The sequence below is a fragment of the Streptomyces sp. NPDC029956 genome, assembly GCF_055574655.1.
The window spans coordinates 1-109,733 of the sequence record NZ_JBVHZJ010000025.1; the positions used below are offsets into that span (position 1 = coordinate 1).

Annotated in this window: 106 protein-coding genes, 1 tRNA gene and 1 pseudogene (1 of these 108 running past the window's edge); 60 read left to right on the top strand and 48 right to left on the bottom strand. The window is 72.3% G+C overall.

Annotated features, from left to right (window positions below; genetic code table 11):
• Positions 1-1,076: homocysteine S-methyltransferase family protein (locus ACZ4XX_RS20780; RefSeq protein ID WP_468509322.1), on the bottom strand; the 1,076-nt coding region annotated here is incomplete at its 3' end.
• Between the two features lie 243 nt (positions 1,077-1,319).
• Here ACZ4XX_RS20780 and ACZ4XX_RS20785 point away from each other — a divergent pair.
• The 6 genes from ACZ4XX_RS20785 (at position 1,320) to ACZ4XX_RS20810 (ending at position 8,760) form a co-directional block, all read left to right on the top strand.
• On the top strand, positions 1,320-2,084 hold the full coding sequence (locus ACZ4XX_RS20785; RefSeq protein WP_468509323.1) for an IclR family transcriptional regulator: 765 nt from the start codon (positions 1,320-1,322) through the stop codon (positions 2,082-2,084).
• Positions 2,085-2,350: 266 nt separating this feature from the next.
• A complete protein-coding gene (locus tag ACZ4XX_RS20790) occupies positions 2,351-3,109 on the top strand; it encodes an MIP/aquaporin family protein (RefSeq protein ID WP_468509324.1) in 759 nt (252 codons plus the stop codon).
• A gap of 35 nt (positions 3,110-3,144) precedes the next feature.
• Positions 3,145-4,677: a glycerol kinase GlpK gene (gene glpK / locus ACZ4XX_RS20795; RefSeq protein ID WP_329276999.1), complete on the top strand. Its 1,533-nt coding sequence runs from the start codon at positions 3,145-3,147 to the stop codon at positions 4,675-4,677.
• Positions 4,678-4,683: 6 nt separating this feature from the next.
• Positions 4,684-6,288, top strand: coding sequence for a glycerol-3-phosphate dehydrogenase/oxidase (locus tag ACZ4XX_RS20800; RefSeq protein ID WP_468509325.1), 1,605 nt, complete (start codon positions 4,684-4,686; stop codon positions 6,286-6,288).
• 114 nt (positions 6,289-6,402) lie between these two features.
• Positions 6,403-7,464, top strand: coding sequence for an LLM class flavin-dependent oxidoreductase (locus ACZ4XX_RS20805; RefSeq protein WP_468509326.1), 1,062 nt, complete (start codon positions 6,403-6,405; stop codon positions 7,462-7,464).
• Positions 7,465-7,605: 141 nt separating this feature from the next.
• Positions 7,606-8,760: a PAC2 family protein gene (locus ACZ4XX_RS20810; RefSeq protein ID WP_468509327.1), complete on the top strand. Its 1,155-nt coding sequence runs from the start codon at positions 7,606-7,608 to the stop codon at positions 8,758-8,760.
• Positions 8,761-8,835: 75 nt separating this feature from the next.
• Here the strand turns inward: ACZ4XX_RS20810 and ACZ4XX_RS20815 are convergent, their stop codons facing one another.
• From ACZ4XX_RS20815 to ACZ4XX_RS20835, 5 genes are all read right to left on the bottom strand, one after another.
• Entirely contained in the window at positions 8,836-11,931 is a 3,096-nt protein-coding gene (locus ACZ4XX_RS20815; RefSeq protein WP_468509328.1) for an NPCBM/NEW2 domain-containing protein, read from the bottom strand.
• A 116-nt stretch (positions 11,932-12,047) separates the two neighbouring features.
• Complete coding sequence (mshC, locus tag ACZ4XX_RS20820; protein ID WP_468509329.1) at positions 12,048-13,277, bottom strand: cysteine--1-D-myo-inosityl 2-amino-2-deoxy-alpha-D-glucopyranoside ligase; 1,230 nt, start codon at positions 13,275-13,277, stop codon at positions 12,048-12,050.
• Between the two features lie 159 nt (positions 13,278-13,436).
• Complete coding sequence (locus tag ACZ4XX_RS20825; RefSeq protein ID WP_468509415.1) at positions 13,437-14,276, bottom strand: SCO1664 family protein; 840 nt, start codon at positions 14,274-14,276, stop codon at positions 13,437-13,439.
• The gene (locus tag ACZ4XX_RS20830) at positions 14,240-14,830 is read right to left on the bottom strand and encodes a DUF3090 domain-containing protein (RefSeq protein WP_468509330.1); all 591 of its coding nucleotides are present in this window, start codon (positions 14,828-14,830) and stop codon (positions 14,240-14,242) included. Before ACZ4XX_RS20830 ends, ACZ4XX_RS20825 begins: the two co-directional genes overlap by 37 nt.
• Positions 14,831-14,898: 68 nt before the next feature.
• The gene (locus ACZ4XX_RS20835) at positions 14,899-15,588 is read right to left on the bottom strand and encodes a histidine phosphatase family protein (RefSeq protein ID WP_468509331.1); all 690 of its coding nucleotides are present in this window, start codon (positions 15,586-15,588) and stop codon (positions 14,899-14,901) included.
• A 107-nt stretch (positions 15,589-15,695) separates the two neighbouring features.
• Between ACZ4XX_RS20835 and ACZ4XX_RS20840 the strand changes: the two genes are divergently transcribed.
• Positions 15,696-16,688 (top strand): magnesium and cobalt transport protein CorA, encoded by a 993-nt coding sequence (locus ACZ4XX_RS20840; RefSeq protein ID WP_468509416.1) that lies wholly within the window; start codon positions 15,696-15,698, stop codon positions 16,686-16,688.
• 54 nt (positions 16,689-16,742) lie between these two features.
• Here the strand turns inward: ACZ4XX_RS20840 and ACZ4XX_RS20845 are convergent, their stop codons facing one another.
• Both ACZ4XX_RS20845 and ACZ4XX_RS20850 read right to left on the bottom strand, forming a co-directional pair.
• The gene (locus tag ACZ4XX_RS20845) at positions 16,743-17,528 is read right to left on the bottom strand and encodes a ferritin-like domain-containing protein (protein WP_468509417.1); all 786 of its coding nucleotides are present in this window, start codon (positions 17,526-17,528) and stop codon (positions 16,743-16,745) included.
• Between the two features lie 235 nt (positions 17,529-17,763).
• Complete coding sequence (locus ACZ4XX_RS20850; RefSeq protein ID WP_383048293.1) at positions 17,764-18,813, bottom strand: LLM class F420-dependent oxidoreductase; 1,050 nt, start codon at positions 18,811-18,813, stop codon at positions 17,764-17,766.
• Positions 18,814-18,943: 130 nt separating this feature from the next.
• Here ACZ4XX_RS20850 and ACZ4XX_RS20855 point away from each other — a divergent pair, with 130 nt between their 5' ends.
• Positions 18,944-19,921, top strand: a complete 978-nt coding sequence (locus tag ACZ4XX_RS20855; RefSeq protein WP_468509332.1) for an aldo/keto reductase — start codon at positions 18,944-18,946, stop codon at positions 19,919-19,921.
• Positions 19,918-22,269 carry a helix-hairpin-helix domain-containing protein gene (locus ACZ4XX_RS20860; RefSeq protein WP_468509333.1) on the top strand — a complete coding sequence of 784 codons (2,352 nt, stop codon included), beginning with the start codon at positions 19,918-19,920 and terminating at the stop codon, positions 22,267-22,269. The genes ACZ4XX_RS20855 and ACZ4XX_RS20860 overlap by 4 nt, the downstream gene beginning before the upstream one ends.
• A gap of 162 nt (positions 22,270-22,431) precedes the next feature.
• Here ACZ4XX_RS20860 and ACZ4XX_RS20865 read toward each other — a convergent pair whose 3' ends face one another.
• Positions 22,432-23,109: a hypothetical protein gene (locus tag ACZ4XX_RS20865; RefSeq protein ID WP_468509334.1), complete on the bottom strand. Its 678-nt coding sequence runs from the start codon at positions 23,107-23,109 to the stop codon at positions 22,432-22,434.
• Between the two features lie 47 nt (positions 23,110-23,156).
• Here ACZ4XX_RS20865 and ACZ4XX_RS20870 point away from each other — a divergent pair, with 47 nt between their 5' ends.
• On the top strand, positions 23,157-23,345 hold the full coding sequence (locus ACZ4XX_RS20870; protein ID WP_030315929.1) for a DUF5703 family protein: 189 nt from the start codon (positions 23,157-23,159) through the stop codon (positions 23,343-23,345).
• A gap of 110 nt (positions 23,346-23,455) precedes the next feature.
• On the opposite strand, the gene ACZ4XX_RS20875 is transcribed toward ACZ4XX_RS20870, so the two are convergent.
• The 3 genes from ACZ4XX_RS20875 to ACZ4XX_RS20885 all read right to left on the bottom strand — a co-directional run bounded on the left by ACZ4XX_RS20875 (position 23,456) and on the right by ACZ4XX_RS20885 (position 26,201).
• The gene (locus tag ACZ4XX_RS20875) at positions 23,456-24,328 is read right to left on the bottom strand and encodes a chaplin (protein WP_468509335.1); all 873 of its coding nucleotides are present in this window, start codon (positions 24,326-24,328) and stop codon (positions 23,456-23,458) included.
• Positions 24,329-24,468: 140 nt separating this feature from the next.
• Positions 24,469-24,702 carry a chaplin ChpH gene (gene chpH, locus ACZ4XX_RS20880; protein WP_030315925.1) on the bottom strand — a complete coding sequence of 78 codons (234 nt, stop codon included), beginning with the start codon at positions 24,700-24,702 and terminating at the stop codon, positions 24,469-24,471.
• Between the two features lie 164 nt (positions 24,703-24,866).
• Complete coding sequence (locus tag ACZ4XX_RS20885; protein ID WP_468509336.1) at positions 24,867-26,201, bottom strand: M20/M25/M40 family metallo-hydrolase; 1,335 nt, start codon at positions 26,199-26,201, stop codon at positions 24,867-24,869.
• 208 nt (positions 26,202-26,409) lie between these two features.
• Between ACZ4XX_RS20885 and ACZ4XX_RS20890 the strand changes: the two genes are divergently transcribed.
• A tRNA-Leu gene (locus ACZ4XX_RS20890) sits at positions 26,410-26,497 on the top strand.
• Between the two features lie 75 nt (positions 26,498-26,572).
• On the top strand, positions 26,573-27,499 hold the full coding sequence (locus ACZ4XX_RS20895; protein WP_468509337.1) for a pseudouridine synthase: 927 nt from the start codon (positions 26,573-26,575) through the stop codon (positions 27,497-27,499).
• On the opposite strand, the gene ACZ4XX_RS20900 is transcribed toward ACZ4XX_RS20895, so the two are convergent.
• The 4 genes from ACZ4XX_RS20900 to ACZ4XX_RS20915 form a co-directional block, all read right to left on the bottom strand.
• Positions 27,483-28,112, bottom strand: a complete 630-nt coding sequence (locus tag ACZ4XX_RS20900; protein WP_468509338.1) for an MBL fold metallo-hydrolase — start codon at positions 28,110-28,112, stop codon at positions 27,483-27,485. The two genes, ACZ4XX_RS20895 and ACZ4XX_RS20900, sit on opposite strands and share 17 nt — an antisense overlap.
• A complete protein-coding gene (locus ACZ4XX_RS20905) occupies positions 28,112-29,197 on the bottom strand; it encodes an S-(hydroxymethyl)mycothiol dehydrogenase (RefSeq protein ID WP_055603651.1) in 1,086 nt (361 codons plus the stop codon). The genes ACZ4XX_RS20900 and ACZ4XX_RS20905 overlap by 1 nt, the downstream gene beginning before the upstream one ends.
• A gap of 121 nt (positions 29,198-29,318) precedes the next feature.
• On the bottom strand, positions 29,319-30,776 hold the full coding sequence (locus ACZ4XX_RS20910) for an amino acid permease (RefSeq protein ID WP_468509339.1): 1,458 nt from the start codon (positions 30,774-30,776) through the stop codon (positions 29,319-29,321).
• Between the two features lie 178 nt (positions 30,777-30,954).
• The gene (locus ACZ4XX_RS20915; RefSeq protein WP_468509340.1) at positions 30,955-31,656 is read right to left on the bottom strand and encodes a FadR/GntR family transcriptional regulator; all 702 of its coding nucleotides are present in this window, start codon (positions 31,654-31,656) and stop codon (positions 30,955-30,957) included.
• Positions 31,657-31,803: 147 nt separating this feature from the next.
• Here ACZ4XX_RS20915 and ACZ4XX_RS20920 point away from each other — a divergent pair, with 147 nt between their 5' ends.
• Genes ACZ4XX_RS20920 through ACZ4XX_RS20930 form a run of 3 tightly spaced genes read left to right on the top strand, consistent with a single transcriptional unit; the run spans position 31,804 to position 34,270 of the window.
• Positions 31,804-32,331 (top strand): gluconokinase, encoded by a 528-nt coding sequence (locus ACZ4XX_RS20920; RefSeq protein ID WP_468509341.1) that lies wholly within the window; start codon positions 31,804-31,806, stop codon positions 32,329-32,331.
• A 54-nt stretch (positions 32,332-32,385) separates the two neighbouring features.
• Positions 32,386-33,783 (top strand): GntT/GntP/DsdX family permease, encoded by a 1,398-nt coding sequence (locus ACZ4XX_RS20925; RefSeq protein ID WP_468509342.1) that lies wholly within the window; start codon positions 32,386-32,388, stop codon positions 33,781-33,783.
• A 55-nt stretch (positions 33,784-33,838) separates the two neighbouring features.
• Entirely contained in the window at positions 33,839-34,270 is a 432-nt protein-coding gene (locus ACZ4XX_RS20930; protein ID WP_468509343.1) for an ASCH domain-containing protein, read from the top strand.
• Between the two features lie 8 nt (positions 34,271-34,278).
• Here the strand turns inward: ACZ4XX_RS20930 and ACZ4XX_RS20935 are convergent, their stop codons facing one another.
• Complete coding sequence (locus ACZ4XX_RS20935; protein ID WP_468509344.1) at positions 34,279-35,934, bottom strand: FAD-binding dehydrogenase; 1,656 nt, start codon at positions 35,932-35,934, stop codon at positions 34,279-34,281.
• A gap of 104 nt (positions 35,935-36,038) precedes the next feature.
• On the opposite strand from ACZ4XX_RS20935, the gene ACZ4XX_RS20940 reads away from it, so the two are divergent.
• The 5 genes from ACZ4XX_RS20940 (at position 36,039) to ACZ4XX_RS20960 (ending at position 38,923) form a co-directional block, all read left to right on the top strand.
• On the top strand, positions 36,039-36,692 hold the full coding sequence (locus ACZ4XX_RS20940; protein ID WP_468509345.1) for a TetR/AcrR family transcriptional regulator: 654 nt from the start codon (positions 36,039-36,041) through the stop codon (positions 36,690-36,692).
• A complete protein-coding gene (locus ACZ4XX_RS20945; protein WP_468509346.1) occupies positions 36,689-37,453 on the top strand; it encodes a glucose 1-dehydrogenase in 765 nt (254 codons plus the stop codon). The genes ACZ4XX_RS20940 and ACZ4XX_RS20945 overlap by 4 nt, the downstream gene beginning before the upstream one ends.
• Before the next feature lie 91 nt (positions 37,454-37,544).
• Positions 37,545-38,078, top strand: coding sequence for an NUDIX domain-containing protein (locus ACZ4XX_RS20950; protein ID WP_468509347.1), 534 nt, complete (start codon positions 37,545-37,547; stop codon positions 38,076-38,078).
• 126 nt (positions 38,079-38,204) lie between these two features.
• Positions 38,205-38,600, top strand: a complete 396-nt coding sequence (locus ACZ4XX_RS20955; protein WP_468509348.1) for a YidH family protein — start codon at positions 38,205-38,207, stop codon at positions 38,598-38,600.
• A complete protein-coding gene (locus ACZ4XX_RS20960; protein WP_468509349.1) occupies positions 38,597-38,923 on the top strand; it encodes a DUF202 domain-containing protein in 327 nt (108 codons plus the stop codon). Before ACZ4XX_RS20955 ends, ACZ4XX_RS20960 begins: the two co-directional genes overlap by 4 nt.
• Before the next feature lie 57 nt (positions 38,924-38,980).
• On the opposite strand, the gene ACZ4XX_RS20965 is transcribed toward ACZ4XX_RS20960, so the two are convergent.
• Positions 38,981-39,910, bottom strand: coding sequence for an NADP-dependent oxidoreductase (locus tag ACZ4XX_RS20965; protein WP_468509350.1), 930 nt, complete (start codon positions 39,908-39,910; stop codon positions 38,981-38,983).
• 95 nt (positions 39,911-40,005) lie between these two features.
• Between ACZ4XX_RS20965 and ACZ4XX_RS20970 the strand changes: the two genes are divergently transcribed.
• Positions 40,006-40,935, top strand: coding sequence for an MBL fold metallo-hydrolase (locus ACZ4XX_RS20970; RefSeq protein ID WP_468509351.1), 930 nt, complete (start codon positions 40,006-40,008; stop codon positions 40,933-40,935).
• Positions 40,936-41,097: 162 nt separating this feature from the next.
• Here the strand turns inward: ACZ4XX_RS20970 and ACZ4XX_RS20975 are convergent, their stop codons facing one another.
• Complete coding sequence (locus ACZ4XX_RS20975) at positions 41,098-42,480, bottom strand: enolase C-terminal domain-like protein (protein WP_468509352.1); 1,383 nt, start codon at positions 42,478-42,480, stop codon at positions 41,098-41,100.
• Between the two features lie 132 nt (positions 42,481-42,612).
• Between ACZ4XX_RS20975 and ACZ4XX_RS20980 the strand changes: the two genes are divergently transcribed.
• Both ACZ4XX_RS20980 and ACZ4XX_RS20985 read left to right on the top strand, forming a co-directional pair.
• Positions 42,613-43,635, top strand: a complete 1,023-nt coding sequence (locus ACZ4XX_RS20980) for a phosphotransferase (RefSeq protein ID WP_468509353.1) — start codon at positions 42,613-42,615, stop codon at positions 43,633-43,635.
• Positions 43,636-43,641: 6 nt separating this feature from the next.
• On the top strand, positions 43,642-44,892 hold the full coding sequence (locus ACZ4XX_RS20985) for an acyl-CoA dehydrogenase family protein (RefSeq protein ID WP_468509354.1): 1,251 nt from the start codon (positions 43,642-43,644) through the stop codon (positions 44,890-44,892).
• Between the two features lie 190 nt (positions 44,893-45,082).
• On the opposite strand, the gene ACZ4XX_RS20990 is transcribed toward ACZ4XX_RS20985, so the two are convergent.
• Positions 45,083-45,676, bottom strand: a complete 594-nt coding sequence (locus tag ACZ4XX_RS20990) for a TetR/AcrR family transcriptional regulator (RefSeq protein ID WP_468509355.1) — start codon at positions 45,674-45,676, stop codon at positions 45,083-45,085.
• 108 nt (positions 45,677-45,784) lie between these two features.
• A complete protein-coding gene (locus ACZ4XX_RS20995) occupies positions 45,785-46,585 on the bottom strand; it encodes an SDR family oxidoreductase (RefSeq protein WP_468509356.1) in 801 nt (266 codons plus the stop codon).
• A 203-nt stretch (positions 46,586-46,788) separates the two neighbouring features.
• Here ACZ4XX_RS20995 and ACZ4XX_RS21000 point away from each other — a divergent pair, with 203 nt between their 5' ends.
• The 5 genes and pseudogenes from ACZ4XX_RS21000 to ACZ4XX_RS21020 form a co-directional block, all read left to right on the top strand.
• Positions 46,789-48,078 carry an exo-beta-N-acetylmuramidase NamZ family protein gene (locus ACZ4XX_RS21000; protein WP_468509357.1) on the top strand — a complete coding sequence of 430 codons (1,290 nt, stop codon included), beginning with the start codon at positions 46,789-46,791 and terminating at the stop codon, positions 48,076-48,078.
• Between the two features lie 183 nt (positions 48,079-48,261).
• Positions 48,262-49,605 (top strand): erythromycin esterase family protein, encoded by a 1,344-nt coding sequence (locus tag ACZ4XX_RS21005; RefSeq protein ID WP_468509358.1) that lies wholly within the window; start codon positions 48,262-48,264, stop codon positions 49,603-49,605.
• Between the two features lie 194 nt (positions 49,606-49,799).
• On the top strand, positions 49,800-51,146 hold the full coding sequence (locus ACZ4XX_RS21010) for an alpha/beta hydrolase family protein (RefSeq protein WP_468509418.1): 1,347 nt from the start codon (positions 49,800-49,802) through the stop codon (positions 51,144-51,146).
• Positions 51,147-51,380: 234 nt separating this feature from the next.
• Positions 51,381-51,995, top strand: coding sequence for a hypothetical protein (locus tag ACZ4XX_RS21015; RefSeq protein WP_468509359.1), 615 nt, complete (start codon positions 51,381-51,383; stop codon positions 51,993-51,995).
• 82 nt (positions 51,996-52,077) lie between these two features.
• Positions 52,078-52,228: pseudogene (locus ACZ4XX_RS21020) on the top strand (3-keto-5-aminohexanoate cleavage protein); the annotation flags it as partial.
• Positions 52,229-52,281: 53 nt separating this feature from the next.
• Here the strand turns inward: ACZ4XX_RS21020 and soxR are convergent.
• A complete protein-coding gene (gene soxR / locus ACZ4XX_RS21025; protein WP_468509360.1) occupies positions 52,282-52,764 on the bottom strand; it encodes a redox-sensitive transcriptional activator SoxR in 483 nt (160 codons plus the stop codon).
• A 124-nt stretch (positions 52,765-52,888) separates the two neighbouring features.
• Between soxR and ACZ4XX_RS21030 the strand changes: the two genes are divergently transcribed.
• Positions 52,889-53,350, top strand: coding sequence for a MaoC family dehydratase (locus ACZ4XX_RS21030; RefSeq protein WP_468509361.1), 462 nt, complete (start codon positions 52,889-52,891; stop codon positions 53,348-53,350).
• Here the strand turns inward: ACZ4XX_RS21030 and ACZ4XX_RS21035 are convergent.
• The 3 genes from ACZ4XX_RS21035 to ACZ4XX_RS21045 all read right to left on the bottom strand — a co-directional run bounded on the left by ACZ4XX_RS21035 (position 53,341) and on the right by ACZ4XX_RS21045 (position 55,596).
• Positions 53,341-53,967, bottom strand: a complete 627-nt coding sequence (locus ACZ4XX_RS21035) for a TetR/AcrR family transcriptional regulator (RefSeq protein ID WP_468509362.1) — start codon at positions 53,965-53,967, stop codon at positions 53,341-53,343. The genes ACZ4XX_RS21030 and ACZ4XX_RS21035 overlap by 10 nt on opposite strands.
• Positions 53,968-54,067: 100 nt before the next feature.
• On the bottom strand, positions 54,068-54,355 hold the full coding sequence (locus ACZ4XX_RS21040) for a YiaA/YiaB family inner membrane protein (RefSeq protein WP_030315864.1): 288 nt from the start codon (positions 54,353-54,355) through the stop codon (positions 54,068-54,070).
• A gap of 89 nt (positions 54,356-54,444) precedes the next feature.
• Entirely contained in the window at positions 54,445-55,596 is a 1,152-nt protein-coding gene (locus ACZ4XX_RS21045) for an acyl-CoA dehydrogenase family protein (protein WP_468509363.1), read from the bottom strand.
• A 71-nt stretch (positions 55,597-55,667) separates the two neighbouring features.
• Here ACZ4XX_RS21045 and ACZ4XX_RS21050 point away from each other — a divergent pair, with 71 nt between their 5' ends.
• The 4 genes from ACZ4XX_RS21050 to ACZ4XX_RS21065 all read left to right on the top strand — a co-directional run bounded on the left by ACZ4XX_RS21050 (position 55,668) and on the right by ACZ4XX_RS21065 (position 59,084).
• Positions 55,668-56,375, top strand: a complete 708-nt coding sequence (locus ACZ4XX_RS21050) for a TetR/AcrR family transcriptional regulator (protein WP_468509364.1) — start codon at positions 55,668-55,670, stop codon at positions 56,373-56,375.
• 18 nt (positions 56,376-56,393) lie between these two features.
• A complete protein-coding gene (locus ACZ4XX_RS21055) occupies positions 56,394-57,089 on the top strand; it encodes an ArsR/SmtB family transcription factor (RefSeq protein ID WP_468509365.1) in 696 nt (231 codons plus the stop codon).
• A gap of 191 nt (positions 57,090-57,280) precedes the next feature.
• Positions 57,281-58,195: a DMT family transporter gene (locus ACZ4XX_RS21060; protein ID WP_468509419.1), complete on the top strand. Its 915-nt coding sequence runs from the start codon at positions 57,281-57,283 to the stop codon at positions 58,193-58,195.
• A gap of 214 nt (positions 58,196-58,409) precedes the next feature.
• Positions 58,410-59,084, top strand: coding sequence for a TetR family transcriptional regulator (locus tag ACZ4XX_RS21065; protein WP_468509366.1), 675 nt, complete (start codon positions 58,410-58,412; stop codon positions 59,082-59,084).
• 48 nt (positions 59,085-59,132) lie between these two features.
• On the opposite strand, the gene ACZ4XX_RS21070 is transcribed toward ACZ4XX_RS21065, so the two are convergent.
• Complete coding sequence (locus ACZ4XX_RS21070) at positions 59,133-59,795, bottom strand: TetR/AcrR family transcriptional regulator (protein ID WP_468509367.1); 663 nt, start codon at positions 59,793-59,795, stop codon at positions 59,133-59,135.
• 122 nt (positions 59,796-59,917) lie between these two features.
• Between ACZ4XX_RS21070 and ACZ4XX_RS21075 the strand changes: the two genes are divergently transcribed.
• The 10 genes from ACZ4XX_RS21075 (at position 59,918) to ACZ4XX_RS21120 (ending at position 68,987) form a co-directional block, all read left to right on the top strand.
• The gene (locus tag ACZ4XX_RS21075) at positions 59,918-60,856 is read left to right on the top strand and encodes a DMT family transporter (RefSeq protein WP_468509368.1); all 939 of its coding nucleotides are present in this window, start codon (positions 59,918-59,920) and stop codon (positions 60,854-60,856) included.
• Positions 60,857-60,927: 71 nt separating this feature from the next.
• On the top strand, positions 60,928-61,728 hold the full coding sequence (locus tag ACZ4XX_RS21080; protein WP_468509369.1) for an MBL fold metallo-hydrolase: 801 nt from the start codon (positions 60,928-60,930) through the stop codon (positions 61,726-61,728).
• A 26-nt stretch (positions 61,729-61,754) separates the two neighbouring features.
• Complete coding sequence (locus ACZ4XX_RS21085) at positions 61,755-62,456, top strand: DsbA family oxidoreductase (protein ID WP_468509370.1); 702 nt, start codon at positions 61,755-61,757, stop codon at positions 62,454-62,456.
• 221 nt (positions 62,457-62,677) lie between these two features.
• Positions 62,678-63,856: an aminotransferase class I/II-fold pyridoxal phosphate-dependent enzyme gene (locus tag ACZ4XX_RS21090; RefSeq protein WP_468509371.1), complete on the top strand. Its 1,179-nt coding sequence runs from the start codon at positions 62,678-62,680 to the stop codon at positions 63,854-63,856.
• The gene (locus ACZ4XX_RS21095; RefSeq protein ID WP_468509372.1) at positions 63,846-64,391 is read left to right on the top strand and encodes a DUF6190 family protein; all 546 of its coding nucleotides are present in this window, start codon (positions 63,846-63,848) and stop codon (positions 64,389-64,391) included. The genes ACZ4XX_RS21090 and ACZ4XX_RS21095 overlap by 11 nt, the downstream gene beginning before the upstream one ends.
• A 25-nt stretch (positions 64,392-64,416) precedes the next feature.
• A complete protein-coding gene (locus ACZ4XX_RS21100) occupies positions 64,417-65,223 on the top strand; it encodes a dihydrodipicolinate synthase family protein (protein ID WP_468509373.1) in 807 nt (268 codons plus the stop codon).
• On the top strand, positions 65,220-66,140 hold the full coding sequence (locus ACZ4XX_RS21105) for an iron-containing redox enzyme family protein (RefSeq protein WP_468509374.1): 921 nt from the start codon (positions 65,220-65,222) through the stop codon (positions 66,138-66,140). Before ACZ4XX_RS21100 ends, ACZ4XX_RS21105 begins: the two co-directional genes overlap by 4 nt.
• Positions 66,137-66,532, top strand: a complete 396-nt coding sequence (locus ACZ4XX_RS21110) for a Rieske (2Fe-2S) protein (RefSeq protein ID WP_468509375.1) — start codon at positions 66,137-66,139, stop codon at positions 66,530-66,532. Before ACZ4XX_RS21105 ends, ACZ4XX_RS21110 begins: the two co-directional genes overlap by 4 nt.
• A complete protein-coding gene (locus ACZ4XX_RS21115; protein WP_468509376.1) occupies positions 66,529-67,980 on the top strand; it encodes a purine-cytosine permease family protein in 1,452 nt (483 codons plus the stop codon). Before ACZ4XX_RS21110 ends, ACZ4XX_RS21115 begins: the two co-directional genes overlap by 4 nt.
• A gap of 2 nt (positions 67,981-67,982) precedes the next feature.
• Complete coding sequence (locus ACZ4XX_RS21120; protein WP_468509377.1) at positions 67,983-68,987, top strand: PDR/VanB family oxidoreductase; 1,005 nt, start codon at positions 67,983-67,985, stop codon at positions 68,985-68,987.
• A 153-nt stretch (positions 68,988-69,140) separates the two neighbouring features.
• Here ACZ4XX_RS21120 and ACZ4XX_RS21125 read toward each other — a convergent pair whose 3' ends face one another.
• The 10 genes from ACZ4XX_RS21125 to ACZ4XX_RS21170 form a co-directional block, all read right to left on the bottom strand.
• The gene (locus tag ACZ4XX_RS21125) at positions 69,141-70,223 is read right to left on the bottom strand and encodes a Zn-dependent alcohol dehydrogenase (protein WP_468509420.1); all 1,083 of its coding nucleotides are present in this window, start codon (positions 70,221-70,223) and stop codon (positions 69,141-69,143) included.
• A gap of 158 nt (positions 70,224-70,381) precedes the next feature.
• Positions 70,382-71,773 (bottom strand): aldehyde dehydrogenase family protein, encoded by a 1,392-nt coding sequence (locus tag ACZ4XX_RS21130; protein WP_468509378.1) that lies wholly within the window; start codon positions 71,771-71,773, stop codon positions 70,382-70,384.
• Positions 71,774-72,049: 276 nt separating this feature from the next.
• Positions 72,050-72,853 (bottom strand): class F sortase, encoded by an 804-nt coding sequence (locus tag ACZ4XX_RS21135; protein WP_468509379.1) that lies wholly within the window; start codon positions 72,851-72,853, stop codon positions 72,050-72,052.
• Positions 72,840-73,553: a hypothetical protein gene (locus ACZ4XX_RS21140; RefSeq protein ID WP_468509380.1), complete on the bottom strand. Its 714-nt coding sequence runs from the start codon at positions 73,551-73,553 to the stop codon at positions 72,840-72,842. Before ACZ4XX_RS21140 ends, ACZ4XX_RS21135 begins: the two co-directional genes overlap by 14 nt.
• Before the next feature lie 246 nt (positions 73,554-73,799).
• On the bottom strand, positions 73,800-75,275 hold the full coding sequence (locus ACZ4XX_RS21145) for a CitMHS family transporter (protein ID WP_468509381.1): 1,476 nt from the start codon (positions 75,273-75,275) through the stop codon (positions 73,800-73,802).
• Between the two features lie 118 nt (positions 75,276-75,393).
• Positions 75,394-77,595, bottom strand: coding sequence for a molybdopterin oxidoreductase family protein (locus ACZ4XX_RS21150; RefSeq protein ID WP_468509382.1), 2,202 nt, complete (start codon positions 77,593-77,595; stop codon positions 75,394-75,396).
• Positions 77,596-77,679: 84 nt separating this feature from the next.
• A complete protein-coding gene (locus ACZ4XX_RS21155) occupies positions 77,680-78,309 on the bottom strand; it encodes a TetR/AcrR family transcriptional regulator (protein WP_468509383.1) in 630 nt (209 codons plus the stop codon).
• An 82-nt stretch (positions 78,310-78,391) separates the two neighbouring features.
• Positions 78,392-79,744 carry a hypothetical protein gene (locus ACZ4XX_RS21160; protein WP_468509384.1) on the bottom strand — a complete coding sequence of 451 codons (1,353 nt, stop codon included), beginning with the start codon at positions 79,742-79,744 and terminating at the stop codon, positions 78,392-78,394.
• Positions 79,741-80,586 (bottom strand): hypothetical protein, encoded by an 846-nt coding sequence (locus tag ACZ4XX_RS21165; protein ID WP_468509385.1) that lies wholly within the window; start codon positions 80,584-80,586, stop codon positions 79,741-79,743. The genes ACZ4XX_RS21160 and ACZ4XX_RS21165 overlap by 4 nt, the downstream gene beginning before the upstream one ends.
• The gene (locus ACZ4XX_RS21170; protein WP_468509386.1) at positions 80,583-82,784 is read right to left on the bottom strand and encodes a right-handed parallel beta-helix repeat-containing protein; all 2,202 of its coding nucleotides are present in this window, start codon (positions 82,782-82,784) and stop codon (positions 80,583-80,585) included. The genes ACZ4XX_RS21165 and ACZ4XX_RS21170 overlap by 4 nt, the downstream gene beginning before the upstream one ends.
• Positions 82,785-82,987: 203 nt before the next feature.
• On the opposite strand from ACZ4XX_RS21170, the gene hmgA reads away from it, so the two are divergent.
• The 3 genes from hmgA to ACZ4XX_RS21185 all read left to right on the top strand — a co-directional run bounded on the left by hmgA (position 82,988) and on the right by ACZ4XX_RS21185 (position 86,590).
• Positions 82,988-84,319, top strand: a complete 1,332-nt coding sequence (gene hmgA / locus ACZ4XX_RS21175; protein ID WP_468509387.1) for a homogentisate 1,2-dioxygenase — start codon at positions 82,988-82,990, stop codon at positions 84,317-84,319.
• A gap of 40 nt (positions 84,320-84,359) precedes the next feature.
• On the top strand, positions 84,360-85,109 hold the full coding sequence (locus ACZ4XX_RS21180) for a GntR family transcriptional regulator (protein ID WP_468509388.1): 750 nt from the start codon (positions 84,360-84,362) through the stop codon (positions 85,107-85,109).
• Between the two features lie 98 nt (positions 85,110-85,207).
• Entirely contained in the window at positions 85,208-86,590 is a 1,383-nt protein-coding gene (locus ACZ4XX_RS21185) for a type ISP restriction/modification enzyme (RefSeq protein WP_468509389.1), read from the top strand.
• Here the strand turns inward: ACZ4XX_RS21185 and ACZ4XX_RS21190 are convergent.
• Positions 86,577-87,314 carry a TetR/AcrR family transcriptional regulator gene (locus ACZ4XX_RS21190; RefSeq protein WP_468509390.1) on the bottom strand — a complete coding sequence of 246 codons (738 nt, stop codon included), beginning with the start codon at positions 87,312-87,314 and terminating at the stop codon, positions 86,577-86,579. The two genes, ACZ4XX_RS21185 and ACZ4XX_RS21190, sit on opposite strands and share 14 nt — an antisense overlap.
• 63 nt (positions 87,315-87,377) lie before the next feature.
• On the opposite strand from ACZ4XX_RS21190, the gene ACZ4XX_RS21195 reads away from it, so the two are divergent.
• The 3 genes from ACZ4XX_RS21195 to ACZ4XX_RS21205 all read left to right on the top strand — a co-directional run bounded on the left by ACZ4XX_RS21195 (position 87,378) and on the right by ACZ4XX_RS21205 (position 90,402).
• Positions 87,378-88,316: an ATP-binding cassette domain-containing protein gene (locus ACZ4XX_RS21195; RefSeq protein WP_468509391.1), complete on the top strand. Its 939-nt coding sequence runs from the start codon at positions 87,378-87,380 to the stop codon at positions 88,314-88,316.
• Positions 88,313-89,131 carry an ABC transporter permease gene (locus ACZ4XX_RS21200; RefSeq protein ID WP_468509392.1) on the top strand — a complete coding sequence of 273 codons (819 nt, stop codon included), beginning with the start codon at positions 88,313-88,315 and terminating at the stop codon, positions 89,129-89,131. Before ACZ4XX_RS21195 ends, ACZ4XX_RS21200 begins: the two co-directional genes overlap by 4 nt.
• Positions 89,132-89,205: 74 nt before the next feature.
• Positions 89,206-90,402 carry a CaiB/BaiF CoA transferase family protein gene (locus ACZ4XX_RS21205; RefSeq protein ID WP_468509393.1) on the top strand — a complete coding sequence of 399 codons (1,197 nt, stop codon included), beginning with the start codon at positions 89,206-89,208 and terminating at the stop codon, positions 90,400-90,402.
• Between the two features lie 210 nt (positions 90,403-90,612).
• Here ACZ4XX_RS21205 and ACZ4XX_RS21210 read toward each other — a convergent pair whose 3' ends face one another.
• Positions 90,613-90,885, bottom strand: coding sequence for a hypothetical protein (locus ACZ4XX_RS21210; RefSeq protein WP_468509394.1), 273 nt, complete (start codon positions 90,883-90,885; stop codon positions 90,613-90,615).
• Between the two features lie 360 nt (positions 90,886-91,245).
• Between ACZ4XX_RS21210 and ACZ4XX_RS21215 the strand changes: the two genes are divergently transcribed.
• Entirely contained in the window at positions 91,246-92,289 is a 1,044-nt protein-coding gene (locus ACZ4XX_RS21215) for a protein kinase domain-containing protein (RefSeq protein ID WP_468509395.1), read from the top strand.
• Here the strand turns inward: ACZ4XX_RS21215 and ACZ4XX_RS21220 are convergent.
• A complete protein-coding gene (locus tag ACZ4XX_RS21220; protein ID WP_468509396.1) occupies positions 92,273-93,079 on the bottom strand; it encodes an SGNH/GDSL hydrolase family protein in 807 nt (268 codons plus the stop codon). The genes ACZ4XX_RS21215 and ACZ4XX_RS21220 overlap by 17 nt on opposite strands.
• Before the next feature lie 673 nt (positions 93,080-93,752).
• Here ACZ4XX_RS21220 and ACZ4XX_RS21225 point away from each other — a divergent pair.
• From ACZ4XX_RS21225 to ACZ4XX_RS21240, 4 genes are all read left to right on the top strand, one after another.
• Positions 93,753-94,583, top strand: a complete 831-nt coding sequence (locus ACZ4XX_RS21225) for a glycosyltransferase family 2 protein (protein ID WP_468509397.1) — start codon at positions 93,753-93,755, stop codon at positions 94,581-94,583.
• Positions 94,580-95,734 carry a glycosyltransferase family 2 protein gene (locus ACZ4XX_RS21230; protein ID WP_468509398.1) on the top strand — a complete coding sequence of 385 codons (1,155 nt, stop codon included), beginning with the start codon at positions 94,580-94,582 and terminating at the stop codon, positions 95,732-95,734. The genes ACZ4XX_RS21225 and ACZ4XX_RS21230 overlap by 4 nt, the downstream gene beginning before the upstream one ends.
• A 98-nt stretch (positions 95,735-95,832) precedes the next feature.
• Entirely contained in the window at positions 95,833-96,597 is a 765-nt protein-coding gene (locus ACZ4XX_RS21235; RefSeq protein WP_468509421.1) for a polysaccharide deacetylase family protein, read from the top strand.
• Positions 96,598-96,689: 92 nt separating this feature from the next.
• Positions 96,690-97,799, top strand: a complete 1,110-nt coding sequence (locus ACZ4XX_RS21240) for a DUF5925 domain-containing protein (protein WP_468509399.1) — start codon at positions 96,690-96,692, stop codon at positions 97,797-97,799.
• Positions 97,800-97,817: 18 nt separating this feature from the next.
• Here ACZ4XX_RS21240 and ACZ4XX_RS21245 read toward each other — a convergent pair whose 3' ends face one another.
• Positions 97,818-98,192, bottom strand: coding sequence for a GntR family transcriptional regulator (locus ACZ4XX_RS21245; protein WP_189833367.1), 375 nt, complete (start codon positions 98,190-98,192; stop codon positions 97,818-97,820).
• A gap of 74 nt (positions 98,193-98,266) precedes the next feature.
• Between ACZ4XX_RS21245 and ACZ4XX_RS21250 the strand changes: the two genes are divergently transcribed.
• Together ACZ4XX_RS21250 and ACZ4XX_RS21255 are read left to right on the top strand one after the other, a co-directional pair.
• A complete protein-coding gene (locus tag ACZ4XX_RS21250) occupies positions 98,267-99,190 on the top strand; it encodes a GNAT family N-acetyltransferase (protein WP_468509400.1) in 924 nt (307 codons plus the stop codon).
• Entirely contained in the window at positions 99,171-99,668 is a 498-nt protein-coding gene (locus tag ACZ4XX_RS21255; protein ID WP_468509401.1) for a ribonuclease FAU-1 family protein, read from the top strand. The genes ACZ4XX_RS21250 and ACZ4XX_RS21255 overlap by 20 nt, the downstream gene beginning before the upstream one ends.
• A gap of 79 nt (positions 99,669-99,747) precedes the next feature.
• Here ACZ4XX_RS21255 and ACZ4XX_RS21260 read toward each other — a convergent pair whose 3' ends face one another.
• From ACZ4XX_RS21260 to ACZ4XX_RS21280, 5 genes are all read right to left on the bottom strand, one after another.
• Positions 99,748-100,230 (bottom strand): DUF6299 family protein, encoded by a 483-nt coding sequence (locus ACZ4XX_RS21260; protein ID WP_468509402.1) that lies wholly within the window; start codon positions 100,228-100,230, stop codon positions 99,748-99,750.
• 76 nt (positions 100,231-100,306) lie between these two features.
• Positions 100,307-100,768, bottom strand: coding sequence for a GNAT family N-acetyltransferase (locus tag ACZ4XX_RS21265; protein WP_468509403.1), 462 nt, complete (start codon positions 100,766-100,768; stop codon positions 100,307-100,309).
• Positions 100,765-102,261: a tripartite tricarboxylate transporter permease gene (locus tag ACZ4XX_RS21270; protein WP_468509404.1), complete on the bottom strand. Its 1,497-nt coding sequence runs from the start codon at positions 102,259-102,261 to the stop codon at positions 100,765-100,767. The genes ACZ4XX_RS21265 and ACZ4XX_RS21270 overlap by 4 nt, the downstream gene beginning before the upstream one ends.
• 3 nt (positions 102,262-102,264) lie before the next feature.
• A complete protein-coding gene (locus tag ACZ4XX_RS21275) occupies positions 102,265-102,810 on the bottom strand; it encodes a tripartite tricarboxylate transporter TctB family protein (protein WP_468509405.1) in 546 nt (181 codons plus the stop codon).
• A complete protein-coding gene (locus tag ACZ4XX_RS21280) occupies positions 102,807-103,790 on the bottom strand; it encodes a Bug family tripartite tricarboxylate transporter substrate binding protein (RefSeq protein ID WP_468509406.1) in 984 nt (327 codons plus the stop codon). The genes ACZ4XX_RS21275 and ACZ4XX_RS21280 overlap by 4 nt, the downstream gene beginning before the upstream one ends.
• 135 nt (positions 103,791-103,925) lie before the next feature.
• On the opposite strand from ACZ4XX_RS21280, the gene ACZ4XX_RS21285 reads away from it, so the two are divergent.
• Both ACZ4XX_RS21285 and ACZ4XX_RS21290 read left to right on the top strand, forming a co-directional pair.
• The gene (locus ACZ4XX_RS21285) at positions 103,926-104,594 is read left to right on the top strand and encodes a response regulator (RefSeq protein ID WP_468509407.1); all 669 of its coding nucleotides are present in this window, start codon (positions 103,926-103,928) and stop codon (positions 104,592-104,594) included.
• Positions 104,595-104,833: 239 nt separating this feature from the next.
• Positions 104,834-105,853, top strand: coding sequence for a lytic polysaccharide monooxygenase (locus ACZ4XX_RS21290; protein ID WP_468509408.1), 1,020 nt, complete (start codon positions 104,834-104,836; stop codon positions 105,851-105,853).
• 21 nt (positions 105,854-105,874) lie between these two features.
• Here the strand turns inward: ACZ4XX_RS21290 and ACZ4XX_RS21295 are convergent, their stop codons facing one another.
• Both ACZ4XX_RS21295 and ACZ4XX_RS21300 read right to left on the bottom strand, forming a co-directional pair.
• Positions 105,875-106,750 carry an esterase/lipase family protein gene (locus ACZ4XX_RS21295; RefSeq protein ID WP_468509409.1) on the bottom strand — a complete coding sequence of 292 codons (876 nt, stop codon included), beginning with the start codon at positions 106,748-106,750 and terminating at the stop codon, positions 105,875-105,877.
• A 188-nt stretch (positions 106,751-106,938) separates the two neighbouring features.
• Positions 106,939-107,916 (bottom strand): DNA polymerase Y family protein, encoded by a 978-nt coding sequence (locus ACZ4XX_RS21300; RefSeq protein ID WP_468509410.1) that lies wholly within the window; start codon positions 107,914-107,916, stop codon positions 106,939-106,941.
• Between the two features lie 146 nt (positions 107,917-108,062).
• Here ACZ4XX_RS21300 and ACZ4XX_RS21305 point away from each other — a divergent pair, with 146 nt between their 5' ends.
• Together ACZ4XX_RS21305 and ACZ4XX_RS21310 are read left to right on the top strand one after the other, a co-directional pair.
• A complete protein-coding gene (locus ACZ4XX_RS21305) occupies positions 108,063-108,272 on the top strand; it encodes a helix-turn-helix domain-containing protein (protein ID WP_030315760.1) in 210 nt (69 codons plus the stop codon).
• Positions 108,272-108,823, top strand: a complete 552-nt coding sequence (locus ACZ4XX_RS21310; RefSeq protein WP_468509411.1) for a Clp protease N-terminal domain-containing protein — start codon at positions 108,272-108,274, stop codon at positions 108,821-108,823. The genes ACZ4XX_RS21305 and ACZ4XX_RS21310 overlap by 1 nt, the downstream gene beginning before the upstream one ends.
• Before the next feature lie 136 nt (positions 108,824-108,959).
• Here ACZ4XX_RS21310 and ACZ4XX_RS21315 read toward each other — a convergent pair whose 3' ends face one another.
• On the bottom strand, positions 108,960-109,733 hold the final stretch of the coding sequence (locus tag ACZ4XX_RS21315) for a DNA polymerase III subunit alpha (RefSeq protein WP_468509412.1). It continues 2,853 nt past the right edge of the window; only the last 774 of its 3,627 coding nucleotides appear in the window; its start codon lies off the right edge, out of view; the stop codon is at positions 108,960-108,962.

Genomic DNA, 109,733 nt, shown 5'->3' on the forward strand with positions numbered 1-109,733 from the left:
TTGGCGTTGGTGCGCTCGCCGATCGCCATGTACGCGGTGTCCTGCCGGAACGGCACGGTCTGGTACAGCGAGGCGGCACCCGGCTCGGGATGCGGCTCGCGCACGGCGGGGGTGAGGTCGCGGACGCGCTCGACGACCTGGCGCAGGTGCTCGGGGGTCGTACCGCAGCAGCCGCCGATCAGGGAGAGGCCGTACTCGCGGACGAAGGTCTCCTGGGCGTCGGCGAGCTCGGCGGGGCTGAGCGGGTAGTGGGCGCCGTCGGAGGTGAGGACGGGCAGGCCGGCGTTGGGCATGCAGGAGAGCGGGATGCGCGAGTGGCGGGCGAGGTAGCGCAGGTGCTCGCTCATCTCGGCGGGGCCGGTGGCGCAGTTCAGGCCGATCATGTCGATGCCGAGCGGCTCCAGGGCCGTCAGGGCCGCACCGATCTCCGAGCCGAGGAGCATGGTGCCGGTGGTCTCGACGGTGACGGAGACGATGAGCGGCACGTCGGCGCCGAGCGCGTCGAGGGCGCGACGGGCGCCGATGACGGACGCCTTGGTCTGCAGCAGGTCCTGGGTGGTCTCCACCAGGAGGGCGTCGGCACCGCCGGCGAGGAGGCCTTCGGCGTTCTGCTGGTAGGCGTCGCGCAGCAGCGGGTAGGGGGCGTGGCCGAGGGTCGGGAGCTTGGTGCCGGGGCCGATGGAGCCGAGGACCCAGCGCTGGCGTCCGGTGGAGGCGGTGAACTCGTCGGCGACCTCGCGGGCGATGCGGGCACCGGCCTCGGAGAGTTCGTGGACGCGCTCGGGGATGTCGTACTCGCCCAGGGCGGCGTGGTTGGCGCCGAAGGTGTTCGTCTCGACGCAGTCGACGCCCGCCGCGAAGTACTCCTCGTGCACCGAGCGGACGATGTCGGGCCGGGTGACGTTGAGGATCTCGTTGCAGCCTTCGAGGTTCTGGAAGTCCTCGAGGGTGGGGTCCTGTGCCTGCAGCATGGTGCCCATGGCGCCGTCGGCGACGACGACCCGGCTGGCGAGTGCCTCGCGGAGGGCTGCGGCGCGGTTCCGGCTGTCTGCGGAAGGGGTCGGCAACGAGGCCATGGATGAGCTCCCTGGGATGCGACGGCTGTCGGCTTTGCACCTTCGGAGGAGGGTGCACGGGGCCAGCGTAACCGCGCTCCGGCCGGGGTGGACACGGCGTCTCGCGGGGCGGACGGCATCCTGTGTGCGGGGACTCCCGGTTCTGACCGTTCTTGACCGACACTGTCATGTGTCACGCAAGGTCGGCATCGACCGATAGTGTTCAGCATTGTCGAACAGCGTGAGAGGGAGAAGGGCCGGGCGATGGCGAAGAACATCCAGTCGCTTGAACGGGCGGCTGCCATGCTGCGACTGCTCGCGGGCGGCGAGCGCCGGCTGGGCCTGTCCGACATCGCGTCCTCACTGGGACTCGCCAAGGGCACCGCCCACGGCATCCTGCGCACGCTCCAGGCGGAGGGCTTCGTGGAGCAGGAGGCGGCCTCGGGCCGCTATCAGCTCGGCGCGGAGCTGCTACGGCTCGGCAACAGCTACCTCGACGTGCACGAGCTGCGCGCGCGGGCGCTGGTCTGGACGGACGACCTGGCGCGGTCCAGCGGCGAGAGCGTGCACCTGGGGGTGCTGCACCAGCAGGGCGTCCTGATCGTGCACCACGTCTTCCGGCCGGACGACAGCCGTCAGGTCCTGGAGGTGGGTGCCATGCAGCCGCTGCACTCCACGGCCCTGGGGAAGGTCCTGTCGGCGTACGACCCGGTGGCGCACAGCGAGGTCCTGGAGGTCGAGCGGGAGCCGTTCACGCCCCGCACGACCACGGAGCTCGGGGAGTTCGAGTCGCTGCTCGACATGACGCGGGCCAAGGGCTGGGCGGCGGACGTGGAGGAGACCTGGGAGGGCGTCGCCTCGGTGGCGGCGCCGATCCACGACCGCCGTCGGATGCCGGTGGGCGCGGTGGCGGTGACGGGCGCCGTGGAGCGGCTGTGCCCGTCCGGGGAGCTGCGCCCCGAACTCGTCGCCGCGGTACGGGACTGCGCCCGCGCGGTCTCCCGGGATCTGGGAGCCGGCCGCTTCTGACCCTGCGCCACCGCGCCCCCCGACCTGAGTGAACCCGCCGGTAACGATCGCGTTATCGGCGGGTTTTTCGCATCCCGGGGCCTTGACGTGCTGTTGACCGGGGGCAAAACTTCCGTTCATCGGTCGGCAATGCCGAACACCTAACGGCAATAGGCGCTAGAGTGTCGCAGTGCCAAGGGCCGGAAACAGCCCTCACACGAGGGTGCGGACCTCCGGAGGGATCCGGAGTCCGCCGTTCCCCTGGACGAAGGACAAAGGAGTCGCGGGTGTCCAGCTCCGACATCTTCCTCGGCGAGACCATCGGTACCGCCGTTCTGATTCTGCTCGGCGGCGGCGTGTGCGCCGCCGTCACGCTCAAGGGCTCCAAGGCCCGCAACGCGGGCTGGCTCGCGATCACCTTCGGGTGGGGCTTCGCCGTCATGACGGCCGTCTACATGACGGCTTCCCTCTCGGGTGCCCATCTGAACCCCGCCGTCACGGTCGGAATCGCGATCAAGGACGGCGAGTGGGGCGACGTCCCCGTCTACATCGCCGGCCAGATGCTCGGCGCCATGATCGGCGCGGCGCTGGTCTGGGTGGCCTACTACGGCCAGTTCCAGGCGCACCTCGCCGACCCCGAGGCCTCGGGCAAGAAGCCGATCGAGGGCCCCGGCCCGGTGCTCGGCATCTTCTCCACCGGCCCCGAGATCCGGAACACCTGGCAGAACCTCGCCACCGAGATCATCGGCACCGTCGTGCTCGTCCTGGCCGTGCTCACGCAGGGCCTCAACGACAGCGGCAAGGGCCTCGGCGTCATAGGCGCCCTGATCACCGCGTTCGTCGTGGTCTCCATCGGCCTCTCGCTCGGCGGCCCGACCGGCTACGCGATCAACCCGGCCCGCGACCTCGGCCCGCGCATCGTGCACGCCCTGCTCCCGCTGCCGCACAAGGGCACCTCCGACTGGAGCTACGCCTGGATCCCGGTCGTCGGTCCGCTGATCGGTGGAGCCGTCGCCGCGGGTATCTACAACATCGCGTTCGCCTGAGCCGTCCTTCTTCCAGACTTCCCATGGAGCACACCGTGACCGACGCCCACACCTCCGGCCCGTTCATCGCGGCCATCGACCAGGGCACCACCTCCTCCCGCTGCATCGTCTTCGACAAGGACGGCCGGATCGTCTCGGTCGACCAGAAGGAGCACGAGCAGATCTTCCCGAAGCCCGGCTGGGTCGAGCACGACGCCGCCGAGATCTGGACCAACGTCCAGGAGGTCGTCGCCGGCGCCCTGACGAAGGGCGGCATCGCCGCCTCGGACGTCAAGGCCATCGGCATCACCAACCAGCGCGAGACCACGCTGCTCTGGGACAAGAACACCGGTGAGCCCGTCCACAACGCCCTCGTCTGGCAGGACACCCGCACCGACGCCCTCTGCAAGGAGCTCGGCCGCAACGTCGGCCAGGACCGCTTCCGCCGCGAGACCGGCCTGCCGCTGGCGAGCTACTTCGCCGGCCCGAAGATCCGCTGGATGCTCGACAACGTCGAGGGGCTGCGGGAGCGCGCCGAGGCCGGCGACATCCTCTTCGGCACCATGGACTCGTGGGTCATCTGGAACCTCACGGGTGGCACCGACGGCGGCGTGCACGTCACCGACGTCACCAACGCCTCGCGCACCATGCTGATGAACCTGCACACCCTGGCCTGGGACGAGAAGATCGCGGAGTCGATGGGGGTCCCCCTCAACGTCCTCCCCGAGATCCGGTCCTCCGCCGAGGTCTACGGCCACGTCAAGGACGGCGCCCTCGCCGGCGTCCCGGTCGCCTCGGCGCTCGGCGACCAGCAGGCCGCCCTGTTCGGCCAGACCTGCTTCGCCGAGGGCGAGGCCAAGTCCACGTACGGCACCGGCACCTTCATGCTCATGAACACCGGTGACAAGATCATCAACTCCTACAGCGGCCTGCTGACCACCGTCGGCTACCAGATCGGCGACCAGAAGCCGGTCTACGCCCTGGAGGGCTCGATCGCCGTCACCGGTTCGCTGGTGCAGTGGATGCGCGACCAGATGGGCCTCATCAAGTCCGCCGCCGAGATCGAGACCCTCGCGTCCTCGGTCGAGGACAACGGCGGCGCCTACTTCGTGCCGGCCTTCTCCGGCCTGTTCGCCCCGTACTGGCGCTCCGACGCCCGCGGTGTGATCGCCGGCCTCACCCGGTACGTCACCAAGGCGCACATCGCCCGCGCCGTCCTGGAGGCCACCGCCTGGCAGACCCGCGAGATCACCGACGCCATGACGAAGGACTCCGGCGTCGAGCTCACCGCGCTCAAGGTCGACGGCGGCATGACCTCCAACAACCTGCTGATGCAGACCCTCTCGGACTTCCTGGACGCGCCCGTCGTGCGTCCGATGGTCGCCGAGACCACCTGCCTCGGTGCCGCCTACGCCGCCGGCCTGGCCGTCGGCTTCTGGCCGGACACCGACGCGCTGCGCGCCAACTGGCGTCGCGCCGCGGAATGGACCCCTCGCATGGACGCCGACAGGCGCGACAGCGAGTACAAGAGCTGGCTCAAGGCCGTGGAACGCTCCATGGGCTGGCTCGATGACGCATCCGAGGAGTAATTCGACATGACCACCCTGCAGAGCGTCCCTGCCCTTGGGACGCACCCGGCGTCCGGCTCCCTCCCGAGCCGCGCCGAGACCCGGGACCAGCTTTCCAAGGCGACGTACGACCTCCTGGTGATCGGCGGCGGCATCCTGGGCATCTCCACCGCCTGGCACGCCGCGCAGTCGGGCCTGCGGGTGGCCCTGGTGGACGCCGGCGACTTCGCCGGCGCCACCTCCTCCGCCTCCTCGAAGCTGCTCCACGGCGGTCTGCGCTACCTGCAGACCGGCGCGGTGAAGCTGGTCGCGGAGAACCACTTCGAGCGGCGTGCGGTCTCCCGTCAGGTGGCACCGCACCTCGCCAACCCCCTCACCTTCTACCTGCCCGTCTACAAGGGCGGCCCGCACGGCGCGGCCAAGCTGGGTGCCGGTGTCTTCGCCTACAGCGCCCTCTCGGCGTTCGGTGACGGCGTCGGGCACCTGCTCTCCCCCGCCAAGGCCGCGCAGGACGTGCCCGAGCTGCGCACCGACAACCTCAAGGCCGTGGCCGTCTACGGCGACGACCAGATGAACGACGCCCGCATGGCGCTGATGACGGTCCGCGCCGCCGTCGACGCCGGTGCCACCGTCCTCAACCACGCCGAGGTCACCGGGCTGCGCTTCACCAAGGGCCGGGTCACCGGTGCCGAGCTCAAGGACCGCACCAGCGGCGACGAGTTCGGTGTCACCGCCCGCCTCGTGCTCAACGCGACCGGCCCGTGGGTCGACCACCTGCGGAAGATGGAGGACCCGAACGCGGCCCCCTCCATCCGCCTCTCCAAGGGCGCGCACCTGGTCCTCAAGCGGACCTCGCCGTGGAAGGCCGCCCTGGCCACCCCGATCGACAAGTACCGCATCACCTTCGCCCTCCCCTGGGAGGACATGCTGCTGCTCGGCACCACCGACGAGGAGTACGAGGGCGACCCCGGCCAGGTCGAGGTCACCGAGCAGGACACCGCCCAGATCCTGGACGAGGCCGCCTTCTCCATCCGCGACCAGCAGCTGTCGCGCGACCTGATCACCTACGCCTTCGCCGGTCTGCGGGTGCTCCCGGGCGGTCCCGGCGACACCTCGAAGGCCAAGCGCGAGACGGTCGTCACCGAGGGCCGCGGCGGCATGCTGTCGGTGGCCGGCGGCAAGTGGACGACCTTCCGCCACATCGGCCGTACGGTGATGAAGAAGCTGGAGCAGCTCCCCGGCCACCCCCTGGGCGAGGACTACGAGTCGGTGTCGACGCTGCCGAAGCGGCTGCCGCTGCCCGGCATCGCCAACCCGAACGCCGTCGCGCACCGGCTGCTCGTCGACGGTCCGGCGCCCGGCCCGCGGATGGCCGCCGACACCGCCAAGCACCTGGCGACGCACTACGGCTCGCTCTCCTTCGACATCGCCCGGATGGCGAACGAGAACCCGGAGCTGGCACAGCGCATACACCCGGACGCGCCGGAGATCTGGGCGCAGGTCGCCTACGCCCGCGACCACGAGTGGGCCGAGACGGCCGACGACGTGCTGCGCCGCCGTACGACCCTGACCATCCGCGGCCTCGCGACGGACGAGATCCGCGCGGGCGTCGAGAAGATGCTGGACAAGTAGGACCGGGAGGCGACTCCCTTACGCACAGGGGCGGTTCCTCTCCGGAGGACCGCCCCTGCGGCGTGCCACACGCCGTCCACACCTCCGCAACACTCGGCGCGCAGAGTGGAGCGCATGAAATTCCAGGTGCTCTCGATCGTCCACCACTCCCCGCACCCGCTCACCGGCGAACTCCTTTCCGCCGCCGACCGGTTGGAGCAGGTCGTCACGCTCGGCGAGACCGCCGAACGGCTCGGCTTCGACGCGTACGCCGTCGGCGAGCGGCACGCCGGCCCGTTCCTCTCCTCCGCCCCGACCGTGCTACTCGCCGCGCTCGCCGCCCGGACCACCCGGATCCGGCTGCTCACCGGCGTCACCGTCGTCGCGATCCTCGATCCGGTCCGGGTCGCCGAGGACTACGCCACCCTCGACCAGCTCTCCCGCGGCCGGCTCGAACTCGTCGTCGGCAAGGGCGCGGAGGCCGGCCACTTCGACCTCTTCGGCCTGGACGAGGAGCGGCAGTGGGACCTCCAGAAGGAGAAGTACGAGCTGCTCCGCCGGCTCTGGACGGAAGAGGGCGTCGACTGGGAGGGCGAGTTCCGGCCCCCGCTGAAGAACGTCACCACGGTTCCGCGCCCGTACGCGGGACCGCCCCGGATCTGGCACGGCTCGGCCACCAGCCTCAACTCCCCCGAGCTCGCGGCGAAGCACGGCGATCCGCTCTTCACCGCCAACGCGATCCAGCCCCGCGAGGCGTACGCGAGGCTCATCGCCCACTACCGGGAGAAGTTCGAGGAGTACGGGCACGACCCGGCGCACGCGCGCGTGGCGGCCGGTTCCGGCGGCCTGCTCATCGCCGACACCACGGAGGAGGCGATCGCCCGCCACAAGGACCTGTACGAGGCGAAGGTACGGCAGAGCTTCAAGCCGCATCTGGAGAGCAAGGCCGGTTACAACACCCCGTTCCGCACGATCGAGGACGCCGTCGCGGACGGTCCCCAGCTGATCGGTTCGCCGCAGCGGATCATCGACAAGATCCTCGGCTACCACGCCCACTACGGGCACGACCTGCAGTCCGTCACGGTCGACACCTTCGGCCAGTCGACGGCCGAGCAGATCGAGACGCTCCAGCGCTTCGCCGAGGAGATCGCGCCGGTGATCCGGAGGGAGGCGCCGAGCACTCTCTGGGAGGAGTGAGACCGCCGTGTGCGGAGGCGGGTTCCTGGGTAGTCGATCAAGGCCGCACGGGTTTTCGGGGATGTCCGGGGGCTGCGGACGGACCTGGAGAAAGCCGTAAGGTTGGTCCGTACGACAGGAACTTCGAAAAGGAGGCGCTGGGTGATCGAGCTCGAGGGGGTACCCGAGCTGATCGACCCGGTCATGGTGGCCGCGTTCGAAGGCTGGAACGACGCCGGCGACGCCGCCTCCACCGCGGTCGCCCATCTGGACCGGGAATGGAAGGGCGAGGTGTTCGCGGCGCTCGACGCCGAGGACTACTACGACTTCCAGGTCAACCGGCCCACGGTCTTCCTGGACAACGGCGTCAGGAAGATCACCTGGCCGACGACCCGGCTCTCCGTGGTCCGGGTCGGCGGCGACAAACCCCGCGACCTGGTGCTCGTGCGCGGGATCGAGCCGTCGATGCGCTGGCGCTCCTTCTGCAACGAGATCCTCGCCTTCGCCCACGAGCTGGGCGTGGAGATGGTCGTGATCCTGGGCGCGCTGCTCGGGGACACCCCGCACACCCGGCCGGTGCCGGTCAGCGGCGTGACCTCCGACCCGGACCTGGCGCGCACGATGGACCTGGAGGAGACCCGGTACGAGGGCCCGACGGGCATCGTGGGCATCCTCCAGGAGGCGTGCACCCACGCGGGCGTGCCGGCGGTGAGCCTGTGGGCCGCGGTGCCGCACTACGTGTCGCAGCCGCCGAACCCGAAGGCGACCCTGGCGCTCCTCAACCGGCTCGAGGATCTGATCGGGCTGCGCATCCCGCTGGGCGAGCTGCCCGAGGACGCGCGGGCCTGGCAGGTGGGCGTGGACCAGCTGGCCGCCGAGGACAGCGAGGTCGCCGAGTACGTGCAGACCCTCGAGGAGGCCCGGGACACGGCGGAACTGCCGGAGGCCTCGGGCGAGGCGATCGCCCGCGAGTTCGAACGGTACCTGCGGCGGCGCGAGCCGGGCACGGGTCCGGGCGGCGGCCCCGGGGTGGCGATGGAGGGCGGTGACGCACCGTTCCTCCGGGACACCGGCGGTGGCCGTACGCGTCCTCCGAAGCCCGAGCAGCCGGGACCGGAGGCGGTCCCGGGTGCGGAGGCCGCCGGGGGGCCCGAAGGGTCCGAGGGCACGGACGGGTCCACCGAGGGATCCGCCGAGAGCCCCGCGGACGGATCGCCGGACGCCGGCGGATCCTCGGACGCCGACGGATCGCCTGACGCCGACGGTTCGCCCGGCGTGGACGGTTCGCCCGGCGTCGACGACGAGTCCGAGAAGTAGCGGTTCCGCGGAGCGGAAGGAACGGGAGGGGTGCCCGAGGGCGCCCCTCCCGTTCGTGTGTCAGGTGCTCACACGTCACGCGCAGCCGAACCGGGCCGCCGCCCAGTCCGCGTGGTCGCCGCTCTTGGACCCGTTGGTGTCCGTGATCCGCAGCCGGACGTGCCGCGCCCCGGTCACGTCGACGTTCACGGGCAGGGTGGCGGAGGCGCCGGTGAGCCGGGGTGAGGTCCACAGGACCTTGCCGTCGGCCTCGACGGAGAAGGCCACGTCGCCGTAGCCGTTGATCTCGTCGTCGATGCCGACGTCGGCGGTGAAGGCGGTGCAGCGGCCGCCGAGGTAGACCTCGATGTCGGAGTCGGCGTGGGCGCCGATGCCCTTCTCGTAGGTCGTGCCCGCCAGGGTGAGGGTCTTGCCGTCGGCGGCGCCGGACTCGCCGTTGGAGCGGTCGCGTTCGGGCGGTCCCCAGCCGTTGGTGGAGCGCAGCCAGACGAGGTCGCTCGCCCAGGCGTCGCCGGTGGGCGGCGGGGGCATCACGCCGACCGCGAACCGCTGGCCGGCGGTGCGTTCGGTGCCCGCGGCGCGGTGCCGGGCGGTGGCGGTGAGGGTGGCCTCGCCGGGCTTGGCGTCCGGGGCGGGGGTGACGGTGACATCGACCCGGCGGGTGGTGCCGGCCGGGACGCGGTCGATGGGCGCGGCCGGGGTGACCTGCCAGCCGGTCGGGGCGGTCAGGGAGACCCGCACGTCGGTGGCGTCGCGGGTGCCGGCGGTGACGTCCACGGCGACGGTGCCGGGCGCTCCGGCGCCGAGTTCCTGCCCCGTGGGGACGGCGAGGGTGGCGGAGGCGCCCGGTACGGCGCCGCCGACCGCGCTGGTGTCGCTCAGCCGCAGCTCGAAGCCGCGGGCGGTGGAGAGGGCGGCCGTCTTGACCCGGACCACTCCCCCGCGCTCGTCGCGGTCGTACCACCAGCCCTGGGAGGCCGCGTCGAAGGCGGCCCGGGAGGTGAGGGCGGGCAGCTTGCGGCCGTCGAGCCGGACGGCGCCGGGGGCGTCGCCGGTGTGGACCGTGAAGGCGTACGGCCGGGCGTTCGCCTTGCCGGTGTAGGTGCCCTTGGAGGCGCCGATGCGGACGGTGACGTCGCCGGCGCCGCGCTGCGGGGCGCGGACCTCGGCGCGCTGGGTGGCGTAGCGGCCGGTGCGGTGTTCACGGGTGACGCCGTCGTCCTCGTACAGCTCGAAGGAGGAGTCGCCCTGGGGGTAGATGTCCCAGGCGATCGGGTCGCCGGGGGCGCGGTCGGTGTACGAGCGGATGTCGCCGGGCCACATCGGGACGGTCGCCCCGGCCCGTACGAAGAGGGGCAGGGTGTCGAGCGGGGCGCTGTAGTCGTCGACGGTGACGGGGCCTTCGTAGGTGCGGCCGCTCCAGTAGTCGATCCAGGTGCCCTTGGGGAGGTAGATGCCGTCGCGCTCCACCGCGTCCTGGTAGACGGGGGCGACGAGGAAGTCCTCGCCGCTGAGGAACTCGTACTTGGCGGCGTCGGTGGCGGCCTCGGGGTCGTCCGGGTACTCCAGGGCGAGCGGCCGGGCGAGGCCGACGCCGGTCTTCGTGGCCTGGTGGGCGTGGCTGTAGATGTACGGGAGCAGGGCCTCGTGGAGCTTGAGGGAGGCGCGGTTGATGCCGGTGTAGGGCTCGCCGTACCGGAAGGGCTGCTTGTCGGCGGCGGCCCAGCCGTCCATGGTCATCGTGACCGGCAGGAAGGTCTTCCACTGGAGGTCGCGGGTGTACGTCTTGGCGCTGCCGCCGAAGATGCCGTCGACGTCACCGGTGGTGTAGGCGAGTCCGGACATGGACGCGCCCGCGTAGGTCGGGATCTGCCAGCGGATGTACTCCCAGCTGCCGGACTGGTCGCCGGACCACTGGACGCCGCAGCGCTGGGCGCCGGACCAGCTCTCGGGGGCCCAGGTGAAGCCGCGGGCGTCGCTGTGGGCCTCGATGCCGGCGTGGGCGTCCTTGCAGCCGTCGAGGGCGAACTTGTAGCCCTCGCCGACCCAGGCGACGTCGAGCTTGGCGACCCGCTGGCCGGCCTTGACCTGCTCTTCGAGCTTGTCGATGCCGTCCTCGGTCCAGAGGCCGAGCTTCATGCCGCGTTCGCCGAGTCCGGCGGAGGCCTCGGCAAGGTTCTCGTAGCCGCAGCCGTAGCCGTCGTTGACGAGCATCCAGCCGTTGGGCATGTCGTTCTCGACGTAGCCGTCGGCGACCTTCAGGGCGTCGAGGGTGCGGCGCTCGCCCCGGTTGGCGTTGTGGAGGTAGCAGTCGGCGTCGCCTATCTCCAGGCCGTACACGGGCGGCATGAAGGGCTTGCCGGTGAGCCGGGTGTACTGGCCGATGACGTCCTTGACGGCGTCGCCGCCGGTGCCGGCGAAGTAGTAGGCGTCGAAGCGCCGTTCCTTCGCGCTGGTGGTGACGGGCTCGGTGAAGGCGTAGGTGTTCGGCGCGTAGGTGTTGCGGTAGACCCCGTATCCGCCGGAGGAGAGGTAGAACGGGACGGAGTTGGGGTGGCCGCCGTCGTTCCAGTTGTAGTCGACGCCGACCTCGACGGTCTTGTCGCGGTGGGAGAAGTTGCCGCGGCCGTTCTGCATGCCGGCGCCGTAGAACTGCTCGGTGGCACCGCGGGCGAGGGTCTGGGTGGTGCGGTCGGCGGTCCAGCTGAGGCCGCGGGACTCGCTCCAGAGCGGGGTGCCGTCGGCGCGCAGGGCGGCGAAGCGGAGCGGTGACTTGTAGGCGCGCAGGGTCACCTTGGCGCTGATCAGTTCGTAGCGGTCGCCCAGGTCGCGCCAGCGGGTGGCCGGGGGCGGGCCCTGGGGCAGCGTGATGTCGCTGCCGGTGGGGTCGGTGAACGTGCCGTCGGGGGCGAGTTCGATGCGGAAGGTGTCGGCGGTGACGAAGCTGACGCGGGCCTGGGCCTGGCCGGCGGTCAGCCGGTAGACGGGTCCGGCGGCGGCGAACCCGGTGAGGTCGCCGACGGTGGTGTCGGGCTCCTGTGTCGTGGCGTCGGCCTTGTCGGCGCGGTCGGTGGGGAGGGCCGACGCGGTGGTGCCGGGTCCCGCGAAGGCCGCGAGGAGCCCGAGGACGGCTCCGGCGAGTGCAACTTTCATGCGTGATGATGATTGCATGAAGCTTATTTAGCGCAGGAACGAGCATTCTCGCCAGGACAAAACGGAACCGCCCTTGGACTTCGGCGAGAAGTCCAAGGGCGGTTGTCTGAAGAGGAGTTGTTCGGTCCTGCTCGTTACAGGGCCACACCGAGCAGTGCGTCGACGGCGCGGGAGACGAGACCGGGGGCGGAGTCGTCCGTGCCGCCCTCGGCCGACTGGAGCGCGGCCCAGCGGTCGACCGCGGCGAGCGCGGTGGGCGTGTCGAGGTCGTCGGACAGGGCCTCGCGGAGCTCCTCGACGAGCGCGTCGGCGGACGGGCCGTCGGGGCGCGACACGGCGGCGCGCCACCGGCCGAGGCGCTCCACGGCGTCCTGGAGGACCTGGTCGGTCCACTCCCAGTCGTCGCGGTAGCGGTGGGAGAGCAGCGCGAGCCGGATGGCGGCCGGGTCGACGCCGTCACGGCGGAGCTTCGAGACGAAGACCAGGTTGCCGCGGGACTTGGACATCTTCTCGCCGTCGAGGGCGACCATGCCGGCGTGGACGTACGCCTTCGCCATGGGGAACTCGCCGGTGAGGGTCTGGGCGTGGGAGGCGCCCATCTCGTGGTGCGGGAAGATCAGGTCGGAGCCGCCGCCCTGCACGTCGAAGCCCATGCCGAGGTGGTCGAGGGCGATGGCGACGCACTCGATGTGCCAGCCGGGGCGGCCGGCGCCGAGGCTCGCGCCGTCCCAGCTCGGCTCGCCCTCGCGGGCGGCCATCCAGAGCATCGGGTCGAGCGGGTTCTTCTTGCCCGGACGGTCCGGGTCTCCGCCGCGCTCCGCGGAGAGGTGGCGCATCAGCTCGGTGGTGTAGTTCGAGACCTGCCCGAAGTGCGGGTCGGCGTCGACGGAGAAGTAGACGTCCCCTTCGAGCTCGTAGGCGGCGCCGGAGTCCCGGAGGCGCTCGACGAGCGGGACGATGCCGGGTATGGCTTCGACGGCGCCGATGTAGTGCTGCGGGGGCAGCATCCGCAGGGCGGTCATGTCCTCGCGGAAGAGGGCGGTCTCCCGCTCGGCGAGGCCGACCCAGTCGATGCCGTCGCGGATCGCGCGCTCCAGGAGCGGGTCGTCCACGTCCGTGACGTTCTGGACGTAGTGCACCTGCCGCTTGGTGTCGAGCCACACGCGCTGAACGAGGTCGAACGCGTTGTAGGTCGCCGCGTGACCCATGTGGGTCGCGTCGTACGGCGTGATGCCGCAGACATAGATACGGGCGACGGGGCCGGGGGCGAGGGTCACTCGTCCACCGGTCGCGGTGTCGTGGATCCGGAGGTCGCGGCCCTTGCCGGGAAGGGCGGGGACCTCAGAAGCGGGCCAGGCATGCATGACCCGAGCGTAACCGGACACGTGTTCCGGATACGAACCGGATCCGGGATCTTGACCTATTAGGCACTCTTGCGGGTCGGAGGCGTGCGTGCATACCCCCCAGGGGTCCATGGGCCCGAAGGAGCCCTCCCCAGGGATGGCCGAAACCTTTCGGTCCGGTCAGACGGGCGGCCAGGGGATCGCCGGCCACTGCCCCGAGGGCTCCGGGTGCCGTCCCGTGGTCCGCAGCGCCTCCACGCGGGCGCGTACGGCCGTCACCTCGGCATCCGTGAGCAGTTCCGCCAGACGGGCGGCGAGCGGCTCTCCCGGGACCAGGGAGCGGCCGAGGGCGTCGAGCACCCCGGCAGCCTCCGCGGGCAGCTCCTCGCCCGCCCAGCCCCACAGGAGGGTGCGCAGTTTGTCGTCGACGTGGAAGGTGACCCCGTGGTCGATGCCGTAGAGGTGTCCGTCGGGGGCGGGCAGCAGGTGCCCGCCCTTCCGGTCGCCGTTGTTGATGACGGCGTCCAGAACGGCGAGCCGCCGCAGTCCGGGGGTGTCCGCGTGCACCAGGAGCGCGGTGCGGTCCTCGGCCACCTGAGCGGGGCCGACGGCCTTCCAGCCCTCGCCCGCCTCGTCGTCCTCGGTCAGGGCGAGCAGACGCGCCTCGGGATCGGCCTCGATCCACAGCTGGACCATGCCCTCCCCGTACGGCCCGTCGCGGAGCACGGTCGGCGGGACCAGGCCCCAGCCGGTGGCCTCGGAGATCTCGTACGCCGCGACCTCGCGCTGGGCGAGCGTGCCGTCGGGGAAGTCCCACAGCGGCTGCTCCCCCGCGACCGGCTTGTAGACGCAGGCCGCTTCCCGTCCCTCGTAGGCGACGGAGCAGTAGAGCACGGCGTTGGAGGCCTCGCGGACCTGGCCCCGCACGGTCAGCTCACCGTGGGCGAGCAGCTCGGCGTCGGGCGGCGTCGGGGGGCTGCTGCTCATGCTCCGCGGCGGTATCCGTTCTGGCGCGGGCAGACATGGCCCTCGGGGTCGAGCGGCAGGCTGCACAGCGGGCAGGGCGGACGGCCGGCGTTGACGACGTCCAGCGCCCGCTTCGCGAAGGCGCGGGCCTGGGCGCCGCTCAGGCGGACCCGGAGCATCGGCGGGCCGTTCTCCTCGTCCTGGAGCAGTCGCTCCTCGGCCTCGGCGAGGTCCTCCTCGGACTCCACGTCGAGTTCGACGAGCGCCTGCGCCTCCACGATCATGCGCTGCTCCTCGCCGTCCCAGGCGAGCGCCATGGTGCCGACCCGGAACTCCTCCTCGACCGGTACGTCGAGGGGGGCGGTGTCGGCGACCTCGGCGGGTGCGACGGCGGGGACCGGGGCGTTGCCCCCGGTGCGGCGGACGACCTCGTCGAGGAGTTCGTCCATGCGCTCGGCGAGCGCGGCGACCTGTGTCTTCTCCAGGGCGACACTGGTGACCCGGCCGGAGGCGGACGCCTGGAGGAAGAACGTCCGGCGGCCAGGCAGCCCGACCGTACCGGCCACGAAACGCTCCGGTGGGTCGTAGAGGAACACCTGACGGGACACGTTTCCCGGCTCCCTTGCGTCTCGACAGTCGTACTACAGCGGCGCGTCCACCCTACTGCGCGAGGGGATCACGGTGCGCCCGCACCACCCCCGACCTCAGCGGTGCCGCTGCCGTCGGGGTGCTCGCGCGGGGCGAGACCGGCGAAGTCCCCGGTGTCGCCGAGGCGGACGAGGAAGGGACGCAGGCGCGTGTAGCGGATGACGGTGACCGAGCACGGGTCGACGTGGAGACGCTGGAAGAGGTCGAGGTGGAGGCCGAGCGCGTCCGCCACGATCGACTTGACGATGTCGCCGTGCGAGCACATGACGTAGGCGGCGTCCTCGCCGTGCTCGGCCTCGATCCGCGCGTTCCAGTCGTGCACGGCGTCGACGGCGCGGGCCTGCATCGCGCGCATGGACTCGCCGCCGGGGAAGGCGGCGGCGGAGGCGTGCGCCTGGACGATCTCCATCAGGGGTTCGTCGTTGAGCTCGGCCAGCTTCCGGCCGGACCAGTCGCCGTAGTCGCACTCGTTGATGCGGTCCTCGACGTACAGCGGGAGGTCCGGGCGGGCGTCGAGGAGCGGCCGAACGGTCTCGCGGCAGCGCTGGAGGGGGCTGGAGACGACGGCGGCGAGCGGGACCGCCGCCAGGCGCCCGGGGAGCGCGGCGGCCTGCGCGGCGCCCCGCTCGTCGAGGGAGATCCCGGGAGTGCGCCCGGCGAGGACCCCGGAGGTGTTGGCGGTGGAGCGTCCGTGCCGGACGAGGATCAGCGTGGCCATGACGGCCAGCCTAAGTGGTGTGCGGAGGTGTCCGACGGGTCCGGCCCCCTGGGGCCGGAGGGCTCCGGACGGATCCACGCGTGCGTCGCGAGGCCGTTCGATGGAGAATACGCCGCGTGATCGTGGACTCAGCCATCTACCGGGACGGGCGCCGTACGGACGGCCCCGCCGACCTCTCCGACGCGCTCGACGAGGCGCGGGCCGCCGGAGACGCCTTTCTGTGGGTGGGACTCCACGAGCCGACGGAGGCGGAGTTCGACCACGTCGCCTCGGAGTTCGCCCTGCACCCGCTGGCCGTCGAGGACGCTCTCAAGGCCCACCAGCGGCCCAAGCTGGAGGTCTACGACGACTCGCTGTTCGCGGTGCTGAAGCCCGTCGTCTACGAGCCGGAGAGCGACCGGGTCTCCTCGGGCGAGCTGATGCTGTTCATGGGCGACTCGTTCGTGGTGACCGTCCGGCACGGCGAGGGCGCTCCGCTCGCGCAGGTCCGCCGCCGGCTCGAAGGTGACCCGGAGGTCCTGAAGCACGGACCGACGGCGGTGCTGTACGCGGTGAGCGACGCGATCGTGGACCACTACCTCGATGTGGCGGCCGAGCTCCAGGTGGACCTGGAGGAGCTGGAGGCGGACGTCTTCGCGCCCACCGGCGGCAATCCCGCGAACACGGCGGAGCGGATCTACACGGCGAAGCGGCAGGTCCTGGAGTTCCGCCGGGCCAGTGGTCCGCTCGCCGGGCCGGTGTCCCGGCTCACGGGCGGTTCGGTGCCGTTCGTGAACGAGCGGTCGCAGCCCTTCTTCCGGGACGTCAACGACCATCTGCTGCGCGCCAACGAGCAGGTGGAGGGGCTCGACCGGCTCCTGTCCGACGTGCTGTCGGCGCATCTCGCGCAGATGGGGGTGCGGCAGAACGACGACATGCGCAAGATCTCGGCGTGGGCGGCGATGGCCGCCGTCCCCACGATGGTGGCGGGCATCTACGGCATGAACTTCGACCACATGCCGGAGCTGCGCTGGGTGGGGTCGTACCCGGTGGTGCTCGTGGCGATGGCGGGCATCGTCGCGACCCTGTACCGGATGTTCAAGCGGCGCGGCTGGATGTGAGCCGCCGGGAGTGAGGGCGGCGCCCCGTGGGGCCGCTCGGCGGGCGCCGCCGTTTCAGAACGCCGGGGCGGGGGTCGCGGGCCCGCCCAGCGCGTCGAGCCGTTCGGGCATCTTCAGGCCGACCATCCGGTGCCAGCCCGCGGCGCGCTCGTACACGTACATCCCGCGGATGCCGGCGGCGAGGACGGCCGCCTTGGGCTTCGGCCAGCGCAGGATCCGTCCCATGTGCCCCATCACCGCGAGGCTGACGTCGCGGTAGGCCTGGATCTCGACGAGGGCGGACTCGCGCAGGGTCCGCTGGATGAGCCGGCCGTGTCCCGCGCGCGCGAGGCGCAGCAGTTCCTCGTGGCAGTAGGCGAGGTGGTTGGCCTCGTCGTTGTCGATCATGTTGATGGCCTTGCCGAGTTCGGGATGGTCCCCGAAGTACGTGACCAGCATGTCCATCTGGTCGGCGGCCCGCTGCTCGGTGACCCTGCTGTGGGCGAGGTAGACGATGACGTCCTCCTCGCTCAGCGGCTCGTCGCGGCGCAGCTTGTCGTGCGCGAGGCCGATGCCGCGCTGTTCGAGCAGCATCGTGTAGTCGGTGTCGGGCGGCACGGGGACGGGTTCGAGGCCGCGCTTCTTCATCAACGCGTTGAAGATCCGGCCGTGCTTGTCCTCGTCGGCGCCGTGCCGGATGATCTTGGGGGTGAGATCCCGCATCCCGGGGGCGACGAGCGCCGCGATCCGGGCGTTCTCCCAGCCGCCCTGGGACTCTCCGCTCGCGGCTATCGAGCAGAAGAGCGCGAAGGATTCGTCGTTGTCGATGATTTCCTGGAACAGGCCCTTGGCCGTGAGCATCGCCGCCACCTCCGTGCGCATCTCCGCACTCCGTCCGGCCCCCGGGACACCGAGTCAAATGCGGTACGCGGCGGGGGGCAACAGGAGGGCCGGACGGCTCGGCCGAAAGAGTGAGTCCCGAGGGCGTAACCGAGGGCCCCGTGGAGCCGTTGTGCAGCGTGACGGCCGTGGCGGGGAAGACCCCCGAGCCCCCACCACGGCCGCAGAACCTCTTCCCGCCGACGCCCCCTCGGGGTCACGCCAGTCCGGCTCGCTCCATCGCCTCGACGCCCGCCCGCAGCGCCGCCAGCCGCTCGTCCAGGGTGAAGCCGGCCGGGGCGAGGGTCAGGGTGGTGACTCCGGCCTCCGCGTAGGCCGTCATCCGCTCGGCGATCCGCTCGACGGAGCCCAGCAGCGAGGTCTGGTCGATCAGGCTCTGCGGTACGGCCGCGGCGGCACCCGCCTTGTCGCCGGCCAGGTACTTGTCCTGGATCTCGGCGGCCTCCTTCTCGTAGCCCATGCGCTGCGCGAGCTGGTTGTAGAAGTTCTGCTTGCGGCTGCCCATGCCGCCGACGTACAGCGCGGTGTACGGGCGGAACACGTCGGCGAGGGCGTCGACGTCGTCCCCGAGGGCGAGCGGCACGGTGGGACAGACGTCGAAGCCGTCCATCGTCAGCCCGGCCTTCTCGCGGCCCGCGCGGATGTGCCGGAGCGCGGTCTCCTCAAGGTGCGCGGCGGAGGGGAAGATCAGCAGGGCGCCGTCGGCGATCTCGCCGGTCTGCTCCAGGTTCTTGGGGCCGATCGCGGCGATGTAGAGCGGGATGTGCTCGCGCTCCGGGTGCACGGTGAGCTTGATCGGCTTGCCGGGGCCACCGGGGAGCGGCAGGGTCCAGTGCTCGCCCTCGTAGCTGAGCCGCTCCCGGGTCATGGCCTTGCGGACGATCTCGACGTACTCGCGGGTCCGGGCCAGCGGCTTGTCGAACTTCACGCCGTACCAGCCCTCGGAGACCTGCGGGCCGGAGACACCGAGGCCGAGACGGAAGCGGCCGCCGGTGAGCGAGTCGAGGGTGGCGGCGGTCATGGCCGTCATCGCGGGCTGACGGGCCGGGATCTGCATGATCGCGGAGCCGACGTCGATCCGCTCCGTCTTCGCCGCGACCCAGGCGAGCACGGTGGGCGCGTCGGAGCCGTAGGCCTCGGCGGCCCAGCAGACGTCGTAGCCGAGGCGGTCCGCCTCCTGGGCGACGGCGAGGTTGTCGCCGTCCATGCCCGCGCCCCAGTAGCCGAGGTTGATGCCGAGCCGCATGTCCACGCACCCCTTACCCATCGGTAACGTTCTTGTGGGCGGGACTCTAGCGCGCGGTCGGGGCATCCGTCAGGACGCGGTTGTCCACAGGCTCTCTCCGCGTGGTGCCCTGGCCAGTAATCTCGCGCCCATGGAGCAGAGGCATCTCGGACGTACCGGCCTGCGTGTGTCGCGCATCGGACTCGGCACCCTCACCTGGGGCCGGGACACCGACGAGCACGACGCCGCCGAGCAGTTGAAGTCGTTCTGGGACGCGGGCGGCACGCTCGTGGACACCGCCGACGTGTACGGCGGGGGCGAGGCGGAGTATCTGCTCGGCCGCCTCATGGAGCGGCTCGTGTCGCGGCAGGACCTGGTCCTGTCGACCAAGGCGGGCAGCGTGCCGGACCCCGACCGGCGCACGGACGGCTCGCGCGGGCATCTGCTCGCCGCGCTCGACGCCTCCCTCGCCCGGCTCGGCACGGACCACGTGGACCTGTGGCAGCTGCACGCCTTCGACCCGCACACCCCGCTCGAGGAGTCGCTCCAGGCGCTCGACATCGCGGTACGCAGCGGGCGCGCGCGGTACGCGGGCGTGGCGAACTTCTGCGGCTGGCAGCTCGCCAAGGCGGGCACCTGGCAGCTCGGCGGGGACCGGACCCGGCTCGCGGGGGCGCAGCTGGAGTACTCGCTGCTCCAGCGGGGTGTGGAGCGCGAGGTGCTGCCTGCGGCGCAGGACCTCGGCATAGGCCTGCTGCCCTCCTCCCCGCTGGGGCGCGGGGTCCTGACGGGCAAGTACCGCAGCGGGACACCGTCCGACTCGCGCGGCGCCTCGGAGACGATGGCGCCGTTCGTGGAGCCGTACCTGGACGATCCCGCGAGCAGGATCGTGGACGCGGTCGCGACGGCCGCCGAAGGCCTCGCGACGACCCCGCTGCACGTGGCGCTCGCCTGGGTCCGCGACCGGCCCGGGGTGACCGCGCCGATCGTCGGCGCGCGCACGGCGCGCCAGCTCGCGGCCGCGTTGTCGGTGGAGACCCTTAGTCTTCCTGACGAGATCTGTCGGGCGCTGGACGATGTGTCGGCGCCCGTGCACCGCTATCCGGATCACGACTGGAGCACCTTGTGACCGAGCCTTCCGGGGAGACCGCGCCCGAGGCACCCGAGGACGTGGCACCCACCGAGGACGTCCGGGAGGACGTACGGCAGGGAGCCGCCGAGCCGGAGGAGCCGGGGACGGCCGAGGAGTCGGCGTCGGCGTCGGCCGAGGAGTCGGCCGAGGGGCCCGCGACCGAAGAGGAGCCCCCGCCGGCCGAGGAGCCTGCCCCGGCCGAAGAGCCCGCCGCGGACGACGCGGCGGAGCCCTCGGAGCCGTCCGACGCGACCGAGGCGTCTCCGGAGGCCGCCGGCACCGAGCCCGCAGGACCCGCGTCCGAGGCATCCGATTCGTCCGAGGAGCCCGGCGCGGACGGTGACGCCGTCGCCCGGGCCTCCGACACGCCCGAGTTGACCGACGCGCAGGCCGAGCTCGCCGCGCAGCGGGAGCTGCGGGCGAGGATCGAGGCACGGAAGGCCGAGAGGGAGGGGCCCCTGACGAGCGGAGCCAAGCTGAGCGGCACGGCCGCCGATCTGCTCGCGGCCGTCCGTGCCGTGGAGGGCGGCGCGGCCTCCGGCAGCACGTTCTACGAGGCCCCCGAGCCCGCGCCCCGCCGGCCCACCCCCGAGGCGGCCCCCGCCATGACGGTGCGGCCTCCCGTACCGGCGCAGGCGTCCGCCCCGGCTCCCGGCACCACCGCCGCCGTGCGGGAGGTCCTGGCCAAGGGAGGCGCCCCCGAGGCGCTGGCCGGGCAGGTGGCCGCGGCGCTCGGCGAGGGCGCCGCCCAGGCGCTGCTCGACGACCCCTGGCAGCTGCTCGCCGTCTCCGGGGTCCGCCCCGAGCAGGCCGACGGCTTCGCGCGGGCGATGCTCGGCGCCGCGTGCGGCCCCGACGACCCGCGCCGTACGGTCGCCCTGACGGTGTGGCTCCTGGAGCGGGCCGCGCTCCAGGGACACACCGCGCTGGAGATCGACACCGTGCGCGCCGGACTCGGCGGGCACGCGGTGCCCGATCCCGGGTCGGCCGTCGAGGAGGCGGTCTCCGCGGGCGCGGTCCTCGTCTTCCAGGAGGAGGAGACGGCCGAGGAGGAGCCCGAAGGGGACGAGGAGTCGCCGGAGGCGGATGAGGCCGCCGCCGACGAGCCGGCCTCGCCGGTGCTGCTCGGGCTCGACCGGTACGCGCTCGCGGAGGAGAGCCTCGCGGACGGCCTCGCCCGGCTGGTCAAGACGGCGACGGCCGACACCTGGGAGGGCTCCGAGCTCGAACGGGCCACCGGGGCGCACGGTCTCGTCCTGCACACGGGCGGCGAGGCCTCCCGCACCGAGCCGGTCGCCCTCGCCGCGACCGCCCGCGAGCGCGGGCTGCGCACCCTGGTCGCCGTCCACGCGGACGGCGGACGACGCGCGCTCGGCCCCGCCGGAGCGGACGCGGTGACGGTCGCCGCGCTGCTCTCCGGAGCGGCCGGTCCCGGCCGGGACGAGGAGGGGGCCTTCGCCCTCGACCTCCTGGTGGTGCTCGACGCGCCGCAGCTGGACGTGGAGACCGCCGCGATGCTCGTCGAGTCGCTGCCCGACGGCTGCCGGCTGGTGCTGAGCGGCGACCCGGCGGTGCTCGGCGCTCCGGGTGCCGGCCAGGTCTTCGGCGACGTGCTCGCGGCCCGGGTGTGCCCGCGGATCGCCTCGCGCGTGCCCGACCCCGGACCGCTCGGCGAGCTCGTCTCGGGCATCGGGGCCGGCGAGCTGAACCAGGTCGAGGCCCCCGGCAAGGAGATCGTGATCGTCCCCGTGCGGGACGCCGGCGAGGCCGTGCACCGCACCGTCCAGCTCGTGGCCGACTCGGTGCCGCGGGCGATCGGGGTACCGGCCGAGCAGACGCAGGTCGTCACGGTCGGCCACGGAGGCTCGGCCGGCACGCGCGCGTTGAACATCGCGCTCAAGCAGCGGCTCAACCCCGGTCCGGGACGCTTCGGCGGCTACGACCCCGGGGACCGGGTGGCGTACGCGCCCCTGCCGGGGCGGACGGTGACGGGCACGGTCCTGTCGGCCGACGCCGAGGGGCTGCGGCTGCGCTGTGGCGACGAGGAGCTCCTCGTACCGAAGGAGCGTGTGGAGTCGGCGCTGCGGCACGGCTGGGCGCTCACCGCGCACCAGGCGGCCGGCCTGCGCTGGCCGGCGGTGGTCGTGGTGCTGCCGGGCGACGCCGCCGGGGGCCTGAGCAGGCCGTGGGTGTACACGGCGTTCGGCCGCGCGGAGCGTCATCTGTCCGTCGTGCACGGCGTGGATCAGGCGCTGCCGCGCGCGGTGGCCGAAGGCGTGGCCCCGGAGCGTACGACACGGCTGCGGCCACTCCTGGAGGCGCTGCTCGCCGTGCCCGAGGAGTAGGGGCCGAGGCGCGGAGGGGCCCTGGGAGCAGGGGCCGGGACGCGGAACGGGGGGGGGGGGGGGGGGGGGGGGGGGGGGGGGGGGGGGAGGGCGCCCCCCCCCCCCCCCCCCCCCCCCCCCCTCCGCCGTCTCCCCGCGTCTCTCGCTCCCCCGGGGGCTCCCTCAGGAGGGGCCGCCGCCCCGGTCGTCGTCGCCGTCCTCGTCGCCGCCGTCCCCGCCCGCCTCGTCCTCGTCGAAGACGGAGCTGACGTCGAAGCGGCAGACGATCCGCTCCGGATCGGCGTGCTCGAAGGGGGCGTTGAGCCACTCCCCCGGTTCCGGGAGCTCCTCGGCGGCCGTGACCCAGAGCGTGGAGTCCCCCTCCTCCAGGCCGAACTCCTTGTGCCGGGAGGCGATCTCGTCCGGTTCGTACTCGCCGAAGAGCACACCGAGCGCGGCGAGCGGTGAGACTCCGGCCCGGGCGCCGGGACCGGTGGCGTCCGGGCCTCCGTCGATCTCGGCGATGCGGCGGGCCTGGGCGAGCAGGCGCTTCGGTTCCGCCACGGCGTAGTCGCGGCGGATCAGCAGGCTGAGTGCGTGCGGTTCGTCGGGTCCGGCGTACGGCGGCAGAGCACCGTCCGCTCCGGGGATCTCGAAGGGAGTGACCTCGTCGTAGCGGTCGTAGAGGAGTTCGTCGTACGCCTCGGCCGCCCCCGCGAGGGCGTTGAAGGCTTCGTAGACGGCCGGGTCGTCGTCACCCGTGCGGCGTTCGACCGCCGTGAGGTGACGGTCCAGTGCGGCTTTGACCGCCTCGGCGGCGGCACGTACCTCGGCAGCGGTGGGCTGCGCAGCATCAGACATGGGACGCACGCTATCCGTAGCGGGCCCGTGCCCGCACAATAGATGCGATGCCGGAATACGAATTTGTCGACGTGTACGTGCCGCGCGGTGTCTCCCGCAGGGAGGCGACGCGCCTGCTGACCGACCATGCCGAGTACGGACACTGGGAGTTGGACCGTCTGAGCCTGCACCGGGACGGGAGCCGCAGGGTGCGGCTGAAGCGGCGGATCATCCGCCAGGTACGAGCGACCTGGTAGAGCGGCGAGAAGGGGCCCCGCGGTCTGCGGGGCCCCTGTGCGTGGTGCGTCGTACGCCGCGCGCGAGGCGCTGGGATCAGCCCTCCGCGCGTCTCGATCGGCGCCGCGGGTCAGGCGGCGCTGCGGGACCGGCGGTAGATCAGCGAACCTGCGAGCAGCAGGCCGGCCCCGGCGGGGATGATCACGCCGAGCGGACCGGAGCCGGTCTCGGCGAGCTCCTCGACGGCACGGGGCGGAGTGACGCTGTGCTCGCCCGGGGTGTTCGGCCCACCCTCAGTGCCGGGGGTGCCGGGCGTACCCGGGTTGCCCGGGGTGCCGGGCGTACCCGGAGTACCGGGGTTCCCAGGAGTTCCGGGGTTGCCGGGGTTACCCGGGTTGCCAGGGTTTCCGGGGTTGCCAGGATTCCCAGGGTTGCCCGGGTTTCCAGGGTTACCGGGGTTGCCGGGGTTGCCCGGATTCCCAGGGTTTCCGGGATTCCCAGGGTTACCCGGGTTACCGGGGTTGCCAGGGTTACCGGGGTTGCCCGGATGCGTCGGCTCGATGCCGTTGCCGCAGTTGTTGCCCGCGGCGGCGTTGCCCAGGCCGATGCCCGTGACGCTGTTGCCGCACACGTTGACCGGGACGTCGACGGGCACCTGGACGGTGTTGCCGGAGCCGACGCCCGGGGAGTTGCCGGTGTGCCCGTCGGCGGAGGAACCGCCGCCCGGCTTGCCGGGCTTACCGGGCTTGCCCGGCTTGGAGACGTTGGCGCACTTGTTGCCCATCGCCGGATTGAGCAGCCCGACGACGTTGACGGTGTTTCCGCAGGCGTTCACCGGCGCATGCACCGGGACCTGGACGGAATTTCCGGACGCGACGCCCGGGGAATTCATGGCCGCACCGTGCGCACCGGAATCGGCGTGCGCATAACCGCCGCCGACGGCGGCGAAAACGCCTCCGGCTGCCGCAACGGTGACAAGACCCTTGCGCGTGACCTGTCGCATAGCTTGTTCCCTGCCTGCTCGGCTTCGAAAGAGTGCCACCGGGCGGAACACCCGGGGCGGAAATGGCCACCGGCCCCGGAGTGCATGGCACGCACTCCGGGGCCGGACCGGCTCACACCCTCACGGGGCGAGGCACAACGTCAGGCGTTGACGCAGGTGTTGCCGAAGGCGGGGTTCAGCAGCCCGATCACGGAGACCGTGTTGCCGCACACGTTCACGGGGACGTGAACCGGCACCTGGACGACGTTGCCCGAGAGGACACCGGGGGAACCGATGGCCGCACCCTGGGCACCCGAGTCGGCAACGGCCATGCCCGCGCCCGCGAGAACCAGACCGCCAGTGGCAGCCGCAGCAGCGACGACCTTCTTGATCATTATTCCTCCTAGTTGGAAATGCGGCCCCAGCCGCGGACCGCATCACCTGTAACGAGGGGGAATGGTGGGGGCTACGAGCCCCCGAGTTCATTCACTCTTTCCGGTCACATGCAAACGCGCGGACGAATTTCGGCGGACATCGCGCGCGGACGTCGCGATCGTCGTCAGCAGGCGTCGATGAAACGGTCCAGGACGCGGGCGCCGAACTTCAGACCGTCCACCGGAACCCGCTCGTCCACGCCGTGGAACATGCCGGCGAAGTCGAGCTCGGGCGGCAGCTGGAGCGGGGCGAAGCCGAAGCAGCGGATCCCGAGGTCGTCGAAGGACTTCGCGTCGGTGCCGCCGGAGAGCATGTACGGCACGGCGCGGGCGATCGGGTCCTCGGCGCGCAGCGCCAGCTGCATGGCGTCGACCAGGGCGCCGTCGAAGCTGGTCTCCAGGGCCTTGTCGCCGTGGACGTCCTCCCGCTTCACGTTCGGCCCGAGGATCCGGTCGAGGTCGGCGAGGAACTCCTGCTCGTAGCCGGGCAGGAAGCGGCCGTCGACGTGCGCGGTGGCCTGGCCGGGGATCACGTTCACCTTGTAGCCGGCGCCGAGCATGGTCGGTGCGGCCGAGTTCCGCAGGGTGGCGCCGACCATCTTGGCGATGCCGCCGAGCTTGGCGAGGGTGCCGTCCATGTCCTCGGGGTCGAGCGGGGTGCCCAGGGCGTCGGAGAGCTCGTCCAGGAAGGAGCGGACGGTCTTGGTGACCCGCACCGGCCACTGGTGGCGGCCGAGCCGGCCGACGGCCTCGCAGAGCTCGGTGATGGCGTTGTCGTCGTTGGTCATCGAGCCGTGGCCGGCCGTGCCCTCGACGGTCAGCCGCATCCAGTGCATGCCCTTCTGGGCGGTCTCGACCAGGTAGAGCCGCAGGTTCTCGTTCACGGTGAAGGAGAAGCCGCCGACCTCGCCGATGGCCTCGGTGACCCCGTCGAAGAGGTCCCGGTGCTTGTCGACCAGGTGCCGGGCGCCGTAGGTGCCGCCGGCCTCCTCGTCGGCGAGGAAGGCGAGGACGATGTCGCGCGGGGGCTTGCGGCCGCTGCGCATCCGGTCCCGGACGACCGCGAGGGTCATCGCGTCCATGTCCTTCATGTCGACGGCGCCGCGGCCCCAGACGCAGCCGTCGGCGATCTCACCGGAGAAGGGGTGATGGGTCCAGTCCTCGGCGTTGGCCGGGACGACGTCGGTGTGACCGTGGATGAGCAGGGCGGGCCGCGACGGGTCCTCGCCCTCGATGCGGGCGACGGTGGAGGCCCGCCCCTGGTGCGACTCGATGACCTGCGGTTCGAGTCCGACCTCCGCGAGCTTCTCGGCGATGTACTCCGCCGCGGCCCGCTCACCCGGGCCGGAGTGGTCGCCGTAGTTGCTGGTGTCGATGCGGATGAGGTCGCGACAGAGGTCCACGACCTCGTTCTCGGCGGTCTCGGCGTTGCCGCTTCGACCCGTGTTCGACTCGCTCACGCTGCTTCCTCCCACTACGTGCCCCACGTGATTGCTTCGGTCCTCGGCCCATCCTCCCGCGTGCCCCCCTTCCCGCCCAAGGGCGGCCCTCGGCCGACATGCGGCTGTCACATGACGGGGGCGACCGGGGGTGGTGATCGACCACCCCGAATGTTTGCTATGGTTTTCCTCGTCGGAACGGCCCAGCAGCCAGGAAGACAGACACCTTGTCCGGGTGGCGGAATGGCAGACGCGCTAGCTTGAGGTGCTAGTGCCCTTTATCGGGCGTGGGGGTTCAAGTCCCCCCTCGGACACCACACGAAGTCCCGGTCGATCTCATCGACCGGGACTTTCGGCATGAGTACGTGCACACGCAGTCACGAGGCGGATCCGTGAGACGGAGAGCGAAGGCGCCGGTCGCGCCGTTGCCGCAGCGGGACGGGATCGATCCCGTGCGGCTGCGGCTGCCGGACGACCCGGACGGGGTCTGGGCGACCGTACGCGAGCACCTGCTCGACCGTTACGGGGTGGCCGTCGGGGCCGGGCGGGTCGAGGAGATGCTCGGCGAGGGCCGGTTCGTCGGGGTCGACGGGCCGGTGGCCGGGGACGATCCGTACACCGTGGGCCGGTATCTCTGGTTCCACCGGGACTTTCCCGTGGAGGAGCCGGTGCCGTTCCCCGTCGGGGTGGTCCACCGGGACGAGCGGATCGTCGTCGCGGACAAGCCGCACTTCCTCGCCACGATGCCCCGGGGGCGGCATGTCACGGAGACCGCGCTCGCGCGGCTGCGGCGGGAGCTGGGGCTTCCGTCGCTCCAGCCCGCGCACCGGCTCGACCGGCTGACGGCCGGCCTGGTGCTCTGCGTCGTACGACCGGAGGACCGGGGGGCGTACCAGACGCTGTTCCGGGACCGGCTGGTGCGCAAGGAGTACGAGGCGGTGGCGCCGTACGACCCGACGGTGGCGCTGCCGGTGACGGTGCGGAGCCGGATCGAGAAGGAGCGCGGGGTGATGGCCGCCCGGGAGGTGCCGGGCGAGCCGAACAGCGAGAGCCGGATCGCGCTCGTGGAGCGGCGGGGCGGGCTCGGGCGGTACCGGCTGGTGCCGGAGACCGGGCGGACGCATCAGCTGCGGGTGCACATGAACGCGCTGGGGCTGCCGATCCTGCACGATCCGATCTATCCGGTGGTCCGTGAGGACGGACCGGAGGACTTCCGTCATCCGCTGCAACTGCTGGCGCGGACGCTGGAGTTCTCCGACCCGTTCACGGGTGCGCCGAGGCGCTTCGAGAGTCGGCTGGCTCTCAGTGGCCTCGGTTGATCCACTCCTGGAGGTGCGGGGCCTCGGCCCCGATGGTGGTGCTGTCACCGTGGCCGGTGCGGACCACCGTCTCCGGCGGGAGGGTGAGAAGCTTCTCGCGGATCGAGTCGACGATCGTCGGGAAGTCCGAGAAGGACCTGCCGGTGGCGCCCGGGCCGCCCTGGAAGAGGGTGTCGCCGGTGAAGACCGTACCCAGGTCGGGGGCGTACAGACAGATGCCTCCGGGGGCGTGACCGGGGGTGTGCAGGACCGTGAGGTCGGTGCCGGCGATGGTGAGGACCTGGCCGTCGGCGAGTTCGCCGTCGGGGCTGTGGTCGGGGTGGGTCTGCTTCCACAGCGGCTGGTCGGCGGCGTGGAGCAGGATGCGGGCGCCGGTGGCGGCCGCGAGCGCCGGGGCCGCGTCGATGTGGTCGTTGTGGGCGTGGGTGCAGACGATGGCGCGCAGGGCGCGGCCGTCGAGGGCGGCGAGGATGGCCTCGGCGTCATGGGCGGCGTCGATGACGATCGCCTCGCTGTCGTCGCCGACGATCCAGACGTTGTTGTCGACGTCCCAGGTGCCGCCGTCGAGGCTGAAGGTGCCGGAGGTGACGAGGTGGTCGATGCGGGCGGCCATCAGAACACCACCACCGAGCGCAGGACGTCGCCCTCGTGCATGCGGCCGAAGGCCTTCTCGACGTCGCCGAGGCCGATGGTCTCGGTGACGAAGGCGGCGAGGTCGATGCGGCCCTGCTGGTGCAGGTCGACGAGCATCGGGAAGTCGCGGGAGGGCAGGCAGTCGCCGTACCAGGAGGACTTGAGCGCCCCGCCGCGGCCGAAGACGTCGAGGAGGGGGAGTTCGAGCTTCATCTCGGGGGTGGGGACGCCGACGAGGACGACGGTGCCGGCGAGGTCGCGGGCGTAGAAGGCCTGCTGGTACGTCTCGGGGCGGCCGACGGCCTCGATGACGACGTCGGCGCCGAAGCCGCCGGTGAGCTCGCGGACGGCCTCGACGGGGTCGGTGGAGCGGGAGTTGACGGTGTGGGTCGCGCCCATCGTCCTCGCCGTCTCCAGCTTCCGGTCGTCGATGTCGACGGCGATGATCTTCGCGGCTCCGGCGAGGCGGGAGCCGACGATGGCCGCGTCGCCGACGCCGCCGCAGCCGATGACGGCGACGGTGTCGCCGCGGCCGACGTTCCCGGTGTTGATGGCGGCGCCGATGCCGGCCATCACTCCGCAGCCGAGGAGGCCCGCGACCTCGGGGGCGACGGCGGGGTCGACCTTGGTGCACTGGCCGGAGGCGACCAGGGTCTTCTCGGCGAAGGCGCCGATGCCGAGGGCCGGGGAGAGCTCCGTGCCGTCGAGCAGGGTCATCCTCTGCTTGGCGTTGTGCGTGTCGAAGCAGTACCAGGGGCGGCCGCGCAGACAGGCGCGGCACTGGCCGCACACCGCGCGCCAGTTGAGGATCACGAAGTCGCCGGGCTCCACGTCGGTGACGCCCTCGCCGACCGACTCGACGATTCCGGCGGCCTCGTGGCCGAGCAGGAAGGGGAACTCGTCGTTGATCGCGCCCTGCTTGTAGTGGAGATCGGTGTGGCAGACGCCACAGGCCTGGATCTTCACCACGGCCTCTCCGGGGCCGGGATCGGGGATCACGATCGTCTCGACCCGTACCGGTTCGTTCCTGCCGGGGGCGATGACCCCCTGGACGTGCTGCGGCATCGCGAACTTCCCTTCCTCCGACCGGATCTTGTAAGGCTCTTGCGTACCACTATCTCCTGACAAGAGGTGAGACCCCCGCAGGCCGTGCCTGCGGGGGTCTCGCCGATCCCGTGCGGGGAGGTCAGTCGCGGTTCGCCGCGGCGGTCGTACGGACCCGCTTGCGGACGAGGAACCAGCCGCCGACGAGGGCCGCCGCGATGAGCGGCAGGCAGTTGACGGTGGTGCGGCTGATGCCGCCGTCCATCCACATGAGGACGAGGACGGAGCCCAGGAAGACCAGCGTCACGATCTGGGTGTACGGGGCCCAGGGCAGGTTGTAGCCGGGGCGGGTGAGCTTGCCCTCCTGGGCGTTGCGCCAGAACAGGAGCGAGCAGACCATGATCATGGCCCAGGTGCCGATGATGCCGATGGAGGCGAAGTTGAGGACCAGTTCGAAGGCCTCGCCGGGCATCACGTAGTTGAGCGCGACGCCCATGACGCCGAAGGCGGCGGTGAGCAGGATGCCGCCGTAGGGGACACCGCCCTTGTTCATGACGCCGGTGAACTTCGGCGCGGAGCCGGAGAGCGACATGGAGCGCAGGATGCGGCCGGTTGAGTAGAGGCCCGAGTTGAGGCTGGAGAGCGCGGCCGTGAGGACGACCAGGTTCATCACGCCGGCGGCGCCGGGGATGCCCAGCTTGTCGAAGACGGTGACGAAGGGGCTCTGGTCGCCGGAGTACGCGGTGTACGGGAGGATCAGCGCGAGCAGGACGACGGAGCCGACGTAGAAGACGCCCACGCGCCACATGATCGAGTTGATCGCCTTCGGCATGATCTTCTCGGGGTTCTCGGTCTCGCCGGCGGCGACGCCGCACAGCTCGACGGAGGCGTAGGCGAAGACGACGCCCTGGATGAGCAGCAGCATCGGCATCATGCCGTTGGGGAAGATGCCGCCGTTGTCGGTGATGTTGCCCAGGCCCGGGGTGCTGCCGCCGACGTCGTGCGAGGTCACGACGAGGAAGATGCCGATCAGCATGAAGGCGACGAGGGCGCCGACCTTGATGATCGCGAACCAGAACTCCATCTCGCCGAAGTACTTCACGGAGATGAGGTTGGCGGCGAGGACGACCGCGAGGGCGATCAGCGCGAGGATCCACTGCGGGACGTCGCTGAACATCGACCAGAAGTGGGCGTAGGTCGCGGCCGCGGTGATGTCGGCGACGGCGGTGGTCGACCAGTTGAGGAAGTACAGCCAGCCGGCCGTGTAGGCGCCCTTCTCGCCCATGAACTCACGGGCGTAGGAGACGAAGGCGCCGGACGAGGGGCGGTAGAGCACGAGCTCGCCGAGGGCCCGCACGACGAAGAAGGCGAAGACGCCGCAGACCGCGTACGCGATGAAGAGGGAGGGGCCAGCCTGGGACATCCGGCCACCGGCGCCCAGGAAGAGACCGGTGCCGATCGCGCCGCCGATGGCGATCATGTTGATGTGGCGGGACTTGAGGTCCTTGCGGTATCCGGCGTCGCCGGCGTCGACGTGGGGGGCGGCCGGGTTCGCCTTGGCGGCGGACAGCGGGTCGGCCGCGGTGACGCGGTCACTCATGGAGTTGTTCGCCTTCGTGAGGGGGCTGTGCGGTACCCGGCCGTGCCTGGTGGGGGGGTCACCCCGGCACGGCCAGCGCACATCCTCACGGCAAGGGGCGGCACCTGACTGTGGCGCATGTCACTGAACGCCCATATTTGAGCTAGTTCAGAGCTTGACGGCGTCTTTACCCGGGTCTCTACGGAGCGAGGACGTCCAGTTCCTGGAGGGCGCCGACCGCGATCTGGCGGGTGAGCTCCTCGGCGCGGGCCGCGTCCCGCTCCCGTACGGCCTCGGCGACCTGGACGTGGAGGGTGACGGCGGCCGGGTCCGGGTCCTCGAACATCACGTGGTGGTGGGTGCGGCCGGTGAGGACCTCGGCGACGACGTCGCCGAGGCGGGCGAACATCTCGTTCCCGGAGGCGTTGAGCACGACGCGGTGGAAGGCGATGTCGTGGACGAGGTAGTCCTCCAGGCGGCGGCCGCGCGAGGTGGCGACCATGCCGAGGGCGTGTTCGGTGAGTTCCCGGCACTGCTCGGGGGTGGCGTTCTCGGCGGCCAGGCCGGCGGCGACGGGTTCGACGGCCGAGCGGAGGACGGTGAGCGAGCGGAGCTGGCGGGGGCGGTCGGCGCCGGCCAGGCGCCAGCGGATGACCTGGGGGTCGTACACGTTCCAGCTGGCGGTGGGCAGGACGGTCACGCCGACGCGGCGGCGGGACTCGACGAGGTGCATGGACTCCAGGACGCGGACGACCTCGCGGACCACGGTCCGGGAGACGTCGAAGCGCTGGGCGAGCTCGTCGGTGCGCAGCACGGTGCCGGGCGGGTACTCCCCCGCGGTGATCGCCAGACCCAGGGTGGCGAGGACGTGCGAGTGAAGCCCCTGGGCCGGTGTCGTCATGGTGGCAAGCCTATGCGTGCTCGCGTGGATGATCACATCAGGAATTAAAAGTACGACTTTTATGTCACAGCCTCTTGAATACGTCGTACCCAATGGGTTTCATGGGCGCGACGGATCGATGTCGAAGAAGACAGCGAGGCACCACCCATGAGCACCACCCCCCAGCCCAGGACGACGGCGGTCGTCGTCGTGATGGGCGTCGCCGGGACCGGCAAGACCACCATCGGCCCCCTGGTCGCCGAGGCCCTCGGCCTTCCCTACGCCGAGGGCGACGACTTCCACCCGGCGGCCAACGTGGCCAAGATGTCGGCCGGCACCCCCCTGGACGACAGCGACCGCGAGCCCTGGCTGGACGCCATCGGCTCCTGGGCGCACGACCGGGCCGGGCTCGGCGGTGTGGTGAGCAGCTCCGCTCTGAAGCGCAGCTACCGGGACCGGCTCCGCGCCGCGGCCCCGGGTGTGGTCTTCCTTCATCTGACCGGCGACCGGGAGCTCATCGAGCAGCGCATGGGAGCCCGCAAGGGCCACTTCATGCCGACCGCGCTCCTCGACTCCCAGTTCGCCACCCTGCAGCCGCTGCAGGAGGACGAGGCCGGCGTCGCCGTCGACGTCTCCGGCACCCCCGAGGAGATCTCCGCCCGGGCCGCCGCCGCGCTGCGCGGCCTCTCCGGCTGATCCCCACCGCCCCCGTCCCCCGTTCCCTCCGCTCGTACGAAGGACAGACACACCGTGACCAGTCTCAGCGTCGAGATCCTGGCAGCGGACGCCGCCGAACCGATCACCTCGGCAGGCAACGCCCAGCTCGGCATCGCCGTACTCGCCGGCATCGCCGTCATCGTCGTGCTCATCACCAAGTTCAAGCTGCACGCGTTCCTGGCGCTGACCATCGGGTCGCTCGCCCTCGGCGCGTTCGCCGGTGCTCCGCTCGCGGACACCATCAAGTCGTTCACCACCGGCCTCGGCAACACCGTCGCCGGCGTGGGCGTCCTGATCGCGCTCGGCGCGATCCTCGGCAAGCTGCTCGCCGACTCGGGCGGCGCCGACCAGATCGTCGACACCATCCTGGCGAAGGCGAGCGGCCGGGCGATGCCCTGGGCCATGGTCCTCATCGCCTCGGTGATCGGCCTGCCGCTCTTCTTCGAGGTCGGCATCGTGCTGCTGATCCCGGTGGTGCTGCTCGTCGCCAAGCGCGGCAACTACTCCCTGATGCGGATCGGCATCCCGGCCCTCGCCGGACTGTCCGTGATGCACGGCCTCATCCCGCCGCACCCCGGCCCGCTCGTGGCGATCGACGCGGTCGGCGCCAACCTGGGTGTCACCCTGGCCCTCGGCCTCGTCGTCGCGATACCGACCGTGATCATCGCCGGTCCGGTGTTCTCCCGGTACGCGGCCCGCTGGGTCGACATCCCGGCCCCCGAGAACATGATCCCGGTGCGTCCCTCCGAGGACCTGGAGAAGCGCCCCGGCTTCGGCGTCACCGTCGCGACCGTGATGCTGCCCGTCGTCCTCATGCTGGTGAAGGCGCTCGTCGACATCGTCGTGGACGACCCGGAGAACGGCGTCCAGAAGGTCACCGACGTCATCGGCTCCCCGCTGATCGCGCTGCTCGCGGCCGTCGTCGTCGCCATGTTCACCCTGGGCCGGGCGGCCGGTTTCACCAAGGAGCGGCTGTCCTCCACCGTCGAGAAGTCCCTCGCCCCGATCGCGGGCGTGCTGCTGATCGTCGGCGCGGGCGGCGGCTTCAAGCAGACCCTCATCGACATCGGCGTCGGCCAGATGATCCTGGAGTTCTCCGAGAACTGGTCCATCCCGGCCCTGCTGCTCGCCTGGCTGATCGCCGTCGCGATCCGGCTGGCGACGGGCTCCGCGACGGTGGCGACGATCTCGGCTGCGGGCCTCGTGGCTCCGCTGGCGGAGGGCATGTCGACGAGCGAGTCGGCGCTGCTGGTCCTGGCGATCGGCGCGGGTTCGCTCTTCTTCAGCCACGTCAACGACGCCGGGTTCTGGCTGGTGAAGGAGTACTTCGGGATGACCGTCGGTCAGACGATCAAGACCTGGTCGGTGATGGAGACGATCATCTCGGTCGTGGGCATCGTGTTCGTGCTGCTGCTGTCGCTGGTGTTGTGACCCGAGCGGTTCCGTACGCCGGTGAGGGCCGGTCATGGCTGACAGACTGTCGGCCATGACCGGCCCTCACGCGCTCAAGCCCTTCCTCCTCGCCTTCCCCGGCCCGCTGCGGGACCGGCTCGTCGCCGCGGTCCTCTCCGGCGAGAAGGTCGCCACGACCGGCCTCCTCGTGGAGTACGAGGTCGAGAACGAGGAGCTGCCGGAGGCGGGCGAACGCTCGGCGCTCATCGACTCGGACGGTCGCGAGGTGGCGGTCGTGGAGATCACGGGGGTCGAGGTCCTGCCCCTGGGCGAGGCGGACCTGCGCCTCGCCCTCGACGAGGGCGAGGGCTTCCTGTCGGTACCGGAGTGGCGGGAGGCGCACGAGCGCTTCTGGCACAGCGAGGAGATGCGGGAGGGGTTGGGGGACCCCGGGTTCGTGGTGGACGACGCGACGATGGTGGTGGTGGAGCGGTTCAGGGTGGTGGAGTTGATTCAGGAGGGCTGAGCAGGACGTCAGCCCACCGCCTTCGCCGCCGCCCGGCCCGCCGCCCGGCCCGAGAAGATGCAGCCGCCGAGGAAGGTGCCCTCCAGGGAGCGGTAGCCGTGGACTCCGCCGCCGCCGAAGCCGGCCGCCTCGCCCGCCGCGTACACGCCCTCCAGGGGTTCGCCGCCCTCCGTGAGGACACGGGAGTCGAGGTCGGTCTCCAGGCCGCCGAGGGACTTGCGGGTCAGGATGTTGAGGCGGACGGCGATCAGCGGGCCCGCCTCGGGGTCGAGGATGCGGTGCGGGGTGGCCGTGCGGATCAGCTTGTCGCCCAGATACCTGCGGGCGCCGTGGATCGCCGTGACCTGGAGGTCCTTGGTGAAGGGGTTGGCGATCTCGCGGTCGCGTGCGGTGATCTCGCGGCGCAGTGCCGTCTCGTCGATCAGGTCCTCGCCGGTGATCCGGTTCATGCCCCGGACGAGGGCGGAGAGGTCGTTCTCGACGACGAAGTCGGCGCCCTTGTCCATGAACGCCTGGACCGGGCCGGGGACGTCGGCGCGGGCGCGGCCGATGACGCCGCGGATCGACTTGCCGGTGAGGTCGGGGTTCTGCTCGGATCCGGAGAGGGCGAACTCCTTGCCGATGATCCGCTTGTCGAGGACGAACCAGGTGTGGTCGTGGCCGGTCCGCATGATGTGTTCGAGGGTGCCGAGGGTGTCGAAGCCGGGGAAGAGCGGGACGGGCAGCCGCTTGCCGGTCGCGTCCAGCCAGAGCGAGGACGGTCCGGGGAGGATGCGGATGCCGTGCTTGGCCCAGACGGGGTTCCAGTTCTCGATGCCCTCGGTGTAGTGCCACATCCGGTCGCGGTTGATGTGGTGGGCGCCCGCCTTCTCGGCGATGCCGAGCATCAGGCCGTCGACGTGGGCGGGGACGCCGGAGAGCAGCTTGGCGGGCGGGGTGCCCAGGCGTTCGGGCCACTGCGCGCGGACGAGCTCGTGGTTGCCGCCGATGCCGCCGGAGGTGACGATCACCGCCTGGGCCCGCAGCTCGAAGGCACCGGTGGCCGTACGTGTGCTCGCGGTGCCGCGCTCCGCGGTGGAGGGTTCCAGGATCTCGCCGGTGACGGTGTCGACGGCTCCTGCGGTACGGCCGAGGGCGGTGACCCGGTGGCGGAAGCGGAGCTGGACGAGGCCGCGGGCGACGCCCTCGCGGACCTTCCGCTCGAAGGGTGCGACGAGGCCGGGGCCCGTCCCCCAGGTGATGTGGAAGCGGGGGACGGAGTTGCCGTGGCCGTTGGCGTCGTAGCCGCCGCGCTCGGCCCAGCCGACGACGGGGAAGAACCGCACCCCGCGCGCGTGGAGCCAGGAGCGCTTCTCGCCGGCGGCGAAGTCGACGTACGCCTCGGCCCACTTCTTCGGCCAGTGGTCCTCGGTCCGGTCGAAGCCGGCGGTGCCGTACCAGTCCTGGAGGGCGAGGGCGTGGCTGTCCTTGACGCGCATCCTGCGCTGCTCGGGCGAGTCGACGAGGAAGAGACCGCCGAAGGACCAGTGGGCCTGGCCGCCGAGGGACTGTTCGGGTTCCTGGTCGAGGAGGAGCACGGTGCGGCCGGCGTCGACCAGCTCGGCGGTGGCGACGAGGCCGGCGAGGCCCGCCCCGATCACGATCACATCTGCGTCGTAGGACATGGACCGCATCTTGGATACACGGATGTATCGAGTCAACCTTTTCGCCGTTCCGCCGCGGTCCGGACCCCCTCCCATTTTCTAATGTCGAGCATTAATATGAGTGCATGGCGAGAACATCGGGGCCCGAGACCCGGGACAGACTGATCCGCGCGGCGGAGGAGCTCTTCGCCGCCCAAGGCGTCCACGGCGCACAGCTGCGGGACGTCGTGAGCCGCGCGGGGCAGGCCAATCCCTCCGCCGTGCAGTACCACTTCGGCTCGCGCGCCGGGCTGCTCGACGCCGTGATGGCCGGCCGCCAGGTCCGTACGGAGGGCGTGCTCGCCCCGCTGCTCGCGGCCGCCCCCGACGAGACGCACGCCCTGGTCGGCGCCCTCGTCACGGCCGAGGCCAGTGAGCTGCGCACCGACCGGGGCCGCCGCTGCCTGCGGATCTCCGCGCAGCTCAGCCACGAGAGCGGAGTGCGCACCCGGACCCCCCATCCCACGCTCGCCGGCACCGGCTACTGGCGTCTGATCGAGCGGATCGCGGACCGGCTCGCCGCCGACGGCCTGCCCGAGCCCCTGCTCCTGGAACGCCTCGACCTGGCGCTGACCGTGGTGGGCGCGGCGATGGCGGACCGGGCCCGGCAGTACCTCGACGGCACCGAACCCCTCACCGACGAGGTGCTCTTCCTCGCCGATCTGATCGAGACCACCACCGCCCTGTTGCGTGCCGCACAGCCGGAGCAGGCGCATCTCCCCCGAAGGGACCTTTCATGAACGACCTCACCGGCAGGACCGTCCTCGTCACCGGCGGCGCCCGCGGCCTGGGCGCAGAGGCCGCCCGGCAGGCGGTCGCGGCCGGCGCGAACGTCGTCGTCACCGACGTGCTCGACGAGGAGGGCAGGGCGACCGCCGAGGCGCTCGGCAAGCGGGCGCGGTACCTCCACCACGACGTGACCTCCGAGGAGGAGTGGGCGGCGGCCGTCGCGTACGCCGTGGCGGAGTTCGGCGGGCTGCACGGTCTGGTCAACAACGCGGGCATCTCCACGGGCGCGTTCCTGGAGACCGAGTCGGTCGAGCACTTCCGCAAGGTCCTCGACATCAACCTGACCGGTGTCTTCATCGGCATGAAGGCCGCGATACCGGCGATGAAGGCGGCCGGCGGCGGCTCCATCGTCAACATCTCCTCGGCCGCGGGCCTCATGGGCCTGGCACTGACCGCCGGTTACGGCGCCTCCAAGTGGGGTGTGCGGGGACTGACGAAGATCGGCGCGGTGGAGCTCGGCACGGCGGGGATCCGGGTCAACTCGGTCCACCCGGGCATGACGTACACCCCGATGACGGCCTCCGTGGGCATCGAACGGGGCGAGGGCAGGTACCCGAACACGCCGATGGGCCGGGTCGGCGAGGCCGACGAGATCGCCGGGGCGGTCGTCTTCCTGCTGTCGGACGCCGCCTCGTACGTGACGGGCGCGGAGCTGGCGGTGGACGGCGGCTGGACGACCGGGCCGACGGTCAAGTACGTCATGGGGCAGTGAGCGGTCGCCACTCGGCCGTTCCTGACGGCTGCTCCTGAGGGCTGCTCCTGACGGCCGTTCCTGATCGGGCCGCTCCTGGTTGGATGGCGGGATGAGCGCCGCCGAAGAGATTCTCGATGTCGTCGACGAGCACGACCGGGTGATCGGGCAGGCCCCTCGCGGTGAGGTGTACGCGCGGGGCCTGATCCATCGCTGCGTGTTCATCCGGGTCCGGGACGCGGAGGACCGGATCTTCGTGCACCGCAGGACGCCGACCAAGCTGGTCTTCCCGTCGATGTACGACATGTTCGTCGGCGGGGTCGTCGGCGCGGGCGAGTCCTACGACGAGGCCGCGCTCCGCGAGGCCGAGGAGGAACTCGGGGTGCGGGGCCTGCCCCGGCCCGAGCCCGTCCTGACCTTCCTGTACGACTCCGAGGGCGTGGCCGGCAGGTGGTGGTCGGCGGTGTACGAGTTGCGGTGCGCACTGCCGGTGAACCCGCAGGTGGAGGAGGTCGCCTGGCACTCCTTCCTGACCGAGGAGGAGCTGGCGGCCCGGCTCGGTGACTGGGCGTGGGTGCCGGACGGGCTCGCGGCCTACGAGCGGCTGCGGGAGCACGGGGCCGGCGGGGTGCGGCCGGCGGACTGAGCACGGGCGGGACGGGGCCGGTGGGCAGCGGGGTTGTGGGCAGCGGCCTGTGAGCATGGGTTCGGCTCGTGGTCTTGGGCCCGTGGGCGCCCGGCGGGCCGATCACCCGAACGTTAGGGTGCGCGTGTGAGCGATTTCGTACAGAGCCTGCGGCTGTGGTTCGCACCGCAGCGGATCCGGGACGAGGGAGAGACCCCCGACTACCGGTTCTCCCTCGCCAACGAGCGGACCTTCCTGGCCTGGATCCGAACCGCGCTCGCCCTGGTCGGTGGCGGTTTCGCCGTCGACCAGTTCCTGCCGGACCTGCGCTGGGGCGTCCGGGTCGGGCTCGCGCTCGCGCTGCTCGCGGCCGGGGTGCTGTGCGCCCTGCGGGCGGTGAACCACTGGATGCGCTGCGAGCGGGCCATGCGGCGCGGTGAGGATCTGCCGGGGTCCCGCTTCCCGGCGGTGCTGAGTCTGGTCGTGGCGGTGGTGGCCGTCGCGATGGTGGTGGTCGTGCTCTTCGGCTGGGCGGGGCGGTGACGCAGGCCGCCTCCGGGACCGACGCGCGTGATCCGGGACTCCAGCCGGAGCGGACCCGGCTCGCATGGCGGCGGACGACCCTGTCGTGCACGGTGGTGGCGGTGCTCGCCGTCAAGCTGGCCGTGAGCGACGACATCACCGCCGTGGGGATCACCGGGCTCGCGCTGTCGGCGCTCGTGTGGATCGGTTTCCTGGCCGTCGCCCACCGCCGGATCCGCTCCCTGAGCCCGGCCAGGCCGCAGCCCCTCTCCCACCGGGGCGCGCTGCTCGCGGCGGGCTGCACGATCGCACTCGCCGTCTTCGGGGCGGCGATGATCTGGTGAGCCGCCCGTCCGGTGAGCGGCCCGAGCCGGTGATTCGGGGGCGGTTCACGGGACGGTTCACGGGACGGTGACGACGACCTTGCCGTTCAGGCCGCCCGCGGCGTTGGCGCGCTGCGCGTCCGCCGCCTGCTCCAGGGGGAACGTCCTGGCCACCCGCACGGTGAGCACGCCTTCGTCGACCAGGTCCGCGAGGGCCGCGAGGTCGACGGGATCGGGACGCACCCAGAAGTAGCGGCCGCCGAGGGCGAGGACCTCGCCGTCGGCGATGGAGGCGAGCCGGCCGCCGGTCGCGAGCAGCCCGGCGGAGATCCGCAGGAACGGTCCGCCGATGGTGTCGAGGACGGCGTCCACGCCCTGCGGGGCGAGGGTGCGGACCTGTTCGGCGAAGGTCGCCTCGTCGTAGACGACGGGCTCGGCGCCGAGCTCCGCGACCCGCTCGAGGCCGGCCTCCCGCGCCGCTCCGATGACCCTGCAGCCGAGGTGGCGGGCGATCTGCACGCCCATGGACCCGACCCCGCCGGCCGCCGCGTGCACGAGGACGGTGTCGCCGGGGCCGACCGCGAGGGGCTGGAGAAGCGCCTGGTAGGCGGTGAGGCCGACGAGCGGCAGGGCGGCGGCCTCCTCGAAGCCGACCGAGCGCGGCTTGCGGGCGAGGGTACGGACGGGGGCGGCGACGTACTCGGCGAAGGTGCCCCGGGAGAGGAAGTCCTCGCGGACGTATCCCATCACCTCGTCGCCCTCGGCGAACTCGGTGACGGAGACCCCGGGCCGGACGACGACACCGGAGACGTCCCAGCCGGGGACCACGGGGAAGACCGCGTCCATCATCCCGTCGAGGTACCCGGCCTGACATTTCCAGTCGACCGGGTTGACCGCGGCGGCGCGCACCTTGACCAGCACCGCGTCGGGGCCGATCTTGGGGTCGGGCAGTTCGCCGTACTCCAGGACCTCGGGGCCGCCGTACCGGCGGTAGCTGATCGCCTTCATACTCCGACCCTCGACGAGGCGGTGGCGGCCCGCAAGCCGGGGAGACTCTCCCCTGTCCGATCGGGCTCTCACGCCTCTCAACCGGGGGAATCCCTATGTCTGCCACCGACTCCCACGACGCCTACGCTCCCCATGTGGTCACGCTCGCGCCGAACGTGCACGCCTTCCTCCAGCCCGACGGCGGCTGGTGCCTGAACAACGCCGGCTTCCTCGGCGACGCGCGCGAGACGCTGCTCGTCGACACCGCCGCCACCGAGCGCCGGGCGCGGCTGCTGCGGGAGGCGGTCCTCGCGGCGGACCTTCCGCTGCCGGGGACGATCGTCTCCACCCATCACCACGGCGACCACACCTACGGCAACGGGGTGTTCCTGCCGGAGGCGCGGATCGTCGGCCACGAGAACTGCCGGAGCGAGCAGCTCGCGGCCGGGCACCAGCTCCATCTGCTGTGGCCGCAGACCGACTTCGGGAAGATCGACATCGTGGCGCCGTCCGTCACGTACCGCGAGCGCCTGACGCTGTACGTGGGCGGGATCGAGGTGCGGGTGATCCACCCGGGGCCCGCGCACACCACGGGCGACTCGATCGTGCACCTCCCCGAGCACGGCATCGTCTTCACCGGTGACCTGGTCTTCCACGGCGGGACGCCGTTCCTGCCGATGGGTTCGCTGGCCGGGTCGCTGCGGGCGCTCGACCTGCTGCGCTCGCTCGACGCGCCGACGGTGGTCCCGGGGCACGGCCGGGTGACCGACCCCTCCGCGTACGACGCGACCGAGCGGTACCTGCTCTGGGTGCGGGAGATCGCGGCGGAGGGGTACGCGAAGGGGGCGACGCCGCTGGAGACGGCGCGGTGTGCGGAGCTCGGCGAGTTCGCCGCGTGGCGGGAGAGCGAGCGCCTGGTGGCCAATCTGCACCGGGCCTACGCGGAGCTGGCGGGCCTGCCGGAGGCGTCGCCGCTCGACCCGGTGGCGGTCTTCGGCGACATGGCGGCGATGAACGGAGGAGTGCCGGTGGCCTGCCACGCGTAGCCCTCGGCGGGCGGCGGCGGGTACGGGGCGATCGGGGCCGGTGCACGCGCGCGTGGGCGGGTGCTCGTGCACGCGCGCGTGAGCCGGCCCGGGGCACGCGCGCCCGAGCCGGTCCGGTCCACGCGCGCGTCGGTCGCCCCGGGGCACGCGCGCGTGGGGCGTTCACCAGCGCGGGACCTTCGGGGTCTGCCATTCCGGGTCCGCCGCTCGCATCGCCGCCGCGTCGTCGCGGTTCCGCAGGGAACCGTCGTCGTCGAGCCAGCGGCGGTGCAGGGCGGCGAGCGCGTCCCGGTCGAGTTCGACGCCGAGGCCGGGCGCGTCGGAGACCCTGAGCCGCCCGTCCCGGAAGACGGGGCGGGTGGTGACGACGTCCTCGGTCTGCCACGGGTAGTGGGTGTCGCAGGCGTGGTGGAGTTCGGGCAGCGTGGCCGCGACCTGGGTCATGGCGGCGAGGCTGATGCCCAGGTGGGTGTTGGAGTGCATGGAGAGCCCGACGCCGTACGTCCGGCAGAGCGCGGCGAGTTCACGGGTGCGCCCGAGGCCGCCCCAGTAGTGGTGGTCGCAGAGGACGATCCGTACCGCCCCCTTCGCGAAGGCCTCCGGAATCTCCTCGAAGGTGGTCACGCACATGTTGGTGGCGAGCGGGACCTCGGTGCCGGCGGCGATCTCGGCCATCGCGTCGGTGCCGCTCGCCGGGTCCTCCAGGTACTCCAGTACGTCCTTCAGTTCGCGCGCGACGGCGAGGGAGGTCTCCACGGACCAGGCACCGTTGGGGTCGAGGCGGAGCGGGCGGCCGGGGAACTCCTCGGCGAGCGCGCGGATCGCGGCGATCTCCTGCTCGGGTGCGAACACCCCGCCCTTGAGCTTGAAGGACCGGAAGCCGTACGCGCGGTCGAAGCGGCGGGCCTGGGCCACGATGCCGGCCGGGTCGAGGGCCGCGCCCCAGTCGTCGACGGGGCCGCCGGCGGGGTGGGTGGCCCAGCGGTAGAAGAGGTAGGCGCTGTACTCGACGGAGTCGCGGACCCTGCCGCCGAGGAGGGCGTGGACGGGCAGGCCGAGGGTCTTGCCGAGGGCGTCGAGGCACGCGGTCTCGAAGGCGGAGACGACGGAGAGGCGGAGCTTGTCGGCGGTGCGGACGCCGCGCAGACCGCCCGCGTCGACGCCGGCCTGCAGGCCCGCTTCGTCGCCCACGCCGGAGCGAGAACCGGAGCCGGAGCCAGAGACGGAGCCGGAGCCAGAGCCAGAGACGGAGCGGGGGCCGGAGCGGACGCCCCGGCCCGGGTCGGTGGCCTCCGCACGTGCGAACAGGGCATTCACATCCGTGATCGGGCGTCCCGGAAGCGACTCGGCCAGCGGGCGCGCCAGGCCGAGGTAGACGTCGTCGCCGTACGTCTCCCCCAGACCGCTCACTCCGCCCCGGGTGATCACCTCGACCACGAGACGGGGCGTGTACGGCTGGTGAACCCCCTGGACATTGAGGAGAGGCGGGTCGGAGATGAGGATCGGGGTCAGCCGGACTTCGTCGACGATCAGCTTCACATCCATATGTGAACCCTATTCATGGATGAGACTCATGACCAGAGCGCGTAGGACGATTTCACGACTCCCCCCTGGACGACATACCGACTGGTCGGTCATCATGAACGCCGACCGAAGCCGATCCGGAGGTACGCACGTATGAGTTCCGCCCCGCCGCCAGGCCTCGACCCCGAGCAGCTGCGCCGCTTCCTCGACCGCGAGCGCCCAGGCCTGGTGTCCGGCCCCCTCGAAGCCCGGCTGATCGAAGGCGGCCGGTCGAACCTGACGTACGTCGTGACCGACGGCACCGGCCGCTGGGTCGTCCGCCGGCCGCCGCTCGGCCACGTCCTCGCCACCGCGCACGACATGCGGCGCGAGCACCGGGTCATCAGCGCCCTGCACACCACGGACGTCCCCGTGCCCGAGACGCTGCTGCTCTGCGAGGACGACTCCGTCCTCGGGGCGCCGTTCTACGTCATGGAGTTCGTCGACGGGACGCCGTACCGCTCGGCGGCGGAACTCGCCCCGCTCGGCCCCGAGCGCACCCGCGCCGCCGTCCTCGGCCTGGTCGACACCCTCGTCGACCTGCACGCCGTGGACCCGGCGGCCGTCGGGCTCGCCGACTTCGGGCGCCCCGAGGGCTTCCTCGACCGGCAGCTGCGCCGCTGGGGCAAGCAGCTCGCCGCCTCGCGCGGCCGCGACCTTCCCGGGATCGACGAACTGCACGCCGCCCTCGGCCGCGCGCTGCCCGTCTCGCCGGAGCCCACCGTGATCCACGGCGACTACCGGCTCGACAACGTCCTCATCGACGGGGACGACCGCATCCGGGCGGTCCTCGACTGGGAGATGTCGACCCTCGGCGACCCGCTGACCGACCTCGGCCTGCTCGTCATGTACAGCACTCCGCTCGACCTGCCCGGCTCCCCCATCTCCACCACCGCCGCGGCCCCCGGGCACCCGACCGCCGCCGAACTGGTCGAGCGCTACGCCGCCCGCTCGGGCCGCGACACCTCCGCCCTCGCCTGGTACACCGCCTTCGCCTGGTTCAAGCTCGCCGTGATCCTGGAGGGCATCCACTACCGCTGGACCCTCGGGCAGACGGTCGGCGCGGGCTTCGACCGCATCGGCGAACTCGTCCCCGTCTTCATCGAGCACGGCCTGACCACCCTTCAGGAGGGCTGAACCGCCATGGACTTCGCCTACGACGCGCGCACCGAGGAGCTCCGCCAGAGGCTCCTCGCCTTCATGGACGAGCACGTGTACCCGGCCGAGCGGACGGCCGAGGAGCAGCGCGCCCTGCTCGCCTCGCCGTGGGACACCCCGGCGGTCGTCGAGGAGCTGAAGGCCGAGGCCAAGCGGCAGGGCCTCTGGAACCTCTTCCTGCCGGACGCGGAGTACGGTGCCGGGCTGACGAACCTCCAGTACGCGCCGCTCGCCGAGATCACCGGCCGCAGCCCGCACCTGGCCCCGACCGCCCTCAACTGCGCCGCCCCGGACACCGGGAACATGGAGCTGCTCGCCCAGTTCGGCGACGAGGCGCAGAAGAAGCAGTGGCTGGAGCCGCTCCTCGCGGGCGAGATCCGCTCGGCGTTCGCGATGACGGAGCCGGAGGTCGCCTCCTCCGACGCGACGAACATCGAGACCCGGATCCGGCGGGACGACCGGGGCACCTCCCGCTCGAGCGGAGCCGAGAGTGGGGGATCGTACGTCGTCGACGGCCGCAAGTGGTACATCTCCGGGGCCATGAACCCCGACTGCCGGATCTTCATCGTGATGGGCAAGACCGACCCCGACGGGGCCGATCCCCGCCGTCAGCAGTCGATGATCCTGGTGCCGCGCGACACCCCCGGCGTGGAGGTGCGGCGCGCGATGCAGGTCTACGGGTACGAGGACCACTCCCACGGCGGGCACGCCGAGGTGATCTTCGACGAGGTCCGCGTCCCCGCCTCGCACCTCATCGGCGAGGAGGGCGGCGGCTTCGCCATCGCGCAGGCACGGCTCGGCCCGGGCCGCATCCACCACTGCATGCGGCTCATCGGCATGGCCGAGCGGGCCGTCGAGCTGATGTGCCGCCGGGCGGTCTCCCGTACCGCCTTCGGCAAGACGCTCGCCCAGCAGGGCGTCGTGCAGAACTGGATCGCGGACGCCCGGGTGCAGATCGAGCAGCTGCGGCTCCTCGTCCTCAAGACGGCCTGGCTCATGGACACCGTCGGCAACCGTGGCGCGCACACCGAGATCCAGGCCATCAAGATCGCGACCCCGCGCGCGGTGGTCGACATCATCGACAAGGCCGTGCAGGCGCACGGGGCGGGCGGGGTCTCGCAGGACTTCCCGCTGGCCGAACTGTGGGCGGCGGCGCGGACGCTGAAGCTCGCGGACGGTCCGGACGAGGTGCACCAGCGCTCGCTGGCGCACCGGGAGCTGAAGAAGTACCTGTAGTCCTCCGTCGCCCGTCGTCGAGCCACTCCGGACACCGGATCTCCCCGCCCGGGAGGATCCGGTGCGGGGTCTCGGCGGTCCCGGCGTCTGCGAGGCTCGGCGGACCGGGCGTCTGCGGGGTCTCGGCGGACCCGGCGTCAGCGGGGTCTCGGCGCCGAACAGCGTCGGAGCGCCGTGGGCCCCGGCCGCCTCAGGGCCGCAGGGCCCGGAGCAGGAGGTCGGCGAGATGGCCGGCGACCTGCTCGGGGGTGAGCGGGCCGTCCGGGCGGTACCAGGTGGACAGGTGGTGCACCGAGCCGAAGTGGTAGTCGACGACCAGGTCGGCGGGGGTCGCCGAGGAGAAGACCCCGGCCCGCTGCCCCTCCTCGACCAGGGCGCGGAACCGCTCGTGGTAGCGCCGCCGTTCCGACCTGACCTGCTTGTTCTTCTCCGGGCTGAGGTGGTGCATGGAGCGGAAGAAGATGGCGGCGTCGTCGAGGTTCTCGATGGTGGTGACGACGACGTCGGCGGCGGCGCCGCGCAGCCGGTCCTCGATGGGGGCGTCGGCGTCCGCGAAGGCGTCGAGACGCTCCTGCTGGAGGCGCAGGACGCGGGAGTAGACCTCCTGGAGGAGGTCCTCCTTGGAACCGAAGTAGTGGTAGAGCGCACCCTTGGTGACCCCGGCGGCCTCGACGATCTCCTGGACGGAGGTGCGGTCGTACCCCTGCTCCGCGAAGAGCCGGGTGGCGGCGGCGAGGAGCCTCTGGGGGACGGGGGTGCCGCTCCCGTCCGTCGTCCTGGCCATGCTCCGCCGCCTTCCTTGGTGGTCGATCTCGTTGGTCGTTCTCGATGGTGCTTTTCGGTCAGGGAAACGGGTTCCCGCCGGTAGATCTTCGCATCCGATCGGGCCCGGCTATCGCGTGCCCGTCTCCCAGGCCTGCTGGACGTGGTTCATGGTGCCGAGCCAGCGCTCCGGGTCGGTGGCCCGGTTGCGGTAGTAGCCAGCCACCTCCGGGTGGGGCAGGACGAGGAAGCGGTCGGCGGAGATCGCGTCGAGAAGGGCGTCGGCGACGTCCTCGGGCTCGATGGCGGTGGGGGCGAGGACGAGTTCGCCGGCCGTTCCGGCGGCCGTGAGCATGTCCGTACGGACGCCCTGCGGGCAGATGGCGTGGACGGCGAGGCCGCGGTGCCGGTAGGTGAGGGAGAGCCATTCGGCGAAGGCGTACGCCCCGTGCTTGGAGGCGCTGTACGGCGCCGCGCCGATCATGGTGAGCAGTCCGGCGGCGGAGACCGTGGAGACGAAGCGGCCGCTGCCGCGCTCCAGCCAGCCGGGGAGCAGGGCGCGGGCCGCGCGGACGTGGGCCATGACGTTGACGTCCCACGCGGCGGCCCAGACGTCCTCGTCGGCGAAGGCGTCGCCCGGCGAGGAGAGGCCGGCGTTGGCGCACCAGATGTCGACGGTGCCGCCGAGGGCCTCGCGGGCCTCGTCGACGACGGCGGAGGCGTCACCGGGGACGGCGAAGGCGCCGATCTCCTCGGCGACCGCCTTGGTGCGGACGGGGTCGATGTCGTTGACGACGACCCGGGCCCCTTCGGCCGCGAACCGGCGGGCGAGGGCGGCACCGATGCCGCCGCCCGCTCCCGTGACGACGACTCCGGCGCCCTGGACCTGGTTCGTGCCCTGGTCCGTGCCCTGGTTCGTGCCCTCGCTCATGGACCCACCTCTCCGCTCGACGGCCTGTGGCGACCTGCTGATGGCGCGTGACGACCTGTGATGACGCGGACAGACTAACCAGTCGGTATGGAAAGACGGAAGAGTGTCGGCCGCACGCCTCGTTCCCGTGGGCGATCAGGACCGCTAGCGTGCGTGCCCATGTCACGCGCCCCGGCCGGGGACGGCGATCGAGGAGGTTTCGCATGGGCCTGTCGCGACGGAGTCTGCTGGCCGCCGGGGGCGCCCTGGGGGCGGTGGCGGCCACCGCCCCCACCGCCTCGGCCGGCGCGCCCGCCGCTCAGGCCGACGCGCCCGCCGCCGCGGCGGGGCGCCCGCACGGGCAGACGCGCGTACGGACCGGGTTCGAGCGCCTCGCCGACGACGGGTACGCGCTGCTCGCCGGGGAACGGGTCGGCATCGTCACCAACCCGACCGGCATCACCCGGGACGCCCGGCACATCGTGGACGTGATGCACGCCGAAGAGCGGGTGGACCTGGTGGCCGTCTTCGGCCCGGAGCACGGTTTCCGGGGCACCGCGCAGGCGGGCGGCTCCGAGGGACGGTACGACGACCCGGCCACCGGGCTTCCCGTCTACGACACGTACCTGAAGAGCGGGCAGCCGCTCGCGGACGTCTTCACCGCCTCCGGCGTGGACACGGTCGTCTTCGACATCCAGGACGCCGGAGCCCGCTTCTACACCTACATCTGGACGCTGTACGACTGCATGGTGGCCGCCGCGCTCGCCGGGAAGCGGTTCGTCGTCCTGGACCGGCCGAACCCGGTGACCGGCCGGGCGGCGCTGGGCCCCGTCCTGGACCGGGCGTTCGCCACCTTCGTCGGACGCGAGCCGATCGCGCAGGCGCACGGCATGACGGTGGCGGAGCTGGCCCGTCTCTTCAACGGCGAGTTCCTCGCGACGCCGGTCGCCCTGGAGACCGTACGGATGACGGGCTGGCGGCGGACGGACTTCTTCGACGCGACCGGGCTGCCCTGGGTGCCGCCGAGCCCCAACATGCCGACGCCCGAGACCGCGCTCGTCTACTCCGGCACCTGCCTGTTCGAGGGGACGAACCTCTCCGAGGGCCGTGGCACCACCCGCCCCTTCGAACTCCTCGGCGCGGAGGGGATCGACCGGAGGTGGGCGGAGGCGGCGAACGCGCTCGGCCTGCCCGGGGTCCGGTTCCGCGAGGCGTACTTCGCGCCGACCTTCTCGAAGTTCCAGGGGAAGACCGTGGGCGGGGTGCAGCTGCACGTCCACGACCGGGAGTCCTTCGATCCGGTACGGGCCGGGATCGGGCTCCTGGTCACCGCCCGGAGCTCGTGGTCCGGCTTCGCCTGGCGGGCGGACAACTGGATCGACAAGCTGACCGGGTCGACGCGGGTGCGGACGCTGATCGACGCCGGCGCGGGGGTGGACGAGGTCGTCGGGGCGTGGCGGACGGACCTGACGGCCTTCCGGGCGGTACGGAGGGAGTACCTGCTCTACCGCTGAGGCGGCTCGGGCCGGAGCAGGCGGGCTGCACCGCCGAGGCGGGTCGCCCCGGAGCGGGCGGGCTCCACCCTCGGGCGGGTCGACCCGGAGCGGGCAAGGTGGCGGCGGGTGGGGTTGCCCCCATGATCGACAGGGGTGCGGGCGGGATGTCCCGGAGACGTCCCGCCGGCCAGGCTTGACCCCATGAACCTCTCCGGTACCTCCTTACGACGCCGCCTGCCCCTCGTCGGGCTCCTCCTGGCCGCCTGCCTCGGCTCCCTGGCGCCCGCCGCCGGGGCCGCCGGCCCCTCGTCCGCTCCCGATCCCGCGCGTGAACTCGCCCGCACGGCGGCGCCGTTGACCGATCTCCGGCCGCTCGACCGGATGATCGGCTCGGCCAAGGTCGTCGGCATCGGCGAGGCCACCCACAGCTCGGCGGAGTTCTTCACCACCAAGCACCGGATCTTCGAGCACCTGGTGGAGCGCAAGGGCTTCACCACCTTCGCCCTGGAGGCCAACTGGTCCACCGGGCTGCTCGTCGACGAGTGGGTGCGCACCGGCCGCGGCGACATCCGGGCGATCATGCGGGACGAGTTCCAGGAGTCGTACCGCCTCTGGAACACCGAGGAGTACCTCGACCTCTTCCGCTGGATGCGGCGGCACAACCAGCTCCACCCCGACCACCAGGTCCGCTTCATGGGCAACGACCTCGGCTACGCGGGCGCGAACCTCTTCGACCGCGTGACCTCGTACGTGGCCCGTACCCGTCCCGCGCTCCTCCCCCGCTTCGAGGAGCTGTACCGGACTTCGCGCCCGACGGGCGACGCCGAGGCCTGGATGAAGGGGTACCTGACCAAGCCGCGCCCCGAGCGGCAGCGGATGGCCGCCGACGTGAACACGGCGCTCGCCCTCCTGGAACGGCAGCGGCCCGCGAAGGACCCCGGCGCGCGAGAGGAGGCCCGCTGGGCGGTGCAGCACGCGCGGGCCATCGCCCAGGTCGGCACCGAGTACGCCCACGACATGCTGACGGACGCCGGCATCGCCGAGGCCATGCTCTACCGCGACCGGGTCATGGCCGAGAACACCGTGTGGTGGCAGCGGCAGACCGGCGACCGGATCGTGCTCTCCGCGCACAACGGGCACGTCGGCTACGAGACCCCGAAGCCCGACCAGTACCCGCGGCTCCAGGGCGCCTTCCTGCGGGACGCCCTCGGCCGGGACTACGTGAGCGTCGGCACCTCGTTCGGGCAGGGGTCGTTCAACGCGCACGACACCGAGGCCCCCGGCGAGCCGCTGCGGCCCTTCACCCTCGGCACGCTCGGCCCGGACAGCAACGCCCACACCCTGGACCGGGTCTCGCCCCGCGCCTTCTACCTGGACCTGCGGCACACGACACCGGCCGCGCGCGACTGGCTCGGCGTCGCCCGGCCGACCCGGGGCATCGGAACGGCGTACCCCTGGCCCGACGCCGAGCACCGGGCCCGCCTCTCGACCGCGTACGACCTGCTGATCCACTTCCCCCGGATCACGGCGGCGCGTATCCGCTGAGGCGGGCGGCACGGACGGGACGGCCGTGGCGGTACGGGGGTCGGCCACGGGCCGTCCGAAAAGGTACGCCTACCGGTCGAGGTCTGGCCGGGGCCACGCGCGGGCATGCTGGCCCTGGAGCCGCCGCCCGCGCTCGGCGCGTCCTGGGTGCGACGGCCACCTCGACGGAGAGGGACGGGTCGGCCGTGAGCGGGATGAGTGTGGAGCCGTACCGGGAGATCACCTTCGACAAGGAGGGCGACGGACCCGCGGGGCAGCCCGCGGCCCTCGCCGCACTGGCCCGGCAGGGCGTCACCGACCTGGTGGTGTTCGCGCACGGGTGGAACAGTTCCCCGGCCGGGGCCACCCGGCTCTGCTCCGACTTCTTCGAGCCCTTCCCCGGTCTGCTCGCCCCCGGCGTCGAGGCCGGGTACGCGGGTGTGATCTGGCCGTCGATGATGTTCACCGGTGAGCCGGTGCCCGACTACCGGGCCCTCGTGACGGTCCTTCCGGAGAAGGAACCGGTCCTCGACCGGCTCACCGAACTCCTGGTGACGGCGCCGGCGGACGAGGCGGCGTTCGCCGAGTTCGGGGCGCTGCTGCGGGAGCTGACGGACGTCGCCGCCGGTGAGGCCGACGGGGCGGGCGCCGCCGGGCCCAGGGAAGCGGTGCCGGAGTTCCTGGTCGGGGATCCGGTGGAGGTGTGCGCTCTGTTCACCGAGGCGCTGGAGGCGGACGCCGGACGGCCGGGGGCCCTCGGGCAGGGGTCCGGGCAGGGCCCCGGCCCCGCGGAGGGCTTCGGTGAGGGCTTCGGGCAGGGCTTCGGAGGGGTCTCCGGCCCGGCGGAGGGCCTCGGGGAGGGCTCTGGCGAGGGCTTCGGGGAAGGCTTCGGCGAGGGGCTCAGGCGGTACTGGAAGGGGGCCCGCGAAGTCCTGCGGCAGGCCACGTACTACGTGATGAAGAAGCGGGCCGGTCACGTCGGCGAGTTCGGCCTCGGGCCGCTGCTCGGCGAGGTCGCCCGCGCCGCCCCCCGCCTCCGCGTCCACCTGGTCGGCCACAGCATGGGCGCCCGGCTCGTCGCGTACGCGCTGAAGGGGCTGCCGTCGGGGGCCCGCCCGGTGGCCTCCGTGACCCTCCTCCAGGGCGCCTTCTCGCACTACGCGTTCGCGGCCCGGCTGCCGCACGACCCCGGGCGCGCGGGGTCGCTGCGGGACCTGCAGAACCGGGTCCGGGGGCCCGTGGTGGCCTGCTACTCGCGGCACGACACGGCGCTCGGCGTGTTCTACCCGCTGGCGTCCCGGCTCGCGGGCGACTCGGCGTCGCTGACCCGGGCCGCCGGGCTGCTCGGCTCGGACGACCCGCGCTGGGCGGCGATCGGGCACGACGGCGTCCAGGCGGTGCCCGGGACGGTCGTACGGCCGCTGGCGACGCTGCTGCGCGAAGGAGTGCCGTCCTCGGGGTGCGTGAGCGTCGACACGGCGGACGCGGTCCGTTCCCACAGCGACATCTGCCGCGCGGAGCTGGCCCGGGTGGTCGTGTCCGCGGCGCGGACGGGCAGGTAGAGGCGCGGACGGGCAGGTGGAAGGGGGTACGGGCCTTCCCCGGACCGTCCTCGGGAGCTCGCCGCCGCCCCGCCCGCGGCCCCTCCACGCCTCGCCGGACTCCTGCGTTCCGCCCTTCCTCGGAGGCCCCTCGGTCCCCACTGATGGCTCCCATCCGAATTTCGATGGAACACGACGGCGCGCTCGTTCGTCCCTCTGATACCACGGAACGACCAGCGACGGAGGTGGCGGGAGATGGCCGGTTTCCGGAGTCTCGCGAGACAGGTGCGCGATCCGGGGTGCGACACGGCCCTGCGCAGGTATTCGCTGCGCAAGTGTCTGGAGCGGTTCGCGCCGTACGGGCACCGGGCGACGTGGGACCACCTGTGCAGCAGGCACAGGTTCGGACCGGAGGACCGGGAGCTCGACCCCGGGCGGCTGATCGCCGCGCTCGACGAGCTGGAGGAGGCGCGGGCCGTGTGGCTCGCGTACGAGGAGGAGTTCGCCGCCCGGCGGCGGCGCGAGAAGCACGAGGGGCTGCGCCGGCCCGGCGCCCTCGACGACTGGCACCGGCGGGTCTGGGGCGGCAACGGCGTGGTGCGGTGCGGCGATCCGGCCGTGCACCCGTCGGACCCGCTGCCCGAGGTGCTGCGGCGGCTGATCGCCGCCCTGGAGAGCGACCCGGGCGAGCGGTGCCCGGTGTGCGCGGGCCCGCGCATCGAATGGGCCGGTCCCGGCGACCGGTACGAACCGTGGCTCGGCCCGGTCTGCGGGGACTGCGGGGTGGGCGTGCCGCGTGCCGTCCTCACCTCGGGGGCGCTGGCCCGCGCCCGTGACGAGCGGAGCCGCTCGCTGGCATCGGCGGCGTGAGCCCGGGGGGACCCGAGGTTCCGCGTGTTCCGGCGTGGACGCCGGTGGTTCAGGTCTGTCTCAACGGGTCACGGGGGCCCGGGGATGCGGCGGCGGAGCCCGTCCGGTCCTGCGGCTCGCCCCGGCGGCTGGGCCTCGTCGCCCGGATCGGTCTCGAGGACACCGTGCACCTGCCGGACGGCACCCGGGCGCGCTCCGACGCGGAGCTGGTCACCGCGGCCCTCGCGGGGTAGGTCCTGTCGTCACGTTCCCGCCGCCGCCCGGCAGGGGAGCGTGACGGCAGGGCCTAGTCGTCGTCGCCGTCCGGGGCCGGGGTGCGTACCGGCAGCAGGCGGGAGCCCGCCATCCGCTCACCGAAGGCGTCGTCGGGGTTGGAGAGCACGCAGGTCTCCAGGGAGAGGCAGCCGCAGCCGATGCAGTCCGTCAGGTGGTCGCGGAGCCGGCCGAGCTGTTTGATGCGCTCGTCCAGCTCCGTGCGCCAGGCCGCGGAGAGCCGGGCCCAGTCCTCGTTCGTCGGCGTGCGCTCCTCCGGGAGCTGCGCGAGGGCCTGGCGGATCGTCGCCAGCGGGATCCCCACGCGCTGCGCGGCGCGGACGAAGGCGACCCGCCGCAGGGTGTCGCGGCCGTAGCGGCGCTGGTTGCCGGTGGTGCGGCGGCTGCTGATGAGCCCCTTCGCCTCGTAGAAGTGGAGGGCGGAGACGGCGGCCCCGCTACGGGCGGAGAGCTGGCCGACGGTGAGCTCGTGGATCTTCTCTGGAATCTGCGGCACCCCGCGACCCTACTGGTCCGTTGACAGCGGACCGCTCACCCCACATGCTGAGCAAGCGCTTAGATACCGACCGTTGGGTATGCCGTACCAGGTGGGGTATGCCGGACCAGAAGGGAACAGGAACATGGCCGAGCCGAGGATCTTCACCTCCGCCGAGGAGCTGCGCGCGGGGGTCGGCGAACAGCTGGGGCACAGTGACTGGGTGGAGATCGACCAGAAGCGGATCGACCTCTTCGCCGACGCGACCGGGGACCACCAGTGGATCCACGTGGACCCGGAGCGCGCGGCCGGCGGCCCGTTCGGCACGACCATCGCGCACGGCTATCTGACGCTGTCGCTGCTCCCGCTGTTCGTGCCGCAGGTGCTGCGGGTCGAGGGCATGAAGATGGGCCTCAACTACGGCACGGAGAAGGTGCGTTTCCCCGCACCCGTGCCGGTCGGCTCGCGGCTGCGCGCCACGGCCGTCCTGACCAAGGTCGAGGAGGCCGGCGGCGGTGTGCAGGTGACGGCGGCCGTGACGGTGGAGCGCGAGGGCTCGGAGAAGCCGGTCTGCGTCGCCGAGTCGGTCTCCCGCTACTACTTCTGAGCGCCGACCATCCTGAGGACGAGGTCGGCGTAGAGCGCGCCGACCTCGTCGGGCGACCGGCGCCCCTGGGCGTTGAACCAGCGGGAGACGTCGATGCAGAGCGAGAGCACGGCGACCGTGGTGCCCGCGACGTCCGGCACGTCGAACTCGCCCGCCGCCACGCCCTCGTCGATGATGCCGCGCACCGCCGCGTCGGACAGGCGGCGCAGCTCCACGATCTCGGCCCGGTGCTCGGGGCCGAGGGCGTCGAGTTCGTACTGGACGACCCGCGCGGTGGTGTGGCGCTCGGCGTGCCAGCGGACGAAGGAGCGGACGGCGTCGGCGAGGCGCTCGGCGGCCGTGCCCTCGCCGGCGGCCGCGGCCCGGAGGATCTCCAGGGCCTTGTCGTGCCCGATGCGGCTGATCCGGTGGAGCAGCTCTTCCTTCGTCTTGTAGTGGATGTAGAGCGCGGCCGGGCTCATCCCCGCACGGCCGGCGATGTCCCGGGTGGTGGTGGCGTGGTAGCCGCGCTCGGCGAACGCCTCGACGGCGGCCACCAGCAGTCGCCGGGCCGCCTCGGGCGTGACCTCGCCCCAGGGCATGTCCTCGCCCCCGGGCGTCTCCTCCGCCGTGCTCATCCCACACTCCCTCTCGGACCCCGTCAGGACGCTCACCATACCAACGAGGGTGAGCAAGCGCTTAGAGACCGGGAGTGGCAGCTCAGGCCCCGGCGAGCGGTCAGAGCTTCTGGAAGGGGTCGTGCTCGGCGAGCAGTTTCTCCAGACGGGCCTGGTCGACCCGGCTGACGATCTGCCCGGCCTCCTGGCGGTCGCGGACGACCTTGGCGAGCGTGAAGGCCGAGGTGGTGAGGTAGAGGACCGCGACGGCGAGGAAGGCGCGGACCCAGGCGCTGGCCTCCAGCTGGTAGATGCCGACGGCCACGGCGCCGAGGGCGAGCGAGAAGGAGGCGACGGCCTGGGCGTAGTAGGCGGCGGTGTTCTGCTGCTTGACCGGTGTGTCACTCATGGGGCACAGCATCCGGCGGATGCGGCCGGCGCCACATCCGTCCGCGTACTCAGCGAGGTACTCAGAAGCGCCCCGCCGGGGTGACGGGGTCAGAACGCCGAGACCCCCGTCAGCGCCCGGCCGATGATGAGCTTCTGGATCTGGCTGGTGCCCTCGTACAGGGTCATGACGCGGGCGTCCCGGAGGAGCTTGCCGACCGGGTACTCGTCGATGTAGCCGTAGCCGCCGAAGACCTGGAGGGCGTTGTTCGCTGCGCGGACGGCGGCCTCGGAGGCGTACAGCTTCGCCTTGGAGGCGGCGGTCGCGAAGTCCCGGCCGCGGTCGATCAGGTCGGCGACCCGCCAGGTGAGCAGCCGGGCGGCGTCCACGTCGACGGCGATGTCGCTGATCAGCTCCTGCACGAGCTGGTACGAGGCGATGGGCTTGCCGAACTGCTCGCGCTCCCCGGCGTACCGGACGGCCGCGTCGAGGGCGGCCTGGGCGATGCCGACGCAGCCGGCGGCGACGGACATCCGGCCCTTGGCGAGGGCGGACATGGCGACGGTGAAGCCCTTGCCCTCGGGGCCGAGCATCGCGGCGGCGGGGACGCGGACGTCCTCGAGGACGAGTTCGGCGGTGGCCTGGCCGCGCAATCCGAGCTTGCCGTGGATGGCGCGGCTGGTGAGGCCGGGGGCGTCGGTGGGGACGAGGAAGGCGGAGACACCCTTGTGGCCCGGGGTGTCGCCGGTGCGGGCGAAGAGCAGCACGACCTCGGCCCAGGTGCCGTTGGTGATGAACATCTTGGTGCCGCTGAGGAGGTAGTCGTCTCCGTCGCGCACGGCCCGGGTCGCAAGGTTCCCGGCGTCGGATCCGGTGCCGGGCTCGGTGAGGCCGAAGCAGCCGAGCGCCTCGCCGGAGGCGAGTCGGGGCAGCCACTCCCGCTTCTGGTCCTCGCTGCCCCAGGCGGCGACGGTCTTGGCGACCAGGCCGAGGGAGACGGAGACGATGCCTCGCACGGAGGAGTCGCCGCGGCCGAGTTCCTCGGTGACGAGGCAGTACGCGAGGTGGTCGCCGCCGGAGCCGCCGTACTCCTCCGGGAGGGTGAGCCCGAGGAAGCCGACGGCGCCGAGCTTCTTCACGATCGCCCGGTCCACCTCCTCGGCGCGGTCCCACGCCGCGGCGTGCGGGGTGACCTCGCGCGCGACGAAGTCCTCGGCGAGCCGCCGTACGGCTTCCTGCTCCTCGCTGAGTTCCAGATTCATGCGGCGCCCACCTCACCCGACCATTTAATTACCACTGCTAGTTTTTGCGGTGCAGGCCTACTATGTGCGCCATGGCCCGACCGCGCAAGCCCCTGCTCAGCCGAGACCGCATCGTCGAGACGGCGGGCGCGCTCGTGGACGCGGAGGGCCTCGGCGCACTCTCGACCCGGCGGCTCGCGGCCGAACTCGGGGTGAGCGGGCCCTCGCTCTACAACCACTTCCGCACCAAGGACGAGATCCTCGACGCCGTCGCCGACGCGGTGAGCGCCAAGATCGATCTGTCGATGTTCGCGGAGGACGACGGCCGCGACTGGCAGACGGCGCTGCACGACTGGGCCGTCTCCTACCGCGCCGCCCTCGCCGACCACCCGCACATCGTCCCGGTCCTCGCCCAGGGGCCCGGCCGCCGCCCGGCGGGCCTGCGCGTCGCGGACGCCGTCTTCGGCACGATGGTCCGCGCGGGCTGGCCGCCGGCCCAGGCCACCTCCATCGGCGCGCTGATGCGGTACTTCATCACCGGCTCGGCCCTCGGCTCCTTCGCCCGCGGCTTCGTCGACGACGAGGCGGCCTACGACCCGGCCGACTACCCCCACCTCGGCCAGGCGCACCGCCTCGCCGAGCACCGGCAGAAGGTCGACGAGGGCGCCTTCGCCACGGGCCTGCGGGCACTGCTCGACGGGCTGCGGCTGCAGTACGAGGCCCAGGTGAACGAGGCCTCGGCGCTGCCCGCCGGCCGCTCCTCCGCCCCGCGGGACGGTTCGGCCACCGCCGAAGCGTGAGTACGGGAGGCTGGACGCATGGCAGCCAGTGACCTCGCCGCGCTCGCGGCGCTCTTCGCGGACGAGACCCGCGCCACGTTCCTGCTCGCCCTGCTCGACGGGCGGGCCTGGACCTCCGGGGAACTCGCCCGGCACGCGGGCGTGGCCCCCTCCACCGCCAGCGAGCACCTCGGCAGGCTCGTCACCGGCGGGGTGCTCGCGGAGGAACGGCAGGGCCGCCACCGGTACGTGCGTCTCGCCGACCCGGGGATCGCGCATCTCGTGGAGGACCTGGCCACCCGGTCCGAGCCGGCGGTGGCCCCGCCGCCCCGCTCGCTGGGCGCCGCGAGCGCCGGACGGGCGATGGCCCGGGGCCGGACCTGCTACGACCATCTCGCCGGGCGGCTCGGCATCGCGATCACCGAGGCGATGACGGTCCGCGGACTGCTGCGCCAGGACACCGGGTTCGCGCTCACGGACCGCGGTCTGGCCTGGTTCGACGAGCTGGGCGTCCCTCTCGTACGGCAGAGGCGGCGACCCGTGGCGCGCGGCTGCCTCGACTGGACCGAGCGTCGGCCGCACCTCGCGGGCCTCGCGGGCGCCGCGCTCTGCCGGCACGCGCTCGACGACGAGTGGTGCGTACGGATCGGGTCCGAGCGGGCCGTGAAGGTGACCGGGCGGGGCGAGCGCGCGCTGTACGCGAACCTGGGCATCGCTCCGGAGGAGCTGCGATGAGGCGGCTGCGACAGGGCGGCTCCGAGCCCGGCACCGACTCCGGCCCTGGTTCCGGCTCCGACCCCGCCCCCGGGTCCGACCCCGCCCCCGGCTCCGACCCCGCCCCCGCCCCCGGCTCCGGCTCCGGCTCCGGCTCCGGCTCCGGGGATATTGCGGTGAGTGCCGAAGGGTCCGCGCCCTACCGTCAGGCCATGCAGAAGCAATCCTCGCGGCTCGCCCTCGCCGCCGCCGCCGTCACGGTCGTCCTGTGGGCCTCCGCCTTCGTCTCCATCCGCAGCGCCGGAGAGGCCTACTCCCCCGGCGCGCTCGCCCTCGGGCGACTGCTCGCCGGCGCCCTGGTCCTGGGAGCCGTCCTCCTGATCCGGCGGGAGGGGCTGCCGCCCCGGGCGGCCTGGCCGGGAATCCTGGTCTCCGGCCTGCTCTGGTTCGGGGTGTACATGGTGGTGCTCAACTGGGGCGAGCAGGAGGTCGACGCGGGGACGGCGGCGATGGTGGTGAACATCGGACCGATCCTGATCGCCCTGCTCGGCGCCCGCTTCCTGGGGGAGTCCCTGCCGCCGCGGCTGCTCGCGGGCATGGCCGTCTCCTTCGCGGGCGCGGTGGTCGTGGGCCTCTCCATGTCCCGCGCCTCCTCCGGCGCGCACGCCTCGCTGCTCGGCGTACTCCTCTGTGTCCTGGCGGCGATGGCGTACGCGGGCGGGGTCGTGGCGCAGAAGCCGGCGCTCGCCCACGGCAGCGCCCTCCAGGTGACGACGTTCGGGTGTCTGGTGGGGTCGGTGGCCTGTCTGCCGTTCGCCGGGCAGCTGGTCGACGAGGCGGGCCGGGCCCCGCTGCCGGCGACCCTGAACATGGTCTACCTGGGGGTGTTCCCGACCGCGCTCGCGTTCACGACCTGGGCCTACGCCCTGGCCCGGACGACCGCGGGGCGGATGGGCGCGACGACGTACGCCGTCCCCGCCCTGGTGGTGCTGATGGCATGGCTGTTCCTCGGCGAACTGCCGGGGTTGCTCACGCTCGCCGGGGGCGCGCTGTGCCTGGCAGGGGTGGCTGTATCCCGCTCACGCGCGCGGACCCCCGCCGGCGCCGGAACGGCTGAATCCACCTGACAGGGCATGGCTCCGGTTCCGGTCACTTCACGCACCCCCGGGGTCGGGTGTGCGCCCGCGACCTGGAGGGGAGATGCCCGTCAAGCCCCAGTTCCGGCCGATGGGGCGAGAGGGCACGTTTCGTGGCCCCCCGGCCGGATAGTTTCGAGTCGGTCACAGGCGCGGGCCGGAACATCACGCTCCGGCACCTTCTCGCAAGCCGACGGGGGAGCTCATGGCGATTCAGCAGCGGGCGGAACGTACAAGACAGGAAATCCTGGCGGCGGCCGCAAGGGTGTTCGACAGGCATGGGTACGAGCGGGCCTCGCTCGCCAGGATCGCCGGCGAGGCCCGGGTGACCACCGGCGCGCTCGTCTTCCACTTCGCAACGAAGTCGGAGCTCGCGACGGCGGTCCACGGGCGGGCCCACGCGGCCACCCGGATCACGGTCGAGTCGGCGTGCCTCTCCACGGAGGGCGTCGGCGGCACCGCGATCGACAAACTGGTGATCGCCACGCACGCGCTGATCCGGCTCTTCGAGACCGACCCGACGGCGCGGGCCGGTGAACGCCTCGCGCGGGAACTGCAATTAGCCGACCCGGGGTTCTCCCGGGACTGCCCCTGGCGGCGCGAGGTGGCGCGCCTGGCACGCTACGCGGAGGCCGAGAAGGCCCTGCGTCCCGGCGTGGACGCGACGGCGGTCGCCGCGCTGATCGGCTATGTGATCACCGGGGTCGAGCTGGAGATGCGCTGCCCGAACGGTCCGTCCGACGAGTGCTGGCCCACCGACGACCCCAGGAGCGTCGACAACGGCGCCCTGCACGGTCCGGCCGAGCAACGACTCGACCGGATCTGGAAGTTGATCCTCCCCGGCCTGGTCCATCCGGCCGGGCGACGGTCCGGCGCATAGCCGCACGGGCGCCCCGGGAAGCGGCGACCGGGGGCGCGCCGCCCCGCCTCACCCGCCCGAACGCAGCAGCTGGCGCGCGAAGTCGGCGAGGGAACGGCCGATGCGTTCGGTCGACAGGCCGAGTTCGTGCCGCTGGAACTGGTAGAGCTCGGGTGACAGCGGGCTGAGCGCGATGTCGATCAGCGGGTCCGGGTCCTGGATCCCGTGGTCGACGAGCAGCGTGCGGACGTGCACGCGCCAGAAGCCGTACGCGCCCGTCCGGAAGCGCGCGGGGCCGGTCTCCGCGCCGAGTGCCAGCGGCAGGTGCCGTTCCAGGAGATCGAGCATCGCCAGGTAGAACGCCGCCAGCCGCTCCCCCGCGGGTGCGCCGGGGCCGAGCGGCGGCGGGCCGTAGATGAGCTGGCCCTGGAGCCGGCGCTCGTGCTCGTCGAGCAGCGCGACGGCGACCGACGAGGGATCGGGGAAGCTCCGGTAGAGAGTGGCCCGACCCACCCCCGCGGCCTTGGCGATGCGGTCCATGGTGACCGTCCGCGGATCCTGCTGGGCGAAGAGCTGCTCGGCCGCGGCCAGGATCTGCGCACGGTTGCGTTCCGCGTCCGCGCGTCTGCGCGGGGCGACCGGCTGGTCGTCCGCGGCCTGGAGATCACCGAGGAGCCCGCCGACCCGGTGGACGGAGGCGGCCCCACGACCCCGCTGCTCGTCGTCACTCATGCACCAGACCTTACTTCCCCTGGAGCTAAGTGGACACCTTGTCCGTTTGCTATGTCCCGTGGCATGCTAAACGGACTCAGTGTCCACTTATCCGCTCGCCATCCCGCCCCAGGGAGATCCAGATGCACACCGCGCTCCTCGCCGCGGCCCTGCTGGTCGGCTGCCTCCTGGCCGTCCAGGCCTCGGTGAACCTCCAGCTCAACTCGGCCGTCGGCACCCCGTACGGCGCCTCGACCATCCAGCTCGGCGTCGCGACCGGTCTGCTGACCGTGCTCGCGGTGGCGGCCGGAGCGCTCGGCGCGCTCGGCAAACTCCCCGATGTCGAGCCCTGGCAGCTGCTCGGCGGACTCGCCAGTCCGCTCTACATCACCAGCGGCATCCTGCTCTTCCCACGGCTCGGCGCCCTCGCCGCCGTCGGACTCTTCGTCACCGGCCAGATGTTCGCCTCGCTCGCACTCGACCTCTTCGGTCTCCTCGGCCTCCAGAAGCAGGACCTGAGCGCCGGGATCGTCATCGGCGCCGTGGCCGTGCTCGCCGGCATCGTCGTGATCATCCGGGGCATGAAGGCGGCAGCCCCTCCCGGCGCCCCCAGGATGTCGAGCGCCGGCCGCGCGGGCTGGCTCGCCCTCGGCATCCTCGCCGGAGCCGTACTGCCCGTACAGGGCGCGGTCAACGCCCAGCTGCGCGCCCAGCTCAAGCAGCCCGTCACCGTCGCCGTGATCAGCTTCGCCGTGGCGACGTTCACCATCGCCGTCGTCCTGCTCGTCCTGTACGCGACCCGGAAGACGCCGAAGCCCAAGATCGCCCCGCTGAAGAAGATGCCCTGGTGGGGCTGGCTCGGTGGTGCCTGCGCCGCCGCCTACGTCACCGGGACCTTCCTGCTCATCCCCGAGATCGGGGCGGCCGTGACCATCGCCCTCACCGTGACCGGACAGCAGCTCACCTCGGCCCTGATCGACCACAAGGGCCTCTTCAAGCTCCCCCAGCGCTCGCTCACGAAGCCGCGCACCCTGGGCCTCGCCCTGCTGATCGCCGGCTCCCTGACCATCCAGCTCGTCTGACCGAGGCCGGCGCTCCCCCGGGACCCCAACCGGGGGCCACGGCCCGCACGGTGCGCCATGAAAGGTGTGTCATGAAAGCGTCCTACACCGCCGGGCCGGACCTCCACGTCCTCCCCTCGGCACTGCCCATCCCCGGCCTCGGCGACCAGCCGGTGAACGCCTTCCTCCTCCGGTCGGGCCAGCCGATCCTCGTGGACACCGGCATGCCCGTCGACCGGGAGGGCTTCCTGGACTCCCTCTGGTCGCTGATCGAGCCGGCCGACCTGCGCTGGGTCGTCGTCACCCACGACGACCGCGACCACACCGGCGCCCTCGCCCGGATCCTGGAGGCGGCGCCGAACGCGAAGGTCCTCGCCAACGCCATATCGCTGACGCGAATATCGGAAGAGTTCAGCATTCCGCAGGAACGGGTCGTCACCGCGAACCCGGGAAGCCGGGTGAAAGTCGGCGACCGCGAGCTGAGTTTTCACCGGCCGCCCACGTTCGATTCACCTGGGACCCTCGCCGTCTTCGACCACTCCGACGGAACGCTCTACAGCTCCGACAGTTTCGGGACCGTCGTCGAGGAAATCCACCACGAGTTCACCGACCTTTCAGAGGAAGAATTCTTCCACGGCTTCGAGGTCCTGAACCGGGCGATAGCCCCGTGGACCGCGCTGGTCGACGAGACGAAATTCCTCCGGCCGGTGCACGAGCTGGCCGCCCTGCGCCCCGCGAAGCTGCTGAGCGCCCATGGGCCGACCGTCCGCGAGGCCGCCGTACCGCGGCTCTTCGAGGCCATGGCCCGTATCCCCTCCCTGCCCGTCTGGCTGCCCGGCGCCGACCTCGACCTCGAGGCCGCGCTCGACGCCGTCGAGCCCCCCGCCGCCTGAGATCCCCGCACGAACCGAGGAGAACCATGTCCGACCCGACCACCGCCGACCTGACGCCGCCGCGCGGAGTCGTCACCGTCTTCTCCGACATCTGGTGTTCCTTCGCGCACATCGCGATCCACCGGCTGCACACCACCCGGGCCCGCCTCGGCCTGGAGGAGCAGGTCTCCTTCGACCTGCGCGCCTTCCCCCTCGAACTGCTCAACGACGCCCCGAGCCCGCGCCCCGGCACGGACAGCGAGGTCGCCCGCATGGCCAGCCTGGAGCCGGCCGCCGGCTGGCAGCTCTGGCAGGCCAAGGACTGGCTCTACCCGTCGACGACCCTGCCCGCCCTGGAGGCGGTGCTCGCCGCCAAGGAACAGGGCCTGCGCGCCTCGGAACAGCTCGACCTCGGGCTGCGCCGGGCCTTCTGGGCCGAATCGCGCTGCATCAGCCACCGCAAGGTGATCCTGGACGTGGCCGCCGGGACCGGCGCCGTCGACGTCGACGCCCTCGCCGAGGCCCTGGACGACGGGCGCGCGCGCCGGGCGCTCTCGGACCAGGCGGCGCTCGCCCAGAGCGACCGGGTGGACTGCAGCCCCCATCTGTTCCTGCCCGACGGCTCCGACCACGCCAACCCCGGCATCGAGGTGGACTGGGAGGGCGCCTACGGCATCGGCTGGCCGGTGATCGGCTCGGACGACCCGAAGGTGTTCGAGGACATCCTCCTGAAGGCCGCCACTGAATAGTTGAATACGCCGCCAAAAAGCGGCCGAACCACCGGAACGACGGCCAGGCATTCCTTTACGAGGAATGCCTGGCCGTCGTTCCTTTTTTTCGCCCGCAGAACATCGCGGTGATTATTAATTGCGTGACCCGGCCGTTATTCGCAAGGCCGCTCGAAGCTCCTAAAGTCATTCACGCCGCCGGAATTCCGGACGGAGATTCGTATCGACAGCGGGAGTTCTTCATGTCGTTGACCGACAAGGCAGACGTCAGCACGTTCGTCGACCTCACCCAGCACGAGATCGAAGCCCTGAAGACCCGGTTCAACCTGGCCGACGCACACACCCACCAGCGTCAGTCCACCTCCCAGGAGCGGATCGTCTCGCGGCTTCCCGAGCTGTGGCACGAGTCCGAGTCGAAGCAGCAGGCGCACTTCGAGCGGCAGTTCCTGGACGCCTTCTTCCGGCTGCACCAGCAGCCCACCGCCCGTGCGATGGGCCGCACGCTCCTTTCGTACTCCGCGAGCGTGTCGACCATGGTCGCCGGCATGTTCCTCAAGCAGCGCGGGATGTCGGTGCAGCTGGTCGAGCCCTGCTTCGACAACCTGGTCGACCTGCTGCGCAACATGCAGGTGCCGATCGCCCCGTTCGCCGAGTCGGCCCTGCACGACAAGGACGCCATCTACGAGCGGCTCGTCGAGGAGATCACCGCGGACGCGATCTACCTCGTCGACCCCAACAACCCCACCGGGTTCACCCTGCTCGCCGAGAAGCTGGAGGGCTTCCGCGAGGTCGTCCGCTACTGCGTGGACCACGACAAGGTCCTGGTGATGGACTTCTGCTTCGCCTCCTTCGCGCTCTGCGACGAGGGCATCGGCCGGGTGGACATCTACCGGCTCCTTGAGGAGTCCGGCGTCACCTACATGGTCATGGAGGACACCGGCAAGACCTGGCCGATCCAGGACGCCAAGTGCGCCATGATCACGGCCAGCCAGGACATCCAGGAGGAGGTCTACAACCTCCACACCAGCGTCCTCCTGAACGTCTCGCCGTTCGTCCTCAACATGGTCACGCAGTACGTCGAGGACTCCATCACCGATGGTTTCGCCTCCGTCCGCGACATCATCCGCACCAACGGCGAGGCAGCCCGCAAGGCCCTCGACGGCACCATCCTGGAGTTCCAGGAGCCGGTCGTCGGCACCAGCGTCGCCTGGTTCCGCATCAAGCCGGAGCACCTGACCGCCACCCGGCTCCAGGCCGTCCTCTTCGACGAGGAGGTGTACGTCCTGCCGGGCACGTTCTTCTACTGGAACACCAAGGAGAAGGGCGAGCGCTTCGTGCGCCTGGCCCTGGCCCGCGAGCCGGAGCTGTTCGCCGGCGCGATGGAGCGGATGCGGAAGGTGCTCGAGCGCTATGCCGTCTGACACCGACCCGGTGGTGTTCATCGACGCCACGACGTTCATGGGCATGCACAGCAAGGACGACGCGGTCCGCGTGGCCGCCAAGGCCTTCTTCGCCGGCCGGCTGGCCGCGGGGGAAGCGGGCGGGGTCGTCATGAGCTGGGAGCAGGTCGGCCGCTGCGACGACCTCGTGTGGGGCTACGAGCGGGAACTGCAGGACGAGTACTACCCCTTCATGGACGTCCTCCACACGGACCTGGCCATCGACCGGATCGCCTACACCGAGGACGACGTCCGCCGGGCCTTCACCGAGCCCGCACTCGACGGTCTGCCCACCCATGAACGTCTGCTGCTCGCCCAGGTCGTCGGCCGCGGGGGCGTGCTCCACACGGCGAGCCCCCGGCTGGTGCGGGCGGCGGCCGGCCTGCCCGTCGTACCACTGGCCCCGCTCGCCCCGGCCGACGCTCCCGCCCTCGGCGAGGAGCCGTCGTTCCCCGCGTACCTGGAGGACCTCTACCGGCGGTCGCTGGTCCTGAAGGTCGTCTCCGAAACCCTCTGAAGTCGTTCCGAAGGGCACCCCACTCATGCCTGGCACCTACTCCGGGACCGTCGTCCCGCTGATCACCCCCTTCGACGAGCACGGCGTCGTCGACGAGCCGAGCGTCGTCCGTCTCCTGGACCACATCCGCACCGAGGTCAACGGCTTCATGCCGGCCCTGACCTCCGGCGAGGGCTGGAAGCTCGACGCCCGCCAGTGGCAGGACGTCGTCACGTACACCGTCCGGCACGCGGACGGCCTGCCCGTCCTCGCCGGCATCCAGCTCCCCGACACCGACGCCGTGATCGACCGGGCCCGTACGGCGGCCGCGATCGGCGCCGACGCCGTCGTCGTCACCACGCCGTTCGGCGCCGAGGTGACGCAGGACCGGATCGTCGAGCACTACAAGGCGATCCGCGCGGCCCTCGACATCCCGATCTTCCTCTACAACGAGGAGGCGCTCTCGGGCAATCGCATCGAGTTCGACACCCTGATCCGGATCTGCAAGGAGATACCGGGCATCGTCGGCATCAAGGAGTCCAGCGGCGACGCCGCCTTCACCCGGAACATGGCCGAGGCCGGCACCGGCATCCCGGTCTTCGAGGGCTGGGAGAACCTCCTCGTCGACGCCCGCGGCATCGACGGCTTCATCGGCCCGCTGGCCAACCTCGAACCCTCGCTGTGCAACGCGATGCTGGTCGACCCGACCCCCGACCGGCAGGCGGAGATCAACGCCGTCTGCGAGCGGTACGGCGTCTTCAAGGACGACTGGTACCGCTGGGTCAAGCAGGAGCTGCACCGGCGCGGTGTGATCGCCTCCCCGACCGTGCACGAGGAGGCGAAGGCGGCATGAGCACCACCCCCGCCGCTCCCTCCGCGTCCGCTCCCTCCGTCTCCGCGCCGGCCGGGTCCGCCCCGGCCCCCGTCCCGGTGGCCGCGCACTCGATCACCGCCCCGGCCGCGACCTCCCAGCGCGAGCTGCACAGCCTCTACCGGCGGGTCCCCAACCTCGGCGACTACGGGTCGATGACCGCGATCGAGGAGCGCTGGATCCTGCCCAAGGCGCGGGCGTACGAGGCTTCCGCGCCCCGCTTCGGCTCGCCCGGCGAGCTCCTCCAGGCGCTCAAGCAGTTCCTCGCCGAGGAGGAGGCCTCGCTCCCGGAGAGCGCCACCTTCCTCGCCGAGCACGCGACGCTCGATCAGTTCAAGACCGTGGTACGGCAGTTCGCGCTCGACGGCCTCACCGAGTCGGAGTCGCTGCTCCCGGTCGTGCCCCGGCTGCCGTACCGCTCGGCGATGGCGGTCTTCCGTGTCCTGATCGACGAACTCGGCTGCGGCAACGAGGAGAAGGCGCACTCCCAGCTCTACCGCGATCTGCTCACCGAGCTCGGCATGAGCCTCCGGCTCGACGACTACCTCGACGAGACGGTCCCCGAGTGCTTCGCCTACGTCAACATGTTCCACTGGCTGGCGAGCCGGGCCCCCTCGCCCCAGTACTTCCTGGGCGCGTACGCCTACTTCGAGACCAGTGTGCTGTACGCCTTCCAGAGCTTCGCCCGGGCGGCGCGACGGCTCGGGATCGCCCACGACGCCTACTACACCGAGCACCTCTACATCGACTCGTACCACAGCAGTCATATGCGGACGGCGATCCGGTCGCTCGAAGAGCCCGACCTGGCGAAGATCTGGGCGGGTGTGCGCCTGGCCTCCGACATCGTCGGCACCGCGAACGAGGCGGCCGTCGCGCGGGCCCGGGAGACCGTCGCATGACGGCCGTGCCCGCGGGACGGCGGCGGGGCTCCGACGAGCCCACCGTCCGCCAGGTGACCGAGGACCTGGTCCTCGTCGAGGTCGGCGACCGCAAGGTCCTCGCGGCCGCCGTCTGCCCCCACCGCGGGGGCCGGCTCAAGTACGGCAGGGTCGACGGGGACAGGCTGCGCATCACCTGCCCCCTGCACCACACCACCTTCGACCTGACCAGTGGGGAGCGCCTGTCGGGAGCGGCGTGCGCGGCCCTCCGGGTGGTGGACGTGCTGCCCGGGGACCTCGGCGTCCCCCAGCAGCGCGACCCCGCGCACGACGGCTACCCGGCCGCCCCCGCCGCAGCCACCTCTCCCGGGGCGCCCGCCCCCGGGACCGCCCCGGCCGGGGGCGCCTCATGACCACCACACCGACCGGGGCGGCGTCCACCGTGGCGTCGCCCCGTGCGGCGGCCGAACACGACGGCATCGCGCCGGTGCCCGAGGCCGAACGCACCTCGGCCCCGGGCGACTTCGGCTGGATCTGGCCCTCCGCGCAGTTCTCCTTCGGCACGGTCGTGCTCGGCGCGCTGCCCGTCGTCTTCGGCCTGGGCTGGTGGGCCTCGGCGAGCGCCATCGCCGTCGGCGTGGCCGTCGGCACGGCGCTGCTCGCGCCGCTCGCCCGCTTCGGCGTCCGGACCGGCACCAACGATCCCGTGTCGAGCGGCGCGCACTTCGGCGTACGGGGCAGGGTCGTCGGCAACGTCCTCACGGTGGTGACCGCGCTCGGCTTCTTCGCCATCGCCGTCTGGACGGGCGGCACCGCCGTCATGGTCGCCGGCCACCGGCTGCTCTCCACCCCCACCGGTCCCGGGGCGCTGACCGCGGCGATGTTCGTGACGGCGGCGGCGGTCGCGCTGGTCGCCGTACGCGGCCACGAGACCCTCGTCCGTACGTACAAGGTCACCGCCGTCACCGGCGGCGCGGTCCTCCTCGGCACGGTGCTGGTCCTCGCCCCGGACTTCGACGCGGGCTACGCCGGCGGGACGCTCGCGCTCGACAGCGCCCTGCACACCTGGCTGCTCGCGGCCACCGCCTCCGCGACCGTGCCCCTGTCGTACGCCACCTTCCAGGGCGACTACACCCGCTTCATGCCCGCCTCCACCCCCACCGGCCGGGTCGTGCGTGCCAGCGGGATCTCCATGTTCCTCAGCAGTCTCGCCGCGCTGCTCACCGGCGCGTACGTGACGACCCTCTTCCCCGTCCCCGACGAGCCGTGGCTCCAGGGCCTGACGGACGCGGTGCCCGGCTGGTTCGCGATCGCGGTCGTCGTCTTCGGCTTCGCGGGCACCCTGCCGCAGGCCGGGCTCTGCCTCTACGCGGCCGGACTGTCGGCCAACTCCGTGTTCTGGCGCTCCTCACGGGCCGCCGTCACCACGGTGGTCGCGGTGCTCGCGGCGGCCGTGCTGTACCTCGGGGCGGTCGTGTACGACGCCATGGACGCGATGTCGGCGTTCGTGACGCTGCTGCTCACCGTCGTCGCCCCGTGGGCGGCCGTGCTCTTCGTCGGGTACGTGCTCCACCGCGGCAGGTACGACGCGGAGGCGCTGCGCGCGTTCACCACGTGCGGGGGCGGCCGCTACTGGTACACCGGCGGGGTCAACCCGCGGGCCGCCACGGCCTTCGCGCTCGGCTCGGTCGTCGGAGTCCTCTGGGTCAACAACCCGCTGTACACCGGCCCGTTGACCGGTCTCACGGGCGGCGTCGACCTGAGCCTGCCGGCCTCCTTCACGGTCGCCGCCGCGCTGTACGGGGCGCTGTGCCGGGTGTGGCCGGAACCGCTGCTTCCGCCGACACGAGTTCCGAGGTGACGATGTCCACCACAGTCCCGCGCACCGCCCGGCTCACGGTCCGGTCGGTCGTCCCCGAGGCCGAGGACGTCCTGGGGCTCGTACTCACCGATCCCACGGGCGCCGAACTGGCCCCGTGGGAGCCCGGCGCCCACCTGGAGGTGACGCTGCCGTCCGGGGCGATCCGCCACTACTCGCTCTGCGGGAACCCCGCGGACCGGAGCACGTACCGGCTCGGCGTGCTCCGGGAGCGCGGCGGCAGGGGCGGATCGGAGGAGATCCACACGACCCTCGGCGCGGGCACGGTCCTCGGGGTGCGGGGCCCGTTCAACCGCTTCCCGCTGCTGCCCGCGGAGCGGTATCTGTTCCTCGCGGGCGGCATCGGCATCACCCCGCTGCTCCCGATGATCCGCTCGCTTCCGCCGGGTTCGTGGTCCCTTCTGTACGGGGGTCGGAGCCTGCCGGCCATGGCGTACCGCGAGGAGCTCGCCGCACTCCCCGGGGTCACGCTCGTCCCGCAGGACACGGCGGGGCTGCCCGACCTGGACGGCGTCCTGGCGGGGCTTCCGGCGGAGACGGCCGTGTACTGCTGCGGGCCCGAGGGACTGCTGCGGGCGGTGGAGGAACGGTGGTCGGGTCGCCTGCACACGGAACGGTTCGGGACGGCGCCGACGCGGGACTCCGGGTGGGCGGCGCCGACGCGGGAGACCGGGGCGGACTCCGGCGACGGCATCGAGGTCGGCGACGACTCCGAGGTCGGCGACGGCTTCGAGGTCGAGCTGCGGCGGAGCGGGCGGACCGTGCACGTCCCGCCCGGCCGAACCCTGCTCGACGCCGTGCGCGAGGTGGTTCCCGGTGTCGCGTACTCCTGCGAGGAGGGCTTCTGCGGCACCTGTGAGACGAAGGTGATCGCCGGGACGCCCGAGCACCACGACTCCGTCCTCGGTGAGGACGAGAAGGCCTCGGGGACGACGATGATGATCTGCGTGGGGCGCTCGCGCGGCGCCCGGCTCGTGCTCGACCTGTGACGCGGCGTCGATCCGTCGCGTGACGTGGTCCGTGACGTGACCTGGTCACGTGACGTGACGTGACCTGGTCCGTGACGTGACCTGGTCCGTGACGCGTGGAAGCCCGTACCGGAACGTCGGTACGGGCTTCCACGTGGGCGTGGGCGACCGGTGTCAGGGGAAGACCACCAGGGCTCGGCCGCCCTTGCCCGCGAGCATGTTCTCGAAGGCGCCCGGGATGCCGTCCAGGGTGATCCGCTCGGTGACGAGCGCACCCAGGTCGAACCGGCCGGCGCGGATGTGCTCGGCGAGGACGGGCAGGTCGACGGACGGGTTCGAGTTGCCGTAGACGCACCCCGCGAGGGTGCGGCCCCAGTGGAAGATCTCCAGGGCGTTGAAGGTGACCTGCTGGTCCTTGCCGCCGATGCCGACGACCGTGGTCCGACCACCGCGCCGGGTGGACTCCCAGGCGGTCCGGATGGTGACGGCGCGGCCGACGCACTCGACGGCCACGTCGACGCCCTGGCCCCCGGTCAGCTTCCGGATCTCCTTCGCCGTGGTCTCCGAGGCGACCACGTACTCGGTGGCCCCGGCCGCCCGCGCGAGCGCCTCCTTCTCCGGGGAGACGTCCACGGCGACGATCGTCGAGGCACCCGCGATCCGGGCGGCCTGGAGCGTGGCGAGGCCCACCCCGCCGACGCCGAACACCGCGACCGTCTCACCCTCGCGGACCCGGGCGGAGTGGTGGATCGCGCCCCAGCCGGTGAGGACGGCGCAGCCGAGGAGGGCGGCGTCGGTGAGCGGCACACCGTCGGGCACCGGGAGGATGCAGTCCGCGGCGACGACGGTCTCCTCGGCGAAGGCGGCGACGTTGAGTCCGGGGTGGAGCTCCCTGCCGTCCTGGGTGCGGGCGTGGATGTTCGCGGCGCCACTGAGCGCGTCGACACAGAGCCAGACCTCGCCGAGCGAGCAGGGGTGGCAGTCTCCGCAGGACGGCGCCCAGTTGAGGACGACGCCGTCGCCGGGGGCGACATGGCTGACGCCCTCGCCGACGGAGACGACGGTGCCCGCGCCCTCGTGGCCGAGGACGGCGGGCACCGGCACGCGCATCGTGCCGTTGGAGAGCGACAGGTCGGAGTGGCAGACGCCGGCGGCCGCGAGCCGGACCCGGACCTGGCCGGGGCCGGGCTCGGGGAGCTCGATGCCGGTGATCTCCAGCGGGGAGCCGACGGCGGGCAGGACGGCGGCGCGGATCAGGCTCACGTGCGGTGCTCCTCGGGAGTCGCGTGGACGGGCGGAAGTCGCGTGGACGGGGTGGAACGGCGGGGCCCGGGGCGGAACGGCGGGGCCAGTGGGACCTGGGGGGGGCGGTTGGGCCCGGCGGCGGGGTCCGTCGGGCGCGGCGGTGGGACCGGTCAGAACTGCAGGGACTTGGTCTGGAGATATTCGGTGAGACCGTGCGCGCCGAGCTCCCGGCCCACGCCGGACTGCTTGTACCCGCCGAAGGGGGCCAGCGGGTTGAACCGGCCGCCGTTGATGTCGACCTGGCCCGCCTCCATGCGGCGGGCGAAGGCGACGGCCTCCTCGGGGTCGCCCCAGACCGCGCCGGCGAGGCCGTACACGGTGCCGTTGGCGATGGCGAGGGCCTCCTCCTCGTCCTCGTACCGGAGGAGCGAGACGACCGGTCCGAAGATCTCCTCCTGCGCGATGGTCATCTCCGGGGTGACGTCGGCGAAGACGGTCGGGGAGACGTAGTAGCCGGTCTCGCGCGGGGCCTCCGGGCCGCCGGCGACCAGGCGGGCGCCCTCCTCGACGCCCTTCTCGATGTAGCCGCGGACGCGCTCCTCCTGCTTGGCGTTGACCAGGGGGCCGAGGCGCTCGCCGGGGACGTACTTGGCGACGGCCTCGACGGCGAGCGCCACCGCCTCCTCGTACCGGTCCGCGGGGATCAGCATCCGGGTCCAGGCGCTGCACTTCTGGCCGGAGTTGGACATCACGTTGGCGACGCCGACGGAGACGGCCTTGGCGAGGTCGGCGCTCGGCAGGATGACGTTGGCGGACTTGCCGCCGAGTTCGAGGGCGACCCGCTTGACGGCGCCGCCCGCGAGGGCTCCGATGCGGCGGCCGACGGCGGTGGAGCCGGTGAAGGAGACGAGGTCCACGTCGGGGTGCTCGGCGAGGGCCTGCCCCGCGACCGGGCCGAGGCCGGTGACCAGGTTGAAGACGCCGGCCGGCAGGCCCGCCTCGTGCACGGCCTCGGCGAAGAGCTGAGCGGTCAGCGGGGTGTCCTCGGCGGGCTTGAGGACGGTCGTGCAGCCGGCGGCGAGGGCCGGGGCGATCTTGGCGACGACCTGGTGGAGCGGGAAGTTCCAGGGGGTGATCGCCGCGACGACGCCGACGGGCTCGGCGTAGACGGTGGAGTTGCCGACCTTCTCCTCGAAGGGGTGGGTGGCGGCGAGGTCCGCGTATGTCCCCGCCACGGCGATCGGCAGTCCCGCGTGCACGGCGGCGGCGAGCTGCGGCGGAGCGCCGAGCTCGGCGGTGACGGTGGCGGCGATCTCCTCCGCGCGGGCGGCGAGCGCGTCGCGCAGGGCGGCGATCCGGGCGCCGCGCTCGGCGGGCGGGGTCGCGGCCCAGCCGGGCAGGGCGGCGCGGGCGGCGCGTACGGCCGCGTCGACGTCCTCGGCGGTGCCGGCCGGGACGTGGGCGATGACCTGCTCGTCCGCCGGGTTGAGGACGGCGATCGTGTCGGGACCGGCGGCGGGCCGCCACTCCCCGCCGATGTACATCGCGTCGTGCGCCTTCATCCGATGTCTCCTCACACTGCCGACCGGTTCGACACCCAAACTAGCGCTGTTAGTTTTTGGGCGCCAGGGCTTCCGGACGTGCCCCCGGTCTCAGTCCCGAGCCGATCGTGCCGCCCCCTCGCGCCCCCTGTCCACGCCAGGACCGGACAGACGCGGCACACGACGCCGCGCCCGGCGGGCACGCACCCGGCTGGTGCGGCCCGCCGGACGCGGCGGGGAGGGGCCGACGGAGCGGCTGGCATCCGTCGGAACCGTCGGAACCGTCGGAACCGTTGTTCAGATCTTCTGGGCGATGTCGGAGAGGTGGGCGAAGACGACGATGTTCGCCTCGTAGCCCTTTGCGGGGTCGAAGGCTCCGCCACAGGTGAGCAGCCTCAGTTCGGGCCGCCCGGTGGAGCCGTACACCTCCTTGTCGGGGAACTCGGCCTTGGCGTACGTGACGACCCGGTCGACCGTGAAGACGGCGACCCTGCCGTCGGCGCGGGCGACCCGGACGGTGTTGCCGGCGCTGAGCGAGTCGAGATCGAGGAAGACGGCCGGGCCGGTGCGGGTGTCGCGGTGGCCGACGACGACCGCGGTCCCCCGCTCACCGGGGGTGACCCCCTTCGCGTACCAGCCGACCACCTCGGGATTGTCGACCGGCGGCGTGGCGAGACGTCCCGCCGCGTCGAGGTCGAGCTCGACCACCGGGGCCTCGATGGTGATCGCCGGTACCGCGACGGTGGTCGGACGCGAACGGGCCAGCGGCGCGGGCGAGGGCGACGGCCGGGGCGCGGGTACCGCCTTCGGCCGTGCCTTGGGTACGGGCTTCGGCCGGGGCGTGGGTGCGGCCGTCGGCTGCGCCCTGGGCTTCGCCTTCTGATCGAGGGCTGCCGGCGCTCCGGCCGCTCCCGCCGCTCCCGCCGTTCCTACCGGCCCGGAGGCGGCCGGGCCCACGGCGAGCACCGGCTCGGCCGGTTCCTCGCCTCCGGCCCACCAGACTCCGCCGGCCACCAGGACCACGGTGACCGTCACGGTCCTGGCGAGCCGGAACAGGCGCCGCTGGCGGCGCGTGAGGCGCGAGGACCTACGCGGCGCCATTGTCGCGGCGGCGCGAGCGGCGGATCAGGACCAGTCCGGCCGTACCGGCGAGGCCGGCGGCGACGGCCGCACCGATGCCGAAGCCGGAGGAGTCGTCGGCGGCGATCTCCGCACTGCCGCCGCCACCGGCGCCGACCGGTCCGTGCGGGGGCTTGTGGTGACCGTAACCGCCGTTGCCGTTCCCGCCGTTACCGTTCCCGCCGTTACCGTTCCCGCCGTTACCGTTCCCGCCGTTACCGTTCCCGCCGTTGCCGTTCCCGCCGTTACCGCCATCGGGGCAGGTGACCCGGAAGACCTTCGACTTGGCCGCGCCGTTCTGGCCCACCCACGTCCATTCGACCTTGTACATGCCGGACGCCAGTCCGGTGATGTCGTCCGTGTGACCGTCGCCGTTGCTGTCGACGGCGATGCTGCCGTTCCTCAACGACGGGTCCTGGTTGCCTGGCTGACCCGGCTGGTCGTAGATGTTCCACTGAACGCTCTGCAGGCCGTCGAAGTTGAAGGCCGCGAAGCGGAAGGTGCATCCGACCCGGGGCTCGTTGACCTGGCTGGTGTCGGGGGTGCCCTGTCGGTGGACCTTGATGTCACCGTTGTCACCGGGCGCGGCGAAGGCCGCCGGGGCGCCGGCGAGGGTCACGCCGCCGAGCGCCAGGGTGGCGAGGGTCGCGCGGAGCAGGGTGCGGGTGGGGGGGTTCGCCATGAGAGTGGTTCTCCAGTCGTGAGTGAACACAGCGGACACGCATTGCGATAATCCGACTATCTGTCACGACATGGACACAAAAGGTGACGGCACGACCGCGTCGATCTCCGTCTCCACCCGTCCGGCTCACTCCCCGTCACCTCACACCGTCCGCGCCCGGGTCGGTTCGGGCGCAGACGGTGTGAGGTGACGGGAGCCCGGGAACGGGCCCCGTCGGGGGCCGGGGCCGGGGAGCCGGGGAGGGGGTCAGATGATGCCGAAGAGGATCCCCGACGCGAGGACGACCAGCGAGGTCAGCGCGGCCCACTTCACCGTGAACCTGGTGTGGTCGCCGAACTCCACCTTCGCCATGCCGACGAGGACGTACACGGCCGGGACCAGCGGGCTCGACATGTGCAGCGCCTGGCCGACGAGGGAGGCCCGTGCGATCTCCAGGGGCGAGACGCCGTGGGCGGCACCCGCCTCGGCGAGGACCGGCACGACGCCGAAGTAGAAGCCGTCGTTCGACATGAAGTAGGTGAGCGGGATGCTGAGCACACCGGTGACCAGGCCCATGTGCGGGCCCATGCCCTCGGGGATGGCACCGACGAGCCAGTCGGCCATGTGCTTGACCATGCCCGTACCGGTGAGGACACCGGTGAAGACGGCGGCGGCGAAGACCATGCCGGAGACGTTGAGGACGTTGTCCGCGTGGGCGGCGATACGCGCCTTCTGCTCGGCCATCTTCGGGTAGTTGACCGTGAGCGCGAGCGCGGCGCCGAGCAGGAACAGCACCGGGATCGGCATCAGTTCGAGGATCATCGCGGCGAGCAGCGCGACCGTCAGTCCGGCGTTGAACCAGTACAGCCGGGGGCGCAGCGTCGCACGGTTCGGGTCGAGCCCCTGGAACCCCTCGTCCTCACCGGAGTCGGAGCCGAGGTCGGATCCGAAGTCGGGGCCGGGGCCGGATCCGGGCACCGCGCCCGGCGCGTCACCAGAACCGCCGACGGGCTTCCTGGCCAGGTCCACGGCACCGCCGCCGTGGCTGCCACCGGCGTTGCCGCCACCGGCACCCGCCGCGACGAGCACCGTGTCGGTCTCGGACACCAGGGCCTCGTCGAGCGTGAGGTAGCCGAGGCGTTTCCGCTCACGGCGCCCGAGGACGTACGCGAGGACGAACACGAAGAGCAGGCCCATGCCGAGCGCGGGAATCATCGGGACGAAGACATCGCCGGCGTCCAGCTTCAGCGCGGTCGCGGCGCGGGCGGTGGGACCGCCCCAGGGCAGGGTGTTCATGACGCCGTTCGCGGTGGCGGCGACACCCGTCATGACCACCAGGCTCATGCCGAGCCGCTTGTAGAGCGGATACATCGCGGAGACGGTGATCATGAACGTCGTCGAGCCGTCGCCGTCCAGCGACACGATCGCGGCGAGCACCGCCGTACCCACGACGATCCTCACGGGGTCGGCCTTGCAGAAGCGCAGGATGCCCCGGACGATCGGGTCGAAGAGGCCGACGTCGATCATCACGCCGAAGTAGACGATGGCGAACATCAGCATCGCCGCCGTCGGTGCCAGCTTGCCGACGCCTTCGATGACGTAGTCGCCGAGCTGGGCTCCCTGCCCGACCGCCACGCAGAACAGCGCGGGGATCAGGACGAGTGCCGCGATCGGCGACATCTTTTTCATCATGATCAGAACCAGAAAGGTCGCGATCATGGCGAAGCCGAGGACGGTCAGCATGGAGGGCACCTCACGTTCACCGTTGAACTCCGCCGAGCGGCGGTCCGGATGACGGTAGGTGCCCCCTTCTGCCGTTAACAAGACGTTGACGCGTGAGCAATACGAGCAAAACCCCAGGTCACGGCAGGGGCGAGAGCTGCACCGGGAAGCCGTTCAGCACGGCCGTGCCCGACAGCGGGTCGAGCCGGGAGCCGTCGAGCAACTGGTTGACGTTGACTCCGGGGCGCGCCGACGCGACGGCCAGCCGGGTGCCCGGCCGGTCGTGACCCCAGCCGTGCGGCAGGCTCACCACCCCGGGACGCACCCCGTCGGTCACCTCGACGGGCACCTCCAGTTCGCCGCCCTCGCCCTTGACCCGTGCGAGGCCGCCGTCCACGAGCCGCAGCCGGGCCGCATCGTCGGGGTGCACCTGGAGGGTGCACCGGTTCGTACCGCCGCCGAGCGCCGGGGTGTTGTGCAGCCAGCTGTTGTTCGAGCGCAGGTGGCGGCGCCCGACGAGCTGGACGCTGTCGGAGTCGGGTACGACGTCGAGCGCGGCCCGCAGCCGGGGCAGGTCGGCGGCGAGCGGCGCGGCGAACAGCTCGATCCGTCCGCTGCGGGTCTTGAGGACCTGCGGCAGGCGCGGCTTGAGCGGGCCGAGGTCGATGCCGTTCGGGTGGGCCCGCAGCTCGTCGAGTGTGAGCCCGTACGGGCCGAGGCGCAGCATCATGTCGATGCGGCGCTCGGGCCCGCTGTCCCCGGTGAGCCCCGCGGCGAACTCCTTGGGATCCGCCCCGTACGCCGGTGAGTGCTCCTGGGTCACCGCCTTGGCGAGGGTGCTGTCGATCGCGAGCTGGTCGACGGCTGACGGCGGGGCACCGTGCATCCCGGAGACGGCGAGGATCAGCCGGGCGTGGATCTCGCACTCGTCCATCCGGTCCGCCTCCAGGGGGACGGCGGCGGGGGTGTAGCGGACCTGGTCGCGGACGGCGAGGGCGTTGAACGCGAAGTCGAAGTGGGCGCTCCGGGAGGGCGGGGGCGGCGGCAGCAGGACGTCGGCGTGGCGGGTGGTCTCGTTGAGGTACGGGTCGACGGCGATCATCAGGTCGAGGGAGCCGAGCGCCGCGTCGAGGCGGTCTCCGTCGGGTGCGGACAGGACGGGGTTGGAGGCGACGGTGATCAGCGCCCGGATACGGCCCTCCCCCGGGGTCTCGATCTCCTCGGCGAGCGCGACCATCGGCAACTCCCCCTTGACCTCGGGGTGGTGCGAGACCCGGCTGTGCCGGCGGCCGAGGGCGAAGCCCCTGCCGGGTCCCGCGGGGCGCGGGGCGGGCGCGGTGGCGGAGAGCGGGAAGAGTGCGCCGCCGGGCCGGTCGAGGTTGCCGGTGAGGATGTTGAGGACGTCGACGAGCCAGTTGGCTAGGGTGCCGTACGCCACGGTGGAGCTGCCCATCCGCCCGTAGACGGCGGCGGTGGGTGCGGCGGCGAGCTCCCGGGCGAGCGCGCGGATGGTGTCCGCGTCCACGTCGCAGGCGTCGGCGACCGCCTCGGGGCTGAACTCCCGTACCGCCGTCCGTACCTCCTCGACCCCCTCCACATGGGCGGCGAGCGGGCCGAGGTCGGTGAGCCCCTCCTCGAAGAGGGTGTGGACGAGCGCGGCGAGGAGGAACGCGTCGGCGCCGGGGCGGATGGCGACGTGCCGGTCGGCGACGCGTGCGGTGCGGGTGCGCCGGGGGTCGACGACGGTGAGGGTGCCGCCGCGCCGACGCAGCGCCTTGAGCCTGCCGGGGAAGTCGGGGGCGGTGCACAGGCTTCCGTTGGAGTCCAGCGGGTTGGCTCCGAGGATCAGCAGGTGATCGGTGCGGTCCAGGTCCGGCACGGGGATCGCGAAGGCGTCTCCGAACAGCAGGCCGCTGGAGACGTGCTTGGGCATCTGGTCGATCGTCGACGCCGTGAAGAGGTTCCGTGTGCTCAACGCGCCGATCAGCAGGGGCGGGTAGAGGGCGCCGGCGATCGTGTGCACATTGGGGTTGCCCAGGACGATACCCACGGCATCCGGCCCGTACTCCTCGATCAGCGGACGGATTCTCGCCGCGATCGTGTCGAAGGCCTCCTCCCAGGTCGCCTCCTGGAGCCGCCCGTCCTTCCTGACCAGCGGGGTGCGGAGCCGGTCGGGGTCGGCGTCGATGCCGGGGAAGGCGGCCCCCTTGGGGCAGATGAACCCCTGGCTGAACACGTCCTCGCGGTTGCCGCGCGCCCCGGTGACCCGGGGCCCCTCGATCGTCAGGGTCAGTCCGCAGGTCGCCTCACAGAGGGGGCAGATGCGCAGGGCGGTGGACATGGCGTCTCCCTGGAGCAGCGTCGGGTCGGGACCGGGGCGTCGGCCCGCCGCGAGCATACCGACCGGTAGGCACGTCCGGGAGTGCTACGACAGGGAGGGCGAGAGATAGGCGTGAAGGAGTTGCCGGGTCTCGTCGATGACGGCCGGGTCGCCCTCCGGGGCGGCCCGGAAGGCGAGCCGGACGAGCGTGTCGGCCGTCTCGACACCGACCCGGACCTTGCGTCGCAGCGTCTCGTCGGCGGGCCGGCCGAGGTGGGCGGCGAGCAGCCCGCAGATCCGCTCGGCCACCAGGCCGTTGGGGTCCTCGCCGGGCTCCTCGGCGGCGGGCACGCCGAAGTCGACGAGGGCGAAGCCGGGGACGGTCCGCTTCATGGCGATGAACTCGTCGAGGACACCGTCGATGGCCGCGTGGGGGTCGGGGTCGGCGGTGGCGTCGAGGTGGGCGGCGATCCGCTCGGCGTACCGGTCGAGGTTCCGGTGGGCGAGCGCGGCGACCATGGCCCGCTTGTTGTCGAAGAAGCGGTAGACGGAGCCGATGGGGACTCCCGCGCGGGCTGCGACGGCGCGGGTGCTCAGCTGCTCGTAGCCGGTCTCGTCGAGCAGTTCGGCGCAGGTGTCGAGGATCCGGGCGAGCCGCTCGGCGCTCCGCTGCTGCACGGGGGCCCGGCGCAGCGTGGACGGGGTCTGGGCGTGGGACTGGGGCACGGGGTCCATGATGCCGCTCCGGCCGTCCCGCCGGGCCCGGCGGGACGGGTCAGGCGGGACGGGTCAGGCGGGACGGGTCAGGCGGGACGGGTCAGGCGATCAGCAGGCCGATGCCGCCGAGGGTATACGCGATCATCAGCGCGAACAGTGGGAGTTGGCCGGCGACCGCGCGGTCGGGCGGGAAGAGGCGCACGGACCGGTCGTGGGCGGCGACGACACCGAGGACGTGGCCGGTGACGATCGCGGCGACCTGAAGCGTCGCGAGGCCGCCGGGCCCCAGGAACGGGGCGGGTGCGAGGGCGTTGTCAGTGCCCCCTGCCATCATGACTGCACGTGTTCCTTCGGTGACGAAGAGTGAGAAGTAGTGGGCCACGAGATAGCCGAGGGCGATGGGCAGGAGCGAGTGGGCGAAGGAGGTGAGCGGGGTGGTGAGGGTGCGGTTCATCAGACGGAGGGCGCCCGCGCAGAGTCCGTAGCAGGCGGCGACGAGGGCGACGGCGGCGAGCAGGCCGAGCGTGGCGGTGGGGACGGGGCCGAGGGGTGAGGTCTGGAGGGTGGTGATCCAACGGGGGTTGTCGGAGAGGCCGTCGTAGGCGGTGGAGCCGAGGAGGACGCAGACGGTGGCGACGAGACCGGGGGTCTGCGGGGTGGCGTCGAGGCCGTGGAAGGGGGAGCGCAGGACGAGCCGCCCGTCGGCGCGGCGGCCGAGCGGGGAGAGCCGGGCGAGAAGGGAGGAGTAGACCTCGAAGGGGTCGGCGTGGGCGAACCACCGGTCGCCGTGGCGGGCTGCACCGATGAGCTGGACGCCGGCGTGGAGGGCGAGGGCGGCCAGGAGGGTGGTGGAGGAGGTGTTGTCGGGGGCGACGAGTTCGAGCCAGGTGAAGAGGAGGAGGCCGAGGGCGGCCGGGCGGATGCCGAGGGCGGCGGGCAGCGGACGGGGGTTCCGCGGCGGGTGCAGGGAGTGGACGGCGCGCAGGGGGTTGAGGAGGCGCCAGGCGGGACCCAGGAGGAGGGAGGCGGGGACGAGTCCGACCCAGAGCAGGACGTAGAGGGCGCCGGGCGCGGGGTTGCGGTCGGGGTCGTCCGGACCGAGAAGGAGGTGGAGGAGGAAGACGAGGGCGGCGACGGCGCCGAGGAGCCGGAGCGCGGTGCGGGTGGCGGGGGCGTCGGCGACCCGTTGGAGGACGGTGGGGAGCGGGCGGCCCGAAAGGTCGCCGCGGAAGCGGGAGGAGGACCAGAGCAGTCCGAGGGCGAGAAAGGAGATGAAGAGCGCGGCGAAGGCGCCCGCGTAGGCGTAGAAGGGCGAGAGGGGCAGGTCGTGCCGGGAGCCCACGCCGTGGGCGAGCGGAAGGCCGAGACCGATGCCGGGCTCGGGGGTGAGGGCGTGAACCTGCTGGGCGTGGGCGTGGGCGAGCGGTGCGGCCTGGGTGAGCGTGCCGGTCATCGGACGACGAGTTGGGTCAGCAGAAGTCCGGACTCGTGGGTCTCGACCTCGAAGAGGCCGGTGCGGTCCGCGGTGAGCGTGAGGGTGGCGGGGGTGCCGGGAGAGAGGGGGAGTTCGCGGTCGTAGCCGTGCACGTGGAGGGTGTCGGCGCGGTCGCTGGTGACACGGAGGGTGAGGCGTTCACCCTTCTTCAACTCGACGCGGGAGGGGGGTGGTTGGACGGTCGATCCGGAGACGGTGATGTCGACGGTGCGTCCGGTGGCGGTAGGCCGGGGTTTCGGTGCCGGGCTCGGGGGCGCGGCGCCGTCCAGGCGGACGGTGGCCTGGACGGGAGCGCCGGCGACGGCCCAGGCGGTGTGGTCGTCGGCGTGGAGGCGGACGGTGAGGGTACGGGTGCCGGCCGGTACGTACCCCCACGGGCTGTAGAGGCGGCCGGCCTCGCGGCCGTCGATCAGGAGGCGGGCGTGGCCGCGGCCCGGGAGGGCCGCGCCGCCGGCGCTCTCGGGGGTGAAACGGAACCTCTCCACCGTGAGGTGGACGTTCCAGCCGCCCTCGGCGTCGGGGCGGGTCTCGACGCGGACGGCGGGCGCCTCCGCCGCGGGGAGTTCGCGGAGCCGGTGCCCGCTCTCGTCCCGCGCGGTGAGCAGGGTTCCGGTGCTTCCGGTGGCCTCCTCGTGGCTGGTGCCGGGCTTGTGGTGGGTGGTGGCCCGGCCGCCGCAGCCGGTGAGGAGCAGGGCGGCGGCCAGGACGGCGGCCAGGGCCGCGACGAGCGGTGGGGCGAGGGGCGGGGCAAGGGGCTTGTCGAGGGGCGGGCGGGTGACGCCGGCACGGGGCCGCCTCATGCCGTGGCCTCGCCGTGCGGGCGGCGCTCCGCCGGGGTGACGCCCGCCCCGGGGGCGGCCGCGCCGGGGGCATCTCCGGAGGCCGCGCCGGGGGCCGTACCCACCCGTGGTCCCGCCTCGGGGCCGGGCCCCGGTGCGGGGTCCGACGGGACCGGGGTCGGGTCCGACCGGACCGGGGTCGGGTCCGACGGGACCGGGCCGCGGGCTCCTGCGGCCACGACCGCCCACAGCACCCAGATCACGCCCAGCAGCAGGCGGAGCCAGGCGGGGCTCAGGGGGATGCCGGGGACCATCAGGATCGCCTTGTCGAAGGCGTCGAGGAGGGTGAGGGCGCCGAGGACCACGGTGGTCCAGGCGAGGACGGGGCGGGTGGGCCGCAGGGCGAGACCGAGGAGGGTCCACCAGACGCCGGTGAGGAGCAGGGCGAGGGCCGGGACGACGGTCGGGGTGAGGGCGAGGGTCGAGCCGGCGACGTCGAGGGCGAGGCCCGCGAGGCCGATGAGGGTGGCGGCGCCCGCGAGGCGGTTGCCGCGCAGGCGGCGCCACCAGAGGGCGAAGCCGGCCAGGGCGAGGACGAGGGAGCTGCCGAGGGCGAGCTGGGTCTCGACGCGCTGGAGGCCGCGGGCGCCGTACCAGTCGCAGCCTGCCGGGAGGCGGCGTGCCTGGACGTTGTAGTCGGCGCAGACGAGGAGTTGGGCGAGTTTGACGGGTTCACCGATGAGCCGGTGGGTGCCGCCGGAGACGTCGCCGCGGCGTGCGCCGCAGTCGGGCAGGGCGCCGGGGCTGGCGGCGCCGGTGTCGGACTGCCAGCAGTTGCCGCTGCCCTGGCCGTCCCACCAGACGTCGGTGCGGTTGGGGCGGGTGGCGCCGGACCTGTCGACGCCGAGGTGGTTGTCGGCGTAGCGGTTGTGGTGGGAGGTGTCGGTCTGCTTGCCCCAGGCGGACTCGCCGCGGATGAAGGCGGGGACGGCGCTGAGGTAGAAGGCGGCGCGCTGGTGGCCGTAGACCCAGTTGTTCTCGTAGAGGTTCCAGTTGCCGCCGGCGGTGATGATGCCGGTGCCGGGGGGCATGGAGATCTGGGGGCAGACGACGCCCTGTTCGTAGCCGCGCTCGACGGGCGGCTTGGCGCAGGTGCCGTCGGCGACGTACGGGTAGTAGTTCTGGTTGTTGTCGTGGATCAGGTTGCGTTCGAAGCGGGCGTGGTTCTGCGGCAGTCCGGGGTGGCCGGGGAAGGCGGAGTCCATGGAGGCGCCGCCCATGTTGTGGTCGAACTCGTTGTCGTGGACCCAGACGGAGTCTCCGGCGGTGCCGGAGTAGCCGACCATGTTGTGGTGGCTGCGGCAGCCGGTGATCTCGATGGAGTAGCGGGGGACGTCGTAGCCGCGGCCGTCGTTGATGTCGGAGGCCGAGCCGGGGTAGATGCCGGAGTCGCCGTTGCCGTAGGACTCGCAGTTCTTGTAGAGCCCGTGGTCGGAGGCGAAGGTGAGGAAGCCGTACTCGTCGTTCCAGCGGGTGAGGACGTCGTCGATGACGAAGCCGTCGGCGGCGAGCACGTACAGCGAGTTGAACGTGGTGCGCTGGGCGGTGAAGTTGCGGAAGTAGACGCCGTCGCTGCCGTCGGCCCGCAGCGCGTTGAGCTTCCGGTACTTGGCGTCGATGACGACGTCGAGGCGGGAGGCTCCGGTGCCCTCGATCTGGAGGTTCTTCTTGCCGAGGATGGCGACGAGGTTCTGGTTGTGCGGGCACCGCCGCTGCTGCTCGTAGCTGAGGATCTGGTAGCCGAGCGAGGACTTGGGCGCGTCGAGCGTGGCGCAGGCTCCGGTGGGCGGGGGCAGCGAGGGCTCCTCCTCGTACAGGCCGGGGAGGATCGCGATGGTCATGCCGGGCCGGTCGACGGCGTCGACGGCCTGCTGGAGGTGGCGGTAGCCCTCGCGGGCGCAGCGCTCGTGGAGGGCGCGGTTGCGGGCCTTGAGGGGGTCCGGAAAGCCGGAGATCCGGCTTTCGAACGCGGTCCGGTCGGTCTTGCAGACGAGGAGGTCGGGTTCCCCTGTGCGGAGCTTCGGCACGGTGCCGGAGCCGTCGGGGAAGGTGACGGGCCGCTCCTCGTGGGCCTGGGCCCCGGGGGCGGTGAGCAGGGCCGCGGCGAGGGCCGCGAGCACGACCGAGAGCGCGAGGACGAACCTTCGGGTCCAGGACATGCGCGTGAGAGTAGAGCATTGTTCATCTTTTTTGACCCCCTCGCGCAGCACCCGGTTCTCCGGGCGCCTCGCCCACGGAGGCGGGCGCCCCGTTTCGGCCACCGACTCCCGGTGACCCGTTGACGTGAGCCGCGCGGAATCCTACGGTCATGCATAGGATTCCCTTGTGGGCTTCCCTTGTGGGCTCAGGACAGGAGCGGGCGATGACCACGGAGCAGGCCGAGAAGCGCGAGCAGGCCAGGAAGACGGCCGAGGCGCTCGGTTACAGCACCGGTTTCGGCAACGAGCACAGCTCGGAGGCGATCGCCGGCGCACTGCCGCACGGCCGTAACTCACCGCAGCGGGCACCCCTCGGCCTCTACGCCGAGCAGCTCAGCGGCAGTGCGTTCACCGAACCGCGGGCGCACAACCGCCGCTCCTGGCTCTACCGGATCCGCCCCTCCGCGGCGCACCCGCCGTTCACCCGGATCGACAACGGCGACGTGCGCTCCGCGCCCTTCGACGAGACCGTGCCCGACCCCAACCGGCTGCGCTGGAACCCGCTGCCCGACCCGGCCCCCGGCACCGACTGGCTGGCCGGTCTGTGGACCCTCGGCGGCAACGGCGACGCGACCCAGCGGGCCGGCATGGCCGTGCATCTTTACCACGCGAACGCCTCCATGGAGCGGGTCTTCGGCAACGCGGACGGCGAGCTGCTGATCGTCCCGGAGCGCGGCGGCCTCCTCCTCCGCACCGAGCTGGGCCTGCTCGCCGTCCACCCCGGCGAGACGGCGCTGATCCCGCGCGGCGTCCGGTTCCGCGTGGACCTTCTGGACGAGACCGCCCGCGGCTACGTCTGCGAGAACTACGGCGCCCCGTTCCAGCTGCCCGACCTCGGCCCGATCGGCGCCAACGGCCTCGCCAACGCCCGTGACTTCCGGGCCCCGGTCGCCGCCTACGAGGACGTCGAGGGTCCGGTCGAGGTGGTCAACAAGTACTGCGGCAACCTGTGGTCGGCGACGTACGGCCACTCGCCGCTCGATGTCGTCGCCTGGCACGGCAACCACACCCCGTACGTCTACGACCTGCACCGTTTCAATGTCATCGGGACGATCTCGTACGACCACCCCGACCCGTCGATCTTCACGGTCCTCACCTCGCCCTCCGACACCCCGGGGCTCGCGAGCGTGGACTTCGTCGTCTTCGCCCCGCGCTGGCTGGTCGGCGAGGACACCTTCCGGCCGCCGTACTTCCACCGCAACGTGATGAGCGAGTACATGGGTCTCATCGAGGGCGCGTACGACGCGAAGGCGGAGGGCTTCGTGCCCGGGGGCGGCTCGCTGCACAACATGATGTCCGCGCACGGCCCCGACCGGGAGACCTTCGACCGGGCGAGCGCCGCCGAGCTGAAGCCGCAGAAGATCGACGACGGCCTCGCCTTCATGTTCGAGACGCGCTGGCCGGTGACCGCGACCCCGCAGGCCGCGGGCGCCGACCACCTGCAGAACGGCTACGACGACGTATGGCAGGGTCTGGAGCGCCACTTCCGGCCGTAGTGTCTCGGCCGTAAGCCCGTAGCCTTCGTACGGAGAACCCGTGACCGCCTTCGCACCCGACTCGCTGGTCCTGAACCGCAAGCTGCCGCTCTGGTATCAGGTCTCGCAGTCGTTGCGCGCCTCGATACTGGGCCGCACGCCCGACGCCTCCCTGCGGCTGCCCACCGAGGAGCAGCTCGCGGCGCACTACGGCGTCAGTGTGCTCACGATGCGCCAGGCCCTCAAAGAACTCGAGGAGGAGGGCCTGATCAGCCGGCACCGGCGGCGCGGGACCTTCATCGAGCCGGGCGCCCGGCGCTCCACCCCACGCCGGCTGCTCGGCTCGATCGACGCGATCGTGGCCCAGCAGTCGGGCGAGCGGACGACGGTCCTCGGGCACGGCACGGAGGCGGTGCCGGGGGAGCTCGCCGAGCACTTCCCCGACCTCACGGAGATCGTGGCGTACCGGCGGCTGCGACGCGACGGGGAGAGCGGCGAGCCGACCAACTGGGCGGAGAACGCGGTACGTCCCGAGCTCGCCGCCGCGATCGACCCTGCCGATCTGGAGCGCTGGCCGATGACGAAGGTGCTGCGGGACGTCGTCGGGGTGCGGATCAGCCGCATCACGGACACGGTCGAGGCCCGTCTCGCCGACCCGGAGACGGCGGCGCTCCTGGAGGTCCCGCTCCTGTCGCCGATCCTGCACTACACCGGCGTGACCTACGACGCGGACGGAAGGGTCGTCGACGTGGCGCGCATCCGGTACCGCGGCGACCGCTTCTCCTTCACGGTCACGGTCGAAGCCCAGTGACGGGCACGGTGTGCGGTCGGTGAGGGTCGCAGCCGAAGCCCATCGGCAGCCGGCCGGGGTCTCCGGACGGTGGAGACCCACGGACGGCGGTCGTTAGCATGCGGGGCGTGACGGAAGCCCCCGGAGCGAGCAACGCCGATCCGCCTCCCCTCGGCGGCGCCCCCCTCGCCGACCCCGCCCACGCCGACGCAACCCTCGCCGAAGCCGACGCCCACACCCACACCCACACCGACGCGACCGCCGATCTCCCCCTCCTCGACGACCTCATGCCGTGGTCCGTCGCGCCGCTGCGCTTCGGCCGCTCGTGGATCGTGGCGCCGGACGCGCGGACGCTGCGGTCCCGGTGGGACCGTCTGGTGGCCGCCGAGGGGGCCGAGCGGGAGGCCCTGTTCCGCCCCAGCAGGGCGCGGACCCCGTCGACCGCCGTCGCCGCCCTGCCGGGCCAGCGGACCGGGACGGTGCGCTGGGCCCGTGAGCCGGGACCGTGCCCGGAGCCGGTACGGGTCGCGCGCGGGCCGTTCGACGAACAGCTGCTGCTGCCCGACCACCGCCTGATCGACACCGCGCGGCCGGAGCTGTGGCGGGTCGTCGGCGCACCGCAGCTCTTCGCCGTCGAGCAGGGCTACGTGCCCGGGGCGGCCGGACCACCGGTCCTGGTGACGGCCGCGCTGCCCGAGGGCCGCTCCCCCGCGGGCCGACCGGGCCGGATCCGTCCGCTGTTCCGGCGCCCCGGGGGCCTGGAACCGAACCTCGCCCCCGGTCTTCTCGGCTTCCTCGGCGAGCGGTACGGGCACGAGGTCGACGCCCTGGAGTGGCTCGCGTGGACGGTGGCGGCGGCCCGCCCCTCCCCCGCCGGATGCCGGGTGCCGCTCCCGGAGGACCCGGAGGTCTGGGCGGCGGGTGTGGCGCTCGGCCGGGACCTCGTCGACCTTCAGGTGCGGGGTGCGCTGACGGGGACGAAGCCGCGACTGCCGGGCGGGCGCCGTCCGTACGTGCGGGCGGCGGTGCCGGCCCACCCCGGGACGATGACGTACGACGAGGCCGACGAGGCCCTCTGTCTCGGCGAGGGCCGCATCTCGCCCGTACCGGCGGAGGCCTGGGAGTTCGGCGTCGGCGGGGTGCGGGTCCTCGAGCAGTGGTTCGCGCACCGTACCGCCCCGGCGGAGCCCGGCTCGCTCGACGCGATCGGTCCTGCGGCCTGGCCGCAGGAGTGGACCTCGGAACTGCTGGACCTGGTCACGGTGCTGGCGCTGCTCGGCGCACGGGAGCCGGAGCGGGCGGCCCTCGCCTCGGCGGCCCCTACCCCGACCGCGACCGCGACCGCTACCCCGACCCCTACCGCGACCGCGGCGGCCGGGTCCGCGGGCCGGGAGGAGCTGCGGGCGGCGGGCGTCCTGCCGCCGCCGGCCGGGTCCCGCCGCCCCGCCTCCGTGCTCGACCATCAGGAGGAGGGCCCGGAGGGCCAGTTCATGCTGTTGTGACGGGGCCCTCCGGCGGCGCGAACGAGTCGAGGAGGCGCCTGATGGTCAGGGCGAAGATCTCGTCCGGGTCGACGGGGGCGGCGGGGGCCTCGGCGAGCAGTCCGGCGAGGTGCGGGTACCTCCCGCTCGCGACCTGTCCCATGAGATAGGCGCCGCGCACCGCCTGCTCCTCGGCCTCGGACCAGGGAAGTCCGCGGGCCCGCTCGGCGATGGCCTGTTCGTTGGCGACGGTCGCCATCACCGTGCCGTTGACCATGGCGATCAGCTGCATCTTCAGGCCCGGGGGGACGTCGAGCGGGACGAGACAGCCGAGGCACCACTCCAGGAAGCGCAGGGCGTTGGGGCTGAATCCGTAGGCGGTGGTCATCACCCGGGCCAGCCAGGGGTGCCGGTACATGAGCGCGCGGCTCTGGTACGCGATCCCGGTCATGTCGGCGCGCCAGTCGCCGCTCGGTTCCTCGGGGAGCGCGTACTCGCCGCTGACCGCGTCGACCATCAGCTCGTACAGGTCCTCCTTGCGGGGGACGTAGTTGTAGAGCGACATGGTGCCGCAGCCGATCTCGGCGGCGATCCGCCGCATGGAGACCGCGTCGATGCCGTCCGCGTCGGCGATGCGCACGGCGGTGTCCACGATGTCGCGGCGGCTGTACGCCGGTTTCGGGCCTCGGCCCGCGCGTTCGGGCCGCGCCCAGATCACTTCCGGTTCGGCCGCTCGGCCCGCCATGGATCATCACCTCGCCCCCCATCGTAGTTACGTACGCCGTACGTAGTGCGATATGGTCGCGCCATGACGACTACGTACGCTGTACTTAGTGAGGGTCTGCAGAAGCGATTCGGCGATGTCCACGCCCTTCGCGGCCTCGACCTCGCCGTCCCCGAGGGCTCGGTCTGCGGCGTCCTCGGCCCCAACGGCGCCGGAAAGACCACCGCCGTCCGCGTCCTGACGACCCTGGTGAAGCCCGACGCGGGAAGCGCGCTGGTGGCCGGCCACGACGTGGTGCGCGACCCGGCGGGGGTACGGAAGCGGATCGCGGTCACCGGGCAGTACGCCTCCGTCGACGGCGACCTGACCGGCGCCGAGAACCTGCGGCTCTTCGCGCGCCTGCTCCGCGCCCCGCGCGCCCGCGCCGACGAACTCCTGGAGCAGTTCGGCCTCACGGCGGCCGCCGGGCGCCCCGCCCGCACCTACTCCGGCGGCATGCGGCGCCGGCTCGACCTGGCCGCGAGCCTGCTCGTACCGCCGCGGGTCCTCTTCCTCGACGAGCCGACGACCGGGCTCGACCCGCACAGCCGGAACGGGATCTGGGACGCCGTACGGGGGTTGGCGTCCCGGGGCACCACCGTGCTGCTGACCACGCAGTACCTGGAGGAGGCCGACCAGCTCGCCGACGACATCGTCCTGATCGACGAGGGACGCGTGGCCCAGCGCGGCACCCCGGCCGAACTCAAGGCGCTCGTCGGCAGCTACGCCGAGGTCGTCGTCGCCGACCCCTCGGCCCTCGAAGCGGCCGCGGCCGTCCTCGACCGGCTGACCGGCTCGGCCCCGGTCCTGGACGCCGAGCACCGCACGGTCGGCGCGGTGACCACGGACGGCACGCTCACCCTCCCGCGGATCGTCCGCGAGGTCGACGCGGCCGGGGTCCTCGTCATCGACGCCTCGCTGCGCCCGCCCACCCTCGACGAGGTGTTCCTGCGCCTCACCGACCGGAAGGAACTCGTCGCATGAGCACCGCTCTCGGCCAGGAGCAGGGAACGCGCACCGTGAGCACCGCTCTCGTCCATGACGGGACGGCCGTCCTCGGTCGCCATCTCCTGCGCATCCGGCACGCGCCCGCGATCACCGTGATGACGCAGACGATGCCGATCGTGTTCCTGCTGTTCTTCGGGTACGTGTTCGGCAGCGCGCTCGCCGTGCCGGGCTCCGAGTACCGGGCCCACCTGGTGCCTGGCCTGCTCGTCGCGACCGCGGCCGGAGGCCTGATGACCGGCATGTTCCAGGCCGCCCAGGACGCCCACCGCGGTGTCATGGACCGCTTCAGGACCATGCCCGTGAGCCGGTCCGCCGTCCCGCTCGGACAGGCGCTCGCCGACCTCGTGGCCGGCGCCGTCGGCACGGTGCCGCTCGTCCTGGTCGGGCTCGCCATGGGCTGGCGGATCGAGGGGACGGCGCCGGAGGCCTTGGGCGCCTTCGGCCTGCTGCTGCTCTTCCGCTTCGCGACGACCTGGGTGGGCATCCTGCTCGGCCTCGCCTCGAAGAGCGAGGAGGCCGCGGGTCAGCTGGGCAGCGCCACCTTCATGCTGCCGCTGCTCTCCAACGCGTACATCCCGACGGACGACATGCCGGGCTGGCTGCGCACGGTCGCCGAGTGGAACCCGATCTCGTCGGTCACCACGGCGGTGCGGGTCCTCTTCGGCAACGCGCCCGTCCCGGCGGACGCGGCCTGGCCGGTGGCCCACCCGGTCGCCGGGGCGCTGCTCTGGTCGCTGGGCCTGATCGCCCTCTTCGCCCCGCTCGCGGTCCGCCGCTACACCCGGGGCTGACGATCCGCGGCCGCACCGGGGGTGACATGTCCCCTGGTGACAAGGACCGGCCCCGCAGGGTAGGCACGGCTTTCATGAGCACTCAGCCACTCCCCCTCGAAGGCATCACGGTCGTCGCCGTCGAGCAGGCCGTCGCCGCGCCCTTCGCCACCCGGCAGCTCGCCGACCTCGGCGCCCGCGTCGTCAAGATCGAGCGCCCCGACGGCGGGGACTTCGCCCGGGGGTACGACACGGCCGCCCGGGGCCTCGCCTCCCACTTCGTGTGGTGCAACCGCGGCAAGGAGTCCGTGGCGGTCGACCTCAAGGACCCGCGCGGTCTCGCCCTGGCCCGGCGGATGGTGGCCGGCGCGGACGTCTTCGTGCAGAACCTCGCTCAGGGGGCGGCGGCCCGGCTGGGTCTCGACGCCGCCACGCTCTGCGCCGCGCACCCGCGGCTGATCGCCGTGGACGTCTCCGGATACGGGGCGGAGGGACCGTACGCGCACAAGCGGGCGTACGACATGCTCGTCCAGTGCGAGGCGGGCCTGGTGTCGGTGACCGGGACGCCGGAGCACCCGGTCAAGTCCGGGATCCCGGCGGCGGACATCGCCGCCGGCATGTACGCCTTCTCCGGCGCCCTCGCCGCGCTCGTCCGGCGCGGCACGACCGGCCGGGGCGGCCCGGTGGAGGTCTCCCTGCTCGACTCGCTCGCCGAGTGGATGGGGCACCCGTTGCATTACGGCATGCATGGGGGCACGCCCCCGGCGCGAACGGGGCTCGCGCACGCGGTGATCGCTCCGTACGACGCCTATCCGACGGCGGACGGCGGCCTGGTGCTGCTCTCCGTGCAGAACGACCGGGAGTGGCGCCGGCTCGCCGAGCAGGTCCTCGGCCGGCCCGACCTCGCCGACGCCCCGGGCTTCGCGACGAACACGGCGCGGGTGGCCGGCCGGGCGGCGACGGACGCGGTGGTCGCGGCGGCGCTGGCCCCGCTGACGGCCCCCGAGGCACTTGCCCGGCTCGACGCGGCGGGCATCGCGTGCGCCCGGCTCAACTCGGTCGCGGAGCTCGCGGACCATCCCCAGCTGACGGCCCGTGACCGCTGGAGGGAGGTCGAGTCGCAGGTCGGGGCGCTGCGTTCGCTGCTGCCGCCGATCGTGTTCCCGGACGCGCCGGAGCCGCGCATGGACCGGATCCCGGCTCTCGGGCAGGACACGGACCGGCTCCTCGGGGAGCTCGGGGTGCCGGAGGCCGAGGTGAAGGAGCTGAGGAGCGCGGGTGTGATCGCCTGAGGCCGTACGGGGCCCGGCGCCGCCCCCGGGGTCGCGCGGCTCTCGCGGGGTCGGGCCCGCAGCCGGGTACGACGGAGCGCCGGACGGGCGGGGACACGTCCGGCGACGTCGCAGTCGTGCGGTCAGGCAGTCGTGCAGTCGGAGTCGTACGGGCGACCGGGCGGAAGCGGGCGGGAACCTCGGGGTTGCTCGACCCGGTGCGCCCGACTCCTAGTGGCGCGTTCCGAAGAGGGAGCGGCGCAGGCGGCGGAGCGGGGCGAAGAGCGAGACCCGCGCGCTCCGGCTGCGGTGGCCGTGCACCGGCGCCTCGGGCGTACGCGACGTCAGTTCACGCATCAGCAGCGTCGCCTCGGCCACCTCCCGCTGGGGCACGGCGGGACCGCCGAGCACCGCGAGATGACGGTCGAGCCGCGAACTCGTCGCGCTGCTCCCGCAGGTGATGGCAGGCACTCGCGGCCTGCTGCGCATTGCTATCTGTTCCATGTCACTCCCCACCCGTACAAGGGCACCCGACCCAGGGCAGGTTAACCCTATCGCCCCGCGGTGACACCCGTGTATCCCGGCGGCGGGATTCACGGCACTCGTACGGGGGTTGACGGTCACCGTCCGAATCCATCTGATTCCAGGGCGAGTTGGACAGGATTTCGAACACCTGCCGAACCGTCACGAACCATCCTGCCCTCCCGACCCGCGGACTCGCACATCCGGACCGGTGTGATCTCCACCACCAAGATCGTCCCACTCGTGCCGCCCCTGGACCGGGCGCCACGACACCGGCGGACCGGACAGCACGGCGCCGACGGACCGGGGGCCGGGAGGACACCCCTCGGCTACCGTGGATCCATGACGGTGATCGCGGGTCGTTACCGGCTTCTGGACGTACTCGCCGAAGGGGCGACGGGCACCGTCTGGCGCGCCCTGGACGAGACGGACCGCCACGAGGTGGCCCTCAAGGAGCTCCGGGCCCCGGACGGGCTTCCGGCGGACGACGTCCCCCTCCTGTACGCGCGGCGCGAGCGCGAGGCCCGGGCGGCCGCCCGGATCTCCCATCCCGCCGTCGTACGGGTCCTCGGCGTCGCGACGGAGGACGGTCGGCCCTGGGCCGTCATGGAGCTCGTCCGGGGCCTCACCCTCGCCGAGACGCTGGAGGCGGCCGGGCCGCTGCCGCCGCGCGAGGCCGCCCGCGTCGGGGCGGAGGTCCTGGCCGGGCTGCGGGCGGCGCGGGAGGCGGGCCTCCCGCACCGCGAGGTGGATCCGGAGCACGTCCTCCTCGCCAATGACGGACGGACCGTCGTGACCGGCTTCGGCACGGCTCCGGAGGACGACCCGGGGCCGGCGGCGGAGCTGCGCGCGCTGGGGAGGCTCCTCGGGGCGACGGTGTCGGCGCCGCCGTCGCCGCTGCCCTCGAAGGACGACCGGGCCGGGGAGCTCCGCACCCTGATCGAGGGGCTGTCGCGCGAGGCCCCGGGGCACGCGCCGACGGCGGACCGGGTCGAGCGGGAGCTGCGGCGGGTGGCGACGGGCGGCGCGCGGCCCGCACGGGCGGAGCCGGGCCGGGCCCCGGCGGCGGAACCGTCCGGCGCGGCGCCCGCCGTCCCGGCGGAAGGCGAGCCGGGCCGACGGGTCGGCGGCCCTCACGACAACGACTCCCCCGCCGAGGGGAGTTCGGTGTCGCGCTCCCCTCGGGCGACGTCACCGCGCCGCGCCCACGTCCTGCTCGCCGGACTGATCGGCGCGCTGCTCATCGCGGGAGCCCTGGCGTATCACCTGGTCCGGGACGACGAGCGTGGCGCCGGGCCCGGGCCGGGCGGCGTCACGAGCACCGCTCCGGCCGGCCCCGGCGCCACGGACGGCGCGGGCGGCGGTCCGGTTACACCGCGTTCCTGAAGCTGGGCAGGTAACCGCCGGACTGACCGGCGGCCGTCGGGTGGTAGGACTCCCCGATGTTGAGCCAGTTGACGCTGTGCAGCCAGGCGGAGCCGGAGCAGATCTCGTGTCCGGTGAACGCCGGGACGACGCTGGAGAAGGTGTAGCCGTGGTCCGCCGCGCGCTTGGCGACGGCGGCGTTGAGGTAGTCGGAGGCTCCGTTGATGGCGCGGCGCTCGTTCTCGCTGAGGCCCGCGATACAGCTGCCGCCCAGCTGGTAGAAGCGCGGGTAGCCGAGGACGACCACGTGGGCGGCGGGGGCCTTGTTCCTGATCGCCGTGTAGACGGAGTCGAGCTTGCCGGGCAGCGTCGTGTCGACGTAGCTCTTGGCCTGATTCACACGGCTGATGCAGGTGGCTTCGGACTGCAGCACACAGGTCGTCATGACGTCGGCGAAACCGGCGTCATTTCCCCCGATCGTGACGGAGACCAGGTCGGTGGCGGCCGAGAGGGGACCGAGCTGATTCGCGGTCACATCACCCGTTCGGGCGCCGGAGCAGGCGGTGAACGCGAAGGAGGAGGGGGCGTTCGCGTTCTTCCACAGCACCGGGTACGCCTTCGTGGAGCGCTTGCAGTCGCCGCTGGCGCTGTCGTAACTCCCGGCGCCGACACCGGAGGAGTACGAGTCGCCAAGGGCCACATAGTCGAGTGCGGCGGTCTCGGCGGCCTGGGCGGCGCCCGCCCCGGTGAGGGCGAGGACGGCGCCGAGCAGGAGCGAGGACGATACGGCGGCAAATCGGGACAGTCTCATGGAACCTCCCTGTAGCAGGATCTCTGCGCTACCAGGTAGTAGCATCGGATCCGCCGCACCGGAAGTGTTCATGTCAAAACTGGGGCCGAACGTCACCCGACCCTCCGTCAGCGACCGTCGAGTTTCGGCCACGCACAGCGGGCGGCCGGCAGGCGAACGAAAGAGGACAGGAAGCGGAGGCTCCGGTCCCGCTGGATGATCGAACGAGAACGCGAACACATTCACACAACAAAGCACAGAAGTCTGATCCCGCATCACTGTTCTCTGCACGCAAACGGATTGACCGAATCCGATCGGGACGGTTGCACATCTGACCGTCGAAGCTTCGCCAAACTACGGAAAAGCGGGCCGCAGATCAGGGACTTGCCATACAGTCCCATTCATCAATACCGTCGTACATCTCACCCGCACCGATCCATCACGCACAGCGGCTCAGGGGAGGGCTCTAGCGTCGCTGATGGTCCCGGTGCGGGGCGCGGTAGGGGGGTGCCGTGCTCGGTGTTCGAATGTGCGCCGAGTCGCGGGTACCGCGCGGCCAGACATGCCAACTCGCCGTTTCCGCAAGGAGATCGTTTCCGCGTGGGCGGTGGCGAGAACCCCCCTTTCGAACCGGACACACCATCGGACCGCCCAAGGGGTGGGCGGCCCACCGGACGAGAGGGAAATCAGACCCATGAGCTCGTTCCTGCGCCCATCCGCCTCGGGCCAAGAATTGACCGAGCCGAGTCGAATAGCCGCCCAGTACCGGGCCATCACCTCGCATCTGGCGATCACTCCGCCGGTGAGTGTCGTCATTCCCGCGATGAACGAAGCCGAAAATCTTCCGTACGTGTTCAAGACACTGCCGGACTGGATTCACGAAGTCGTCCTCGTCGACGGAAATTCCACGGACAACACGGTGGATGTCGCCCGTGAACTCTGGCCGGACGTCAAGGTCGTCAAGCAGGTCGGCAAGGGCAAGGGCGACGCGCTGATCAGCGGCTTCGCAGCCTGCACCGGCGACATCATCGTCATGGTCGACGCGGACGGCTCGGCCGACGGCCAGGAGATCGTCTCGTACGTCTCCGCCCTCGTCGGCGGTGCCGATTTCGCCAAGGGCTCCCGTTTCGCCAACGGAGGCGGCACGGACGACATGACGACCATTCGCAGACTGGGCAACTGGGCCCTCTGCTCGCTCGTCAACCGCAAGTTCGGCGCCCGGTACACCGACCTCTGCTACGGCTACAACGCCTTCTGGCGGCACTGCCTCGACAAGATCACCCTCGACTGCACCGGCTTCGAGATAGAGACCCTCATCAACATCAGGGTCGTCACGGCCGGCCTCAAGGTGCAGGAGGTGCCGAGCCACGAATACAACCGCATCCACGGCGTCAGCAACCTCAACGCCGTGCGCGACGGCATCCGGGTCCTGAAGGTCATCCTCAAGGAGAAGGCCGTCAGCAAGGCGGCCCGCCGCCGGCCGGCCCCGTTCTCGGTCAACGTGCCCCGGGGAGAGGCGTCTTGAACGACCGCACGTCCCCGCACGGCTTCTCGGTGGTGATCTGCGTCTACACGGAGGACCGGTGGGAGGACATCCTCGCCGCCGTCGACTCCGTACGGAAGCAGTCGCTGCCCGCCCTGGAGACCCTGCTCGTGGTCGACCACAACGAGCGGCTCCTCTCCCGGCTGACCGAGGAGTACGCGGAACAGCGGCTCACCGAGGAGGTGCGGGTGCTCGCCAACGCGGGCCCCCGCGGCCTCTCCGCCGGCCGCAACACCGGAATCGCCGCCGCCCGCGGCGAGTTCGTGGCCTTCCTCGACGACGACGCCGTCGCCGAGCGGGACTGGCTCCACCACTTCTCGGCGGCCTACGACGACCCGCGCGTCATGGCCGTCGGCGGCCGGACACTGCCCTCCTGGGCCTCCGGCCGCCGCCCCGCCTGGTTTCCCGAGGAGTTCGACTGGGTCGTCGGCTGTACGTACCTGGGCCTGCCCCCGGGACGTGTCCCGGTGCGCAACGTGCTCGGCGGCAACGCCTCCTTCCGCCGTACGGCCTTCGACGCGGCCGGCGGATTCGCCACCGGCATCGGGCGGGACGGCGACCGGCGGCCCCTCGGCGGCGAGGAGACCGAGCTGTGCATCCGGCTCTCCCAGGCCCTGCCCGAGGCGATCCTGCTCATCGACGACCGGGCGGTCATCCACCACAAGGTGCCCGCCGTCCGCGAACGCTTCGGCTACTTCCGCACCCGGGTCTACGCCGAGGGACTCTCGAAGGCGCTCGTCGCCCGGAGCGTCGGCGCACAGAAGGGCCTGGAGTCCGAACGCCGTTACACCACAAGGGTGTTGCCCGCCGGAGTGCTGCGCGGGATGCGCGACGCCCTGCGCGGGCGCTCCGGCGGCGCGGGCCGCGCCGGGGCGATCGTCACCGGGGTGACGGTCGCGGCCGGTGGGTACGCGCTGGGGACGCTGCGGGCCCGGAGGAGCGGAACGACGTTCTCCTGGGGGCCGATCGAGCGTCAGGTCCCCGGGCCGACCACGGCCGAGGCCGGAGCCACGGCCGGAACCGGGACCGGGAACGAGGCCGGGAACGAGGCCGGGAACGAGGCCGCTGCCGGCGCCGGAACCGGCGAGGCGGTACGGGCAGAGGCCGCGGCGTCCGAGGGAGGGGCCCGGTGACCCACACCACCGCCTTCCCCGACACCACCGCATCCCCCGACGCCGGCGACATCACGGACGGCGTCGACGGCACCGCCGCCGTGCCCGTCCCCATCCTCATGTACCACGCCGTCGACCCCGACCCCGCCCCCGCGACCCTCGGGCTCTCCGTCACCCCCGAGGCCTTCGCGGCGCAGATGGACGTGGTCGCCGAGCGCGGATTCACACCGCTGACCACCGCCGCGCTCGCCGCCGCCTGGCGCACCGGCGGCCCGCTGCCCGCGCGGCCGCTCCTCGTCACCTTCGACGACGGGTACGAGGGCGTCCACCGATACGCCCTCCCCGTGCTCGCCGAGCACTCCTTCGCGAGCACCGTCTTCGTCTCCACCGGCTGGCTGCGCGGAAGGCACGAGACGGGCGGCGCGCTCGACACCATGCTCGACTGGGCGCAGGTACGGGAACTCGCCGACGCGGGCACGGAGATCGGCGGGCACAGCCACACCCACCCCCAGCTGGACCAACTCGACGCGGGAAGGCTCCGGTTCGAGACGCTGCGCTGCCGGGAGATCGTCGGCGAGGAGCTCGGGACGGCACCGGTCTCCTTCGCGTACCCGTACGGATACTCCAGCCGGCGGGTCCGCCGTACGGTCCGGGAGGCCGGGTTCACCCAGGCGCTCGCCGTCGGCAACGCGCTGGCCAGACGCCGCCAGGGGCCGTTCGCCCTGGAGCGGGTGACCGTGCGCCGGTCCACCGGCGTCGAGGAGTTCACCCGGCTCGTGGAGGGGCGGGCGATCGCCCGTACCTTCGCGGCGGACCGGGTCATGACGAAGGGGTACGCGCTCGCGCGGCGCGCCCGGGGCGCGGCGCGGGGTCACTGGATCTGAGCCCCAGGTCCGGCTCCGGGAGGCGGGCGTCCGAGGAATCGTCCCGTTCAAAACCCGGTGCACGGAATGCCCGGTTGCCCGATCATGGGCGCATGGCTGACACCCCACCGGTACCGTCCGAGCCGCAGCGGGCGCTGCCGATCCGGCTCACGCTCGACGACAGCGACTCGCCCGCGGACGTCGTGGACGCGCTGTTCCTCGGCCGCTTCGCGACCGGGGAACAGCCCCATTCGCACAGCACCACCGTGGACCGGGTCAGGGCCGAGGCGACCCTCCTTCCCGCCGGCGCCACCGTGCTGCGGGCCGCGAAGGACGACGACCGCAGCGCCGTGCTCGCCGAGGGCGAGGGGTGGACGCTGCTGATCTCCCGCTGGAACCGGGGCGCCGACGTGACCGTGACGGCCGCCGACGCCGAGCTCGCCGAGCGGGTCCTGAAGGAGGCGACCGACGGGGCCGAGGACGAGCCGGAACCCCAGCCGGAGAACGTGACGATGGGGTTCTGGTACGTGTCCCCGCGCCGTGGCCCGTACCGGACGACCCGGCAGATCAGCGCCGGGACCTGGGACGAGGTCCGGCCCAACTACTCGGCTTCGGTCGCCGAGTCGATGGACCGGCTGATGCAGGTGACGCCCGAGTCGATCTCCGGCCGCCTCCTGCTGCTGCACGGCCCTCCCGGCACGGGCAAGACGTCCGCGCTGCGCACCCTGGCACGGTCGTGGCGTGACTGGTGCCAGGTGGACTGCGTCCTCGATCCCGAGCGGCTCTTCAACGACGTCGGCTATCTGATGGACATCGCCATCGGGGAGGACGAGGGCACGGCGAAGGGGCGCTGGCGGCTGCTGCTCCTGGAGGACTGCGACGAGCTGATCCGGGGCGAGGCGAAGCACACGGCGGGTCAGGCCCTGTCGCGGCTGCTCAACCTGACGGACGGTCTGCTCGGCCAGGGGCGCAACGTCCTCGTCGGCGTCACCACCAACGAGGACCTGGAGCGGCTCCACCCGGCCGTGGTCCGGCCGGGCCGCTGCCTGGCCCGGATCGAGGTGGGACCGCTGAGCAGGGCCGAGTCCGTGGAGTGGCTGGGGCGCACGGAGGACGTACCGCGCGAGGGCGCGACGCTGGCGGAGCTGTTCGCCCTGCGCCGCGGCACGCCCCCGGCGGACTTCCCGGAACCCCGCACCGCGGGGGCGGGCCTGTACCTGTAGGTCCTTCGCCTGGGGCTCTCAGCTGTCGTAGGCGGCGCGCAGCGCCTCGTTGAGCGCCGCCTCCGCCGCCTCGCGGCTGAGGCCGAGACGGCGGGCCTCCTCGGCGTACTGGGCGGCGGCGGTGGCGGCCCGGCGGGTGGCCGCGTCGCCTGCGGCGGCGACGAAGGTGCCGTGACGTCCGCGCGTCTCGATCACCCCGTCCGCCTCCAGTGCCTTGTACGCCTTGGCGACCGTGTTCGCGGCGAGGCCCAGCTGCTCCGCGAGTCCTCGTACCGTCGGCAGCTTGTACCCGACCGGCAGTCTGCCCGACCGGGCCCGCTCCGAGATCTGGGCCCGCAGTTGTTCGTACGGAGCGGTGGTGGATTCGTGGTCCACGGCGATGGTGAGTGTCACCCCGCCGATTCTGCCCCCACCCCACCTGAAAATGGGAGGCGGCGGTGCGTCCCCGACCCGTAGCGTGCGGCGACATGACTGTGATCTCGCGTGATGTGCGGGCGGAGGACGCCGAGGGTTTCGCCCGGGTGCGCCGGGCCGCACTCCCCTACATGCTCGCCACCGCCGAGCAGCTCGTCTTCGACTGGGCGCGCGCCCACCCGGACAGCCACTACCGTCCGCTCGTCGCCGTGACCGAGGCGGGCGAGATCATCGGGACCGCCCAGGTCGGCATCGCGCACGACGCGGCGGAGCCCGGAATCGGCTACGCGAACGTGTACGTGGACCCCGCGTATCCGGGGCGCGGTGCGGGGACGCTGCTGCTGCGCGCCGCCGAGGAGCACCTGGCCGAGTGGGGCGCGCGGACCGTGTACAGCTGGGCCCTGGACGCGCCGGAGAACCTCGCCTGGGCCGCGCGACGGGGGTACTCCCCCAGCCGTTCCGCGTACTTCCTCCGGCTCGACCTCACGACCGCCGAGCTGCCGCCGCTGCAGGCGCCGCCGGCCGGTGTCGAGCTGCTCACGGCCGAGGACTTCGCGGCCGACCCCAGGCCGCTCTTCGAGCTGGACGCGCTGACGTCGGCCGACGAGCCGGGCGACGTCGGGGTCGAGATGGACGACTTCGCGCACTGGCGGGCGACGACCTGGGAGCATCCGCTGCTCGACCGCGCACTGACGACGGTCGCGGTGGTGGACGGCGTACCGGCGGCGTTCAGCGCGGCGCAGACGGACGGTCTGGGCCGGTACAACTCGGGGATGACCGGCACCGCGCCGGCGTTCCGGGGGCGCGGGCTCGCCAAGCTCGCCAAGAACACATCGCTGCACCGGGCCCGGGCGGCGGGCTGCACGGAGGCGTTCACCGGGAACGACACCGGGAACGAGCCGATGCTGGCGATCAACAAGTGGTTCGGTTACGAGGTCGGAGCGCGGGAGGTACGGCATGTCCGGACGATCGGTTGAGGTCACCCTGACGAAGGCGGGCCGGACGAAGATCCGCTATCCGGCGGAGGTGCTCACGGAGGACGGCGCCCGGCTCTCGGTGCGTGCCCCGTGGGCGGCCGACGGGGTACGGGACTTCGGCTTCGTGCGGTTCGAGCCGGGCGATGTCTTCGTGGAGCACTACTGGAGCGACCGCTGGTTCACGGTCAAGGAGGTGTGGTCCGCGGACGGCGCTCTCAAGGGCTGGTACTGCGACATCACCCGGCCGGCCGTGATCGACGGCTCCGGGGTGGTGATCGACGACCTGGACCTGGACCTGTGGGTGTCGGCGGACGGCAGCGAGGTGCTGCGGCTCGACGAGGACGAGTTCGCGGCGAGCGGGCTCGCCGCCTCCGATCCGGAGGCGGCGGCGTGCGCCGTGGTCGCCCTCGACGAGCTCGAGGTACTGGGCCGTGAGGGCCTGATCGAGCTGCTGCGCCGGGCCGGGGCCGACGGGTAGTGGCGTCTGCCCGCCGGGCGGGGCTTCCGGACACGGCCCGGCAGGGCGGTCGGACCTCGGGACGGAGGTCCGGCCTGCGTCAGCGGAGTTCGACGGCCGCTTCCTCGGCGGCGAGGTAGCCGGGTGTCGGGAGGCCCGTCTCGCCGGCCGTGAGCTGCATCAGGGTGGCGCGCACCATGGCCGCGCCGGGCCGGTAGGCGGGTTCCTTCACGACGGAGGTGTTGACCCACTCGTGGAGGTGCCCGTCGCAGACGGCCTGGGTGCCGCCGATCCCGGCGGAACGGTTCCCTTGCACGAGGGTGGAGCTGACGAAGACGGGGCCGGCGCTGTCGTCGAGGCAGCGGTACATGCCGGAGAGTGTGATCGTGCTGTCGTCGCCGACGGTTCCGTAGTCGTAGACGGAGAGGTCGTCGGCGCCGCTGTCGAGCGCCTGCCCGTTCAGCGCGGGGCCGTCCGGGACGGGCCCGGCGGAGAAGCCGTCGGGCCCTTCCGCGTGGGCGAGTGGGGCGACGACGGCGGAGGCGAGCAGGACGCCTGCGGCGAGGACGAGTCGGACGCGCATGAGCGGGGTCCCTTCGGGGTGGGGGGAAGGTACTGCCCGCCAGGGATACCGGATCCGGCCGCATTGTGGCCAAAACTCACCCAACTGGGGGCGAGTTGAGCAACTTTCGGTAGTGAATACGGTCGTACGGTCCGTCCACACGGCGCTCGACGACCTCGTAGCCGTACCGCTCGTAGACCTTCTGGTTCTCCCACATCATCGCGTTGGTCAGCAGCCTGACCTCCGGAAGCCCGAGCTCGCGCGCCCGGGACTCCACGAAGCCGAGCAGCCGACGGCCCAGGCCGGTGCCCTGGGCGTCGGGGTGGACGGCGACGTTGTCGAGGTAGAGGTGGTCCGCCTCGGTCCTGAGGACCACGAGGCCGACCACCGGGTCACCGGCGACGAACACCCTCCCGGCGGCCACGTCCGCCGCGTGGTCCGCCTCCATCGGCGCCGGTACGACACCGATGCGGTCGATGTAGTGGTGATAGGCCGCGTCGGTCACGGCCTTCACCCTCGGGACGTCGGAGCTCGTCGCACGACGGATGTCCTGTGTCATGCCGACACGTTACGACGCCGGACGACCACCTTCCTCAGCAGCGGCCAGGCAAGCAGGAGGACGACGACCGCGTACACGGTGATCGAGAAGGGCGTGTTCACCAGACCGGCCACCGAACCGTCGCTGATCTGCAGGGCGCGGCGCAGCTGCTGTTCGGCGGCCGGGCCGAGGATGACCCCGATGACGGCCGGCAGCACCGGGAGTCCGTACCTCCGCATGCCGAGTCCGATCAGGCCGACGACCAGCAGGATGACCAGGTCGAGGGCCTCGCCCCCGACCGCGTACGCACCGACGGCGGCGAAGAAGAGGATGCCGGCGTAGAGGTACGGGCGCGGGATGCGCAGCAGCTTCGCCCAGACCGGGGCGAGCGGCAGGTTGAGCGCCAGCAGCAGCACCATGCCGACGAACAGCGAGGCGATGAGCCCCCACACCAGCTCGGGCTCCCGCTCGAAGAGCAGCGGACCCGGCTGGATGCCGTACTGCTGGAACGCGGCCAGCATCACGGCGGCGACGGCGGTCGTCGGCAGCCCGAGGGTCAGCATCGAGACGAGCGTCCCGGCCGCCGACGCCGAGGCCGCCGACTCGGGTCCTGCCACCCCCTCGATGGCGCCCTTGCCGAACTCTCCCCTGTGCTTCGAGAGCCGCTTCTCCGTCACGTACGACAGGAAGGTCGGGATCTCCGCGCCGCCGGCCGGGATCGCGCCGAACGGGAACCCGATGAAGGGGCCGCGCAGCCAGGACTTCCAGGTGCGCCTCACATCGGCCCCGCCCAGCCAGGGACGGCCGACCGGAATGGCCTCCCCCGTCGTGCGGCGCAGGTGCGCCGCTACCCAGAGGGCCTCGCCGATGGCGAAGAGTCCGACCGCGACGATGACGACGTCGACGCCGTCGGCGAGCTGGAGCGAACCGAAGGTGAGGCGCTGCTGCCCGGTCATCTGGTCGAGGCCGACCAGACCGATCGTGAGGCCGATGAGGAGGGAGGCGAGACCGCGGATGCGGGAGGAGCCGAGGACCGAGGTCACCGCGATGAAGGCGAGGACCATCAGCGCGAGGTAGTCGGGGGCGCCGATGTCGACGGCGAGCGCGGCGACCGTCGGGGCGAGGACGACGAGCAGGATCGTGCCGATCATGCCGCCGGCGAAGTGACCGATGGCGGCCGCGGCGAGCGCCTGCGCGCCCCGGCCCGCCTTGGCCATCGGATTGCCCTCGATGGCGGCGACGACGGCGGCGCTCTCCCCGGGGGTGTTGAGGAGGATCGAGGTGGTGGAGCCGCCGAACATCGCGCCGTAGTAGATGCCGGCGAACATGATGAACGCGCCGGTCGGTTCGAGGCCGTACGTCACCGGGAGCAGCAGGGCCACGGCCATGGCGGGGCCGATGCCGGGCAGGACGCCGATCGCGGTGCCGAGGAGCACGCCGATGGCGGCCCACAGCAGGTTCATCGGGGTGAGGGCGGTGCCGAAGCCGTCGATGAGGGAGTTCAGGGAATCCATGGGTCAGATCACTCCCATCAGCGGACCGCCGGGCAGCGGGACGCCGAGCAGCGTGTCGAAGACGACGTAGGTCAGGAGCGAGAGGGCGGCCGCGATCAGCGGGTCGCGGTGGAAGTGGCGGCTGCCGAGGGCGTACGCCGCGCCCCAGAAGAGGAGCGCTCCGGCGACGGGGAAGCCGACGGGGCCGATGAGGACGGCGAAGGCGAGGAAGACACCGGCGAGGAGCAGGACCGTGCGCCAGTCGGCGGGTTCCGTCAGGTCGACGTCCTCACCGGCCTCTGCCTCGCCGCGGCCGCCGCGCAGGACGTCGACGGAGAGGAGGACGGCGACGACGAGGAGCCCGCAGCCGACCACGAGGGGAACGGTGGCGGGGCCGACGGGACCGCGGCCGGCGAGGTCTGCGTCGAGGCTGAGGGCGTCGGTGAGGACGAGCACGCCGAGGAGGAACAGCAGGACGCCGACGCCGAGTTCGGACCGCTCGCGCCACCAGGAGGCGAAGCCGGCGGTCCTGCCGCCGGCGGTCGGGGTGCTGTCGGATCGGGTGCTCACAGGCCGAGCTCCTTCAGTACGGAGCCGACGCGGCGGTCCTGCTCGGCGAGGAAGGTGCCGAACTCCTCGCCGGGCAGGAAGGCGTCGTCCCAGCCGTGGGTCCTCAGCGACTCGCGCCACTGCGGGGAGTCGTGCAGCTCGGTCACCAGGGTGACGAGCTTCTCGCGCTCGGCGTCGGAGAGCCCGGGCGGGGCGACGATGCCGCGCCAATTGGTGAACTCGGTGTCGAGGCCCGCCTCGCGGAGGGTGGGGGCGTCGAGGCCGGGGACGCGCTTCGGTCCCGTGACGGCGAGCAGACGCAGTTCCCCCGCCTTGATCTGGTCGAGGTACTCGCCGACTCCGGAGACGCCGAAGGCGACCTTGTCGCCGAGGATGGAGGCGAGGAGCTCGCCGCCGCCGTCGAAGGGGACGTAGTTGACGTCCTTGGGGGCGATGCCGGCGGCCTGGGCCATCAGCATCGGCGCGAGGTGGTCGGGGCCGCCGGGCGAGGAGCCGCCGCCGACGGGCAGCTTCCCGGGGTTCTTCTTCCAGGCGGTGAGCAGGTCGTCGATGGTCCGGTACGGGGAGTCCTTGCCGACCACGACGATGTCCTGCTCCTCGGTGAGGCGCGCGATCGGGGTGGTGTCGGCCAGGGTCCTGGGGGTCTCGTTGGTGTGGACGGCGCCGACGACGCCGAGGCCCATGGACATGGCGAGCCGGCCGTTGCCGCGTTCGCCGACGAGCCGGGTGAGGCCGACGGTGCCGCCCGCGCCGGGCAGGTTGAAGACCTCGATGTCGCCGGTGAGGTCCGCCTCCTCGGCGTTCTTGGCGGCGGTGCGTGCGGTGATGTCGTAACCGCCGCCGGGGGTGTTGGGGACCATGAAACGCAGGCCGGGTATCCGGGTGCCGGTGTCGGAGCCGCTGCCGGGACTGAGCAGCGGGGGGCCCACCAGCACCAGGAGCGCGGCCCCGAGGAGGGCGAAGGGGGTGCGCAACCGCACGTGTGCCGCCTCTCAGCTGTAGGGGACAAGGGGATGTGAAGTGGCCCACATGTTGCCCTCGCGTTGAGAAGCTGTCTCTCTTCCGCAATCAACGGACGTTGTGGTCGTTGTGGTCGGGACCTACCGTGGGTCGTCGTGACGAACGTGCTGGTGGTGGACGACGACTTCATGGTCGCCAAGCTGCACTGCCGCTATGTGTCGGCGGTGTCGGGCTTCACGGTGTCCGGGGTCGCGCACAGCGGCGCCGACGCCCTGCGCGCGGCCGAGCGGCTCAGGCCCGACCTGCTGCTCCTCGACGTGTTCCTGCCGGACATGGACGGCATCCAGGTGCTGCGGGAGCTTCGCGCGGCGGGCCTGGGCATGGACGCGCTCTTCATCACCGCGGCCCGGGACGTGGGCACGATCCGCGAGGCGCTGCGGGCGGGGGCGCTGCACTATCTGATCAAGCCGTTCAGCCAGGCGGCGCTGCACGAGCAGCTCCGCCATGTGGCCTCGCTGCGCAGCCGGCTCGACGAGCTCGACGAGGCCCGTCAGGAGGACGTCGACCAGATCTTCGGCACCCGTCCCCGCGGCTCGCGGGAACTCCCGAAGGGCCTGGCCGCCCACACGGCCGACCTGGTCGACTCCGTCCTCCGCTCCCACCCGGAGGGCCTCTCGGCCACGGAGTGCGCGGAAGCCGGCTCGCTGTCCCGGGTGAGCGCCCGCCGCTACCTGGAGTACTTCGCGGAGACGGGGCGGGTGGAGATCACGCTGCGGTACGGAGGGACGGGTCGCCCGGAGCGGCGCTACCGGCGGCTGGGCTGACGCCATCGGTACGGAGGTTCCTCGACCGCCGCCCGGTACGGACGCCCACGAACCGACAGAGCGTGGTGGTCCCGTGCTCGGGCACCCCTCGGCAGGCGCTCCCTCAGCCCACTCTTAGTGGTCCCTTAAAGCGGTCCTAAGGATCGTCTTCTCCGGCTCTCCAGCGGGTCTTTCGCGGAATCGGGCGGCTAGTTTCTGGTCATCCCCCCGCCTCACCCTCGTGAAGGAGCTGTCCCCCCATGACTTCTCGCCGTACCGCCGCCGTCACCGCCACCGCGGTTCTGGCTCTCTCCGGGCTCGCCTCGGCGCCCGCGTTCGCGCACGGGTCGATGACCGATCCGGTGAGCCGGGTCTCGGCCTGTTACGCGGAGGGGCCCGAGTCGCCGAAGTCGGCGGCCTGCAAGGCGGCCGTGGCGGCGAGCGGGACGCAGGCGTTCTACGACTGGAACGCGGTGAACATCGCCAACGCCGCCGGGAAGCACCGTGAGCTGATCCCGGACGGCAAGCTGTGCAGCGCGGGGAACGACAAGTACCGGGGGCTCGACCTCGCCCGCGCCGACTGGCCGGCGAGCACGCTGGCCTCCGGGGCGCACACCTTCCGTTACAAGGGGACCGCGCCGCACCGGGGTTCGTTCGAGCTGTACGTGACGAAGGACGGGTACGACCCGTCGAAGCCGCTGAAGTGGTCGGACCTGGAGGAGGAGCCGTTCGCGACGGTGGCCGACCCGCGCATGGAGAGCGGCGACTACGTCTTCCAGGGCACGGTGCCGAAGAAGTCCGGCCGCCACCTGATCTACTCGATCTGGCAGCGCTCCGACTCCCCCGAGGCCTTCTACACCTGCTCGGACGTGGTGTTCGGGAAGGACAGCGGCGGTACGGCCCCGGCGCCGACCGCCTCCGCGCCGAGCGACGAGCAGATCGAGGACGGTCAGGACGAGTCCTCGGTCGAGCACGGCGGGCACGGGGACGGTGACGCCTCCACGGGTGCGGAGGCGACCGCGGCCGCCTCCGGGCCGAGCGAGGAGGCGAGCCACGGGACGGGCCACGAGACGCAGCCCGCGCCGTCCGCCGAGGCCTCCTCCGCCGCGCCCAACGCGCCCGCTCCCGCCACCGGTTCGGACTCCGGCTCCGGTGAGGTGCTCGCCGAGACCGGTGGCGACGCCACCACCCCGTATCTCGCGGTCGGTGGCGCCGCCGTGCTCGCGATCGGCGCGGCCGTGCTCTTCGGGTCGACGCGCCGGCGGCGCACCCAGGGCTAGGCCCGGGCGTCGGACCGGCGACTACCCGATCACCGAGAGGCAGGTGGTCGGGGTCGCGTGGGCCGGGTCGAGGGCGTTCTCCACCTCGTGGAAGGTGACCCGGTCCACCGTGCCGATCGCCACGTGCTCGGACAGGTCGAGCGCGCACTTGTCCTGGATCAGGACGTTGGTGACGTTCGGGCCGCTCAGGAACTGCGAGCGGTACGGGGTGACCACCTCGTCGTACTGGGTCGCGATGACGTGGTAGCGGACCCCGGGCACGGTGTCGCCGCCCGCGTTGAGCTTGGTGATGAAGGGCGAGCCGGCGATCTGGTCGGCGAGCCCGGGGGTGTTGGCCTTGATCAGGTCCTCGGCGCCGGGGAAGTACGGCAGGAGCTTGGTGAGGCCGAGCAGGGTGGTGCCGTGGTTGTCGGGGGCGATCCCGACGAGCGCGTTCACCTTCGCCGCCCCGCCGAGGAACTTGAGGTACCAGCGCGGCATCATGCCGCCCTGCGAGTGTCCGACGATGTCCACCTCGGGGGCGCCGGTGGCGGCGAGGACCCGGTCGACGTAGGTGTCGAGCTGCCCGGCGGAGGCTTCGATGGGGCCGAGTCCGTGGAAGAACGGCACGTTCGGCAGCTGGCCGTAGTCGAGCGAGAAGACGCAGTAACCACGGTTGACCAGGTACGGCGCGAGGACGAGCCAGTTGTCGATGGAGTTCCCGAGGGTTCCGTGGACGAGGACGACGGGCCGCGGGTGCGCGGCGGAGGGCTTGCAGGAGTAGTCGTTCCAGCCTCGGCCGGCGGTGGCGGAGGCGGTCTCGGCCTGGGCCGAGGCGGCGGTGGTCGGCGCGAGGGTGGCGGCGGCGGCCAGCAGCAGGACGGACAGTGCTCTGACGGCGTGTTTCCAGGGCAGCATCGGGCGATCTCCTTGCGGCTCAAGGGGATGGTGGGGGTGCTACGCCCTGCGGTCCGGACCACAAGTGGGGATGCGCGGTGGGGATGCGCTTCAGCCAAGCTACGCACGGGTAGCCATGGCTGGGAAGTTACGCGTCGGTAAAAAGTGATGTGTCGTCACAAGAGCCTGGTGAAAGGGCCGTCAGGCCGTCAGGCCGCCAGGGATCCCGGCAGGACCGCCCGCGGACCGAATTTCGCCCGTGCTTCGTCCGCCACCGCCTCGATCCGCCGGGCCTTCTCGTCCGCCGGGTCCAGGGACAGCTGGTGTGCCGCGCCCTCCGCGCCCGCGAGCCCCTCGGCGCGCAGGGCGATGCCCCGTACCCGGGCCCGTTGGAGGCCGAAGGAGTCGTGGACGGCGTACGCGAGGGCGGTGAGCGCCGCCGAGTGGGCGGTGGGTTCGGGCAGGTTACGGCTCCGGGTGGTCGTGGTCCGGTCGGCGTACCGCACGGTGACGGCGAGCGCGCGGCACACCTGCCCCTCCGTGCGCAGCCGGGTGCCCAGTTCCTCGGCGAGCGAGAGGAGGGCGCGACGCTGCCGCGTCCGGTCGGTCTCGTCGTGCGGGAAGGAACGTTCGGCCGCGACCGACCGGGAGGCCGCGTGCGGGACGACGGCGGTGCGGTCGACACCCCGGGCCCGTTCCCACAGTTCGCGGCCGGTCTTCGCGCCGACGAGCCGCTGGAGCACGGCGAGCGGCGCGTCCGCGACGCGGCCGACGGAGTCGAGTCCGTAGCCGCAGAGGGTACGGGCGGTGGCGCGGCCGACGCCGTCGAGCGCGACGACCGGCCGGTCGCGCAGGAAGGCCGCGGGGTCGTCGACGACCAGGGTGACGCCGGGCCGGGCCTCGCTCGCGGCCATCCTGGCCAGCATCGGGTTGGGGCCGGCGCCGATGACGCAGTCGACGCCGTACAGGGCGAGGGCTCTCACCCGGATCACCGAGGCGAGCTCGGCCGGGCTGCGGTCGAAGTAGCGCAGCGCACCACGCACGTCGGCGAGCGCCTCGCAGGGCGGGGCCGCCTCGACGACGGGGGTGAACTCGGCGAGCAGGTCGATCAGCGGGGGAAGCAGGGCCTCGGCCCCTCCCGTCCCGGAAGCGGGGGGATCGAGCCGGAACCGTACGCAGAGAATCATGCCGCTCCCCTCCGTCTCGTGGTCCCGTTTGTCCCTGAACACCCCTTCCTGCCCTCTCAGCCTAGAGCATGTTCGAATGTTTGTGCGAGTCGTTTCCATGTCAACCGCGATTGACACCCGAAGTCTTGTCAACGTAAGTTGACGTCATGACCGATGCGACCGATCTCGCCGCACGGGCGGGCGACCGCGACCCACGGGTCGGACTACGGGCCGTCTCCGCCCTGAGGCGACTGCTCGAACAGCTGGAAGCCGTCCAGGTGCGCAGTGCGCGCAACCAGGGGTGGTCGTGGCAGGAGATCGCGACCGAACTGGGTGTCAGCCGACAGGCCGTCCACAAGAAGTACGGGAGGCAGTGATGTTCGAACGATTCACGAAGGCCGCGCGCACCGTGGTGAAGGGAGCGGTCGAGCACGCGGAACGGGGCGGCGCGAGGGTCGTCACCCAGGAGCATCTGCTCCTCGCCCTGCTCGACGGGGAGGGCACCCGGGCGGCGGGCGCGCTGCGCACACTGTGCCCGCCGGACCGCAGGCCGGCCCTGGTCGCCGCGCTGACCGACGCCCGGCGCCGGGCGGGACTCTCCCGCGCGGACGAGGAGGCCCTGGCGGACCTCGGCATCGACGTCGGTGCGATCGTGGCCCGGGTGGAGGAGACCCACGGCGAGGGCGCGCTGGCCGGCGACCGCAAGGACTCCGGGTGGTGGTCGGGTCGCCGCTCCTTCTCGCGGGAGGCCAAGACCGTCCTGGAGAAGTCCCTCCGGGTGGCGCTGGCCCGCAAGGACCGGGAGATCGGCGACGAGCACATCCTGCTCGCGCTCACCACGACCGGCGGGGTCGTCGCGGAGGTCCTCGCCGACCACGGGGTGACGTACGCGTCCGTCGACACGGCGGTCTCCGCGGCGACCGCCTGATCCACGACGGCTCGGCCCGCGGACCGGCGCCACCCGCCCACGACGGCTCGACCCGTGGACCGGCGCAGCCCATCCACGGCGGCTCTCCCCTCTGGCCGGCTCAACCCGTCCACGGCGGCTCTCCCCCTGGGCCGGCTCAGCCCGCCGAACCCGGGCTGCTGTGCCACAGTTTCCGTCCACTCGGAGTCCCTTCGCCCGCCGGTTCGAGGTCGGCCCAGGGGTTCATCTCGTATCCCGTGGGCATCGTGATGCGCCGGCCGGAGTCGCCGTTCCCGCCGGCCATGGCGGTCCCGTCGGCCGGAGCTGGCGGAGCCGCCGGAGCCGCCGGATCGGGTTCGGCGAGCCGTTCGCCCACCGCCTCCAGGCCTCCGGACGCCCGGAGTTCGACGAGTTCGGCGAGGTTCCAGGCGGCGGCGCCGACCACGCTGACGCTGCGCGGGCCGCGCCGCTGCACCACTCCCCGGACCAGCAGCAGCCAGGAGTGGAAGACGGTGTGGGCGCAGCGCTCGTGGGCGTCGTCGAAGAAGGCGAGGTCGACCAGGCCGGTGCCGTCGTCGAGGGTGGTGAAGATGACGCGCTTGCCGGAGCGGATCGGCGGGGTCTGGGTGGCGGCCTTGGCGCCCGCGACGAGCACGGTCCTGCCGTGCGGGGTCTCGCGGAGGCGCTGGGCGGAGACCACGCCGAGTTCGCGGAGGAAGGCATGGTGGTCGCCCATGAGGTGACGGGAGGCGTCCATGCCGAGGATGCCGAGCTCGGCGCTGAGGCGTTCCGTCTCGTCGAGGTCGGGCAGGCCGATGGGAGCGGTCTTCCCGCCCTGGGCGAGCGGGAGTTGGCCGCCGTGCGAGGCGGCTCCCCGCTGGATGCGCCGGAGTTCGGTCAGGTGGAGCAGGAGGTCGCGACGGTTGGCGCC

What these genes read in the sequence shown, in the direction of transcription:
- ACZ4XX_RS20785 (WP_468509323.1), top strand. Translation starts at nt 1,320, where the DNA reads ATGGCGAAGAACATCCAGTCGCTTGAACGGGCGGCTGCCATGCTGCGA.
- ACZ4XX_RS20800 (WP_468509325.1), top strand. Translation starts at nt 4,684, where the DNA reads ATGACCACCCTGCAGAGCGTCCCTGCCCTTGGGACGCACCCGGCGTCC.
- ACZ4XX_RS20805 (WP_468509326.1), top strand. Translation starts at nt 6,403, where the DNA reads ATGAAATTCCAGGTGCTCTCGATCGTCCACCACTCCCCGCACCCGCTC.
- ACZ4XX_RS20815 (WP_468509328.1), bottom strand. Translation starts at nt 11,931, where the DNA reads ATGCAATCATCATCACGCATGAAAGTTGCACTCGCCGGAGCCGTCCTC.
- mshC (WP_468509329.1), bottom strand. Translation starts at nt 13,277, where the DNA reads ATGCATGCCTGGCCCGCTTCTGAGGTCCCCGCCCTTCCCGGCAAGGGC.
- ACZ4XX_RS20835 (WP_468509331.1), bottom strand. Translation starts at nt 15,588, where the DNA reads ATGGCCACGCTGATCCTCGTCCGGCACGGACGCTCCACCGCCAACACC.
- ACZ4XX_RS20845 (WP_468509417.1), bottom strand. Translation starts at nt 17,528, where the DNA reads ATGCTCACGGCCAAGGGCCTGTTCCAGGAAATCATCGACAACGACGAA.
- ACZ4XX_RS20850 (WP_383048293.1), bottom strand. Translation starts at nt 18,813, where the DNA reads ATGCGGCTCGGCATCAACCTCGGCTACTGGGGCGCGGGCATGGACGGC.
- ACZ4XX_RS20855 (WP_468509332.1), top strand. Translation starts at nt 18,944, where the DNA reads ATGGAGCAGAGGCATCTCGGACGTACCGGCCTGCGTGTGTCGCGCATC.
- ACZ4XX_RS20865 (WP_468509334.1), bottom strand. Translation starts at nt 23,109, where the DNA reads ATGTCTGATGCTGCGCAGCCCACCGCTGCCGAGGTACGTGCCGCCGCC.
- ACZ4XX_RS20870 (WP_030315929.1), top strand. Translation starts at nt 23,157, where the DNA reads ATGCCGGAATACGAATTTGTCGACGTGTACGTGCCGCGCGGTGTCTCC.
- ACZ4XX_RS20875 (WP_468509335.1), bottom strand. Translation starts at nt 24,328, where the DNA reads ATGCGACAGGTCACGCGCAAGGGTCTTGTCACCGTTGCGGCAGCCGGA.
- chpH (WP_030315925.1), bottom strand. Translation starts at nt 24,702, where the DNA reads ATGATCAAGAAGGTCGTCGCTGCTGCGGCTGCCACTGGCGGTCTGGTT.
- ACZ4XX_RS20900 (WP_468509338.1), bottom strand. Translation starts at nt 28,112, where the DNA reads ATGGCCGCCCGCATCGACCACCTCGTCACCTCCGGCACCTTCAGCCTC.
- ACZ4XX_RS20905 (WP_055603651.1), bottom strand. Translation starts at nt 29,197, where the DNA reads ATGCCGCAGCACGTCCAGGGGGTCATCGCCCCCGGCAGGAACGAACCG.
- ACZ4XX_RS20910 (WP_468509339.1), bottom strand. Translation starts at nt 30,776, where the DNA reads ATGAGTGACCGCGTCACCGCGGCCGACCCGCTGTCCGCCGCCAAGGCG.
- ACZ4XX_RS20915 (WP_468509340.1), bottom strand. Translation starts at nt 31,656, where the DNA reads ATGACGACACCGGCCCAGGGGCTTCACTCGCACGTCCTCGCCACCCTG.
- ACZ4XX_RS20920 (WP_468509341.1), top strand. Translation starts at nt 31,804, where the DNA reads ATGAGCACCACCCCCCAGCCCAGGACGACGGCGGTCGTCGTCGTGATG.
- ACZ4XX_RS20930 (WP_468509343.1), top strand. Translation starts at nt 33,839, where the DNA reads ATGACCGGCCCTCACGCGCTCAAGCCCTTCCTCCTCGCCTTCCCCGGC.
- ACZ4XX_RS20935 (WP_468509344.1), bottom strand. Translation starts at nt 35,934, where the DNA reads ATGTCCTACGACGCAGATGTGATCGTGATCGGGGCGGGCCTCGCCGGC.
- ACZ4XX_RS20940 (WP_468509345.1), top strand. Translation starts at nt 36,039, where the DNA reads ATGGCGAGAACATCGGGGCCCGAGACCCGGGACAGACTGATCCGCGCG.
- ACZ4XX_RS20945 (WP_468509346.1), top strand. Translation starts at nt 36,689, where the DNA reads ATGAACGACCTCACCGGCAGGACCGTCCTCGTCACCGGCGGCGCCCGC.
- ACZ4XX_RS20950 (WP_468509347.1), top strand. Translation starts at nt 37,545, where the DNA reads ATGAGCGCCGCCGAAGAGATTCTCGATGTCGTCGACGAGCACGACCGG.
- ACZ4XX_RS20965 (WP_468509350.1), bottom strand. Translation starts at nt 39,910, where the DNA reads ATGAAGGCGATCAGCTACCGCCGGTACGGCGGCCCCGAGGTCCTGGAG.
- ACZ4XX_RS20970 (WP_468509351.1), top strand. Translation starts at nt 40,006, where the DNA reads ATGTCTGCCACCGACTCCCACGACGCCTACGCTCCCCATGTGGTCACG.
- ACZ4XX_RS20975 (WP_468509352.1), bottom strand. Translation starts at nt 42,480, where the DNA reads ATGGATGTGAAGCTGATCGTCGACGAAGTCCGGCTGACCCCGATCCTC.
- ACZ4XX_RS20980 (WP_468509353.1), top strand. Translation starts at nt 42,613, where the DNA reads ATGAGTTCCGCCCCGCCGCCAGGCCTCGACCCCGAGCAGCTGCGCCGC.
- ACZ4XX_RS20985 (WP_468509354.1), top strand. Translation starts at nt 43,642, where the DNA reads ATGGACTTCGCCTACGACGCGCGCACCGAGGAGCTCCGCCAGAGGCTC.
- ACZ4XX_RS20990 (WP_468509355.1), bottom strand. Translation starts at nt 45,676, where the DNA reads ATGGCCAGGACGACGGACGGGAGCGGCACCCCCGTCCCCCAGAGGCTC.
- ACZ4XX_RS20995 (WP_468509356.1), bottom strand. Translation starts at nt 46,585, where the DNA reads ATGAGCGAGGGCACGAACCAGGGCACGGACCAGGGCACGAACCAGGTC.
- ACZ4XX_RS21000 (WP_468509357.1), top strand. Translation starts at nt 46,789, where the DNA reads ATGGGCCTGTCGCGACGGAGTCTGCTGGCCGCCGGGGGCGCCCTGGGG.
- ACZ4XX_RS21005 (WP_468509358.1), top strand. Translation starts at nt 48,262, where the DNA reads ATGAACCTCTCCGGTACCTCCTTACGACGCCGCCTGCCCCTCGTCGGG.
- ACZ4XX_RS21010 (WP_468509418.1), top strand. Translation starts at nt 49,800, where the DNA reads ATGAGTGTGGAGCCGTACCGGGAGATCACCTTCGACAAGGAGGGCGAC.
- ACZ4XX_RS21015 (WP_468509359.1), top strand. Translation starts at nt 51,381, where the DNA reads ATGGCCGGTTTCCGGAGTCTCGCGAGACAGGTGCGCGATCCGGGGTGC.
- ACZ4XX_RS21030 (WP_468509361.1), top strand. Translation starts at nt 52,889, where the DNA reads ATGGCCGAGCCGAGGATCTTCACCTCCGCCGAGGAGCTGCGCGCGGGG.
- ACZ4XX_RS21035 (WP_468509362.1), bottom strand. Translation starts at nt 53,967, where the DNA reads ATGAGCACGGCGGAGGAGACGCCCGGGGGCGAGGACATGCCCTGGGGC.
- ACZ4XX_RS21040 (WP_030315864.1), bottom strand. Translation starts at nt 54,355, where the DNA reads ATGAGTGACACACCGGTCAAGCAGCAGAACACCGCCGCCTACTACGCC.
- ACZ4XX_RS21045 (WP_468509363.1), bottom strand. Translation starts at nt 55,596, where the DNA reads ATGAATCTGGAACTCAGCGAGGAGCAGGAAGCCGTACGGCGGCTCGCC.
- ACZ4XX_RS21050 (WP_468509364.1), top strand. Translation starts at nt 55,668, where the DNA reads ATGGCCCGACCGCGCAAGCCCCTGCTCAGCCGAGACCGCATCGTCGAG.
- ACZ4XX_RS21055 (WP_468509365.1), top strand. Translation starts at nt 56,394, where the DNA reads ATGGCAGCCAGTGACCTCGCCGCGCTCGCGGCGCTCTTCGCGGACGAG.
- ACZ4XX_RS21060 (WP_468509419.1), top strand. Translation starts at nt 57,281, where the DNA reads ATGCAGAAGCAATCCTCGCGGCTCGCCCTCGCCGCCGCCGCCGTCACG.
- ACZ4XX_RS21065 (WP_468509366.1), top strand. Translation starts at nt 58,410, where the DNA reads ATGGCGATTCAGCAGCGGGCGGAACGTACAAGACAGGAAATCCTGGCG.
- ACZ4XX_RS21070 (WP_468509367.1), bottom strand. Translation starts at nt 59,795, where the DNA reads ATGAGTGACGACGAGCAGCGGGGTCGTGGGGCCGCCTCCGTCCACCGG.
- ACZ4XX_RS21075 (WP_468509368.1), top strand. Translation starts at nt 59,918, where the DNA reads ATGCACACCGCGCTCCTCGCCGCGGCCCTGCTGGTCGGCTGCCTCCTG.
- ACZ4XX_RS21080 (WP_468509369.1), top strand. Translation starts at nt 60,928, where the DNA reads ATGAAAGCGTCCTACACCGCCGGGCCGGACCTCCACGTCCTCCCCTCG.
- ACZ4XX_RS21085 (WP_468509370.1), top strand. Translation starts at nt 61,755, where the DNA reads ATGTCCGACCCGACCACCGCCGACCTGACGCCGCCGCGCGGAGTCGTC.
- ACZ4XX_RS21090 (WP_468509371.1), top strand. Translation starts at nt 62,678, where the DNA reads ATGTCGTTGACCGACAAGGCAGACGTCAGCACGTTCGTCGACCTCACC.
- ACZ4XX_RS21095 (WP_468509372.1), top strand. Translation starts at nt 63,846, where the DNA reads ATGCCGTCTGACACCGACCCGGTGGTGTTCATCGACGCCACGACGTTC.
- ACZ4XX_RS21100 (WP_468509373.1), top strand. Translation starts at nt 64,417, where the DNA reads ATGCCTGGCACCTACTCCGGGACCGTCGTCCCGCTGATCACCCCCTTC.
- ACZ4XX_RS21105 (WP_468509374.1), top strand. Translation starts at nt 65,220, where the DNA reads ATGAGCACCACCCCCGCCGCTCCCTCCGCGTCCGCTCCCTCCGTCTCC.
- ACZ4XX_RS21110 (WP_468509375.1), top strand. Translation starts at nt 66,137, where the DNA reads ATGACGGCCGTGCCCGCGGGACGGCGGCGGGGCTCCGACGAGCCCACC.
- ACZ4XX_RS21115 (WP_468509376.1), top strand. Translation starts at nt 66,529, where the DNA reads ATGACCACCACACCGACCGGGGCGGCGTCCACCGTGGCGTCGCCCCGT.
- ACZ4XX_RS21120 (WP_468509377.1), top strand. Translation starts at nt 67,983, where the DNA reads ATGTCCACCACAGTCCCGCGCACCGCCCGGCTCACGGTCCGGTCGGTC.
- ACZ4XX_RS21130 (WP_468509378.1), bottom strand. Translation starts at nt 71,773, where the DNA reads ATGAAGGCGCACGACGCGATGTACATCGGCGGGGAGTGGCGGCCCGCC.
- ACZ4XX_RS21135 (WP_468509379.1), bottom strand. Translation starts at nt 72,853, where the DNA reads ATGGCGCCGCGTAGGTCCTCGCGCCTCACGCGCCGCCAGCGGCGCCTG.
- ACZ4XX_RS21140 (WP_468509380.1), bottom strand. Translation starts at nt 73,553, where the DNA reads ATGGCGAACCCCCCCACCCGCACCCTGCTCCGCGCGACCCTCGCCACC.
- ACZ4XX_RS21145 (WP_468509381.1), bottom strand. Translation starts at nt 75,275, where the DNA reads ATGCTGACCGTCCTCGGCTTCGCCATGATCGCGACCTTTCTGGTTCTG.
- ACZ4XX_RS21150 (WP_468509382.1), bottom strand. Translation starts at nt 77,595, where the DNA reads ATGTCCACCGCCCTGCGCATCTGCCCCCTCTGTGAGGCGACCTGCGGA.
- ACZ4XX_RS21155 (WP_468509383.1), bottom strand. Translation starts at nt 78,309, where the DNA reads ATGGACCCCGTGCCCCAGTCCCACGCCCAGACCCCGTCCACGCTGCGC.
- ACZ4XX_RS21160 (WP_468509384.1), bottom strand. Translation starts at nt 79,744, where the DNA reads ATGACCGGCACGCTCACCCAGGCCGCACCGCTCGCCCACGCCCACGCC.
- ACZ4XX_RS21165 (WP_468509385.1), bottom strand. Translation starts at nt 80,586, where the DNA reads ATGAGGCGGCCCCGTGCCGGCGTCACCCGCCCGCCCCTCGACAAGCCC.
- ACZ4XX_RS21170 (WP_468509386.1), bottom strand. Translation starts at nt 82,784, where the DNA reads ATGTCCTGGACCCGAAGGTTCGTCCTCGCGCTCTCGGTCGTGCTCGCG.
- hmgA (WP_468509387.1), top strand. Translation starts at nt 82,988, where the DNA reads ATGACCACGGAGCAGGCCGAGAAGCGCGAGCAGGCCAGGAAGACGGCC.
- ACZ4XX_RS21185 (WP_468509389.1), top strand. Translation starts at nt 85,208, where the DNA reads ATGCGGGGCGTGACGGAAGCCCCCGGAGCGAGCAACGCCGATCCGCCT.
- ACZ4XX_RS21190 (WP_468509390.1), bottom strand. Translation starts at nt 87,314, where the DNA reads ATGGCGGGCCGAGCGGCCGAACCGGAAGTGATCTGGGCGCGGCCCGAA.
- ACZ4XX_RS21195 (WP_468509391.1), top strand. Translation starts at nt 87,378, where the DNA reads ATGACGACTACGTACGCTGTACTTAGTGAGGGTCTGCAGAAGCGATTC.
- ACZ4XX_RS21200 (WP_468509392.1), top strand. Translation starts at nt 88,313, where the DNA reads ATGAGCACCGCTCTCGGCCAGGAGCAGGGAACGCGCACCGTGAGCACC.
- ACZ4XX_RS21205 (WP_468509393.1), top strand. Translation starts at nt 89,206, where the DNA reads ATGAGCACTCAGCCACTCCCCCTCGAAGGCATCACGGTCGTCGCCGTC.
- ACZ4XX_RS21210 (WP_468509394.1), bottom strand. Translation starts at nt 90,885, where the DNA reads ATGGAACAGATAGCAATGCGCAGCAGGCCGCGAGTGCCTGCCATCACC.
- ACZ4XX_RS21215 (WP_468509395.1), top strand. Translation starts at nt 91,246, where the DNA reads ATGACGGTGATCGCGGGTCGTTACCGGCTTCTGGACGTACTCGCCGAA.
- ACZ4XX_RS21220 (WP_468509396.1), bottom strand. Translation starts at nt 93,079, where the DNA reads ATGAGACTGTCCCGATTTGCCGCCGTATCGTCCTCGCTCCTGCTCGGC.
- ACZ4XX_RS21225 (WP_468509397.1), top strand. Translation starts at nt 93,753, where the DNA reads ATGAGCTCGTTCCTGCGCCCATCCGCCTCGGGCCAAGAATTGACCGAG.
- ACZ4XX_RS21235 (WP_468509421.1), top strand. Translation starts at nt 95,833, where the DNA reads ATGTACCACGCCGTCGACCCCGACCCCGCCCCCGCGACCCTCGGGCTC.
- ACZ4XX_RS21240 (WP_468509399.1), top strand. Translation starts at nt 96,690, where the DNA reads ATGGCTGACACCCCACCGGTACCGTCCGAGCCGCAGCGGGCGCTGCCG.
- ACZ4XX_RS21250 (WP_468509400.1), top strand. Translation starts at nt 98,267, where the DNA reads ATGACTGTGATCTCGCGTGATGTGCGGGCGGAGGACGCCGAGGGTTTC.
- ACZ4XX_RS21255 (WP_468509401.1), top strand. Translation starts at nt 99,171, where the DNA reads ATGTCCGGACGATCGGTTGAGGTCACCCTGACGAAGGCGGGCCGGACG.
- ACZ4XX_RS21260 (WP_468509402.1), bottom strand. Translation starts at nt 100,230, where the DNA reads ATGCGCGTCCGACTCGTCCTCGCCGCAGGCGTCCTGCTCGCCTCCGCC.
- ACZ4XX_RS21265 (WP_468509403.1), bottom strand. Translation starts at nt 100,768, where the DNA reads ATGACACAGGACATCCGTCGTGCGACGAGCTCCGACGTCCCGAGGGTG.
- ACZ4XX_RS21270 (WP_468509404.1), bottom strand. Translation starts at nt 102,261, where the DNA reads ATGGATTCCCTGAACTCCCTCATCGACGGCTTCGGCACCGCCCTCACC.
- ACZ4XX_RS21290 (WP_468509408.1), top strand. Translation starts at nt 104,834, where the DNA reads ATGACTTCTCGCCGTACCGCCGCCGTCACCGCCACCGCGGTTCTGGCT.
- ACZ4XX_RS21295 (WP_468509409.1), bottom strand. Translation starts at nt 106,750, where the DNA reads ATGCTGCCCTGGAAACACGCCGTCAGAGCACTGTCCGTCCTGCTGCTG.
- ACZ4XX_RS21300 (WP_468509410.1), bottom strand. Translation starts at nt 107,916, where the DNA reads ATGATTCTCTGCGTACGGTTCCGGCTCGATCCCCCCGCTTCCGGGACG.
- ACZ4XX_RS21305 (WP_030315760.1), top strand. Translation starts at nt 108,063, where the DNA reads ATGACCGATGCGACCGATCTCGCCGCACGGGCGGGCGACCGCGACCCA.
- ACZ4XX_RS21310 (WP_468509411.1), top strand. Translation starts at nt 108,272, where the DNA reads ATGTTCGAACGATTCACGAAGGCCGCGCGCACCGTGGTGAAGGGAGCG.